Annotated in this window: 103 protein-coding genes and 1 tRNA gene (1 of these 104 only partly in view); 62 read left to right on the top strand and 42 right to left on the bottom strand. The window is 65.1% G+C overall.

Annotated elements, in window-relative coordinates; genetic code table 11:
• The 5 genes from AC1DYM_RS02580 to lpxC all read left to right on the top strand — a co-directional run.
• Window positions 1-322, top strand: partial view of a D-alanine--D-alanine ligase gene (locus tag AC1DYM_RS02580; RefSeq protein WP_477335660.1) — the 3' end only. It extends 653 nt beyond the left edge of the window; the window shows 322 of its 975 coding nt (coding positions 654-975); its start codon lies beyond the left edge, outside the window; its stop codon occupies window positions 320-322.
• Window positions 319-1,059 (top strand): cell division protein FtsQ/DivIB, encoded by a 741-nt coding sequence (locus tag AC1DYM_RS02575; RefSeq protein WP_046968257.1) that lies wholly within the window; start codon window positions 319-321, stop codon window positions 1,057-1,059. Before AC1DYM_RS02580 ends, AC1DYM_RS02575 begins: the two co-directional genes overlap by 4 nt.
• Window positions 1,060-1,067: 8 nt before the next feature.
• Window positions 1,068-2,303 (top strand): cell division protein FtsA, encoded by a 1,236-nt coding sequence (ftsA, locus tag AC1DYM_RS02570; protein ID WP_477335658.1) that lies wholly within the window; start codon window positions 1,068-1,070, stop codon window positions 2,301-2,303.
• A gap of 132 nt (window positions 2,304-2,435) precedes the next feature.
• Entirely contained in the window at window positions 2,436-3,620 is a 1,185-nt protein-coding gene (gene ftsZ, locus AC1DYM_RS02565; protein ID WP_046968259.1) for a cell division protein FtsZ, read from the top strand.
• A gap of 321 nt (window positions 3,621-3,941) precedes the next feature.
• Window positions 3,942-4,853, top strand: coding sequence for a UDP-3-O-acyl-N-acetylglucosamine deacetylase (gene lpxC / locus AC1DYM_RS02560; protein ID WP_046968260.1), 912 nt, complete (start codon window positions 3,942-3,944; stop codon window positions 4,851-4,853).
• Window positions 4,854-5,410: 557 nt separating this feature from the next.
• Here lpxC and AC1DYM_RS02555 read toward each other — a convergent pair.
• On the bottom strand, window positions 5,411-5,869 hold the full coding sequence (locus AC1DYM_RS02555; protein WP_052767303.1) for a DciA family protein: 459 nt from the start codon (window positions 5,867-5,869) through the stop codon (window positions 5,411-5,413).
• A gap of 31 nt (window positions 5,870-5,900) precedes the next feature.
• Here AC1DYM_RS02555 and AC1DYM_RS02550 point away from each other — a divergent pair, with 31 nt between their 5' ends.
• Together AC1DYM_RS02550 and secA are read left to right on the top strand one after the other, a co-directional pair.
• Window positions 5,901-6,839 carry a M23 family metallopeptidase gene (locus AC1DYM_RS02550; RefSeq protein ID WP_477335655.1) on the top strand — a complete coding sequence of 313 codons (939 nt, stop codon included), beginning with the start codon at window positions 5,901-5,903 and terminating at the stop codon, window positions 6,837-6,839.
• A 131-nt stretch (window positions 6,840-6,970) separates the two neighbouring features.
• Window positions 6,971-9,685, top strand: a complete 2,715-nt coding sequence (gene secA, locus AC1DYM_RS02545; protein WP_477335653.1) for a preprotein translocase subunit SecA — start codon at window positions 6,971-6,973, stop codon at window positions 9,683-9,685.
• Between the two features lie 55 nt (window positions 9,686-9,740).
• Here secA and AC1DYM_RS02540 read toward each other — a convergent pair whose 3' ends face one another.
• The 7 genes from AC1DYM_RS02540 to AC1DYM_RS02510 all read right to left on the bottom strand — a co-directional run bounded on the left by AC1DYM_RS02540 (window position 9,741) and on the right by AC1DYM_RS02510 (window position 17,501).
• A complete protein-coding gene (locus tag AC1DYM_RS02540) occupies window positions 9,741-10,592 on the bottom strand; it encodes a symmetrical bis(5'-nucleosyl)-tetraphosphatase (RefSeq protein ID WP_046968857.1) in 852 nt (283 codons plus the stop codon).
• Between the two features lie 56 nt (window positions 10,593-10,648).
• Window positions 10,649-11,032, bottom strand: coding sequence for a Co2+/Mg2+ efflux protein ApaG (apaG, locus tag AC1DYM_RS02535; protein ID WP_477335651.1), 384 nt, complete (start codon window positions 11,030-11,032; stop codon window positions 10,649-10,651).
• A 53-nt stretch (window positions 11,033-11,085) separates the two neighbouring features.
• Entirely contained in the window at window positions 11,086-11,865 is a 780-nt protein-coding gene (rsmA, locus tag AC1DYM_RS02530) for a 16S rRNA (adenine(1518)-N(6)/adenine(1519)-N(6))-dimethyltransferase RsmA (protein ID WP_477335649.1), read from the bottom strand.
• Complete coding sequence (pdxA, locus tag AC1DYM_RS02525) at window positions 11,862-12,857, bottom strand: 4-hydroxythreonine-4-phosphate dehydrogenase PdxA (protein WP_477335647.1); 996 nt, start codon at window positions 12,855-12,857, stop codon at window positions 11,862-11,864. The genes rsmA and pdxA overlap by 4 nt, the downstream gene beginning before the upstream one ends.
• 6 nt (window positions 12,858-12,863) lie before the next feature.
• The gene (locus tag AC1DYM_RS02520; RefSeq protein WP_477335645.1) at window positions 12,864-14,246 is read right to left on the bottom strand and encodes a peptidylprolyl isomerase; all 1,383 of its coding nucleotides are present in this window, start codon (window positions 14,244-14,246) and stop codon (window positions 12,864-12,866) included.
• A gap of 30 nt (window positions 14,247-14,276) precedes the next feature.
• Window positions 14,277-16,796 (bottom strand): LPS-assembly protein LptD, encoded by a 2,520-nt coding sequence (locus AC1DYM_RS02515; protein ID WP_477335643.1) that lies wholly within the window; start codon window positions 16,794-16,796, stop codon window positions 14,277-14,279.
• Between the two features lie 144 nt (window positions 16,797-16,940).
• Window positions 16,941-17,501, bottom strand: a complete 561-nt coding sequence (locus AC1DYM_RS02510) for a cob(I)yrinic acid a,c-diamide adenosyltransferase (protein ID WP_477335641.1) — start codon at window positions 17,499-17,501, stop codon at window positions 16,941-16,943.
• 34 nt (window positions 17,502-17,535) lie between these two features.
• Between AC1DYM_RS02510 and ubiH the strand changes: the two genes are divergently transcribed.
• From ubiH to AC1DYM_RS02495, 3 genes are read left to right on the top strand one after another with little or no spacing between them, the layout of a single operon-like run.
• Window positions 17,536-18,744: a 2-octaprenyl-6-methoxyphenyl hydroxylase gene (gene ubiH, locus AC1DYM_RS02505; protein ID WP_477335639.1), complete on the top strand. Its 1,209-nt coding sequence runs from the start codon at window positions 17,536-17,538 to the stop codon at window positions 18,742-18,744.
• A complete protein-coding gene (locus AC1DYM_RS02500) occupies window positions 18,741-19,952 on the top strand; it encodes a UbiH/UbiF/VisC/COQ6 family ubiquinone biosynthesis hydroxylase (RefSeq protein ID WP_477335637.1) in 1,212 nt (403 codons plus the stop codon). The genes ubiH and AC1DYM_RS02500 overlap by 4 nt, the downstream gene beginning before the upstream one ends.
• Window positions 19,953-20,009: 57 nt before the next feature.
• Window positions 20,010-20,804, top strand: coding sequence for a dienelactone hydrolase family protein (locus AC1DYM_RS02495; RefSeq protein ID WP_477335635.1), 795 nt, complete (start codon window positions 20,010-20,012; stop codon window positions 20,802-20,804).
• Between the two features lie 13 nt (window positions 20,805-20,817).
• Here the strand turns inward: AC1DYM_RS02495 and AC1DYM_RS02490 are convergent, their stop codons facing one another.
• On the bottom strand, window positions 20,818-21,816 hold the full coding sequence (locus AC1DYM_RS02490; RefSeq protein ID WP_477335633.1) for a polyprenyl synthetase family protein: 999 nt from the start codon (window positions 21,814-21,816) through the stop codon (window positions 20,818-20,820).
• A 299-nt stretch (window positions 21,817-22,115) separates the two neighbouring features.
• Between AC1DYM_RS02490 and AC1DYM_RS02485 the strand changes: the two genes are divergently transcribed.
• The 5 genes from AC1DYM_RS02485 to ssb all read left to right on the top strand — a co-directional run bounded on the left by AC1DYM_RS02485 (window position 22,116) and on the right by ssb (window position 27,241).
• The gene (locus tag AC1DYM_RS02485; RefSeq protein ID WP_477335631.1) at window positions 22,116-22,667 is read left to right on the top strand and encodes a fimbrial protein; all 552 of its coding nucleotides are present in this window, start codon (window positions 22,116-22,118) and stop codon (window positions 22,665-22,667) included.
• Window positions 22,668-22,687: 20 nt separating this feature from the next.
• Window positions 22,688-23,425: a fimbrial biogenesis chaperone gene (locus AC1DYM_RS02480; RefSeq protein ID WP_477335629.1), complete on the top strand. Its 738-nt coding sequence runs from the start codon at window positions 22,688-22,690 to the stop codon at window positions 23,423-23,425.
• Window positions 23,418-25,898 (top strand): fimbria/pilus outer membrane usher protein, encoded by a 2,481-nt coding sequence (locus tag AC1DYM_RS02475; RefSeq protein ID WP_477335627.1) that lies wholly within the window; start codon window positions 23,418-23,420, stop codon window positions 25,896-25,898. The genes AC1DYM_RS02480 and AC1DYM_RS02475 overlap by 8 nt, the downstream gene beginning before the upstream one ends.
• A complete protein-coding gene (locus tag AC1DYM_RS02470) occupies window positions 25,895-26,446 on the top strand; it encodes a fimbrial protein (RefSeq protein WP_477335625.1) in 552 nt (183 codons plus the stop codon). Before AC1DYM_RS02475 ends, AC1DYM_RS02470 begins: the two co-directional genes overlap by 4 nt.
• 186 nt (window positions 26,447-26,632) lie before the next feature.
• Window positions 26,633-27,241 carry a single-stranded DNA-binding protein gene (gene ssb, locus AC1DYM_RS02465; protein WP_477335623.1) on the top strand — a complete coding sequence of 203 codons (609 nt, stop codon included), beginning with the start codon at window positions 26,633-26,635 and terminating at the stop codon, window positions 27,239-27,241.
• Window positions 27,242-27,296: 55 nt separating this feature from the next.
• Here ssb and AC1DYM_RS02460 read toward each other — a convergent pair whose 3' ends face one another.
• Window positions 27,297-28,379 (bottom strand): redoxin domain-containing protein, encoded by a 1,083-nt coding sequence (locus AC1DYM_RS02460; RefSeq protein WP_477335621.1) that lies wholly within the window; start codon window positions 28,377-28,379, stop codon window positions 27,297-27,299.
• A 205-nt stretch (window positions 28,380-28,584) separates the two neighbouring features.
• On the opposite strand from AC1DYM_RS02460, the gene AC1DYM_RS02455 reads away from it, so the two are divergent.
• Window positions 28,585-30,309, top strand: coding sequence for a M1 family metallopeptidase (locus tag AC1DYM_RS02455; RefSeq protein ID WP_477335619.1), 1,725 nt, complete (start codon window positions 28,585-28,587; stop codon window positions 30,307-30,309).
• Between the two features lie 27 nt (window positions 30,310-30,336).
• On the opposite strand, the gene AC1DYM_RS02450 is transcribed toward AC1DYM_RS02455, so the two are convergent.
• Together AC1DYM_RS02450 and AC1DYM_RS02445 are read right to left on the bottom strand one after the other, a co-directional pair.
• Window positions 30,337-30,900 (bottom strand): hypothetical protein, encoded by a 564-nt coding sequence (locus AC1DYM_RS02450; RefSeq protein ID WP_477335617.1) that lies wholly within the window; start codon window positions 30,898-30,900, stop codon window positions 30,337-30,339.
• A 9-nt stretch (window positions 30,901-30,909) separates the two neighbouring features.
• Entirely contained in the window at window positions 30,910-32,037 is a 1,128-nt protein-coding gene (locus AC1DYM_RS02445; protein ID WP_477335615.1) for an aminotransferase class I/II-fold pyridoxal phosphate-dependent enzyme, read from the bottom strand.
• Window positions 32,038-32,163: 126 nt separating this feature from the next.
• On the opposite strand from AC1DYM_RS02445, the gene AC1DYM_RS02440 reads away from it, so the two are divergent.
• On the top strand, window positions 32,164-33,042 hold the full coding sequence (locus AC1DYM_RS02440) for an EamA family transporter (RefSeq protein ID WP_477335613.1): 879 nt from the start codon (window positions 32,164-32,166) through the stop codon (window positions 33,040-33,042).
• 48 nt (window positions 33,043-33,090) lie between these two features.
• Here the strand turns inward: AC1DYM_RS02440 and AC1DYM_RS02435 are convergent, their stop codons facing one another.
• Window positions 33,091-36,006, bottom strand: coding sequence for an autotransporter family protein (locus AC1DYM_RS02435; protein ID WP_477335611.1), 2,916 nt, complete (start codon window positions 36,004-36,006; stop codon window positions 33,091-33,093).
• A 314-nt stretch (window positions 36,007-36,320) separates the two neighbouring features.
• Between AC1DYM_RS02435 and AC1DYM_RS02430 the strand changes: the two genes are divergently transcribed.
• The 4 genes from AC1DYM_RS02430 to ligD all read left to right on the top strand — a co-directional run bounded on the left by AC1DYM_RS02430 (window position 36,321) and on the right by ligD (window position 40,561).
• Window positions 36,321-36,557, top strand: coding sequence for a hypothetical protein (locus tag AC1DYM_RS02430; RefSeq protein ID WP_159894709.1), 237 nt, complete (start codon window positions 36,321-36,323; stop codon window positions 36,555-36,557).
• 145 nt (window positions 36,558-36,702) lie between these two features.
• Window positions 36,703-38,610: a CocE/NonD family hydrolase gene (locus AC1DYM_RS02425; RefSeq protein ID WP_477335609.1), complete on the top strand. Its 1,908-nt coding sequence runs from the start codon at window positions 36,703-36,705 to the stop codon at window positions 38,608-38,610.
• Between the two features lie 75 nt (window positions 38,611-38,685).
• Window positions 38,686-39,684, top strand: coding sequence for a non-homologous end joining protein Ku (gene ku / locus AC1DYM_RS02420; RefSeq protein ID WP_477335607.1), 999 nt, complete (start codon window positions 38,686-38,688; stop codon window positions 39,682-39,684).
• 4 nt (window positions 39,685-39,688) lie between these two features.
• Window positions 39,689-40,561: a non-homologous end-joining DNA ligase gene (gene ligD, locus AC1DYM_RS02415; protein WP_477335605.1), complete on the top strand. Its 873-nt coding sequence runs from the start codon at window positions 39,689-39,691 to the stop codon at window positions 40,559-40,561.
• A gap of 48 nt (window positions 40,562-40,609) precedes the next feature.
• Here the strand turns inward: ligD and AC1DYM_RS02410 are convergent, their stop codons facing one another.
• From AC1DYM_RS02410 to AC1DYM_RS02395, 4 genes are all read right to left on the bottom strand, one after another.
• Window positions 40,610-41,830, bottom strand: coding sequence for an AGE family epimerase/isomerase (locus AC1DYM_RS02410; RefSeq protein WP_477335603.1), 1,221 nt, complete (start codon window positions 41,828-41,830; stop codon window positions 40,610-40,612).
• Entirely contained in the window at window positions 41,827-42,807 is a 981-nt protein-coding gene (locus AC1DYM_RS02405) for a carbohydrate kinase family protein (RefSeq protein WP_477335601.1), read from the bottom strand. Before AC1DYM_RS02405 ends, AC1DYM_RS02410 begins: the two co-directional genes overlap by 4 nt.
• Window positions 42,808-42,878: 71 nt before the next feature.
• Complete coding sequence (gene fucP, locus AC1DYM_RS02400; protein ID WP_477335955.1) at window positions 42,879-44,105, bottom strand: L-fucose:H+ symporter permease; 1,227 nt, start codon at window positions 44,103-44,105, stop codon at window positions 42,879-42,881.
• 113 nt (window positions 44,106-44,218) lie between these two features.
• Window positions 44,219-45,268, bottom strand: a complete 1,050-nt coding sequence (locus AC1DYM_RS02395) for a LacI family DNA-binding transcriptional regulator (protein WP_477335599.1) — start codon at window positions 45,266-45,268, stop codon at window positions 44,219-44,221.
• A gap of 169 nt (window positions 45,269-45,437) precedes the next feature.
• Here AC1DYM_RS02395 and AC1DYM_RS02390 point away from each other — a divergent pair, with 169 nt between their 5' ends.
• The 6 genes from AC1DYM_RS02390 (at window position 45,438) to AC1DYM_RS02365 (ending at window position 53,685) form a co-directional block, all read left to right on the top strand.
• Window positions 45,438-47,789, top strand: coding sequence for a GH92 family glycosyl hydrolase (locus AC1DYM_RS02390; protein WP_477335597.1), 2,352 nt, complete (start codon window positions 45,438-45,440; stop codon window positions 47,787-47,789).
• A gap of 242 nt (window positions 47,790-48,031) precedes the next feature.
• On the top strand, window positions 48,032-49,828 hold the full coding sequence (locus AC1DYM_RS02385) for a sensor histidine kinase (protein ID WP_477335595.1): 1,797 nt from the start codon (window positions 48,032-48,034) through the stop codon (window positions 49,826-49,828).
• Window positions 49,825-50,271 (top strand): response regulator, encoded by a 447-nt coding sequence (locus AC1DYM_RS02380; RefSeq protein ID WP_046968827.1) that lies wholly within the window; start codon window positions 49,825-49,827, stop codon window positions 50,269-50,271. Before AC1DYM_RS02385 ends, AC1DYM_RS02380 begins: the two co-directional genes overlap by 4 nt.
• A 33-nt stretch (window positions 50,272-50,304) precedes the next feature.
• Window positions 50,305-51,855, top strand: coding sequence for a response regulator (locus AC1DYM_RS02375; RefSeq protein WP_477335592.1), 1,551 nt, complete (start codon window positions 50,305-50,307; stop codon window positions 51,853-51,855).
• An 81-nt stretch (window positions 51,856-51,936) separates the two neighbouring features.
• Window positions 51,937-53,142 (top strand): M23 family metallopeptidase, encoded by a 1,206-nt coding sequence (locus tag AC1DYM_RS02370; RefSeq protein ID WP_477335590.1) that lies wholly within the window; start codon window positions 51,937-51,939, stop codon window positions 53,140-53,142.
• A 141-nt stretch (window positions 53,143-53,283) separates the two neighbouring features.
• Window positions 53,284-53,685: a hypothetical protein gene (locus AC1DYM_RS02365; RefSeq protein WP_477335588.1), complete on the top strand. Its 402-nt coding sequence runs from the start codon at window positions 53,284-53,286 to the stop codon at window positions 53,683-53,685.
• A 66-nt stretch (window positions 53,686-53,751) separates the two neighbouring features.
• On the opposite strand, the gene AC1DYM_RS02360 is transcribed toward AC1DYM_RS02365, so the two are convergent.
• Window positions 53,752-55,152, bottom strand: coding sequence for a sigma-54-dependent transcriptional regulator (locus tag AC1DYM_RS02360; protein ID WP_477335586.1), 1,401 nt, complete (start codon window positions 55,150-55,152; stop codon window positions 53,752-53,754).
• A 67-nt stretch (window positions 55,153-55,219) separates the two neighbouring features.
• Window positions 55,220-56,863 (bottom strand): sensor histidine kinase, encoded by a 1,644-nt coding sequence (locus tag AC1DYM_RS02355; RefSeq protein ID WP_477335584.1) that lies wholly within the window; start codon window positions 56,861-56,863, stop codon window positions 55,220-55,222.
• A gap of 278 nt (window positions 56,864-57,141) precedes the next feature.
• On the opposite strand from AC1DYM_RS02355, the gene sucC reads away from it, so the two are divergent.
• From sucC to AC1DYM_RS02330, 5 genes are all read left to right on the top strand, one after another.
• The gene (gene sucC, locus AC1DYM_RS02350) at window positions 57,142-58,302 is read left to right on the top strand and encodes an ADP-forming succinate--CoA ligase subunit beta (RefSeq protein WP_046968821.1); all 1,161 of its coding nucleotides are present in this window, start codon (window positions 57,142-57,144) and stop codon (window positions 58,300-58,302) included.
• A 13-nt stretch (window positions 58,303-58,315) separates the two neighbouring features.
• Complete coding sequence (sucD, locus tag AC1DYM_RS02345; RefSeq protein ID WP_036137555.1) at window positions 58,316-59,188, top strand: succinate--CoA ligase subunit alpha; 873 nt, start codon at window positions 58,316-58,318, stop codon at window positions 59,186-59,188.
• Between the two features lie 284 nt (window positions 59,189-59,472).
• Window positions 59,473-60,396 (top strand): hypothetical protein, encoded by a 924-nt coding sequence (locus tag AC1DYM_RS02340; RefSeq protein WP_477335581.1) that lies wholly within the window; start codon window positions 59,473-59,475, stop codon window positions 60,394-60,396.
• Window positions 60,317-60,643, top strand: a complete 327-nt coding sequence (locus AC1DYM_RS02335; RefSeq protein ID WP_477335579.1) for a M35 family metallo-endopeptidase — start codon at window positions 60,317-60,319, stop codon at window positions 60,641-60,643. Before AC1DYM_RS02340 ends, AC1DYM_RS02335 begins: the two co-directional genes overlap by 80 nt.
• A gap of 217 nt (window positions 60,644-60,860) precedes the next feature.
• On the top strand, window positions 60,861-61,304 hold the full coding sequence (locus tag AC1DYM_RS02330; RefSeq protein WP_477335577.1) for an SRPBCC family protein: 444 nt from the start codon (window positions 60,861-60,863) through the stop codon (window positions 61,302-61,304).
• A 42-nt stretch (window positions 61,305-61,346) separates the two neighbouring features.
• Here AC1DYM_RS02330 and AC1DYM_RS02325 read toward each other — a convergent pair whose 3' ends face one another.
• From AC1DYM_RS02325 to AC1DYM_RS02310, 4 genes are read right to left on the bottom strand one after another with little or no spacing between them, the layout of a single operon-like run.
• On the bottom strand, window positions 61,347-62,129 hold the full coding sequence (locus AC1DYM_RS02325; RefSeq protein ID WP_477335575.1) for a L,D-transpeptidase family protein: 783 nt from the start codon (window positions 62,127-62,129) through the stop codon (window positions 61,347-61,349).
• Window positions 62,130-62,185: 56 nt separating this feature from the next.
• Window positions 62,186-63,277, bottom strand: coding sequence for a dipeptide epimerase (locus tag AC1DYM_RS02320; RefSeq protein WP_477335573.1), 1,092 nt, complete (start codon window positions 63,275-63,277; stop codon window positions 62,186-62,188).
• Window positions 63,274-64,665, bottom strand: a complete 1,392-nt coding sequence (locus tag AC1DYM_RS02315; protein WP_477335571.1) for a C40 family peptidase — start codon at window positions 64,663-64,665, stop codon at window positions 63,274-63,276. The genes AC1DYM_RS02320 and AC1DYM_RS02315 overlap by 4 nt, the downstream gene beginning before the upstream one ends.
• A gap of 13 nt (window positions 64,666-64,678) precedes the next feature.
• The gene (locus AC1DYM_RS02310) at window positions 64,679-65,827 is read right to left on the bottom strand and encodes a DUF819 family protein (protein WP_477335569.1); all 1,149 of its coding nucleotides are present in this window, start codon (window positions 65,825-65,827) and stop codon (window positions 64,679-64,681) included.
• 121 nt (window positions 65,828-65,948) lie between these two features.
• Here AC1DYM_RS02310 and AC1DYM_RS02305 point away from each other — a divergent pair, with 121 nt between their 5' ends.
• Entirely contained in the window at window positions 65,949-66,659 is a 711-nt protein-coding gene (locus tag AC1DYM_RS02305) for a M15 family metallopeptidase (protein WP_477335567.1), read from the top strand.
• Window positions 66,660-66,728: 69 nt separating this feature from the next.
• Window positions 66,729-68,345, top strand: a complete 1,617-nt coding sequence (locus AC1DYM_RS02300) for an NAD+ synthase (RefSeq protein ID WP_477335565.1) — start codon at window positions 66,729-66,731, stop codon at window positions 68,343-68,345.
• Window positions 68,346-69,244: 899 nt separating this feature from the next.
• Here the strand turns inward: AC1DYM_RS02300 and AC1DYM_RS02295 are convergent.
• The gene (locus tag AC1DYM_RS02295; protein WP_477335563.1) at window positions 69,245-70,072 is read right to left on the bottom strand and encodes an outer membrane protein assembly factor BamD; all 828 of its coding nucleotides are present in this window, start codon (window positions 70,070-70,072) and stop codon (window positions 69,245-69,247) included.
• Between the two features lie 69 nt (window positions 70,073-70,141).
• Between AC1DYM_RS02295 and rluD the strand changes: the two genes are divergently transcribed.
• Window positions 70,142-71,116: a 23S rRNA pseudouridine(1911/1915/1917) synthase RluD gene (rluD, locus tag AC1DYM_RS02290; protein WP_477335561.1), complete on the top strand. Its 975-nt coding sequence runs from the start codon at window positions 70,142-70,144 to the stop codon at window positions 71,114-71,116.
• 2 nt (window positions 71,117-71,118) lie between these two features.
• Window positions 71,119-71,856, top strand: coding sequence for a peptidoglycan editing factor PgeF (gene pgeF, locus AC1DYM_RS02285; protein ID WP_477335559.1), 738 nt, complete (start codon window positions 71,119-71,121; stop codon window positions 71,854-71,856).
• Here pgeF and otsA read toward each other — a convergent pair.
• Together otsA and otsB are read right to left on the bottom strand one after the other, a co-directional pair.
• Window positions 71,853-73,268 carry an alpha,alpha-trehalose-phosphate synthase (UDP-forming) gene (gene otsA / locus AC1DYM_RS02280; protein WP_477335557.1) on the bottom strand — a complete coding sequence of 472 codons (1,416 nt, stop codon included), beginning with the start codon at window positions 73,266-73,268 and terminating at the stop codon, window positions 71,853-71,855. The genes pgeF and otsA overlap by 4 nt on opposite strands.
• Window positions 73,265-74,050 carry a trehalose-phosphatase gene (gene otsB / locus AC1DYM_RS02275; RefSeq protein WP_477335555.1) on the bottom strand — a complete coding sequence of 262 codons (786 nt, stop codon included), beginning with the start codon at window positions 74,048-74,050 and terminating at the stop codon, window positions 73,265-73,267. Before otsB ends, otsA begins: the two co-directional genes overlap by 4 nt.
• Window positions 74,051-74,230: 180 nt before the next feature.
• On the opposite strand from otsB, the gene clpB reads away from it, so the two are divergent.
• Entirely contained in the window at window positions 74,231-76,813 is a 2,583-nt protein-coding gene (gene clpB, locus AC1DYM_RS02270; RefSeq protein ID WP_477335553.1) for an ATP-dependent chaperone ClpB, read from the top strand.
• A 108-nt stretch (window positions 76,814-76,921) separates the two neighbouring features.
• Here the strand turns inward: clpB and AC1DYM_RS02265 are convergent, their stop codons facing one another.
• On the bottom strand, window positions 76,922-79,348 hold the full coding sequence (locus AC1DYM_RS02265) for a TonB-dependent receptor plug domain-containing protein (RefSeq protein WP_477335953.1): 2,427 nt from the start codon (window positions 79,346-79,348) through the stop codon (window positions 76,922-76,924).
• Window positions 79,349-79,692: 344 nt separating this feature from the next.
• Between AC1DYM_RS02265 and AC1DYM_RS02260 the strand changes: the two genes are divergently transcribed.
• From AC1DYM_RS02260 to AC1DYM_RS02225, 8 genes are all read left to right on the top strand, one after another.
• Window positions 79,693-80,028, top strand: a complete 336-nt coding sequence (locus AC1DYM_RS02260) for an FmdB family zinc ribbon protein (RefSeq protein ID WP_477335551.1) — start codon at window positions 79,693-79,695, stop codon at window positions 80,026-80,028.
• A 96-nt stretch (window positions 80,029-80,124) separates the two neighbouring features.
• Window positions 80,125-80,694 carry a DUF3011 domain-containing protein gene (locus tag AC1DYM_RS02255; protein WP_477335549.1) on the top strand — a complete coding sequence of 190 codons (570 nt, stop codon included), beginning with the start codon at window positions 80,125-80,127 and terminating at the stop codon, window positions 80,692-80,694.
• 71 nt (window positions 80,695-80,765) lie between these two features.
• A complete protein-coding gene (gene aspS / locus AC1DYM_RS02250) occupies window positions 80,766-82,535 on the top strand; it encodes an aspartate--tRNA ligase (protein WP_046969628.1) in 1,770 nt (589 codons plus the stop codon).
• 16 nt (window positions 82,536-82,551) lie between these two features.
• Complete coding sequence (locus AC1DYM_RS02245; RefSeq protein WP_477335546.1) at window positions 82,552-83,190, top strand: esterase/lipase family protein; 639 nt, start codon at window positions 82,552-82,554, stop codon at window positions 83,188-83,190.
• A gap of 55 nt (window positions 83,191-83,245) precedes the next feature.
• On the top strand, window positions 83,246-83,995 hold the full coding sequence (locus tag AC1DYM_RS02240) for a YebC/PmpR family DNA-binding transcriptional regulator (RefSeq protein ID WP_477335544.1): 750 nt from the start codon (window positions 83,246-83,248) through the stop codon (window positions 83,993-83,995).
• Between the two features lie 21 nt (window positions 83,996-84,016).
• Window positions 84,017-84,535, top strand: coding sequence for a crossover junction endodeoxyribonuclease RuvC (ruvC, locus tag AC1DYM_RS02235; protein ID WP_046969625.1), 519 nt, complete (start codon window positions 84,017-84,019; stop codon window positions 84,533-84,535).
• Entirely contained in the window at window positions 84,532-85,128 is a 597-nt protein-coding gene (ruvA, locus tag AC1DYM_RS02230) for a Holliday junction branch migration protein RuvA (protein ID WP_477335542.1), read from the top strand. Before ruvC ends, ruvA begins: the two co-directional genes overlap by 4 nt.
• A gap of 3 nt (window positions 85,129-85,131) precedes the next feature.
• Entirely contained in the window at window positions 85,132-87,033 is a 1,902-nt protein-coding gene (locus tag AC1DYM_RS02225; protein ID WP_477335540.1) for a potassium transporter Kup, read from the top strand.
• Between the two features lie 56 nt (window positions 87,034-87,089).
• Here the strand turns inward: AC1DYM_RS02225 and AC1DYM_RS02220 are convergent, their stop codons facing one another.
• Complete coding sequence (locus AC1DYM_RS02220; RefSeq protein WP_477335538.1) at window positions 87,090-87,887, bottom strand: hypothetical protein; 798 nt, start codon at window positions 87,885-87,887, stop codon at window positions 87,090-87,092.
• A gap of 1 nt (window position 87,888) precedes the next feature.
• A complete protein-coding gene (locus tag AC1DYM_RS02215) occupies window positions 87,889-88,248 on the bottom strand; it encodes a hypothetical protein (RefSeq protein ID WP_477335536.1) in 360 nt (119 codons plus the stop codon).
• A gap of 350 nt (window positions 88,249-88,598) precedes the next feature.
• Here AC1DYM_RS02215 and AC1DYM_RS02210 point away from each other — a divergent pair, with 350 nt between their 5' ends.
• From AC1DYM_RS02210 to queC, 11 genes are all read left to right on the top strand, one after another.
• A complete protein-coding gene (locus AC1DYM_RS02210) occupies window positions 88,599-89,396 on the top strand; it encodes a hypothetical protein (protein WP_477335534.1) in 798 nt (265 codons plus the stop codon).
• A gap of 71 nt (window positions 89,397-89,467) precedes the next feature.
• Window positions 89,468-90,508 (top strand): Holliday junction branch migration DNA helicase RuvB, encoded by a 1,041-nt coding sequence (gene ruvB / locus AC1DYM_RS02205; protein WP_046969630.1) that lies wholly within the window; start codon window positions 89,468-89,470, stop codon window positions 90,506-90,508.
• Window positions 90,505-90,909 (top strand): tol-pal system-associated acyl-CoA thioesterase, encoded by a 405-nt coding sequence (ybgC, locus tag AC1DYM_RS02200; protein WP_477335532.1) that lies wholly within the window; start codon window positions 90,505-90,507, stop codon window positions 90,907-90,909. The genes ruvB and ybgC overlap by 4 nt, the downstream gene beginning before the upstream one ends.
• Window positions 90,910-90,941: 32 nt before the next feature.
• Complete coding sequence (gene tolQ, locus AC1DYM_RS02195; RefSeq protein ID WP_046969619.1) at window positions 90,942-91,625, top strand: protein TolQ; 684 nt, start codon at window positions 90,942-90,944, stop codon at window positions 91,623-91,625.
• A 9-nt stretch (window positions 91,626-91,634) separates the two neighbouring features.
• Window positions 91,635-92,084 carry a protein TolR gene (gene tolR, locus AC1DYM_RS02190; RefSeq protein WP_477335529.1) on the top strand — a complete coding sequence of 150 codons (450 nt, stop codon included), beginning with the start codon at window positions 91,635-91,637 and terminating at the stop codon, window positions 92,082-92,084.
• Complete coding sequence (tolA, locus tag AC1DYM_RS02185; protein ID WP_477335527.1) at window positions 92,071-93,009, top strand: cell envelope integrity protein TolA; 939 nt, start codon at window positions 92,071-92,073, stop codon at window positions 93,007-93,009. Before tolR ends, tolA begins: the two co-directional genes overlap by 14 nt.
• A gap of 106 nt (window positions 93,010-93,115) precedes the next feature.
• Entirely contained in the window at window positions 93,116-94,444 is a 1,329-nt protein-coding gene (tolB, locus tag AC1DYM_RS02180; protein WP_477335525.1) for a Tol-Pal system beta propeller repeat protein TolB, read from the top strand.
• 247 nt (window positions 94,445-94,691) lie between these two features.
• Complete coding sequence (gene pal, locus AC1DYM_RS02175; RefSeq protein WP_046969221.1) at window positions 94,692-95,201, top strand: peptidoglycan-associated lipoprotein Pal; 510 nt, start codon at window positions 94,692-94,694, stop codon at window positions 95,199-95,201.
• 3 nt (window positions 95,202-95,204) lie between these two features.
• Complete coding sequence (ybgF, locus tag AC1DYM_RS02170; protein WP_477335523.1) at window positions 95,205-96,050, top strand: tol-pal system protein YbgF; 846 nt, start codon at window positions 95,205-95,207, stop codon at window positions 96,048-96,050.
• 4 nt (window positions 96,051-96,054) lie between these two features.
• Entirely contained in the window at window positions 96,055-96,747 is a 693-nt protein-coding gene (gene queE / locus AC1DYM_RS02165; protein WP_477335521.1) for a 7-carboxy-7-deazaguanine synthase QueE, read from the top strand.
• A gap of 17 nt (window positions 96,748-96,764) precedes the next feature.
• Window positions 96,765-97,448 carry a 7-cyano-7-deazaguanine synthase QueC gene (queC, locus tag AC1DYM_RS02160; protein WP_477335519.1) on the top strand — a complete coding sequence of 228 codons (684 nt, stop codon included), beginning with the start codon at window positions 96,765-96,767 and terminating at the stop codon, window positions 97,446-97,448.
• Between the two features lie 4 nt (window positions 97,449-97,452).
• Here the strand turns inward: queC and AC1DYM_RS02155 are convergent, their stop codons facing one another.
• The 11 genes from AC1DYM_RS02155 to AC1DYM_RS02105 form a co-directional block, all read right to left on the bottom strand.
• Window positions 97,453-97,965 (bottom strand): hypothetical protein, encoded by a 513-nt coding sequence (locus AC1DYM_RS02155; protein ID WP_477335517.1) that lies wholly within the window; start codon window positions 97,963-97,965, stop codon window positions 97,453-97,455.
• A gap of 55 nt (window positions 97,966-98,020) precedes the next feature.
• A complete protein-coding gene (locus AC1DYM_RS02150; protein ID WP_477335515.1) occupies window positions 98,021-98,281 on the bottom strand; it encodes a hypothetical protein in 261 nt (86 codons plus the stop codon).
• A gap of 229 nt (window positions 98,282-98,510) precedes the next feature.
• Window positions 98,511-98,586 (bottom strand) — tRNA-Lys (locus AC1DYM_RS02145).
• A gap of 66 nt (window positions 98,587-98,652) precedes the next feature.
• A complete protein-coding gene (locus AC1DYM_RS02140) occupies window positions 98,653-99,597 on the bottom strand; it encodes a VTT domain-containing protein (protein ID WP_477335513.1) in 945 nt (314 codons plus the stop codon).
• Window positions 99,598-99,674: 77 nt separating this feature from the next.
• A complete protein-coding gene (locus tag AC1DYM_RS02135) occupies window positions 99,675-100,988 on the bottom strand; it encodes a sensor histidine kinase (protein WP_477335511.1) in 1,314 nt (437 codons plus the stop codon).
• A gap of 191 nt (window positions 100,989-101,179) precedes the next feature.
• Entirely contained in the window at window positions 101,180-102,217 is a 1,038-nt protein-coding gene (phnD, locus tag AC1DYM_RS02130; protein ID WP_477335509.1) for a phosphate/phosphite/phosphonate ABC transporter substrate-binding protein, read from the bottom strand.
• Between the two features lie 30 nt (window positions 102,218-102,247).
• A complete protein-coding gene (locus AC1DYM_RS02125) occupies window positions 102,248-103,012 on the bottom strand; it encodes a LuxR C-terminal-related transcriptional regulator (protein ID WP_477335507.1) in 765 nt (254 codons plus the stop codon).
• Window positions 103,013-103,099: 87 nt separating this feature from the next.
• Window positions 103,100-105,010: an ATP-binding response regulator gene (locus AC1DYM_RS02120; RefSeq protein WP_477335505.1), complete on the bottom strand. Its 1,911-nt coding sequence runs from the start codon at window positions 105,008-105,010 to the stop codon at window positions 103,100-103,102.
• A 70-nt stretch (window positions 105,011-105,080) separates the two neighbouring features.
• The gene (locus tag AC1DYM_RS02115) at window positions 105,081-105,785 is read right to left on the bottom strand and encodes a TVP38/TMEM64 family protein (protein ID WP_477335503.1); all 705 of its coding nucleotides are present in this window, start codon (window positions 105,783-105,785) and stop codon (window positions 105,081-105,083) included.
• 16 nt (window positions 105,786-105,801) lie between these two features.
• Complete coding sequence (locus AC1DYM_RS02110; RefSeq protein WP_477335501.1) at window positions 105,802-106,359, bottom strand: nucleoside deaminase; 558 nt, start codon at window positions 106,357-106,359, stop codon at window positions 105,802-105,804.
• Window positions 106,359-108,086, bottom strand: coding sequence for a glutamine--tRNA ligase/YqeY domain fusion protein (locus AC1DYM_RS02105; protein WP_477335499.1), 1,728 nt, complete (start codon window positions 108,084-108,086; stop codon window positions 106,359-106,361). Before AC1DYM_RS02105 ends, AC1DYM_RS02110 begins: the two co-directional genes overlap by 1 nt.
• 96 nt (window positions 108,087-108,182) lie before the next feature.
• On the opposite strand from AC1DYM_RS02105, the gene AC1DYM_RS02100 reads away from it, so the two are divergent.
• Together AC1DYM_RS02100 and AC1DYM_RS02095 are read left to right on the top strand one after the other, a co-directional pair.
• Window positions 108,183-108,455 (top strand): putative signal transducing protein, encoded by a 273-nt coding sequence (locus tag AC1DYM_RS02100; RefSeq protein ID WP_477335497.1) that lies wholly within the window; start codon window positions 108,183-108,185, stop codon window positions 108,453-108,455.
• Window positions 108,456-108,484: 29 nt separating this feature from the next.
• Window positions 108,485-109,018: an adenine phosphoribosyltransferase gene (locus tag AC1DYM_RS02095; RefSeq protein ID WP_477335495.1), complete on the top strand. Its 534-nt coding sequence runs from the start codon at window positions 108,485-108,487 to the stop codon at window positions 109,016-109,018.
• Here AC1DYM_RS02095 and AC1DYM_RS02090 read toward each other — a convergent pair.
• Both AC1DYM_RS02090 and oxyR read right to left on the bottom strand, forming a co-directional pair.
• Entirely contained in the window at window positions 109,015-109,611 is a 597-nt protein-coding gene (locus AC1DYM_RS02090) for a hypothetical protein (protein WP_477335493.1), read from the bottom strand. The genes AC1DYM_RS02095 and AC1DYM_RS02090 overlap by 4 nt on opposite strands.
• A 14-nt stretch (window positions 109,612-109,625) precedes the next feature.
• Window positions 109,626-110,585 (bottom strand): DNA-binding transcriptional regulator OxyR, encoded by a 960-nt coding sequence (gene oxyR / locus AC1DYM_RS02085; RefSeq protein ID WP_477335491.1) that lies wholly within the window; start codon window positions 110,583-110,585, stop codon window positions 109,626-109,628.
• Window positions 110,586-110,740: 155 nt separating this feature from the next.
• On the opposite strand from oxyR, the gene AC1DYM_RS02080 reads away from it, so the two are divergent.
• From AC1DYM_RS02080 to AC1DYM_RS02065, 4 genes are all read left to right on the top strand, one after another.
• Window positions 110,741-111,289, top strand: coding sequence for a peroxiredoxin (locus AC1DYM_RS02080; protein WP_046968982.1), 549 nt, complete (start codon window positions 110,741-110,743; stop codon window positions 111,287-111,289).
• Between the two features lie 205 nt (window positions 111,290-111,494).
• Window positions 111,495-112,037: a carboxymuconolactone decarboxylase family protein gene (locus AC1DYM_RS02075; protein ID WP_477335489.1), complete on the top strand. Its 543-nt coding sequence runs from the start codon at window positions 111,495-111,497 to the stop codon at window positions 112,035-112,037.
• Window positions 112,038-112,185: 148 nt separating this feature from the next.
• On the top strand, window positions 112,186-112,545 hold the full coding sequence (locus AC1DYM_RS02070) for a DUF1428 domain-containing protein (protein ID WP_477335487.1): 360 nt from the start codon (window positions 112,186-112,188) through the stop codon (window positions 112,543-112,545).
• A 117-nt stretch (window positions 112,546-112,662) separates the two neighbouring features.
• Window positions 112,663-114,711: M1 family metallopeptidase (locus tag AC1DYM_RS02065; protein ID WP_477335485.1), on the top strand; the 2,049-nt coding region annotated here is incomplete at its 3' end.

Genomic DNA, 114,711 nt, shown 5'->3' with positions numbered 1-114,711 from the left:
GGGCGAGTACTACGACTACAACGCCAAGTACGTCGCCGAAGACACCCAGTACATCGTGCCCGGCCTCACCGCCGCCGCCGAAGACGAGATGCGCGCGCTCGCCCTGACCGCGTTCGACGCACTCGACTGCTTCGGCTGGGGTCGTGTCGACATCATGCGCGATCGCCATGGCAAGAACTGGCTGCTCGAAGTGAACACCGCACCGGGCATGACCTCGCATTCGCTCGTTCCGAAAGCCGCCGCCGTGGCGGGCCTGGATTACCCGGCCCTCTGCTGGCGCGTCCTCGAAACCTCCATGGAAAGGGAGGGCGCGAAGGCATGAAGGGAGCCGCCGCCACGCGGATCGTCGCCTGGGGTATCGCCATTACGTTGGTGGTACTTCCCGTGGTCGGCGTGATGCAGGGCTGGTTCGCCGCCGGTCGTTGGCCGGTGACGAACATCAAGGTCGAGGCGGAGTTCGCGCACGTCAGCGCCGAACAGATCCGCAGCGCCGTGCTGCCGCGGCTCGGTAAAGGCTTTTTCGCCACCGATCTGGAAGACGTGCGCCACGCGATCGGTTCGTTGCCGTGGGTCGAGTCGGTCGAGGTGCGCAAGCGCTGGCCCGACACCCTGCTGGTGCGCATCTACGAGCGTCAGCCCTTCGCGCGCTGGAACGAAGACCGACTGATCAGCCGCCAGGGCCTCGTCTTCGATGCCCCGGGCGCCGACCAGATGGGCGATCTGCCGCGATTACATGGCCCGGATTCACGCCTGGCGGAAGTCGTGAGTTTTTATGCGCAGGCGCACAAGGCCTTCGAGGGCAGGGCGCAGCTCGCCATTGTCGGCGTGAGCCTGAGCGAACGCGGTAGCTGGAGCGTCACGACGGAAAGCGGTGCCGAGATCGTCATTGGCGATCGTGACCAGGCCGACCGTCGCCTCGCCCGCTTCCTCGATGTCTACCCGCAACTTGTCGCCGGTCGGCGTGGCGGTTTCGCCTATGCCGACCTTCGTTACACCAACGGATTCGCCATCCGGTGGCCGGAATCGGAAACCACGGCCACACCCAAGGTCGGAAGCTGAGCTAAACCATGAGAAACAAGAACGACAAACAGCTCGTCGTCGGCCTCGACATCGGAACGTCCAAGGTCGTCGCGATCGTCGGCGAATACGAGCCGGGCGAACCGATCGAGATCATCGGCATCGGCACGCACGTGTCGCGCGGCATGAAGCGCGGCTCGGTGGTCGATATCGAATCGACGGTGCACTCCATCCAGCGCGCGGTCGAAGAGGCCGAGCTGATGGCTGGGTGCGACATCCGCTCGGTTTACGCCTCGATCTCGGGCAGCCACCTGGAAACGCGGAACTCGCACGGTACCGCGGCCATCCGCGACCGCGAGGTGATGGCGGCCGACCTCGAGCAGGTGCTGGAAGCCGCGAGTGCGGTGGCGATCCCGGCCGACCGCAAGGTCCTCTACAAGGAATCGCAGGAATACCGCATCGACGGCCAGGACGGCATCCGTCATCCGGTCGGCATGAGCGGCGTGCGCCTGGAAGCCAGCGTGCATCTGGTCACCGGTGCGGCCAGTGCCGTGCAGAACATCTCAAAGTGCATCCAGCGCTGCGGCCTCTCGGTCGACGAGCTGGTGCCCGCCGCCGTGGCCAGCGCGAAGGCCGTGCTCACCGAAGACGAGCTCGAGCTTGGCGTCTGCCTCGTCGACATCGGTGCCGGCACGACCGATATCGCCATCTATACGCAGGGCGCGATCCGTCACACCAAATCGCTGCCGGTCGGTGGCGATCAGGTGACGAACGACATCGCCTACGGCGTGCACACACCCACCGCTCACGCGGAAGAGATCAAAATCAAATACGCGTGCGCGCTCGCCCAGCTCGCCCACGCGGAAGAAACGATCCAGGTGCCGAGCGTCGGCGATCGTCCGCCGCGCCGTCTCGCGCGACAGGCACTCGCGCAGTCGGTGCAGGCACGTTACGAGGAAATCTTCGAGATGGTGCAGGACGAACTGCGCCGCTCGGGTTACGAGAGTCTCGTCGCGGCCGGCATCGTGCTGACCGGTGGCGCCTCGCGCATGGAAGGCGCGCTCGAACTGGCGGAAGAGATCTTCCACAAGATGGTCCGCATCGGCGTGCCCCAGCACGTGTCGGGCCTGGGCGATGTGGTTTCCAGCGAGCTTCATTCGACCGGCGTGGGCCTGCTTCTGCACGGTTCGCGGTCGAGCGGTGCGTCGCGCAACACGAGTTCCGCCGTCGGCAACGTCGGCAGTGTGGTCGAAAAGTTCCGAAGCTGGTTCACCAAGAATTTCTAAGTCAAAACCGGATTGTCGGTGCCCGATGGAAGGGGGGTGCCGGGGCAACAGGATGGCCCGTAACCCACGGTCGACAGGAGTCGGACGTGGGACATAAACCATAAAAACTAAAAGTTCTGCGGAGGACGGGAAATGTTTGAACTCATCGAAAAGCTGGCACCGAACGCTGTCATCAAGGTCATTGGCGTGGGTGGTGGCGGCGGTAACGCCGTGGCCCACATGGTCAACTCCAATATCGAAGGCGTCGAGTTCGTCGTCGCCAATACCGACGCGCAGGCCATGAAGAGCTGCAACTCGCGTACGCATCTCCAGCTCGGTGGCAATGTCACCAAGGGCCTGGGCGCGGGTGCCAACCCGGAAGTGGGCCGCCAGGCCGCACTGGAAGACCGCGAGCGCATCGAGGAAATGCTCGAAGGCGCGGACATGGTCTTCATCACCGCCGGCATGGGTGGTGGCACGGGTACGGGTGCGGCTCCGGTCGTCGCCCAGCTCGCCAAGGAAAAGGGCATCCTGACGGTCGCGGTCGTCACCAAGCCGTTCCCGTTCGAAGGCCGTCGCCGCATGCAGGTCGCCCTGAAGGGTATCGAAGACCTCTCGCAGCACGTCGACTCGCTGATCACGGTGCCGAACGAAAAGCTCCTCTCGGTACTCGGTCGCGAAGTGACCCTGCTCAACGCCTTCAAGGCGGCCAACGACGTCCTCCAGGGCGCCGTCCAGGGCATCGCCGACCTCATCACGGCTCCCGGCCTGATCAACGTCGACTTTGCCGACGTCCGTACGGTCATGAGCGAGATGGGCATGGCGATGATGGGCTCCGGCACCGCCCGCGGCGATGACCGCGCGCAGGCCGCCGCCGAGGCCGCCATCAACAACCCGCTGCTCGAAGACGTGAACCTCGCCGGCGCCTGCGGCATTCTGGTCAACGTCACCGCCGGTCCGAACCTGACCATGCGCGAGTTCGACGAGATCGGTCGCGTGATCCACGACTTCGCCTCGGAAGACGCGACCGTGGTCATCGGCACCTCGCTCGACCCGGACATGCAGGACGACGTCCGCGTGACCGTGGTCGCCACGGGCCTGAACCGTGCCGGCGTGGCGGCGAAGCAGCCGATCCGCCAGCCGGTGCAGCAGCAGGTCGAAATGCGCCAGCGTCCGCGTCCGGTCGTACTGCGCACGGGTACCGGCAACGAAGTGGTCGACTACGCACAGCCCGACGTGGTGTCGTCGACGCGTTCGGAGCCGGCACCGTCGAAGGGCGCCGAGCCGACGATCGATTACCTGGATATCCCGGCGTTCCTGCGCCGCCAGGCGGATTGACCGTCTTTTGACGTGACAAGAGGCACGTTAAGGAAAACGTGAGGCCCACCCGGCACGATGCCGGGTAGCCCGACGCTTCGCCGCCGATCCCGTCCGGGCGGCGGAGCGTTGCCGTGTCAACGGGGTAAATGCGGGAGCGTTCTCAAGTGCTTGAATGTGCAACGGTTCAGTCGCACGCACAATGAGAATGGCTCGCGGTTATAGCTGAAGGAAGGGTGAAGCCGTGCAAGACTTCTCCCGTGGGCTCGTCCATCCCCAGGTTAAGACTGTGTTAGCCTACCTGCCACTTATAGGCTGCTGCCGGCTAAGGTTTGACCCACTATGATTAAGCAGCGCACGCTAAAGAACATCATTCGCGCCACAGGCGTCGGTCTTCATACCGGCGACAAGGTGTACATGACGCTCCGTCCCGCGGCGCCGAACACCGGCATCGTGTTCCGTCGCACCGACCTGAATCCGCCTGTCGAACTGCATTCGCGTCCCGAGAACGTCGGCGATACGCGCCTTTCGACCACGCTGATCAACGGCGACGTTCGCGTGTCCACGGTTGAACATCTCCTCTCGGCCATGGCCGGGCTGGGCATCGACAACGCTTATGTCGACCTTTCCGCGCCTGAAGTGCCGATCATGGACGGCAGTGCGGGTCCCTTCGTCTTCCTCATCCAGTCCGCCGGTATCGAGGAGCAGGAAGCCGCCAAGCGTTTCATCCGTATTCGCAAGCCGGTCATCGTCCAGGACGGTGACAAATGGGCCAAGCTCGAGCCGTTCGACGGCTTCAAGGTGGGTTTTTCGGTCGAGTTCGACCACCCGCTGTTCAACAAGCGCAATTCGCAGGCCGAGATGGATTTCTCGACGACGTCGTTCGTCAAGGAAGTCAGCCGCGCCCGCACGTTCGGTTTCATGCGCGACATCGAGATGCTCCGTGAGCGCAATCTCACGCTCGGCGGCTCCATGGATAACGCCGTGGTGCTGGACGACTACCGCGTGCTCAATGAAGACGGCCTCCGTTACGACAACGAGTTCGTCAAGCACAAGATCCTCGACGCCATCGGCGACATTTATATGTTGGGCCACAGCCTGATCGGCGCGTATTCCGCGCACAAGTCGGGTCATGAGCTCAACAACAAGCTTCTTCGCAGCCTCATGGCCGATGTCACTGCCTGGGAAGAAGTCAGCTTCAAGGATCCGGCCAAGGCGCCGATTTCCTACGCCCATCCCGCCCAGGCGGTTTGAGCACGGCGCCTTCGGGCCGCCCGCCATATCGAAAGGCCGCGAGCGATCGCGGCCTTTTTTCTTTTTGGGCTCGGGGATGGCTCGCCTTCGGCATTGCGTTGGGCTCGTCGCTCGCGGGCGCGTCRCAAGGGCCGGCGGGTGCCACCCTCGGGGCCACGCTGCGGCGTCCCGCTAGGGAGGGCGGCTACCGCCGCCATTTACTTATTGCCCTACGGGCACGGGCCGGGCTTCGACTGGGGTTTTCCGACTCGACATCCTGTCTCGCGGAAAAGGCCGGCCGTCCTGGCCGGCCCCCTGACGGGCCTGATCCAGCCGACGCCCTCACCTCCGCTACCGGCCCCGAGGGTGGCACCCGCCGGCTCTTGCGACGCAGCCCACGGCGAACGCGAGGCCAAAGGCGAGCCCGTCCAGCGCGAAAACCCCGTGACAGCCGTCACGCCCACGTGAACTTTACGTCCATTTTAGGTGTTCACAGGGACAACGCGTGCTATAAAGTTCGCCGCCCCGGTGGATCCGGTGCTACTTACGGATTGAGCTTTTGACTCGTAAGTATCGAATTAATCTGAAATTTCGGCCTCGGAGGCCAGTTTCAGGAACAGATCCCGCAACGTGGGGTCGGAGAGTGACGCCGCGGCAGCTCGCAGATGGCGACCGGCTGAGGCGGAAAGCGGTTTATGTCGGTCGGGAATGACTTCCTCGACCGGTAGGGGGGCCACTTTCACGGCAACCGAACTGGCTTTCGCGCCGATGGCGCGGGCGGCTTCGAGGATCTGCGTCTGATAAAGGCGCACCCGCGATGCCCAGGCCGAGGAGGGCGCAAGGAAGACGAGCCTGCCGTCGCGCAGGTCCGCGAAGCGGACGTTATCGCGCAACGGTTGCGGCAGCGTCGCGCGCAGCTGGCGGTCCAACGTGTCGAGTTCGCGGGCCCGTTTGGCCAGCGATGCGACAGGCCCGAACTCCGAGATGGACTTCAGTCCATGGGTGGAGCGTCGGTTCGGTTGGTACGGCGGTGGCATGGACCGGCTTCAACTATTCGATGTGGAACGTATGCAGATCATACTCGTGTCTCGTGGCCAGAAAGGGCCGAAAACGCTGGATCTCACCTGCCGGCGCATGCGCTGCAAGGTGACGGCGATGGCCCTGGCCGGTTTCGTCGGGATTGCCGCGGTCGGCGCGGCGCTGGCGCTCGCTGTCGCCAGCCCGAAGGACCGGGCGCTGGATCATCTCGGTGGCCTCCAGGCGGAGGTGGGTGGGCAGAGCGCGCAGGTGGCCCAGATCAAGCGCGATGCGCAGCGCGATCTCGATGCCCTGGCGGTCAAGCTCGGTCAGCTTCAGGCCCAGTCCGTTCGCCTGAATGCCCTCGGCGAACGCCTGACGCAGGTCGGCAAGCTGGACGACGGCGAGTTCAACTTCGACGAGGAGCCCGGTCAGGGCGGTCTCGAGGTCACCAATGGCGCGGATGCTGGCGCTTATGCGCTGCCCGAGTCGTTGGGGAAGAGCATCGACCAGCTCTCCGGTCAGTTCGATACCCAGCAGGCCCAGCTCGAGGCCTTGCGCGACATGCTGATGGACCGCAGCATCGAATCCAGCCTTCGACCGACCGGCATGCCGGTCAATGGCTACATTTCCTCTTACTTCGGCGGCCGGCCCGACCCGTTCAGCGGGCATAGCGCGCGCCACACGGGCATCGACATCGCCACCCCCACCGGTACGCCGGTAACGGCCGTGGCTGAAGGTATGGTCACTTTCGCGGGTCAGCGCAGCGGCTATGGCGATGTCATCGAGATCGACCACGGCAACGGCTACATGACCCGTTACGCCCACAACAGCGCGCTGGTCGCCCATCCGGGGCAACGCGTGAAGGTCGGGGACGTCATCGCCAAAGCGGGCTCCACCGGCCGCTCCACCGGCTCCCATGTACATTTTGAGGTCTGGTACCACGATCGGGTCGTGAATCCGTTGGCCTTCGTGAAGAGCCATCGCTGATCGGCCTTGAATCCACCCCCTCCCGTCGCCACCCCGAGGAAAGCCGGGGACGCCCGTAGTATGATCGTCCCTTCGTGCCGGTCGGCTTTGTGCCTTTCGGCAGCCCTTTTCGTTTCAGATCCGGATGATCGATGTTCAATCGTGCACTGACGAGTATTTTCGGCAGCCGTAACGAGCGGGTGCTGCGTGACCTCTCCAAGACGGTCAAGCGCATCAACGCCCTCGAGCCGGAATTCGAAAAGCTTTCCGACGACGCGCTGCGTGGCAAGACCGATGACTTCCGTCAGCGTCTCGCTGCCGGCGAGACCCTCGACGCCCTGCTGCCCGAAGCCTTCGCGGTTACCCGCGAGGCGGCGAAGCGCGTGCTCGGCATGCGCCACTACGACGTCCAGCTCATCGGCGGCATGGTGTTGCATGGCGGGCGTATCGCCGAGATGCGGACGGGTGAGGGTAAGACCCTCGTCGGTACGTTGCCGGTGTACCTCAACGCCCTCGAGAGCAAGGGCGTGCATGTGGTCACGGTGAACGACTACCTGGCGCGACGCGATTCGGCGCAGATGGGCCGCCTGTACAACTTCCTCGGCCTCACGGTCGGCGTCGTGTACCCGGGCATGGACCACGCCGACAAGCGCAGCGCGTACCAGGCCGACATCACCTACGGTACGAATAACGAGTTCGGCTTCGATTACCTGCGCGACAACATGGCGCTCAGCAAGGAGCAGCGCAACCAGCGCGGCCTGCACTACGCCATCGTCGACGAGGTCGACTCGATCCTGATCGACGAAGCCCGTACCCCACTGATCATCTCCGGCCCTGCCGAGGATTCCCCGCAGCTCTACATCGCGGTGAACAAGATCGTCCCGGGACTCTCCCGCCAGGAGAAGGAAGACACCGGCGGCGACTATTTCGTCGACGAAAAGGGCAAGCAGGTGCACATGTCCGAAGAGGGCATGGAGCACGCGGAGCAGCTGCTCCGCGAAGCGGGTGTCATCGAGCCGGATAGCGGTCTCTACGATTCGAAGAACCTGGCCGTCGTTCATCACATGAACGCGGCGCTGCGTGCGAACGCGATCTACCAGCGTGACGTGGACTACATCGTCCGCGACGGCGAAGTCATCATCGTCGACGAGTTCACCGGTCGTACGCTGGCCGGTCGTCGCTGGTCCGATGGCCTGCACCAGGCGGTCGAGGCGAAGGAAGGCGTGCCCATCCAGCGCGAGAACCAGACGCTCGCCACGGTCACGTTCCAGAACCTGTTCCGCATGTACAAGAAGCTGGCCGGCATGACCGGTACGGCCGATACGGAAGCCTACGAGTTCCAGACCGTGTATGGCCTGGAAGTGGTCGTGATCCCGACGCACAAGCCGATGGTGCGCGTGGACAATCCGGATTCCGTGTTCCTCGGTCCGGATGCCAAGTACAAGGCCGTCATCGACGACATCAAGGCCTGCTTCGAGCGCGGCCAGCCGGTGCTCGTCGGCACGGCGTCCATCGATGTGTCGGAGCTCGTGTCGGGTCTGCTGAAGAAAGAAAAGATCCCGCACGAAGTGCTCAACGCCAAGCAGCACGAACGCGAAGCGCACATCGTGGCCCAGGCGGGTGCGCCGGGCTCCGTCACGATCGCGACCAACATGGCCGGTCGCGGTACGGATATCGTGCTCGGCGGCAGCCTCGAAGCCCTTCTCGCCACCTTGCCTGAGACGGCGACCGACGCCGATCGCCAGAAGACGCGCGAAGAGTGGAAGAAGCGCCACGAACAGGTGCTCGCGTCGGGCGGCCTGCATATCGTCGGCACGGAACGTCACGAATCGCGTCGTATCGACAACCAGCTGCGCGGTCGTTCGGGTCGCCAGGGCGATCCCGGCTCCTCGCGCTTCTACCTGTCGCTGCAGGACAACCTGATGCGCATCTTCGGCGGCGAGCGCATCGGCCGCTGGATGCAGATGTTCGGCATGAAGGAAGATGAGGCCCTCGAGGATCGTCTGATCACGCGCCAGATCGAGAAGGTCCAGCGCAAGGTCGAGCAGCACAACTTCGATATCCGCAAGAACCTCCTCGAGTTCGATGACGTCGCCAACGATCAGCGCAAGGTGATCTACGCGCAGCGCGACGAACTCCTCGAGATCGACGATATCTCCGACATGATCGTCGACATCCGCCAGGACGTCGTGGTGGCGCTCGTTCGCAAGTACGTGCCCGCCGACAGCATCGACGACCAGTGGGATATCGCCGGTCTCGATCGCGAACTCGCCAGTGAGCTCAATCTCCGCATCGACCTGCCGCAGTGGGTCGAAGGGCAGAAGGACGTCGACTCGGAAACGATCCTCGAGCACGTGCGTGCCGCGGTCGATACGCTGTTTGCCGAGAAGGAAGTCCAGGTCGGTCCCGAAACCATGCGTTCGCTCGAGAAGCACGTGATGCTCTCGGTGGTCGATAACGCATGGAAGGAGCATCTCGCGAGCATGGACTACCTGCGCCAGGGCATTTACCTGCGTGGCTATGCTCAGAAGCAGCCGAAACAGGAATTCAAGCGCGAGTCGTTCGAACTGTTCTCCGAGATGCTCGACCGCATCAAGAGCGAAGTGGTGCAGATGCTTGCGCGTATCCGCATCCGTAGCGAAGACGAAGTCACCGCGATGGAAGCCGAGCAGCAGCGTGCCGCCGAAGCGCAGCGCCTGCAGTTCCAGCATGCCGATGTCCAGCAGCTGGGTGTCGGCGGGGACAACGCCGTTGCCGAGCCGGTGATCGCGCCTGTACTTAACGACGGTCCCAAGGTCGGCCGCAACGATCCTTGCCCCTGTGGATCGGGCAAGAAGTACAAGCACTGTCACGGTCAGCTGAGCTGATAAAAAAACCGCCGAAAGGCGGTTTTTTTTGCGTCGTCATTTTTTTGGGAGCCGATCAGTCGCCGCCGCCCTTGGGCTTCTGGCGGTACGGCTCGGCATCGACGGTGATGTATTCCGGCTCCGGCGTATCCAGGCGCAGCGCCGTCAGCTGGCCGCCCCACACGCAGCCGGTGTCGATCGCGTAGATGCCCAGGCCGGCGAAGCGGCCGAGAGCCGACCAGTGGCCGCAGACGATCTTCGTTTCGCGGCGTCGCATGCCCGGCACTTCGAACCACGGGTACATGCCCGGCTTCTGCGTGCCGGGCGTGCCCTTGCCTTCGAAGTCGATGCGCCCGCCGACGTCGCAATAGCGCATGCGAGTGAGTGTGTTGATCGTGGCCCGATGGCGCTCGACGCCCTGCAGGCGATTGTTCCAGCCTGGCGGGCGGTTGCCGAAAAGGTTCTTGAGCAGCCGCTGGTGACGTGGGCCACCCAGTTCGCGCTCGACCTCCAGTGCCGCTCGCTGCGCCTGGCGCAGTGTCCAGCTTGGCGCGAGCCCGGCATGGATCATGGTCCAGCCGAGCGTCTCGTCGTGATGCAGTAGCTTCTGCATGCGCATCCACTCCAGGAGGACGGGCGCATCGTCGGCGAACAACACCTCACGCAACTCCGGATTCACCCGTTGTTGTGCGTCCTCACGGCGCTGGCCGATGGCCAGCAGCGAGAGGTCGTGATTGCCGAGCGTGATGATGCTCTGCTCACGCAGCGAATGAATCAGGCGCAGCGTGGCCAGCGACTCGCCGCCACGATTGACCAGGTCGCCGCAGAACCACAGGCGATCGCTCGCCGGGTCGAAGCGAATTTTCTCCAGCAAACGCTGGAGTTCGGGGTAGCAGCCCTGGACGTCGCCGATTGCGTAGACGGCCATCAGTCCTGCTGCTCCCTGGCGCCATTGACGGCGTGCGCGCTATCCATGAGTCGATCCTAGTGGAGCGTGCGCGGTATCGAAAGCACGAAAGTCGGAATCGGGGCATCGAACTGCGTGCCGTCATCGGCCACCATGCTGTAAGTGCCTTCCATGGTGCCCACCGCCGTCTCGAGGACGGCGCCGGAGGTGTACTCGAACGACTCGCCTGGGCGCATCCACGGTTGCTCGCCGACCACGCCGTCGCCGCGTACTTCCTCAACCTTGCCGTTCGCATCCTTGATAACCCAGTGACGGGTCATCAGTTGCGCGCCGGTCTCACCGGCATTGCGCAGCGTGATCGTGTAAGCGAAGACGTAGCGGTTGTCGGTAGGCTGCGACTGGTCGGGGACGAAGCGGGATTCGACCTCCACGTCGATCGTGTAGGGTGTTTTGGAGTTCATGGACCGATTGTCGGGGACGGGGACAGGGCGGGCAAGTATGCCCGCAGGAACCTTCAGATCGCGTTGGCGAGCTTGACGAAGTCGCCCGGGGGGAGGGTTTCCGCGCGGGCGCGGGGATCGATGCCCAGATCCCGGATCGTCGCTTCGTCCACAAGACCCTTCAGCGTGTTGGAAAGGGTCTTGCGGCGCATGGCGAAGGCCGCCTTCACGACCTTGTAGATGTTCGCGGCATCACCCTTGGGCAGCTGCTCCGGTGGCAGCGGGACCAGCCGGACGACGGCGGAGTCCACCTTGGGTGGCGGCCGGAAGGCGCCGGGAGGCACCGTGAACAGCGGTGTCACCTTGCAGGCGAGCTGGAGCATCACGCTCAACCGCCCGTACACCTTGCTTCCGGGCTCGGCAGCCATGCGATCGACCACCTCTTTCTGCAGCATGAAATGCATGTCCTGGATCGCCGCGGCGTGCTCGACGCAATGGAACAGGATCGGGCTGGAGATGTAGTAGGGCAGGTTGCCGGCGATACGCAGGCGTTCCGCGCCGAGCTCGCGCGCCAATGCCGTGAAATCCACCTTGAGGACATCCGAGTGCACGATACGCAGCTCGCCGACGTCCGCAGCGCGCGCCTGCAGGCCGGGGATCAGGTCGGTATCCAGCTCGATCGCCGTCATCCGGCGGGCTGCGGCCAGCAGCGGAATCGTCATCGCACCCTCGCCGGGGCCGATCTCGACCACGGTATCGCCGTCCTTCGGAGCAATGGCGGCGACGATGCGGTCGAGATAGCGCCTGTCGTGCAGGAAGTGCTGACCGAAGCTTTTCTTGGGGCGTGCGTTCATACGGCGGCCCGATGGTTGGCGAAGACGATGGCGAGTCGCGCCGCGGCAAACAGGCTGGCCGGATTCGCGCGGCCCGTGCCGGCGAGGTCCAGCGCCGTGCCGTGATCGACGGACGTGCGGATGAAAGGAAGGCCGAGCGTCACGTTGACCGTGCTGTCGAAGGCCTCGCTCTTGAGGACCGGTAGCGCCTGGTCGTGGTACATCGCCAGGACGGCGTCGTAGCGGGGGCGCATGGCGGTCACGAAGGCGGTGTCGGCCGGTAGCGGGCCGAGCAGCTCCATACCCTCGCCGCGCAGCCGCTCCAGCAGCGGGATGATCGTATCGATCTCCTCCCGCCCCATGTGCCCGTCCTCGCCCGCGTGCGGGTTGAGGCCGAGGACGGCGATGCGCGGGTGTGCGAGGCCGTACAGGGAACTCAACGACCGTGACACGATGCGCAGCGTGCGCTCGAGCAGAACCGGCGTGATGGCTGCAGGCACCGCCGATAACGGCAGGTGAGTGGTCGCCAGGGTGACGCGAAGCTCCGGGCTTGCCAGCATCATCACGACATCGCTGTGGGCGCGCTCGGCAAAGAACTCGGTGTGGCCGCTGAAGGGCACGCCGGCGTCGTTGATGCTGGACTTCTGTACCGGGCCGGTGACCACCGCGTCAAACTCACCGCCGAAGCAGCCATCGGCCGCCAGAGCCAGCATGTCGAGCACGTGTTGTGCGTTGGCGGGACTCGGTGTGCCGGGGGTGTCGCGCTCGCCCAGGGGCACGTGTCGTACGCGCACGTGCCCGGCGGCTCGTGCCGTGAGGCGGGAGCCATCGTCGTCGCTGATCGTGAGTTCGATGCCGCAGATCGCAGCGGCCCGGCGAAGCAGGTCGCGATCGGTGATCGCGACGATATCGGCGGGCAGGTCGCTCGCCGCCAGGCGGGCGACGAGTTCGGGACCTACCCCGGCAGGCTCACCGGCAGTGACGGCGAGCCGTGGCAGGGTGGTCGCGGTCATGACGGCTTACTGGGCGGCGGGCGTGGCCGAAGCCTGCTTGTCGTCCGGATCCTTGAGTTCCGGGACGAGGATGTTCACGTAAGCCGACGAACGCTGCTCGCGGAGGTAGCTCTCGTAGGCCGCATCGGCCTTGCGATTGCCGATGGCCTGGCGAGCCTGATCGCGCTGCAGCTGGTCGGTCAGATCGCTCTGACGCGTGCCGAGGCGCTGGATGACGATCCAGCCAGCATCGGTCTGAATCGGGTGCGAGACCTCGTTGTCCTTCAGGCCGGCGATCTGGGCGCCAATGGCCTGGCCCCAGGCGTCCTGCGCGAACCAGCCCATGTCACCGCCGTTGTTCGCAGTGGTGTTGTCCTTGGAGTCGTCCTTCGCGATCTTGGCGAAGTCTTCCTTCTTGTCGACCACACGGGTGTAGATGTCCTGCGCCTTCTTCTCAGCCTGTTCCGGCGTCACGATTTCGGACGGCTTGATCAGGATCTGACGGGCGTGATATTCGGTGACGATCTGCCGGCCCGGCTGGCGGGTCTCGACCAGCTTCAGGATGTGGAAGCCGGTCGGGCCACGCAGCGCGGCGGTGTTGTCGCCGGGCTTGAGGCCGGTGACCGCATCGGCGAAAGCCGGCGGCACTTCGTCGAGCCGGCGCCAGCCGAGATCGCCGCCGTCGAGGGCGTCGGGCGCATCGGAAAAGCGAATGGCTGCGGCGTTGAAGTCCATGCCGCCCTTGATCGCCTTGAGTGTCTCGTCGGCCTTGTTCTGGGCGGCGGCGATGTCGCTCGCGCTACCGTTGGCCGGGGTGCTGATCTGGATGTGCGCCAGGTGCACTTCGCCGCCCTTGTAAGTCGGGCTGGCGAGCATGTTGTTGACCTCGGTATCGGTCACGTTGACCTGGTCGCGAACCACGCTTTCGTGCAGCTTCTGGGCGGTGATCTGGTCGGACAGCTGCTGGCGGAAGCCCGCGTAGCTGTAGCCATCCTGTTCGACCGCGGCGCGCAGCTGCTCCGGCGACATCTTGTTCTGCTGGGCGACGTTGGCGGCGGCCTGGTCGACATCCTGGTCGGAGACCTTGATGTTCTGGTTGGACGCCTGCTGGACCTGGATCTTCATCAGGATGAGGCGATCGAGCACCTGCCGCGCCAGCACGTCGTGCGGCGGCAGCTGGGCAGGATTGGCGGCGTACTGCTTGACGATGGCATTGATCGCCTCGTCCAGTTCGCTCTGCAGGATGATGTCGTCCTCGACGACCGCGACGATGCGATCGAGCGTGCCGTTGCCGCCGGCGGCGCTGCCACCCTGTGCCGGCTGGGCCGATGGCATCAGCTGGGCATGGGCGGTGGGGACGACCGACGCGAGAGCCGCGGCGAGCAGGGAGTACGCAAGAATCTGCTTCATCGAATAGGGAGCCTGGGGCACCTGCCCCTCTTATTGATAGCCAAGGATAGCACGCCGCAGATAGCTGCCTGTCTCCGGGTTGAACGAGCCCAGGCCCTTGAATTCCATCTCGAACATGATCGCGTTGGCCGTCTGCCGGGTGTAGTCGTGCACGTAGTGGCGGCCGAGTACGCGGAAGGCGACGCAGCAGCTGTCGTACTCGACGCCCACGGCCGCGTCCAGCGTGCGATGTGAGAACGTGAAGGTATTGAAGGTGCCTGTGCCGGGCACGGTGACGGGGAGCACGTCGCGGCGGGCGAAGACCCATCGCGCCAGTGCGCGCCAGCGCTCGGACACCGGAAAGACCACGGATGTGTCGAATTGTTCCATCACGTTGCGACGATAGCGGTACGAGAAGTTGATGATGCCGTCGCCCTTGATGCGGCGCTGGATCTGTACCGTGGCCAGATCGGTGTCGTGGCCCTGGTCGAACGGCTGACCGTCGGTGCCCAGGTAGGGGCTCGGCTTCTTGTTCGGGTTCCACTGGTAGGAGCTGTTCATCCGCCAGTCGTCGTTGAACTGCATGCTCAGCTGAGCGATGTAGTCCGAACCGGCGAAGTTGGTCGGCGCCACCAGGGGCGACTGGACCTTCTGGTCGCTGAAGTAGCGAATCTGGCCCAGGCTCGCCGACATGCGTTCCACGCCGTGATCGTCGAGCAGGCGAGTGGTCAGGGCGGCCGTCAGGTTGTTCGCGTCCATCTGGCGGTCGGCGCCGGAGAAGCGGTTGTTGGTGAACAGCTGCCAGAAGTCGAACGACATCTCGCTGGTATCGAACAGCGGGAGGTTGTTCTGGTTGCGGTACGGCACATACAGGTAATACAGGCGCGGCTCGAGCGTCTGCGTGTAGTTGGTGCCGAACAGGCTGGTCTGCTTGTCGAAGATCAGGCCGGCGTCCACGTTGGCGATTGGCAGGGACCGGGACGGATCGCGCTCGGCGTAGTTGTAGTGCTGGTAATCGGTGTTGAGGCGGTAGTCCGTATTGCGGAATTCGACGCGCGGACGGACGAACCAGGAGGCGCCCTGGAAGTCAGCGGCCAGGAACGGTGCGAGGTCGAGTCGCGTGCCATCGACCTGTCCCGGCACGCCGGGAGAGACCGGCGCCGCGTCTTCCTTGCGGAAGTTCACGATTTCGGTGTCGATACCCGCGTCGAGCCAGCTGAACACCGGCATGTTGAAGTTGAACGTGCCACGCGGCCAGCGGCGATACGGCGCCACGTAGTTCGGCAGGCCAGCATCGACGTTCTGGTAATCGTCCGCACCCAGCGCCGCGCTCCAGTACTTGCCGCCCTTGGTCACATAGGCGCTGGACGAGAGCAGGCCGACGCCGGAGGAGTAGAGATCGTTGCCGAAGTCACGGAAGTACTGGTTGTCCGAGGCGCGGTTGACGTTCGCGCCGAAGTGATAGCCGTCGCCGAGATTGGTGGAGTTGGCGATCTGCAACAGCCAGCGCTGCTTGGATCCGTCACGGTCGCTCGTTCCGCTGATGTCCTGGTCAGGCCCCTTGTCGTGGGCCATGTAGTGCAGGTCGAAGCTGCCGTTCGATTGCGGCAGCAGGTAACGGAACTCACCGCCGAGCATCAGCCCTCGATCGCTGTAGAAGCCCGGCTCGACCGTCGCATCGTAGTTCGGCGCGAGATTGAAATAATACGGCAGCGTGAGGTACGCGCCCGAATAGCTGTTCGATCCGAACGTCGGATAGAGGAAGCCGCTCTTGCGGCGATCGTCCAGCGGGAACGAGAACACCGGCAGGTACATGAACGGGACATTCTTGTAGCGGATGGTCGCGCTGCGTGCCACGCCAACGCCGGTGTCCTTGTTCAGGTTCAGCGTCTTCGCGCGGAACTCCCACTGGTGGTTGCCGATGTCGCAGGTAGAGTACGTGGCCATGGAAAAACGGCCGTGCTGCGGGTCCATCACCTTGGCGTGATCGGCGATGCCGTTGCCACGCGATTGCAGCAGCTGATACGCGACGTGGTCGGCATCGGCCTGGTTGGGGGTCGTGGTGCCGGTCATGCGATCGGCCGAAACCAGCATCCCGGCCTCCTGGTAGCGCACGTTGCCCTTCGCGTCGTAAGCCGTCGAGTCCGAGTTATAGGTCACGTCGTCGGCGCGCATGACCTGGTCGGCGCGTTCGAGGCGGACACCGCCAGTCAGGTGATAGACGTCCGGCTCCGGGCTCTCCACCTTGACGCCGCCGACATTGCCGTCGTCGATACCCGAGTGAACGTCCGTGACCGCGGTTTCCCGCAGCGACGTGTCCTTGGTGATTTCCGGCTCGTAGAACCCCAGCATGGCGTTGGGACGGCACAGGTTGAAGTTCAGTGGCCGGGACGGACAGAAGAACGAGCCCAGGGCGCAGGTGGCGACGGGCGCCGCCTGGGTGGTCGTGCCCTGCGATGGCGTCGCCGTCGTAGGCGCCACATGGACGGCCTGGGCGGCACTCGAGACGATGAAGGCGACGGCTGTCGCCAGCAGGCGGCGTTTAGGCAGGATGCTGTTGCGTGACGTCACAGGCTCGGTCTTATTCGTTCGAAAGGCGGCCAAGTTAGCAGAATCGCCGGTCGCACCGCACGATGGCAAATCACCCATAGCTCTGGACCCCTGGAGAGCGCGTCGTCGATCGACGCGCCTGGCGATTGAGCTTACACCGCCGACTCAGCCGCGCGGGCGGCGCTCATGCTGCCAGAGCACCTCGCCGTGGCCACTGCGGCGGGCGAGAACGCGCGCGATGACGAACAGCAGGTCGGACAATCGGTTCAGGTAACGCTGCGCTTCGGGTCGCACCTCCTCGAGCCGGCCGAGCGCGACGACGTCGCGCACGGCGCGACGGCAGATCGTTCGGGCCAGGTGGCAGGACGCCGCCGCCATCCCGCCGCCGGGCAGGATGAAGTCCTTCAGGGCGGGCAGATCCGCGTTGAAGGCGTCGAGCACGGTCTCGAGGCGGTCGATGTCGCGGGCCTCGACCATGGCCATGCCGGGAATGCACAACTCGCCACCGAGGTCGAAGAGTTCATGCTGGATCTGTACCAGCGCTTCGCGGATGTCGTCGTCCACCCCGTCGGCAGCCATGGTCATGCCGATGGCGCTGTTGAGTTCGTCCACGGTGCCGTAAGCCGTGACGCGCAGGGAGTCCTTGCCGGTACGGCTGCCATCGCCCAGGCCGGTCGTGCCATCGTCACCGGTGCGTGTGTAGATCTTCGAAAGTCGATTGCCCATCGGGGCATTCTATCGGTGGAGTTATCATCCGGTCATGACTTCTTCCGAACCCATCCTCATCGTCGGCGGCGGCCTGGTCGGGGCCAGCCTCGCCATCGCCCTGGACAACGCGGGATTGCCGGCCATCCTCGTGGAGGCCGCTGCGCCGCGCGTGGACGACCAGCCCAGCTACGACGAGCGCAACCTTGCGCTGGCCCGGGCGACCGTGAACGGCCTCACGGCGATCGGGGTCTGGGATTTTGCGCAGGACCGGGCCACCCCGATCACGCATATCCATACCAGCCGTGCCGGGGACTTCGGCAGTTTGCGCATGGACGCGGCCGCGGAAGGGGTGGACGCCCTTGGCTGGACCCTGCCCGCGAGGGAACTCGGTGCCGCGCTGCTGCGTCGCCTCGACCGCTGCCGGCTGCTGACCCGCCTCGCGCCCGCACGGGTCGAGGGCATCGAGGCCGTCGACGGTGGGTGGTCGGTGGCCGTGTCGACGGCCGGGGAGACGCGGCACATCCTGACGCCGCTCCTGGTCGGGGCGGACGGAACCCAGTCGGGCATCCGTGGCCAGCTCGGCATCGGCACGCGCGAGCATGACTATGAACAGGCGCTCTTCGTCAGCACGATGACCCCCGAGCGCGACCCGCGCGGCCGTGCGTTCGAGCGTTTCACCGATGATGGCCCCGTCGCGGTGCTGCCCCTGGCCGATCGCCGGGTCGGGGTGGTCCTGACTGTCGCGGCCGATCTCGCCCCCACCGTGGCGGCGATGGATGATGCCGCTTTCGCCGCGTTCGCCCAGGAGCGTTTTGGCTGGCGCCTCGGCCGTTTCTCGCGCCCCGGCAAGCGCTCGCCGTATCCCATTCGACGCGTGGCTGCCGACCACCTCGTCGCCGAGCGTGCCGTCCTGGTCGGCAACGCGGCGCAGACCGTGCATCCCATCGGTGCGCAAGGCTTCAACCTGGGCTTGCGCGACGCGCTCACCCTGGCCGAACTGGTGACCGGAGCGACCGATCCGGGCGCCCGGGACCTGCTGGTGGAATACGCCGCACGGCGCGCGGAAGATCGTGAGGGGACGATGGTCATGAGCCACGGCCTGGTCCGTCTGGCCTGTCTCGATCAGCCATTCTTGGGCCCGTTGCGGTCGCTGGCGATGCTCGCCCTCGATCGGGTCCCGCCGCTGCGCCATGCGCTGAGTCGGCGGGGCATGGGCTTCCGGCCCCACGCGCCGCTGGCGGTGCGGGAGAAAACGCCATGAGCGAGTCCTGGCAGAACGAGCCCGCGCGTCGCCGCGGCAGCCTGCTCGATGTCGCGGTCGTCGGCGGTGGCATGGTCGGTGCCGCCGCGGCGCTGGCCCTGGCGCGTGCCGGTTTCTCCGTTGCCCTGATCGACGCGCGTGAGTCCGCCGCCTGGGCAGCCACCGACGAGGTGGATCTGCGTGTGGTCGGGCTCGCGCTGTCGTCGGTAAGCCTGCTCGACCAACTGGGTGTCTGGTCGCGTATCCGCGACGCGCGTGCCTCCGGCTATGAGCGCATGCACGTGTGGGACGCGGAGAACGGGGCTGCCATCCATTTCGACGCGGCCGACGAGGGCCGTGACGTGCTCGGCTACATCGTCGAAAACAATCTCGTCCAGGCAACGCTATGGCACGCGCTGGACGACGCCGGCGTACGCCGCATCGTCCCGGCGGAAGTGATCGCTTACACCATGCGTGAAGATCGGGCGCAGCTTGACCTGGCCGACGGCCAGGTCGTCTCGGCGCGGCTCGTCGTCGCCGCGGATGGCGCCGAATCGCCGCTGCGGGCCATGGTGGGCATCGGTACGCAGGGCCGCGACTATGCGCAACGTGCGGTCGTGGCCCACGTCGAGACGACCGAGCCCCATCAACGGACGGCCTGGCAGCGATTCCTGCCCTCTGGACCCCTGGCCTTCCTACCCCTGGCCGATGGCCGCAGTTCGATCGTCTGGTCCTTGCCCGAGGCCGACGCCCGGCGCGTGCTGGCGCTGGATGATGACGCCTTCCGCGATGCGCTTGGCATCGCCAGCGACTTCAGGCTGGGTCCCGTGCGTGCCGTCAGCCGGCGGGTCGCGTTTCCGCTTCGGCTGAAGCTGGCCGAGCGCTACGAGGTAGGACGACTGATTCTGCTCGGTGATGCGGCGCACGCGGTCCACCCCCTCGCGGGTCAAGGCGTGAACCTCGGCCTGCGCGATGTCGTCGAGCTTCGCGACACCCTGGTCGACGCGCGTGACGCGGGCAGGGACTTCGCCGCGACGCACGTATTGCGCCGCTACGCGCGTCGTCGTCGCAGCGCCGACGGTCTGGACGCCTGGTCGTTCGACGCGCTTGCCCGGATCTACGCCTGGCAGGCATCGCCGCTGGTCACCGCCCGTGGCATCGGCGTTCGCCTGCTCGATCGCATCGGCCCACTCAAGAGTCGGCTGGCACGTCACGCCGCGGGACTGTAACTACCCAGTTCGTGCGGCCGGGCCTATGCTTGCCGCACTAAACCAGGGAGTCACGTCATGCGTCGTTCGTTACTGCTGTTGTCCTTGCTCGCCCTCGGTCACATCGGCGCGGCGTCCGCGGCGATGGTCGCCAAGCCAGTCCAGTGGACCGACGCCGGCGTGACCTACAAGAGTTTCCTGGTCTACGACGATGCGGTCACCGCGAAGCGTCCGGGCCTGGTGATGGTGCCCAACTGGTACGGCATCAACGACATGGCTCTTGCGAAAGCCAAGGACATCGCCGGCAAGGACTACGTCATCCTGCTGACCGATATGTATGGCGGCAACACGCGCCCGACATCGGAAGCCGAAGCCGGCGCGGCGGTGAAGCCTCTCTACGCGGATCGCAAGATCATGCGTGCACGCGTGTCGCGTGCCTTCGCCGAGCTGAAGGCACAGGAAAAGAACGCCCCGATCGATCCCGCGCGCTTGGCCGCCATCGGCTTCTGCTTCGGCGGCTCCGCCGTACTCGATCTCGCACGCGCCGGTGCCGACGTCGCCGCCGTGGTCAGCTTCCATGGCTTGCTCGCCACCGATGACCCGAAGCTCGCGTCGAACATCCACGGCAAGGTGCTGGCCCTGAATGGTGCCGACGATGCCAACGTGCCCCCCGAACAGCGTGCGGCGTTCGAGGCGGAAATGCGCGACGCGAAGGTCGACTGGGCCTCCACCGACTTCGGCGGGGCCGTCCATTGCTTCACTGAAAAGGAAGCCACGACGACGACGGGCAACTGCCGCTACGACGCCAAGGTGGCGAACCGCGCCTATGCCGCCATGCGCGCATGGCTGACGGAAGCCTTCGCGAAGAAGTGATCCGCGCGGTCGGTCAGAAGCGCCGCTCGACCGAATAATCGGCCAGGGCGGCGAGCGCGTCGCGGAACGGCGACGCGGCGATCTCATCAAGCGCCGCTCGCGCGGCGCTGGCGTGGGAAACCGCGCGATCGTGGGTACGCTCGAGGGCACCCGAATCGCGGATCGCTGCCACGATGCGGTCCAGCGAATCGAGGCCGCCGTGCTCGATGGCGTGGCGGAGGGACTTCAGCTGCTCCGCATCGGCCGACTGCATGGCATAGATCAGCGGCAGGGTCGGCTTGCCCTCGGCGAGGTCGTCGCCGATGTTCTTGCCGAGCGTCTCCGCGTCGGACACGTAATCGAGCAGGTCGTCGGCGATCTGGAACGCATAGCCGAGCTCCATGCCATAGCGGCGCAGGGCGGCGATCTGATTCTCGGGCAGGCCACCCAGTACGCCACCGAGTTCGGTGGCGGCGGCGAACAACACGGCGGTCTTCCGCTCGATCACGGCCAGATAGGACGCCTCGTCCACGTCGGCATTGCCGATGTTGAGCAGCTGCAGCACTTCGCCTTCGGCGATCGTGTTGGTGGTGTCGGCGAGGATGCGCATGATCCGCATGTCGTCCAGTTCCACCATCAACTGGAACGAGCGCGAGTAGAGAAAGTCGCCGACCAGCACGCTGGCCGCATTGCCCCAGAGGGCGTTTGCGGTCTTGCGGCCGCGGCGCATGTCGGACTCATCGACCACGTCGTCATGGAGCAGGGTCGAGGTATGAATGAACTCGATGATCGCCGCCAGCTTCGCGTGTTCCTGCCCGCCGTAGCCCGCGGCTCGTGCGGCAAGCACATGCAGCATCGGGCGCAGGCGCTTGCCTCCACCGGCGATGATGTGGTCCGCGATGGCATTGATCAGCACGACGTCGGAAGACAGTCGGTGCCGGATCAGCGCGTCGACCTCCTTCATGTCGTCGGCTGCCAGGGCGCGAACGCCGGCAAAGTCGAGGGAGGTGGTGCGATCGGCGATGGAATCCATGGACCAGGTTCGTGTGCGACAAATCGGCCCCCAGTATAGGGTCTGCTCAGGTGGATTGGCCGTGCAGGCCAAGGGAATCCGCAAAAATGACGGTTCCGGGCGGGCGTGCCGGGCCGGGCCGGCATGTTCTCGTGCCCTGGCTCGGGCAGCCCCGGCGCGCTTCGGGACCCCTCACATGGCACGGGATGTCCACTCGCCCGCAAGCGGGTCGTGCGACGGCTCGCGTTTCAGCGCGCGCGTATCGATGGCGCCGGGTCATGCGCAGAGACTGACCGTCCCCCACCGAGAAGGTCGCTGCCATGAACGTGTTCGTTACTTCGTCACTCGCTGTCGCGCTCGTTGCGATACCTGCATCGCCCGTGCTGGCTGCCAATGACGGGACCATCGACATCACCGGCCGCATCACGGCCACGACATGTCTGGTGGAGGGGAAGCCGCCGGGGTCGGGAGCTGCCACGAAAGCGGTCGATTTCGGCGACATCAGTGCGGGCAACCTTGTCGCCGCGGGTCAGACCGCCGGTGATCGCGGGTTCCAGATCCGGATCGGCGGCAATGAGGAGTGCCTGGATGGCGTGCTGGCGAAGATCCGTTTCGATCCGGCCAGCCCCTCACTCGACCGGGCGACCGGCCGCCTCAATATCGATGCGGGCGCCGATGCCGCGAAGAACGTGCAGATCCAGATTGCCAATGCCGACGGCACACCGATCAACCTGTACACCGAAGACTCGCAAGTCGCGACGATCGCATCGAACGGCGCCGTGATACCGCTGATCGCGCGTTACTACAGCACGGGTAAAGCCGAGAAGGGTACGGCGAACTCGCGCGTCGGCTTTCAGGTCGTCTACCAGTGAGGGGTCGCGCCCGGACCATCATGAGCCTTGCCCTGGTCTGTGTCGGCGTGGTCGGCGAGACGAGGGCAGGCGTCGTCATCGGCGGCACGCGAGTCGTGTTTCCGGGCGCCAGTCGCGACATCGCAGTTCGAATCGAGAACAAGGGCCAGGAGCCCGCGCTCGTCCAGGCGTGGATCGACGACGGTGACGCTCGATCCACGCCGGAGAACGCGCGCGCACCGTTCGCCATCACGCCGCCGGTATTCCGCATCGACCCCGGACGCGGACATGCCTTGCGTATCGTCCATGTCGCCGGGCGTCCGCCGTCGGATCGTGAAGTGTTGTACTGGCTCAACGTGCTCGAAATTCCCCCGAGTCCGGAAGAAGCAGCGGCGACCAATACGTTGCAATTCGCCTTCCGGCACCGGCTCAAGCTGTTGCATCGGCCGTCTGGCCTTTCCATCGCGCCTGCTGGCGCACCGGGTTTGCTGACGTGGTCGGTCGAGCGCGTTGGCGCGCTGTTCCAGCTGCGTGTCGTCAATCCCTCGCCCTATGTCATCTCGTTCAACGACGTTGAGATCGCCGCCAGCGGTACCTCGAGTAAGCCCGTCTCGCTCGGTGGGGGCATGGCCATGGCGAAGGGCCAGACATCGTGGCCGTTGCCGAAAGGCATGTCTCCCACAGCCGCAGCGGCGGTGACGTTCGCCACGATCAACGACTACGGCGCGGTGATTCCCGCGGCGGCAAAGGTCACCGCTGACGCGGTGGCCGATGACTGAAGCAAGCGCATCCCGGGGCGGTGGCTCGCGCCGCCTGCGCGCCTGTATGTGGCCGGTCACCGTCACCTTGATTCTCGGCGTGACGCGCGTCGAAGCCGGGACCGATGCACCGCCCGTCGGCAAGACGGTCCAGTTCAATCCCGCATTTCTTCCAGGTGGTCACGCGATGAAGATCGACCTTTCCCGTTATACCCGCGGCAATCCGGTCATGGCTGGCACCTACGATGCCGACGTGTGGTTGAACGGTGAGTGGCAGTGGCGCCGTCGTGTTCGTTTCGCCACCGAGGACGAGGCGTCCGACGCGATCCCCTGTGTGTCGCGTGCGGACCTGGTGTCATTCGGTGTCACGCTTCCGGCGAGTCTTGCGACGGACGACGAGGGCTGTCGTCCGCTGTCCGATCATCTTCCCGGCGCAACGTCGCGTTTCGACGTGAGCGAGCAACGGCTGGACATCGAAGTGCCGCAGGCATCGCGTGCGCGTCGGCGTTCCGGTCTGGTGCCGCCCGTGCAGCGAGACGCGGGCGTGGCGTCCGGGCAGCTCGGCTGGCACGCCAACCTGCATCGCAACACGATGGGCAAGCATTCGCGCACGGCGCGGTTTCTGGCGCTCGAGGCCGGGATCAATGCAGGGGACTGGCGTCTGCGTAGCGCGGGAGCATGGAGCGCATCGCGCTACCGACGTCGCCATCTGTACGTCGAGCGGCAGATCGAGGCCTGGCGATCGCAGTGGCGGGCGGGCGAGTTCGTCGTGTCCGATGGCAGCTTTGCGCCCGTTCGCGTGCATGGCATGAGCGTTGCGAGCGACGCACGCATGGAGGACGACGCTGGCTCTGGCTACAAACCGCGGGTACGCGGCGTGGCGCGGACACACGCTGTCGTCCGCGTGAGTCAGGCCGGCGTGCTCCTGCGAGAACTCTCGGTTACGCCCGGTCCCTTCATCATCGACGACCTCCAGGGCTTCGGGCGCGGCGGCCACCTGGAAGTCACCGTCGAGGAGGAAGACGGTGGTCGCACGTCGTTTCGCGTACCGTTTTTCGCGATGCCCGATCTGCTCGGCGAAGGGCGCACGTCCGCTTCGATGAGCGTGGGTCGTGGGGTGACAACGCGAGGTCGTGGTGGCGCGCTGGTGCAGGCGAGCTGGCGACGCGGCCTGCCGCGGGACACCACCCTCTATAGCGGCTGGCGTGGCTGGGCCGGTAGTCACTCGATCCTGTTCGGAGCCGCCGTCGATACCCTGGCTGGCGCCTTTGCCGTCGACTTCACCGGTACCCGTACCGCGCGTTTCTCGTCATTCTCCCGGCCGGCGCGCAGCAGGGCGTGGCGCGTTCGCCACGGTCGGCGTTGGCACGACGGGACGAGCATGTGGGTCAGCCTCGCGCGCGAGCGGGGCGGTGCCCTGCCGGGTACCGGTCAACGTCGGTCCCCTGGCCAGGTCGGCGATGCCGGCGAGGAGCGACTGGACATCGTGCTGCAACGTGAGTTGCCCGCTGGCAACGGTGCGCTCACCGCGAGTAGCGACCTGCGCCGAACGAAGCATCGCTCGGGGTCGCACCGGCCCCGAACGGAAACATCCGTCGCGTTCGCATGGACGCGTGGATGGCGACGGGCCACGCTGGATGTGTCCTTGCGCCACGCGGCTAACGACGTGAGCGCGCGTCTCGGTGTGTCGATTCCGTTGGGTTGGGCACCGACCGCACCGACGCTGACTCTGGCCGGACAGGGCGCGCGTCACGATGCCAGTCGCATCCAGCTCGGTGTCATGGGCGTGACGGGCAGGGAGCGCGAAGTGGGCTACGGCGCCTTCCTCGCACAGGACGCGGGAGGCGATCGAGCCATCGGCCTGTCGGCGTCGCACCTGTCGGGCGGCGGTGAATCGAGTGTCGCCGTCGATCGGAGTCGTGGCGCGCACGCCGAGTCGTTCGCGACGTCCGGAGGGCTCGTACTTCACCGCGACGGCATCACGCGAACGCAGCGAGTCGGGGAGGCGATGGCTCTCGTGCATGCGCCGGGAGCGGTGGGTGCGCGTTTGCCCTCCGCGACGGGCGTCCGGCTCGATCGACGTGGTTACGGTGTGGTACCCCAACTGGCTCCCTTCCGATGGAACCCCATCGAGATCGACCCGGCGGGATTGTCGCTGGACGTGAGCCTGCTTTCGACACGCCGACGTGTCGCGCCCACGGCAGGGGCCCTGGTTCTATTGCCGTTCGACACCGATGTCGGGCGCACCGCATTGCTGGTGGCGCGCCAGGCGGACGGCGCTCCGCCGCCGTTCGGTGCCGATGTTCTGGATAGCGAGGGACGTTCGGTCGGCGTGGTGGGCCAGGCGGGCAACATCTTCGTCCGCAACGTCGTGCCAGGTGCGGCGCTCACGGTCCGCTGGGGCAGGCGGACGCAGGACCAGTGCATCGTTCGCATGGAAACCGATGGCGAGGCTGCCCTTGGCCTGACGCGGCTGACGGGGGTGTGCGAATGAGCGGGCGACGTTGCGGCCCGGTCGCCTCGGGCATGCTCGGTTTCCTTATCCTGCTTGCACTGCCCTCCGGCAAGGCCAGCGAGGTACGCAGGCAGGCTCCGCCCGGGCGGTCGGCGGACACCCTCCAGTTCGATGTCGTCGGCACGGTCACGCCGTCCTGTTCGCTCGTCGCCAACCGGATCCGTATCGATCTGGGCAGCGTCGCCGTCTCCGAGCTGCCCTCGGTCGGCGAGGGCAGCCGTTGGCAATCGGCGGCGTTCATCGGCGCGGACTGCGTCGGCGCCACCCATGCCCTGGTCACCGTTCACGCCACGGCGGCGGTGGAGGATCCCCGTTACCTGGCGACGATGGGGGACGCTCGAGGGGTGGCCATCGCCTTGCGCACGGGTGCGGGCCAAGCCGTCTTGCCCGACGGGACCACGCCTGTGCGCTTCGACCTGGCAGGGGTCTCGCCGGAACTTCGCTTCGAGGCACGGTATGTCAGGGTCGGCCGACTCCAGCCCGGGAATGCTCCCGGCGTGGCACTCGTGCAGATCACATGGGAATGAGACTGGCGCGGCGGCGCGCAGGGGCTCGCGCCCACGCCGAAGGGTTTGCGGTCGGGGCGGCCATCGCCCAAACTACCCGGTCCGCCCCCGTTGGCCCGCGCGTCGCGCAGGCTGGCTGGCTATGATGGGTGGGAGCGCCCGCCCGGTCCGGGCCGGCGTCCGAAGACACGTTTACGAGGGAAATCCATGGCACGCGGTATCAACAAGGTCATTATTGTCGGCAACCTCGGCGCGGATCCCGAGACCCGGTACACCGGCAGCGGCACGGCGATCACCAGCCTGCGCATCGCCACGTCCGAAGCCTGGACCGACAAGTCCTCCGGCGAAAAGCAGGAGCGCACCGAGTGGCACCGCGTGAAGCTGTTCGGCAAGCTGGCTGAAATCGCCGGTGAGTACCTGAAGAAGGGTCGTCAGGTTTACATCGAAGGCTCGCTGCGTACCGACAAGTACACCGACAAGGATGGCGTCGAGCGCTATTCGACCGACATCATCGGCAACGAAATGCAGATGCTCGGCGGCAATGCCGGCGGTGAAGGCGGCGGCGGTGGCGGTGGCGGATTCGGCGGCGGCCAGGGTGGCGGTGCTCGTCCCCAGCAGGCACGTGCGGGCGGTGGTGGCGGTGGTGGYGGCAACTACGGTGGTGGCGCGGGTGGCCAGCAGCGTGGCGGCGGCAACTTCGGCGGCGGTTCGCGCGGCGGCGACGACTACGGTCAGCCCCGCGGCGGCAATGCGCCCCCGCAGCGCTCGGCTCCGCCGGTCAACGAAGGTTTCGATGACGACGATATTCCGTTCTGATCGACCGACACGGTTCGTCCGAAAAGGCAGAGCAGTCGCTCTGCCTTTTTTTTGATCATCCGAAGGTAAAGGCAAACACCTCCGCCCCTGGTTCCAGGAACTCGATCTCGAACGTTCGATCGTCAATGGGGGCCTTCTGCCGGATGAGTTGATACAGGCGCTGGCCGTCGATCGTCCCGTTGCCCTGCTCGTCCGTATCCGCGCCATGATTGCTGCCTGGCGGCTTGCCATCGATGAGCACGCGGAAATGCAGTGGTGAGCCGCGTGTCGCGGGGCCCGCCACCAGATGCAGGTCGCGCGCATGGAAGCGGAAAAGAAGCCGCCCGTGGGCTTTGCGCACCGTGGTCGCTTCGGCGCCCATGCTCCAGTCGCCGGCGAGCGCCCAATCGTTGAGATCGAGCGGCGTGGGTGCCGTGTAGGCGTGCCGCGCGTCCGGCACGGGGCCGCCGGGCGACGCAAATCGTTCCGTCCGTGCGTAACCCAGGTAGGTTTCGGGCGATTTCACGTTGTCCCAGTCGGGCGCCGCCTCGGCGCCATCACCGCGTACGCTCACGAGGCTACGGTCGACATGGGAGGTGCCCGCCTCGGCCAGGAGTGCCTGTATCGCGCGTTCGGTCTGGTCGTAGTCACCTTCGCCGAAGTGGTGATAACGGATGCGCCCTTCGGCATCGATGAGATAGATCGCTGGCCAGTACTCGTTCTGAAAAGCATTCCATACCCGGTGTCCGTTATCGACAGCGATGGGGAACGAGATCGCATGACTCGCCAGGGCGTCACGCACGTTGTCGAGGCGTTGTTCGAAAGCGAACTCCGGTGACTGCACGCCGATGACGACGAGCCCCTGCGCCTGGTACTTCGTGGCCCACGCACGGAGATAGGGAAGCGGTCGCAGCGAGTTGATGCACGAGAACGTCCAGAAGTCGACGAGGACGACTTTCCCGTGAAGGCCGGAGGCGGTCAGGGCGGGCCCGTTGAGCCATGACGTCGCACCGCTGAGTGCTGGCATCCGGCCCTCGACGGGAAGCGCTCCGGTGGCGGATGCCGCAGGTGCATCGATGCCAGGGCCAGGGTGGGCGTGGGTGACACCCACGACCAGGGAGCACGCCACCCACAAGGAAAGGAGCTTGACTGTGTTCACAACGACCTCGATGTGCCTGGTTCTATCGACGTCGCACTGTGAATCACCGGGGATCGCATTGGCTTGCACGAACCACCGATCGATCCGTCTGCCCGGCTCTACATGGAACCGCCATCCGCGTCATACCCCTCTAAAGACCGATGACGACACACGCGAGGGTCAGTATGGTTGCCCGGTCCCCGCTTCCCCGACGGCCTATTCGATCATGCGTAACACGTTCCTGCTCGGCGCCAGCCTCGCACTCAGCACTGTCGCCTGCACGCCCTCGGCACCGGCCATCCCGCCGGGCCCGCCGCCCCTGACCGACCTTACCGTCAATTCCGGCGCGCCCCGTGCACCGGAACAGCTGGCGGTGACCTTCGAACATGCCGACCTGAGCTTTCGCGTCGATCCCGTGCGCCATTGGCTCGAGGGCGACGCGAAGCTGACCTTCGCGGCGACCGCCCCGCTGCATCGGGTCGTGGTCGACCTCGACCGTAACCTGCCCATCGACCAGGTCGACGTCGACGGCAAGCCGTTACCGCGCACCGCTTACCGCAACCCGGAGGGGCGCCTCGAGATCGATCTCCCGCAGCCCCTCGAGAAGGGGGCTCGTACCACGGTTCGGGTCATTTACCATGGTAGTCCCCATGTCGCGGTCCATGCGCCGTGGGACGGTGGATTTGTCTGGGCAAAGACACCCGATGGCCAGCCGTGGGTCGCCACGGCCGTGGAAGGAGAAGGTTGCGACCTGTTCTGGCCCTGCATCGATCATCCGATGGGGCGTCCGAAACTGGTCGACGAGCACGTCACGGTACCGGCGCCGCTCGTGGCGGTTGGCAATGGTGTTGCCGTCGGCATGGATGAGGTCAATGGCATGCGTACGTACCACTGGCGCAGTCACGACGTCAGCACGTACGGGGTTGCGCTGAACATCGCGCCATATCGCGAGCTGTCCGCGTCGTATGCGAGCCGTTTCGGTAACGTCATCCCGCTGCACTATTGGTATGTGGACGACGAGACGAAAGCACGCGCGCTGTTTGCCGAGTTCCCGCCGATGCTCGACTTCCTTGAAAGCACCATCGGTCCGTACCCGTTCGCGGCGGAGAAGATGGGCGTCGTCGAAACGCCCTTCAAGGGCATGGAGCACCAGACCGTCAACGCCTACGGCAATGCCTACGCCAAGACCGCCTACGGCTACGACGACCTGTTACAGCACGAGCTTTCGCACGAGTGGTTCGGCAACCAGATGACGAATGCCAACTGGGACGACATGTGGCTGCACGAAGCCTTCGCGACGTACATGCAGCCGCTCTATGCGCAGTCCATCGGCGGCACGCAGGCCTATTTCGCCAGCCTGATGAAGCTCCGCAGCGGACTGGCCAACCACCATCCCATCGTCTCGGGGAAATCACGCCGCGAGGAAGATGTCTACGAGGATAAGCGCGGCGGTCCCGGTCAGGACATCTACAGCAAGGGTGCCCTGGTCCTGCACACCCTGCGCAACCTCATCGGTGACGAGGCGTTCTATCGCTCGGTGCGTCTGCTGGTCTATGGAACCGAGCACCCCGTACCCGGCAATATCTCGCCGCGCTATGCCACCACGACCGACTTCATCGACATCGTCGACAACGTGACCGGTCAGGACCTGCACTGGTTCTTCAATGTCTATCTTTACCAGGCGGCGCTACCCGACCTTCAGCTGACTCGTGACGGACAGGTACTGCACCTGACCTGGGTGGTGCCGGGCAACGGGCCCTTCCCRTTGCCCGTGGACGTCCGTGTCGACGATCACGTGCTGACCTTGCCCATGACAGGCGGCAAGGGCGAGCTGACGTTACCCGAGCACGCGACTTATACGATCGACCCCGACTCGAAACTGCTCCGTCGTGATGTCGGCATCGAGGCGTACAGGGAGTACGTCAAGAAGCGCAAGGCGGAAGATCGTTAAGCGTCGTTTCTGGCCAGGCATCGGAATCTATTCGGTCATGAGGCTCTTCAGGCCGCTGAAGACGTAACCTTCCGATTCAAGGTCGAGATAGACGATGCTCGCCCGAGGACCGATCTTCACGCCGGGCTGGATATCCGCGGCATGCATGGCCAGGGACGTGACGTCCCTGGCAGGCACGGTAAAGACGACGCCAAGCTGTTCGAGCGCCTGCATATCCCCGATGGCGGGATTTCCCTGGCCATCATGGAGGCGGCGATAGCTGGCGTCGGTCAGGGCCATCTCGGCGTGGCTGCCATTCAAGACGACCACGATGGCACGATGCCTGGCGTCGATGCCGTACGAGGCGTAGTCCGCAATAAGGGCGGCGAGTGCGCGCAAGCCGGGATTGAAGCCGAGGGCGGCATCGTGAGAGGTGTTCATGTCGAAGACGAACTTGTAGGTGTGCCCAGGCGACGGCCGGCCCGGCGCTTCGCGCGACTCCTCCTGGGTCACTCCGTTCTGCGTGCTCGCCGCCATCGCCGGGTTATCCGCGCCGACCACGGTGGCAAGGACCGCCAACAGAGAACCAAAGGCCGTGTTTTTTCCAGACATGTCTTGTCCTCAGCGTCGCAGGTAGTCGTCGAGTGCGGCCACCGCCTCGGCGCAATCGGCGCGGCCGAAGCCGATACGAAAACGGTCGGTCGGTGTCGGAGCCAGTTCGGATCGGTAGTGCTCGGCGGGTAACAGCAGTACGCCTGCCTGTTCGACGAGGTCGGCTGCGAATGACTCGACACTGCCGGGCCCGAGATAGCGTGGATAGGCCACGCAGCCGCCGTCCGGCCGATACCACGCGAAGTGCTCCGGCCACTCGGCGAAGAACGCATCGAGGACCGTGAGATTCTTGCCGACGATCTGGCGGTTTCGATCGAGGATCGTCGCGCGTGCCTTGAGGGCGATCAGTGCCAGCTGTTCCGACGGGCCGGCGTTGCAGATCGACAGGTAGTGCTTGTACCGCTCCATCTTCTGCAGGAGTGCACGATCGGCGCAGGCGATCCAGCCGACGCGAAGTCCTGGCAGGCCATAAGCCTTCGACATGACACCCAGCGAGATGCCGCGCTCGTAGCGGTCGGCAGCCTGCGGCAGGTGCTCGGTACCCGGCGGACCGAGCGGGCGGTACACCTCGTCGCTGAAAAGCCAGATACCTTGCTTGCGACATAGCGCCACCAGCGCGTCGTAGCGATCACGCTCGAGGATCTTGCCCGTCGGGTTGTGCGGGAAATTGATCGAGATCACCCGCGTGTTTGGCCGGATGGCGGCGGCTACGCGGTCGATGTCGAGCGACCAGCCATCGTCAGGATCCAGGGCAACGCCGGTGACCTCGCAGATCGACAGCGGCACGGTCTCGGCCGACTGGTAGTTCGGCGTTATCACGATGGCGTGGTCGTCCGTACCCAGAAGGACGCGCATGGCGATGTAGATGCCTTCCTCGGCACCAGCGAAGCAGAGGATGTCATCGGCGCCGCGCGTGTCGTAAAGACCGGCGATCGCCTCGCGCAAGGCTGGCGCTCCGTAGGTCTGCGTGTAGCCCAGGTGCAGGGACGAAAAGGCATCGCGGTCGGCCGGTTCCGCCAGGGCGAGCAGTTCGTCGACCCGCAGGCTCTCGGCGTCCGACGCCGTCAGGTGGTAACGCGCCGCGAACTCCCAGCGCGAGAAGTAGGTTTCAAGACGGAAGTCGGGCAGGGCGGTCATGGCGATGGTCGCTCGGGCGGGATCGATGTGGACTATATGTCCATCATAAACAAAATGTCTAGCATCCGTGTCAGGAGTCGCGCCCATCCCATGGGCGCGCTTCGCGGCAACGGCTAAAGTGCATGCATGACTTCCCCACGTTCCTCTCTCTGGCTGCCGGCCCTCGCCGTGCTCGGTTCGGTCACCTCGCTGTGCATCGGCACGTCGTTCGCGAAGAAGCTCTTTCCGCTGATCGGTGCCGAAGGTACGTCGGCATTGCGCGTCGGTTTCTCCGCGCTGGTCCTGCTTCTGTTCTGGCGCCCGTGGCGTTGGCCGTTGAGCCGCCGTGACGCGGGTTTCGTCATTCGTTATGGGCTGACGCTCGGCGTCATGAACCTGCTGTTCTACCTGGCGCTGAGGACGATTCCTTTCGGTATCGCCGTGGCGATCGAGTTCAGCGGCCCGCTCGCCGTGGCGATGATCGCGTCGCGTCGTGCGGTGGACTTCGTCTGGTTGGCTAGTGCGATCACCGGCCTGATGATGCTGCTGCCGTTCGGACACAACAGCACGCTGGATCCGACGGGCGTGATGTTCGCGCTCGGCGCGGCCGTCTGCTGGGCGCTCTACATTCTCTTCGGCAAACAGGCCGGGCATCTGCATGCGGGACAATCGGTGTCGCTCGGCCTCGTCGCGGCGAGTCTCGTCGTCGTGCCTTATGGCGTGGCGCACGCGGGCACCAGCCTGCTCGACCCGATGATCCTGCTGGCCGGCCTGGGTGTGGCGATCGTATCGAGTGCGATCCCCATGTCGCTGGAGATGATGGCGCTCAAGCGGCTGCCCAGTGAGACCTTCGGCATCATGGTCAGCCTGGAGCCGGCCGTCGCATCGTTGTTGGCGATGCTGCTGCTCGGCGAGCACCTGGCCAGCGGCCAGTGGCTGGCCATCGGTTTCATCGTGCTGGCGTCCGTCGGAAGTACGGTCACGGCACGCAGGGCGCGTCCCCAGGCGGTCGAGTTCGCCGGTTGAAGCGAGCCCGGGGGCGCTTACTGACGCCGCACCCCGGGCTCCTTGCCGTCACCAGGCCTTGCGGATACCGATGGATCCGGTCACGCGGCGGTACCGATGGGCACCGAAGCGGGTTTCCACGTCCGTCCATACACGCCAGCCGCTGCTGCGCATGAAGGCGACACCCAGCTTCAGCCCGTAGCTGTTGCGCGGGACGCCGGCGTTGAACGCCTCGTTGCCGAATTGCGTGGCATCGAGACGGCCGAGACGTCGGATCCAGTTCGCCGCGAAGTAGGGTGACGCGACGTGACCGTTCGGCGTGTTCCAGCGTGCGGCCGTTCGCACACCGAGTCGCGCGGTGATGCCACTGCCATGCAGCGGCGCGACGCGCGTGCCATTGGCTTCGCGGTGGGCGCCACCGCGGAGCCGCGTGCTGAGGATCTGCGCCTGCGGTTCGATGTACGTGTCGGTGTCGCGGGTCACCGCCTGGCGCCAGCGGTGCCCCGCCTCCAGGCTCGCCGTGAGCATGCCGCTGCCGTAGCGCTCGGCGGCGAGGGCATCGCCTTCCACTCGCTGATTGACGTGGGCGTACTGGGTCCAGCCGCGGATGTAGGTGCCGTCGTCGCCACGAAACCCGCCGTAGATCCCGCCAGCGGCACCACGGACCCGCCCCTTGGCGGCGTAGTGGGTGAGGAGGGAGGTGCCGCGCGTGTCGGCCTGGCCGACAGCCGCCATGACGCCGACGTGCGCCTCGTTGTCCGCGTCGCGGAACAGGTCGGCGCCGAACGTGAGTTCGTTGGCCGACGCGGTCGTGGTCAGTTGGTTGCCGATATCGAACGACGTGTGGCGGCGGTCGAAACGGGCCCATACGGTGTGATGAGCACCATCGCGCTCATCGTCCTCGCCAGCGCCCGGGCCGCCCTGGAACATCTCGAGGGCAACCATCTGGTTCGCCCGGTAGGTGCCGACTTCGGGACGCAACACGCGCGGGAGCACGACGGGATCCGGATCGACCTCGGGGTCGGGTGTCTCGGGTGTGACCGGGGGATCGATCACGGCCGGATCGACGGTCTCGGGTTCCAGCGACGAACGCAGATACCAGTGGCCGTCATTCGCCGCGCTGAGCGCACCTTGATGCAGGAAGTATTCGTGCGCACCGGCGACGACACGGCCAGCGAGTTCGAAGCGACCGTTCGAGCTACCGTCGACCTGTACCAGCCGGATGCCGTCTTTCGTGTAGTCGCCGACACCGTTGAGCGCATCTACGGCGATGAAGCTGCTTCCGGCGGTGCTGCCCATGATGTGTAACAGGTCGGAGGGCGATGTGTCGTCGCCGAGGCGGCTGCGCATGCGGAACAGGGCCTGGTTGCCCTCGTAGTCACCCGCAACGGTCAGCGTGGCAAAGGTGCCGGGCGCTGAGGCGAACGTCACCACGCCGTGGTCACTGTCGAGACGGCCGACCCGGCTGTCGCGCCCGACCGCCCAGTGGCCGGCGTCCTCGAGCGTGAGGTCGCGAACGATGTTGGTGCCGCCCAGCCACATGGCGCCGCTACGGATCGTCAGCGAGGCCTTCGTGGCATCCGGCGTGGGTGTGCCCGTCTCGTCCGCAAGACGGATGTCGCCGACGGCCTGGCTCTTGCCGTCCAGCATGATAGTGAAGGGCGTCGTCGACGTCGGATACACGTCCACGAAGGCTGCGCCACCCAGGACGGCGCCACCACTGATGCGGACCTTGGCAGGGTTGTGCAGGCGAAGCGCGGCAGCCTGCTGGCTCTCGATCGAGCCACCCTGCACCGTCAACGACCCGCCTTCGCTCACGTCGGCGCCGTACGCGGCGACGCCGGTGGTCTTGACGTGGGTGCGGTTGGCCACGATCGACGCCTTCCACGCGCTCAGGCCGTTGGCGTACATCCCGCTGGTGAGGATGTCGGTGTCGTTGAGCGTGATGCGGCCGCCCGTCCTCGCATCGGCGCCGTTCGCGGTCCGGCCTGCGGTCGTGATGTGCGTCCGTGTGGCATCGACGTTTGGCACGCGCCCCGTGAAGTCCCCGCCCATCGCCACGATGCCGAAGGACTGGTTGCCACGAGTGGTGATCGTTACATCGGTCAGATTGATCGACCCCGCGCGACTGTCGATGCCCGCGGCATTGAAACCGGCGGTGTCGATTTCGGTTCCGTTGACTGTCGCCAGGCCGAGATTCGCTCCTGCGATGCCGGCCGCCTGGCGTCCCGTGGTCTGCCAGCGGCCACCTGTCACCGTAATGAGGCCAGCTCCGTCGCCGGCGTGCAGCGCGCTGGCGCCGTCGCCAGAGGTCGTGATCGACGTGTCAGTAAGGACGGCTGTCACCGTCCTTGAGACGAGCACGCCGTTGGCGCCGCTGCCCTGGGTTTCGATCGAAGCCTTCTGTGCCCGCAGCGCAGCCGCTTGACCGTGTGCCGCCAGGCCATGGGCGCCGGTGTTACGCGTGGAAATCCGGGTGGACCCGACAGAGAACTGAGCGCCGCCCTCGGCGAGGATGCCGATGGCCCCGTAGCCCGTGGTGGCGATACTGCCCCCGACGAACTCGCCCTGCACGTTGGCGCCGTCGAATCGAACGCCATGAGCGCTTCCCCCCTCGGTACCAATGGTCACATTGGTGAGCTTGCTCGGTGTCGACCCACCGATCAGTGCACCGTAAGAGCCATTGCCCGTCGTACGCAGCTCCCCGCCAGTCAGGGTGAGCAGACTCCCGGTGCCTTCGGTTCGAATGGCATGCGCGTTCTCTCCGGACGTCTTCAGGGTGATATCCGTACCGGTCGCCGCCCCGCCATTCTTGACCCAGACAGCGGGAACGCTCGGTAGAACGGTCTCCCAGGATCCTGCGGGAATATCAAAATCCGTCCCGTCGACAACCCAGGGTGGTCCTTCGGTGCCCACGGCGGGCTGCGCAAATGCGGCGATAACTGCCGCCAGATATCGGGTTTTAAACGTTTTTTCCTTAGCCACACACCTTCTCCTGGTCAGGCGACCGAACCGAGCGTCCGAATCGCAATTTCTGGCTGACAAGGCTAGGGGCTGGCTTATGGAGGCGGAAGGCGATTATTCTGAAAAAAGCGTGCGATTACGTCACGCTTGCTTCACCAGACATCTACGCTTCATCATGATCGTTGCAATCTTGTCGCGTCTGTCTTCGCACGGGCACGCCAGGGATGAAACCATTTATCATCTGCACGCGCGGCGAAAGCCGTGGAGGGCCCGCCAACCGGTGGGTATCCGCCGTCGCGCTTGCGCCTATACATAACAACTGAGGAGCCAAACCTATGAAGATTGCTTCGATCACTGCCCTTGCCTTCGTCGCTGCCGCCATGCTCTCCGCTTGCAACAAGAGCGAAGACGCGACCCCGGCCGCTCCGGCCGCCGCCGCCACGGCTCCGGCCGCTGCTGCAACCGCTCCGGCGGCTGCTCCGGCTGACGCTGCTCCGGCTGCTGCCACGACCGCTCCGGCTGCTGCCGGTACGGCCGCTCCGGCCGCTGCTTCGACCGCTGCTGGTCAGTAAGTAGTACGCAACACCGAACCCGCCGCTCCCTCGGGGGCGGCGGGTTTTTTATTGCCTGCGCGGCGGGTAGGGCAGGAGGCCATGGCCTCCGGGCGCGCGATACGGCAGGCTAGAAGGGTTTCGTCCCCATGCCATAGGAATGCCCATGTCGCATCGCTCGTTGCTTCCCATGCTCGCCCTGTCACTGGCCGTCGCCACCGGACTCGCCGCGGCGCAGACCGCGCCGATGACGCCGGACATTCCGGCCCGGTTCGATGCCCCTACCGCTGCCAACGACTACGTCAAGCGCGTCGTCGAGATTCCCATGCGCGATGGGGTCAAGCTGCATACCGTCATCGTGATTCCAAAGAACGCGAAGCACGCGCCGATCCTGCTGACCCGCACCCCTTACAACGCCGACGGCCGCGCCGAGCGCGCCGGGGCGACGACCATGCGCGACCTGCTTCCCCAGGGCGACGAGGTGTTCGTCGATGCCGGCTACATCCGCGTGTTCCAGGACATCCGGGGCAAGTACGGTTCGGAAGGCGACTACGTGATGACCCGCCCGCTGCGCGGACCGCTCAACGCGTCCGAGGTCGACCATTCCACCGACGCCTACGACACGATCGACTGGCTGACGAAGAACCTGCCAGAGTCCAACGGCAAGGTCGGCATGATCGGCTCGTCGTACGAGGGCTTCACCGTGGTGATGGCCCTGATCAATCCGCACCCGGCGTTGAAGGTCGCCGCGCCGGAAAGCCCGATGGTCGACGGCTGGATGGGTGACGACTGGTTCCACTACGGTGCCTTCCGCCAGACGAATTTCGACTACATCGCGGGACAGAACGCCAAGCGCGGCAAGGGCGCGGAAATCACCCGGGCCGGCTACGACGATTACACGAATTTCCTCGCCGCGGGCTCGGCAGGCGACTACGCGAAGGCGGCGGGGCTGGACCAGCTTCCGTACTGGCGCAAGCTCAGCGAGCATCCCTCCTACGACGCCTACTGGCAGGGCCAGGCACTCGACAAGGAGATGGCGAAGCAGCCTCTCAAGGTGCCCACCATGTGGCTGCAGGGCCTGTGGGACCAGGAGGACATGTGGGGCGCGATCCATAGCTACGAAGCCGTGGAGCCGAAGGACAAAGGCAATGACAAGAACTACCTCGTCATGGGTCCATGGCGGCATAGCCAGGTCAACTACAGCGCGTCCTCCCTGGGCGCGCTGAACTGGGACGGCGACACCGCCCTGCAGTTCCGTCGCGACGTGCTGCTCCCCTTCTTCAACCAGTACCTTGTCGACGGCGCGCCGAAGGCGAAAACCCCACCGGTTCTCATCTACAACACAGGTGAGAACCATTGGGATCGTTTCACCTCGTGGCCGCAGGCGAAAGGCACGAAGCCCCTCTATCTCACGGCCAACGGCGGCCTGTCGTTCACCGCGCCGGACGCGTCCGCGCCGAAGTTCGACGAGTACGTGTCCGATCCGGCGAAGCCGGTGCCCTATGTACCCCGCCCGGTTCGCTTCACCGATCGCACCTCGTGGACGACCTGGCTGGTCCAGGACCAGCGCTTCGTGGACGGACGTCCCGATGTCCTCACCTACGTGACCCAGCCGCTCACCGCCCCGCTGCGCGTGGCCGGCGCGCCGCAGGTGAACCTGTACGCCTCGACCAGCGGGACGGACAGCGACTGGGTGGTCAAACTGATCGACGTCGCGCCGGAGACCGACACGACGGCGCCCGCCATGGGCGGTTATGAACTGGCCATCTCGATGGACATCTTCCGTGGCCGCTACCGCGAGAGTTTCTCGGATCCGAAGGCGATCACCCCGAATACCCCGCTGGAGTACACGTTCGGCCTGCCGACGGTCGACCACACCTTCCTGCCCGGCCACCGCGTCATGGTGCAGGTGCAGTCGTCGTGGTTCCCGCTCTACGACCGCAACCCACAGACCTACGTGCCGAACATCTTCTTTGCGAAGCCGTCGGACTACCAGAAGGCGACCCAGCAGGTGTGGCATGCGCCGGGTACGGCCAGTGCGATCCAGCTGCCGGTGGTGGAAGGCAACAAGTAGGGATCGGGGCGCCTTGGCGTCCCCTGCACGCCGGCCGGGCGATCCTCGACCTCCCCGAGGCTCGAGGATCGCCCCATGGCCCGTCCCATCTGGACCGGTACCCTGTCGTTCGGTCTGCTCAACGTGCCCATCCGGCTGATGTCCGGCGAGCGCCGTAGCGACATCCATTTCCGCATGCTCGACCAGCGTAGCAATACGCCCGTGCGCTACGAGCGGGTCAATGCCGACACCGGCGAAGAGGTGCCCTGGAAGGACATCGTCAAGGCCTTCGAGTATCAGAAGGGTAGCTACGTCGTCCTCGAAGAAGAGGACATCAAGAACGCCGCCAGCGATGCCCACGAGACCGTCGAGATCGACACGTTCGTCGACGCCGGCCAGATCGCGCCGGCCTACTTCGAAAAGCCCTACATCCTCCTCCCTGCGAAGAAGGCCGAGAAGGGGTACGTGCTTTTGCGCGAAACGCTGAAGAAGACCAACAAGATCGGCATCGCGCGCGTGGTCATCCGCACCAAGGAATACCTCGCCGCCGTCCTCCCCCAGGGCGAGGCGTTGGTCCTCAACATCCTGCGTTACGAGTCGGAAATCGTCGACGCTGACGATTTCGAGCTACCGGGGAAGTCCACGACCGACTACCGCATTTCGCCCCGCGAGATCGACATGGCCAGGGACCTCATCGACTCCATGTCGAGCGACTGGAAGCCCGGCGACTATCGCGACGACTTCCGCGACAAGTTGCGCGCGGTCATCGAGAAGCGGCTCAAGAGCAAGGGCGTCACGGCGACCATCGAAGAGGACGACCGCACGCCCGAAAACGCGACGACCAATGTCGTCGACTTCATGGCCTTGCTGAAAAAAAGCCTGGGCGCGAAGACCCGTACGCCGGCGAAGAAGACGATCGAGGCGACGAAGAAGGCAGCAAAGTCGGCGCCTGCAAAGAAAGCGGCCGGCAGGAAAGCGCCGGCGAAGGCGGCGACTGCCAAGGTCGCGACGGCCAAGAGCACGACAAAGAAGAAGGGCGCCCCCGCCAAGACGGCCGCGCGGAAAACGCCAGCCACGCGTCGAAAGGCGGGCTGACGCCATGGAGCCGCTGATCGTTGACGGCGTCGCCATCACCCACCCGGATCGGGAGGTGTTCGACGAGGGCGGTCCGACCAAGGGCGATGTCGCCACCTACTACGAAGCGGTGGCACCGCACATGCTGCCCGAGCTTCGCGGCCGACCGCTATCGGTCGTCCGCTGCCCTCGGGGCACCAGCGGAGCCTGTTTCTTCCAGAAGCACCATGCCAGTGCGCTCGGCAGGCACGTCAAGGCGGTAGCACTGAAAGAGAAGGACGGCGGCGACGCGGAGTATCTGTATGTCGACGATGTCGAAGGCGTGCTTGAGCTCGTCCAGATGAACACGCTCGAGTTCCATCCCTGGGGCGCCCGCGTGGACAAGCCCGATCAACCCGATCGACTCATCTTCGACATCGATCCGTCTGAGGGCGTCAACTGGAAAGCCATCGTGACCTGCGCACGCGAGATCCGCGAGCGACTCCAGGGCCAGGGCCTGGAAAGCTTCGTCCGCACCTCGGGTGGCAAAGGCCTGCACGTGGTCGCGCCCTTCCGGCGTGGTCCGGCATGGGGCAAAGTCAAAGCCTTCTGCGAAGGCATCGCGGACGCGATGGTCGCCGACAGTCCGCAGAGCTACATCGCCGAAGCGAGCAAGACCAAGCGCGAGGGACTGATCTTCATCGACTGGCTGCGCAATACGCGCGGCGCCACGAGTGTCACGGGATGGTCGTTGCGTGCGCGTCCGGGGGCCCCGGTGGCGATGCCGTTGCGCTGGGACGAGATCGCCCGGCTGAAGGGCGGGGGTGCCTTCGACATGTCGAAGGCCCTGAAGCGGGCCAGGTCGAGCGAGACGGATCCGTGGGAAGGCATCGCGTCGTTGAAGCAGGCGTTGCCGTGACATCGGTGCGAGGGCAGTAGCCGCTCGCACCGATGCATGGCATTACGATTATTTCGACTGCATGCGGCGGAGCGAGGCCATGATTTCGTAGCAGGCGCCCATCGTGTGATAGTCGGTCTTGCCAGCAGGGCTCTTCTCGTCGTCGTACTTCTCGTTCTTGCGATTGAGGATGCGATACCACGCACCGTACGTGTGGTCGACGAAATGCTCCCAGCTGTAGGCCCAGATCTTTTCGTAGGCTTCGTCGTATTTCGCTTCGCCCGTCGTCTCGAATAGCAGCTGGGCCGCACCGAGCGATTCGGCCTGCACCCAGAAGTACTTGTCGTCGTCGCAGACGTCGCCTTCGGGCGAGAAGCCGTAGGCGATGCCGCCGTATTCGGTGTCCCAGGCCTTGTCGAGCGCCTCGTCGAACAGGTGCTTCGCGGTCGGTACCAGCCAGCTCTTATGCTTCGGCGTGCCCTTGGTGTAGCGATCGAGCATCATCAGCAGCTTCGCCCATTCGGTCTGGTGACCGGGTTGGAAGCCCCATGGGCGGAACAGGTGCTTGGGATTATCGAGGTTGTATTCCCAGTCGATCGTCCAGTCGCTGTGGTAGTGCTCCCACACCAGCTTCTGCGGCGTCAGGCCGGCCTGGCGCTGGGTCATGTTCTCGGCCAGCAGCAGGGCGCGATCGAGGTAGCGGTCGTCCTTCGTGGCTTCCCACGCGGCGATCATTGCCTCGGTCATGTGCATGTTCGCGTTCTGGCCGCGGTAACCGGTGAAGTTCCAGTCCTTGTCGGCCTCGTCGCGGTACAGGCCGTAGTCCGGCTCCCAGTAACGCTTCTCGAGCAGGTCCCAGATCTCACCCTGCCAGGCTTTCGCTTCGTCGAAGCCGACCTTCACGCCGCACGAATAGGCCAGCAGCATGAACGCGAGACCGTAGCAGTGGTTCATCTGGTCGTCGCGCTTGCCGTCGGCGATCGTCCAGGCGTAGCCGCCGGTCTCGGGATTCAGGTGCACGTTGCGCAGGTATGTCAGACCATGCATCGCAAGGTCTTTGTCTTCCGGCTTCTTGAATTCAAGGTAAGCCATGGCGTGGTTGAAGACGAAGCGCGTGCTCGACACCAGGTGCCGGTGGCTGCGGTCGAAAACCGAGCCGTCGTCCTTGAAGTACTGGAAGAAACCGCCGGCCGTGTCGACCTCGTTCGGCTTGTAGAAAGCCATGGTCTTGGCGACGTGGTCGCGCAGTACATCCACGTTGTGAAAATCGGGGAGGGGGTAGTTCGTCATGCGTGCTTCTCCATGAAGGCCCTGACTTCGGCCTGGTCGGGAATGGCAGTAAACGAGCCCTTGCGGGTGGCGGTGATCGCACCACAGGCTGCGGCGAAGCGGATCAGATCGTCGAGGCGGTCCGTGTCGGCAACCAGCGCGTCGAAGGTCGCGGGCGTGACATCTTCCGCGGCGAGGCGGGCCAGCAATCCACCGACGAAGGCGTCGCCCGCAGCGGTAGTGTCCACGGCTTCCACCGCATAGCCCTTCACGGTGGCGCGCGCCGAGCGGGAGAACCACTGCATCGGTTCCGCGCCGTCGGTGACCAGCAGCAGGCGGGCCTTACCGCGCCAGAGGCGTTCGAGCACGGCGTCGTCCGAGCCGGCACCGGCGTGGATGAAGGCGAACTCTTCGGCGCTCAGCTTGATCACGTCTGCTTCGGACAGCGCTTCCCACAACCGGGGCAGCGGTGCCTCGCTGGCTGGCCACAGGGCAGGGCGCAGGTTCATGTCGAAGCTGACCAGCGCACCAGCCGCACGTGCACGGCGCATGCCCTCGACCGTCGTCGCGGCGATCGCCGCTTCGGTGAGCGAGTTGGAGCAGACGTGGAAGATCGACAGATCCTCGAACGATTCCTTGCGGAAATGCTCGGGGCGGAACAGCAGGTCCGCGGCAGGCGGACGATAGAAACTGAAGCTGCGATCGCCCTTGTCGTCATGGGCGACGAAGGCCAGGGCGGTGCGTGCTTCATCGGTACGCGCGATGTCGTCCGTACCGACGCCAAGCTCGGTCAGGCTCTTGAAAAGAAAATCGCCAAACATGTCGCGTGCGAGCATGCCGGCAAAGCGGGCGTGGGCGCCGAGGCGTGCCGCGGCGACCGCGACATTGGCCGGCGCACCGCCGGCAAAGGGAACGAAAGCGGGAGGCTGACCGGCGCCGCCCTGGGGCTGTGCGTGGAAATCGATCAGCGCCTCGCCGAAGCAGAGGATGGAAGACATGCTGCGGCCTGTCCTTGGGGCAAGAAAGTACTACGCGACGGCCGGCACGAGGCCGGCCGTCGCCATGGGGCTTAACGCGCGACAGGCACCGAACGGACCTTGGAACCACTGAGGCCGTAGAACACGATGTAGGCGTAGCAGATGAGCGGGATGAAGAAGGCGTGCTGCAGGCCGATGTGATCGGCAACGATGCCCTGGAACCACGGAATCAGCGCGCCACCGACGATGGCCATGATCAGCAGGCTCGAGGCCTTGCCGGTCAGCGGACCCATGCGCTCGATGCCGAGCGAGAAGATCGTCGGGAACATGATCGAGTTGAACAGGCCGATGACCACGATGCTGTAGACGGCGACCGTGCCCGTCGTGACCATCGTCGTGATGACCAGCAGCATGTTGATCACGGCGAAAGCGGTGAGCAGCTTGCGCGGCGAGAAGCGGGCCAGCAGGGCCGAGCCGATGAAGCGGCCGACCATCGCGCCACCCCAATAGAACGCCACGTGGCTGGCGGCGATCTCACCCGACATGTTGCCGATCTCGGGCAACTGCAGGTAGTTGATCATGAAGCTGCCGATCGACACTTCGCCGCCGACGTAGAAGAAGATGCCGAGCACGCCGAAGAACACGTGCGGGGTCTTCAGGGCGTCCATCAGCGAGTGGTGGCTGTCGTCGGCCTTTTCGGTGGTCTCTTCGAGTGCCGGCAGCTTGAACAGGTACACGCCGACCGCCAGCAGCACCAGCACGATGGCCAGGCCGATGTACGGACCCTGCACCGTGGATGCTTCCTGGGCGCGGTAGGTGACCTGCTCCGCTGCCGAGAGCTTGGCGATGTCCGCGCTGCTCTTGACCGCGTTGGACAGGATCAGGAAACCGCCGAAGAACGGGGCCAGGAAGGTGCCGAATGAATTCAGCGCCTGCGCCAGGGTGAGGCGGCTGGAGCTGGTCTTCTCAGGGCCGAGCAGGGCGACGTACGCGTTGGCAGCCACCTGCAGCACCGTGATGCCCGTGGCGAGGATGAACAGCGCACCGAGGAAGAACGGGTAGAGGCGCATGCCGGCGGCGGGCCAGAACATGGCCGCGCCGATGCCGGCGACGATCAGGCCGAGGACGATGCTCTTCTTGTAGCCGAGGGCAGCGACGATCCTGCCCGCTGGCAGCGACATGATGAAGTACGCGCCGAAGAACGTGAACTGGATCAGGAGCGCCTGGGCGTAGTTCAGTTCGAACACGGCCTTCAGGTGCGGGATCAGGATGTCATTCAGGCAGGTCAGGAACCCCCACATGAAGAAGATCGTGGTCATCACGCCAAGCGCGAGCGGGAAATAGGTGTAGCGGGTGTCGCCGGCGCCCGTCGAATTCGACGAGTTGGGCAATGGCGTGGAAGCGGTAGCCATGGGGCGCTCCAGTGGTGGGTTCAGGGAGAAGACGGCGGGCAGCTGCTTTCGCGGACGACCAGCCGGACGGGCGCGATAGTGGAAGCCGTGTCCGTCTCGGGATTACGAAGTCTTTCTAGGATGAGCTCGGCGCTGCGCCGACCCAGGCCGCGCGGGTCGACCGCGACGGTGGTCAGGGGAGGCACGCACACCGAGGCCTCGGCGACATCATCGAAGCCGGTCAGGGCGAAGTCCTCGCCCGGGCGACGGCCTCGCTTGGTCAGGCCAAGCATAAGCCCCAGTGCGACGGCGTCGTTGTAGCAAACCGCCGCGGTCGGCGCGGGATCGCGCGCAAACAGCGCGCCGGTCTGGCGTGCGGCTTCGAGGCGGGTGGGTGCACTTTCGATCATCCATGCGGGATCGACCTTCAGGCCGGCCGCGCTCATGGCGCTGGCGTAGCCGCGACGACGCTGCTCCACCGAGCTCGACTCGCGATGACCGCCGAAGAAGGCGATCCGCTGATGGCCCAGGCCGATGAGATGTTCCGTAGCAAGGCGGGCGCCGTGCTCGTTGTCCATCTCCAGGGTGTCCCAGCGATGGGTGCCCTCGTCGTCGGGCAGTTCGCGGTTGAAGACGAGCAGGGGCGTATGCATGCCGACGGCGGCCAGGACACGTTCGCCCTCGCTGCCCTCAGCCGGCGACAGGATGATGCCCGCCGGGCCGTGCTCCACCAGGGAGTTGAGCACCGCCTGTTGGCGCTCCGGCGATTCGCCCGTGTTGCCGAGCAAGGTCACGTAGCCCGCGCTGGCCAGGGCCTCGTCGGCCCCGGCGGCGAATTCGGCGAAGAAGGGGTTGCCCAGGTCGTTGACGACCAGGCCGATGCTCGAGGAGGTACGCCGGCGCAGGTTGGCTGCGGCCCGGTTGTAGACATAGCCCTGGCGCTTCAGCTCGGCCTCGACCCGCGCGCGGGTGGCCGAATTGACCAGGGGGCTGCCACGCAGCACCAGCGACACGGTCGCCCGCGATACATCGCAACCCAGGGCGATATCGGCGAGTGTGACCTTGCGGCGCTGCGGGGTGATCCTCGGCATCATGACTCCTTCAAACGATCTAAACCGGGCGATCATCGCTCGGCGGCGAAAGGGATGCATCACGCACTGCAACATGCGAGGCTGCGGCATCTTTGCTACTTTTGGTCTGTTTGTCACGATCCAAATGTTCGTGACCACTCGAAACGCGTCCACCCGAGGGGAACCACCGATGTCGAGCACCATCCGTTTGCGCCGTGGCCTGCTGGCTGCCGCCCTCTGCCTTGCCCTGCCGGCGCTTGCCGCCGCAGCCTCCAGTGACAAGAGCGGCTCGTCCGCTTATGCGGCTGTCGATCCGATGATCGGCACGGGAGGGGATGGCCACACGTTCCCGGGTGCCACGGTGCCGTTCGGCATGATCCAGCTCTCGCCGGACACGGCGATGCCCGACGTGAAGCACGCATACAAGTGGGCCGCCGGCTACCAGTACGGCGACTCGAGCATTCTCGGTTTTTCGCATACGCACTTCTCCGGCAGCGGCCATTCCGACCTGGGCGACGTACTCGTCATGCCCATCGCCGGCGACGTGAAGCTGGACCCCGGCTCCCCCGACCAGCCCGGTAGCGGTTATCGCTCGCGGTTCGACCACAAGAGCGAGAAAGCTGAGGCAGGGTACTACGCCGTCACGCTGGCCGACTACGACGTCCGCGCGGAACTGACTGCCGGCCAGCGCGTCGGCTGGCACCGTTACACCTTCCCCAAGGGCAAGCCGGCCCATCTGCTGCTCGACCTGCGTCCCAGCATCTACGACTACGACGGCAAGGTGCTCTGGTCGAGCCTGCGCGTTCATGCCGACGGCACGGTCACCGGCGGTCGCACCACGCGTGGCTGGGCACCGGGCCGCCAGCTGTATTTCGCCATGCGCTTCAACCAGCCGCTGGCCTCGCGCAGCCTGAAGAACCGCGAGACCGGCGTGCCGTACAAGGGTTTCAGCGGTCCGGGCAATCGCGCCGAGGACGTCGACGCCATGACCGGCCGCGCGCTCGAGGGCGTGTTCGATTTCGGCGACCTGAGCAAACCGCTGATCGTCAAGGTCGCGGTCTCCTCGGTGAGCGAAGACAACGCCATCGCCAACCTCGACAAGGACGGCGCGGGCTTCGACTTCGACGCCCGCCGTGCGGAAGCCCGGCAGAGCTGGGAGAAGGCGTTGTCGACGGTGGACCTCGTGGCGCCGGCCGACACCCGCAAGACCTTCTACACCTCGCTGTACCACGCGATGATCTCGCCCAGCCTGTCCATGGACGTCAACGGTGAATACCGCGGTCCGGACAACCAGGTGCATACCGCGAAGGGCTTCGATTTCTACTCCACCTGGTCGCTGTGGGATGTCTATCGCGCGCAGCAGCCGCTGATGACCCTGCTGCAGCCGGCCAAGAGCAACGATTTCGTCAGCTCGCTGATCGCCGCGCGCCAGTCCAGCCCCTTCGGCATCCTGCCGATATGGGCCTATCAGGGCATGGAGACGTGGTGCATGATCGGCTACCACGCCGTGCCGGTGATCGCCGATGCCTATATGAAGGGCATTCGCGGTTACGACGCCAATGCGGCGCTCGAGGCGATGGTGGCCAGTGCCACCTATGGCCCTTACGGCGGCATCGACGACTACATGAAGCTCGGCTACGTGCCGATCGATCGCCAGCCGGAAGCGGCTTCGAAGACGGTCGAGTATGCGTTCGACGACTGGTCGCTGGCGCAGATGGCCAAGGCCATGGGCAAGGACGACGTCGCCGCCACGTTCACCAAGCGGGCGGGTAACTGGAAGAACAGCTTCGACACGAAGACCGGCTTCCTTCGTGCGCGCAAGAGCGACGGTAACTACCGCGAGCCGTTCGACCCTTCGTCGGCGGGCTACGGCAGCGATTACACCGAAGGCAACGCCTGGCAGTATTCCTGGTACGTGCCGCAGGACGTGGCGGGCCTGATCGATGCGCTCGGCGGCAAGGACGCCTTCGTCAAGAAGCTGGATTCGGTGTTCGACGCCAAGGTCGATCCGAAGTCCTTCGCGCACGTCGAGGACATCACCGGCCTGATCGGCTGGTACGCGCACGGCAACGAGCCGAGCCACCAGGTGGCCTACCTGTACGACTACGCGGGCCAGCCCTGGAAGACCCAGGAACGCCTCGTGCAGATCATGCAGACGCAGTACACGCCGACACCGACCGGCCTGGTCGGCAATGACGACCTGGGCCAGATGTCGGCCTGGTACATCTTCACGGCGTTGGGCTTCTATCCGGTCGCACCGGGCAGCAACCAGTACGTGATCGGGCGCCCCTTCATCGAGAAGGCCACGCTCAACCTGCCGGGTGGCAAGCACTTCGTGGTCTCGGCCGATCATCTCGATGCCAAGCATCCGTACGTCGGCAAGGTGACGCTCAACGGGCAACCGCTGGGCCGTACGTTCGTGCGTCACGAGGAAATCGTGGCCGGTGGCGAACTGCACTTCACCATGCAGGCCACGCCGGCGAAGGACTGGGGTCAGACCCCGGCGTCACTGCCTTACTCGATGACGCCGTCGGCACCGTAAGGACCCGTCACAGGGCCTTCACGGGCCCTTGGGCATTAAGCACGACTCCATCTGGACGGGTGCGCCGTTCCCTATCCGTAGCCGCCCTCTATCGGGGCGGCCTGCGGAGCAGGACGGCGCACCCGTCATCGTGTCCAAGGTCCTGTTATGCCAAAACATCGAGGCGAACATCGAAGCGAGGCGCGTGGCGTCTACAATAAGGGTCCTTCACGGGCAGGACGCGTTGCGGGGATGACCACAGCATGATGTTCCGTACCGGATGGCGTTGGCGTCTCGCGGGCCTGCTCGCGGCCGTACTGGTCATCGTCGCCTTGCCTTATGCCGTCACGCGCTCGAGTTCCGAAGACGCACTCAACTCGCGCGACTGGGTGACGCATACGGCCGATATCAAGGCCACGGTCTATCGCTTCGATGCCATCCTTCGTAGCGCCGAAGCGGCGGTGTATACCCGCGTGGCGGGTGGCCCGGACGCGCCGGATCTCACCGTGCGCATCGATGCGCCCCACAAGGTGCTGCCCGGACTGGTCGCCAACCTGCGCGAGATGATGCGCGACAACGCCCAGCAGCTCACCCGCCTGGGCGGCCTGGAATCGATCGCCAACGGGCGCATCGGCATGTTCGACAAGGCCATGCAGCAACTCCAGGCCGGCGATCGCGCGGCCGCGTTCGCCACCATGGAGGATTCACGCCGGCTGTTTCCCTTCCGCGACCAGGTAAAGGAGATCCTCGACGAAGAGTCCAAACTGCTCGAGGCGCGGCGCCAGGTCGCCCAGGATCTCGCGGCCAGCAACCGCATCGTCCTGCTGGTGGCGGCGCTGGCCCAGATCGCCCTGCTCGGTATCGTGGTCTTCGTTTCCGAGCGGCAGATCGCCATTCGCCTTGCCGCCGAGTCCCGTGTGGCGCAGGCCGTGCAGCGGTCGCAGCTGATCCTGCAGGCCGTGCGTGAGCCGATCGCCATGCTCGATGGCAACTTGCGGGCGTTGCTGGTCAATGCGGCCTTCGCCGAGGTCTACGGCTATGACGCCGAGAAAGACCACAACTCGCCCCTGGAAGCGATCGGCCACGGGGCGTGGAAGGATACCGCCCTGCTGCAGCGCCTCTCCGACGTGCTCGCGCGCGACCGGGAGCTCTGGGACTACGAGCTCACCCAGCGTACCGTCGATGGCATCGACCGCTTCGTGGTGATCAATGCCCGTCGTATCGAACAGCCTGAAAGCACCGCCCCCGCCTTGCTGCTCACGGTCAGCGACATCACCGCGCGAGCCCTGGTGGAGCAGAAGGTCAGCGAGTTGAATCGCCAGCTCGAAGGCAAGGTCGAGCAGATCTCGGACGTCAATCGTGAGCTCGAAGCCTTCAGCTACTCGGTCTCGCACGACCTGCGCGCGCCGCTGCGCCACATCTCCGGCTTCGCCGGCAAACTGGAAACCCAGCTCGGCGACAAGGCGGATGAGCGCTCACGGCATTACATCGACGTGATCAGCAGTTCCTCGCGCCGCATGGCCCAGCTCATCGACGACTTGCTCGTGTTCTCGCGCCTGGGCCGCGGCGCCTTGCGCCTGCAGCCGGTGGACATGCAGTCCCTGGTCGAAGAGGCGCGCGCCCTGGTCGAAATCGACGCGCGTGACCGCCGCATCGACTGGAAAGTCTCGCCGCTGCCGATCGTGATCGGCGACGAAAACATGCTGCGCACGGTCTGGCAGAACCTGCTCGGCAACGCGGTCAAGTACACCGGCAATCGCGAGCGTGCGCAGATCGAAGTGACACTCGACCGCACCCCGGCGGGCGACTACGAATTCGCCGTGCGCGACAATGGCGCCGGCTTCGACATGCAATACGCGGGCAAGCTGTTTGGCGTGTTCCAGCGGCTGCACCGTGCGTCCGAATTTCCCGGCAACGGCATCGGCCTTGCCAACGTGCGGCGGATCATCGCGCGCCATGGTGGCCGCACCTGGGCCGAAGGCGAGCTCGACAGCGGCGCCACCTTCCATTTTTCCTTGCCGGCCTCGGACGTTCCGGGCTCCAGAATGGGTGACACATGAATCAGCGCGACCTGCGCACCATCCTCCTCGTCGAAGATTCGATGGCCGATGCCGAGATGGCCATCGACGCGCTTCGCGAAGCGAAGCTCGCCAATCCCGTGGTCCATGTCGAAGACGGCGTGGATTGCCTGGACTGGCTGCATCGTCGCGGGCAGTACGCAAATCGCACCGAAGGCGATCCATCGGTGATCCTGCTCGACATCAAGATGCCGCGCATGGATGGGCTGGAAGTCCTCAAGCAGCTGCGCACGGAAGAGAAGTGGAAGCGCCTGCCGGTGGTGATTCTTTCTTCCTCGCGGGAAGAGAGCGACCTGGCGCGCAGCTGGGACCTCGGTGTGAATGCCTATGTGCTGAAGCCGGTGGACGTGCAACAGTTCTTCACCGCGGTGCAGACGCTCGGCCATTTCTGGGCCGTGCTCAATCAGCGCCCGGATGGCGAGTAATCGGTCGAAACCAGAGAGCGTACGGGCATAAGCATGAGCGGGTACGAGAACAAAGTCAGAATCCTTCAGGTCGAGGACAATGCCCTCGACGCCGAACTCGTGTTGACCGAGCTCGACCAGGATGGACTCGAATACGAAGTGATGCTCGTCGACGACGAGCCGGCGTTCACCGCGGCGCTCGACAGCTTCGAGCCGAACATCGTGCTGTCCGACCTGAGCATGCCCTCGTTCAGTGGCGAGCGCGCGCTGCAGATCCTGCGCGAGCGCAGCGCCGAGATACCGTTTATCTTTATCTCGGCGACGCTGGGTGAGGAGGCCGCCATCGTCGCGTTGCGCAACGGCGCCACCGACTACATCCTCAAGCAGAACACGGCGCGCCTGGCCTCCGCCGTGCGCCGCGCCTTGCGCGAAGCCGAAGAGCAGCGCGCACGTGCCCGCGCGGAGCTCGAGTTGATTCGCGCGCAGCGCTTCGAAAGCCTGGCCCTCCTTGCAGGGGGTCTCAGCCACGACTTGCGCAATCTCCTGCAGCCCTTGCTGCTTGCCGGCGACACGCTGGAAGATTATGCCGACGATCCGCGGCTGGCGCGCCTTGGTGCCCTGGTGCGCGACTGCGGGCGTCGCGGCCTGGAGATGGTCTCCTCGATGCTGTCGTTCGCCCGCGGAGCGCGTCGCGCCGAACAGGTGCGGCTCGGTGCCCTGCTCGAAGCGCTCAAGCTGCTGATGCAGGGCAGCGTGCCCCGCGCGATCGAGATGAACGTCGACATCTTCGACCCCGACGTTGCCTTCGAAGGCAATCACACCGAGCTGCAGCAGTGCCTGCTCAACCTTTGCCTCAATGCGATCCAGGCCATGCCCGATGGTGGTCACCTGAAGGTCGAAACAGCGCAGGCCAACCTGCCCGAGGATTTCTTCGTTGAAGGCGAGCAGCCCGCACCCGGGCGCTACCTGCGCCTTTCGGTGATCGACACCGGCTCCGGCATGACACCCGAGGTGCTGCAGCGCCTGTTCGAACCGTTCTTCACGACCAAGGAGCTTGGTACCGGCCTCGGCCTGCTCTCGTGCAAGCGCATCGTCGCCAGCCATGGCGGCCTCATGCGCGTGCGCAGCAAGCTGGGTGAAGGGACGCAGTTCCACCTCTACCTGCCGCTCAATCCGGAAGAAGGCGTGGATGCCGAGCCGCTGGTGATGGAGTCGAGCCTGCAGGGCGAGGCGGAGCGTGTACTCGTCGTCGTCGAAGAAGCCGTGCAGCTGTCGTTGCTAGCCGATACGCTCGATGCCTACGGCTACCAGGCCGGCGCGAGCCAGAGCGGCACGGCGGCGCTCCAGTGGATCGAGGCGCATGGTGTCCCCGACCTGGTGGTCATGGACGCGGACATGAATCTGTTCACGGGCGTGCGCACGCTCGCGGCGCTGCTCGATCACGGCTATACCGGTGCGGTGCTGCTCCTCGCGCGTCCGGACAAGCCGCCGAATCTCGATGAGCTACCGCAGCTGGATCACCTGTACATCCTCGATAAGCCGATCCAGTCCAAGGCGCTGTTGCGCAGGGTGCGCGAGGCATTGGAAGCCAGCGGACGCACGTGAGGCCGCCGCCGCTTGCTTAGCGACGGCGCCTTCCCTAGATTCCGCGTTATGCCGCCACAGGCGCGGTGCAAGGGGCAGGGAATGACGAACGCATCGAATGGCCGGATGGGCGCGCCCGCGTGGCCGCATCTGTGGATTGCCGCCATCAGCTTAATGGGCGTCACTGTGGCGGCATTCGCTGCCGATTCAGCCGCACCTGTACCGTTGCCGGCCCCTGTCGAGGCGCGCGTACCGTTCGCACCGTCGCCGTTTGCCGGAAGCGACGGCGCCACGCATCTTGCCTACGAGATGCAGGTCACCAATGTCTATGGCGACACCGGCACCTTGCGGCCACGAACTTTCGATGTGCTCGACGAGCAGGATCGCGTGTTGCTGCATCTGGACGACGCCGGTGTGGGTGCAGCGATCCGGCCAGCGCCCGACGAGGGCAAGCCGGCAGGCATCGCCGCCGGAAAGCGGAGCACGGTGTTCGTGTGGGTCACCCTGCCGGCGGGCGCTGCGCCGCATACGTTGCGCCACCGTCTTACTTTCACCGATGAGAAGGGTCAGGTCAGTCGCGTCGATGGCGTTCCGGTTGAGGTATCGAATCGTCCGGCGCTCCACCTCGGCGCGCCGCTGAAGGGCGGCCTGTGGCTGGCGCACGAGGGGCCGGGCAATGCCCATTCGCATCACTGGGGCAGCTTGGTCGCGGTGAACGGCGTACTGACGATTCCACAGCGTTTCGCGATCGACTTTGTCGGCATCGACAAGCGGGGGCTGGCGTTCAAGTCAGTCAAGGACATTCACGCCACGACGTATACCGACTGGTTCGGCTACGGCGCCGAGGTGTTGGCGGTCGCTAACGGTACCGTGGTGGCAGCTCGCGACGGCGAGGACGAGCACAAGCCGCTGGAAGCCCAGGCTGAGCCCACGTCCCTTTCGCTCGACGGTCTCTTCGGCAATTACGTCGTCATCGACCTGGGCGGCGGCAACTTCGCCGGCTACGCCCATCTGAAGCGTGGAAGCGTCACGGTGAAGGCGGGCGATGCCGTCGTGCGTGGGCAGGTGATCGGCGCGCTCGGGCAATCCGGTAACTCCGCGGCGCCGCATCTGCATTTCCAGGTAGCGAATGCACCGACCTTCGAAGGCTCCGAAGGCGTGCCGTATGTGTTCGATAAGATCGATAGCTATGGGCCGGAAAGCGAAGGCCAGCTGTTTGGCATGGGCGATCGATGGAAGCCCGCGACGGTCCAGCATGGGTCTGCGCAGTTGCCGCTGAACGATACGGTGGTGGGTTTTCCGAGGTAAGCGCGGCCGCGGCGGATCCGCGAGCGATTCGCTCGATTTTTCAGAATTCTTCCATTTCGATGTGCTGCCTAACTCCGTACCGTCAACCGAAACGTGTTTCCGGCGCCGCCGCGAAATAGTCGTTCGAGACGGGAGGGTGTGATGGCCAACGGTTATCAGGACAAGGTAAATGACATCGAGCGCCGCATGCGGCGCCGTACACGGCTGGCCTTCTTTGTTGGCGCTTCGGTGTTGCACATGACGGCGACGAGCATACTTTTCGCCCTGCAGACGTCATGCGCGTATCCGCGATGCGTGGACGGTATCGGATTCGAGGTGTTCCGGGCCGTGATGCACGTCCCCTTGTTCGTCACACCGTGGCTGGGGCTTCCATCGCCCGATGTCGACTTCGTGCGGGACCCCGCTTTATTCCCCTTCGTGCTGTTGAACGCCGTCCTCGCCGTGGCGCTCTGCTGGGGCGCTGCGGTCGCCGGATATCGCGGTCATCGCTACTGGCGGGCCCGGCAGTGGGAGAGGCTCCGTACAGCGCATCGCGGGCGTTAGAGCGACGGGCTCGCCTTCCTGAAAGGCCTCGCAGGATCAGGTGGCGAAGCCCGCCAGTGACTGTCGTCAGTCGATGCCGAGCTTCTTCAACTTGTAGCGCAGCGCGCGGAAGGTGATGCCCAGTTTCTTCGCCGTCGCCGTCTTGTTGTAGCGCGACTCTTCCAGTGCCTTGATGATCGTGTCGCGCTCGATGTTGGAGATGTAATCCTCGAGCGAGCCATCGGTCGCGGCGACACGCGGTGCGGGCGCGCCTCCCTGGGCGGCAACGGCGTCGGGTGCAACCGGGCTTACGGGCGCGGCGGCGGCCGCACGCTGCGGGAGCATCAGGTCGTCGGCTTCGATCGTGTCGCCTTCGCACATGGCCATGGCGCGCTCGAGGATGTTCTCCAGTTCCCGCACGTTGCCGGGGAACTGGTAGGCCTCGAGGGCCGCCAATGCGTCGGCGCGCAGGCGGCCCGGTGCGCCGCCGGACTCCGAGGCAAGCTGGCGAAGAATGAATTCGGCAAGCGCAGGGACGTCGCCGCGGCGTTCGCGCAGCGGCGGTACACGCAGCTCGATCACGTTGATGCGGTAGAACAGATCCTGGCGGAACAGGCCTTCCTCGACCAGCGCCGCAAGGTTCTTGTGCGTGGCCGAAAGAATGCGCACGTCGACCGGAATCTCGTCGCGTCCGCCGATCGGACGAACCGCCTTTTCCTGGATCGCGCGCAGCAGCTTGACCTGCATGTGCAGCGGCAGCTCGGCGACTTCGTCGAGGAACAGGGTCCCGCCCTGGGCCGCCTGGAACAGGCCTTCCTTGTCGGCATGGGCGCCCGTGAAGCTGCCCTTGCGGTGACCGAAGAACTCGCTCTCCATCAGTTCGGACGGAATCGCGCCGCAGTTCACCGGCACGAACGCGCCGGGGGCCCGCGGTCCCAATTCGTGGATGAGCCGGGCAACCAGTTCCTTACCCACGCCGGACTCGCCGCCGATGTAGACCGGGGCCTGGTTGCGGGCGAGCTTGGCGATCTTCGAGCGGACCTCGGCCATGGCCTGGGAATCGCCGATCAGGCGGTCGGCGCCGGGGCCACCCTTGCTGCCGGCTTCGGCCCGGCGCTCCTCGGAGAGCTTCAGCGCCGTGCGGACCAGCCGGCGTAGCAGGTGGATGTCCACCGGCTTGGACACGAAGTCGAAGGCGCCCGCTTTCAGGGCGTTCACCGCCGCGTCCACGTTGCCGTAGGCAGTAATCATGGCCACCGGCATATCGGGGTGGTTGGCCGCGATCAGCTCGATGATTTCCTGGCCGCTGCCGTCGGGCAGCCGCATGTCGGTGAAACACAGGTCGTAGCGGCGATTGGCGAGTGCGCTCCGCGCTTCGTTGACGCTCCCCACGGCGTCGACGTCGAGTTCCATTCGACCGAGGGTGATGGTCAGCAACTCACGGATGTCCCGCTCGTCGTCGATGACCAGAACGGTCTGCTTGCTCATTGGGTCCGAAGGCTTCGGTGAATGTTCCCAATGTAACCGTCCGGGCGGCAGGAGCAAAGGGCGCTGTTCACGCCCGCGCCGCCACGGGTGCCGTCGAGGTGCTGCGTGCCGGCGGGGTGAGGCTGATCCGGAAGCAGCTGCCACCGCCCGCCACGCGGACATATTCGAGGGCGGCCTGGTTGGCTTCCGTCATCTGCCGGGCCAGGTACAGGCCCAGTCCCGTGCCGTATTCGTGCGTGGTGAAAAAGGGTTCGAAGATCTGCGCGGCGACCTTGGGCGGGATGCCGGGGCCGCGATCGATCACTTCGAGGATGGGGATACCCACCTCGGAATGGCGGGCGACCAGCATGACCCGGGCCGGCTCGCCGGGCAGGCGGCCGTAGCGCAGGGCGTTCTGCACCAGGTTCCAGGCCACCTGCTGCAGGTGCTGGGGGTCGGCCACGGCCGCTACGGGTTCGCCGCCGGACACGGCGCGCAGGATGTCCGAGCCCAGGTCGTTGCCCTGGCGATATTCGGTGACGAAGTGGTGCACCCATTGGCTCAGGTCGAGGGTTTCCGGCCGCGAGCGCTCGCGGCGTGACAACTGCAGGATGTTCTCGATGATCTCGTTGAGGCGCGAGCAGTGGTTGTTGATGATCTCGACCATGCGCAGGTCGGTGTCGTTCATATCGGTCGATTCGGCGAGCAGCTGGGCCGAATAGTGGATCGCTGCCAGCGGATTGCGGATCTCGTGGGCGATCGAGGCCGACAGCCGGCCCAGCGAGCTGAGCGTGAGCTCTTCGGCGCGGCGCGACACCAGCGAGGTGTCGTCGAGGAAGATCAGTACGTGCGAATCATCGTTCGGCGCCAGGCGCGAGAAGCGTGGGATCACCTCGGGGGTGCCGTCGGCCAGCATGGTCGCGCTTTCGTCCAGCTTGCCCGACGTGCGCCAGTGGTAGAGCCGCCGCGAGAGCTCGGGGGCCAGGGTGCCCAGGTCGCGCTGGTCGGCCGACGGGTTGCCCATGAGCATCCAGGCGGACTCGTTGAGCTGGTGAATGCGGTTGCCTTCGTCGACCAGCAGCACGCCGGTCTTCATCCGGCGGATGATCAGCTCGTTGACCTGGGACAGGTTGGCCAGGTCGATGCCGCGCTGTTCCGCCAGCGCCTCGGAAGCCCGGATGTTGCGGCCGAGGACGAAGCACAGCGAGGTGCAGGCGAAGTAGGCCGCGCCGAACAGGCCGTACTCGGCCAGTTCGCGATCCGGGGAGGAGGCGTCGCCGAGGTCGAAAAACGAGTGGCCCAGCATGCCGAGCGTCGCCATGGCAGCGAAGAACATCGACAGCCGGAACGGCAGCAGCAGCGCGCCCGTGGCCAGGTTGACCGCCAGCATCATGGCCACGCCCATGCGCACGTCGTGCATGAGCACGAGAGCGAGCAGGGCCGCGGCAATGTCCAGGGACAGACCGATCGAGACGATCAGGACCGGCCGGTTCAGCGACTGCCGGGTGCGCGCGACCATGACCAGCGCAGCCAGCAGGTAGGCCAGGGCGAACAGGCGGGCGAACAGGGGTTCAGGCAGGTTCGGCCAGTTGAGGTGCTCCGGATGGAACGCCAGCGCGGTATAGACCGCCGCCTGGCCGAGGCGGAAGTAGTTGAAAAAGAACAGTTCGTGGCGGGCAGTGGCCTGACTCGCCGGGGTCCTTGCGGCTATCGTCGAAGCGGGCGTGGACACGTGGGTACTTCTCCGCCGGGCCCCCCGGGGCCTGGATGACCCTCAGTATAGGTGCCGACGCCGTCGCGGCAAGACGCGCCTGCGGCAGCGAAAAACCGGGCCGCGGGCCGCGCCGCGCCGTCAATGCGGCGGCGCCCCTTTCCATCCGGGGCGCCTTCCGGGAAAATACGCGGCCGTATTGCGTGAAACTTGCGCAATCGCTCCATCCCCCATCCCCGTGCGAGCCGTTTACGGCCTGCACGCGTCCACATGTTTCTCCCGTTCGCTCGAGGTATCGAATGAATTTCCACGAGTACCAGGCTAAAGAACTGTTCGCCAAGTACGGCATTGCCGTACCGCCGGGCAAGGTTGCCAACTCTCCCGACGCCGCTGTCGACGCCGCCAAGCACCTTGGTGGTTCGCAGTGGATGGTCAAGGCCCAGATCCATGCCGGCGGTCGCGGCAAGGCCGGTGGCGTCAAGTTCTGCCGTAGCCTCGATGCCGTGCGCGATGCCGCCAAGGGCATGCTCGGCACGAACATGGAGACCTACCAGTCCGCCGGCCGTGCGCTGCCGGTGAACCTGGTCCTGGTCACCGACGCGACCGACATCGCGAAGGAACTGTACCTCTCGATCCTCACCGATCGCGACACCAAGTCCATCTCGTTCATCGCCTCCAAGCACGGCGGCGTGGACATTGAGCAGGTCGCCGCTGAAACGCCGGAAGACATCCACACCTTCCAGGTGGACTTCGTCGAAGGCCTGCAGCCGTACCAGTGCCGTGAGCTCGGCTTCAAGATGGACCTGAATCCGAAGCAGGTCGGCCAGCTCGTCAAGATCATGCTTGGCCTGTACAAGCTGTTCAACGAGAAGGACCTCGCCCTGGTCGAGCTGAACCCGCTCGCCATCCTCGAAGACGGCAACCTCGCCGCCCTCGACGGCAAGGTCAACTCCGACGACAACGCCGAGTTCCGCCACGCCGACCTCGCGGCGATGCGCGACCTCACGCAGGAAGACGCTGCCGAAGCGGCCGCCGTCCAGCACAACCTCAACTACGTCACGATGGACGGCACGATCGGCTGCATGGTCAACGGCGCCGGTCTGGCGATGGCCACGATGGACGTGATCAAGCTGGCGGGCGGTGAGCCGGCCAACTTCCTCGACGTCGGCGGCGGTGCCACCAAGGAGCGCGTCTCCGAGGCGTTCAAGCTGATCCTCTCGTCCGACAAGGTGAAGGCCATCCTGGTCAACATCTTCGGCGGTATCGTGCGCTGCGACCTGATCGCCGAAGGCATCATCGCCGCAGTGAAGGAAGTGGGTCTGCAGATCCCGGTGATCGTGCGCCTGCAGGGCACGAACGTCGATGAAGGTCGCAAGCTCCTGGCCAACTCGGGCCTGGCGATCACGCCGGCCGACGATCTTAACGATGCGGCCCAGAAGGCCGTGGCCGCAGCGGCCTGAGGAGCATATTTAAATGAGCGTCCTGATCAACAAGAACACCAAGGTCCTCGTCCAGGGTTTCACCGGACAGCAGGGTACCTTCCACGCCGAACAGGCGATTGCCTACGGAACCAAGGTCGTCGGCGGTGTCACGCCGGGCAAGGGTGGTTCCGAGCACATCAACCTGCCGGTCTTCAACACGGTGCGTGACGCGGTCGACCAGACCGGCGCCGACGCGTCGGTGATCTTCGTGCCGCCGCCGTTCGCTGCCGACTCGATCCTCGAAGCCATCGCCGGTGGCATCAAGATCATCGTCACGATCACCGAAGGCATTCCGGTGCTCGACATGATGCGCGTGAAGAACGTGCTCAAGTCGCACCCGGACGTCGTGCTCGTCGGTCCGAACTGCCCGGGCGTCATCACCCCGGGTGAGTGCAAGATCGGCATCATGCCGGGCCACATCCACAAGCCGGGCAAGGTCGGTATCGTTTCGCGTTCGGGCACCCTGACGTACGAAGCGGTCTTCCAGACCACGAACGAAGGCCTCGGCCAGTCGACCTGCATCGGTATCGGTGGCGATCCGATCAACGGCCTGAACTTCATCGACTGCCTGAAGCTGTTCCAGGACGATCCGCAGACCGAAGGCATCATCATGGTCGGCGAAATCGGTGGCAGCGCCGAAGAAGACGCGGCTGAGTTCATCAGCCAGTACGTCAAGAAGCCGGTCGTCTCGTTCATCGCTGGCGCCTCGGCTCCTCCGGGCAAGCGCATGGGCCATGCCGGTGCGATCATCTCCGGTGGCAAGGGCACGGCGGAAGCCAAGTTCGCCGCGCTCGAGAAGGCTGGCGTGACCACGGTCAAGTCGCCCGCCGACCTCGGCAAGACCCTCGCCGGTCTGATGAAGTAATACCCACCCGCCTCGGCGAGTGACGAAAACCGCGGCCCCCGGGCCGCGGTTTTTTTATGTACTGGCCCTAGGCAGGGCGATTCATCGGCAATGGGGGAGCCGCTTCAGCGCCGATGTGGGAGCCGATTCATCGGCATTGTGGGAGCCGATTCATCGGCGATCCCGCGGCAGCGGGCCAGCCCGTCGAACCACCAAAAATCCGCCGCATTTTTCAGAATAATCACGTATTCACTCGCATCTCTCGTCCCTAACTTGTAGATCACCAAAACAAGAAGGAGACGACCATGTCTAGTCGAAAACGCATACTGCGCGTAACGCTGTACCTGGCGGCGTCAACACTTGCTGAGACCGGTGCCGCGTTTGCGGAAGGGCACATCGAAGTGAGCCTGCGTACGCCCGCCATCCGGGATCCATTGCACCCGGCTGTTGTTGTTGTTCGTATCGAAAATACAGGCGATAAGCCGGTCTCGATCATGAAGTGGGACACTCCGTTTGTGGAGTCCGGCGGGCGGCTCCCGAGATCGATGTTCGACGTGACAGACGATGCAGGAAGCGAAGTTCCCTATCGCGGTACGTGGGTGAACCTGGGTCCTCTGACGATGAGCTCATTCAAGACGATCTATCCCGGCGAAGTCCTTGATAAGGCCATTGATCTGGCACTGGAATATCGCTTTCAGCCGAATTCTGCGTACAGGATCAAATACGTGCTTCCGCTCGACAGGGAGCCAGACCCGCACGGATCGTCAGCCGCTGAGCGCGCACCATTTGTTCGCGCGGCTCAGTCCAGCGCCTCGTCAGGCATTGTTTCGATCTCCTTTGACGACTTCGTGAGCGCCGTCGAAAAGACAGCGGCCGAAGATGACCTAAAGTGCGATGCGGAGCAAAGGAATACGATCGCCCGTGCAAGATTGGCCATGTCTTATCGTCTGACGGCGGCGGAGTCGTTTATACGCGCACGTTACGTGGGAATATTTGAAGATGGTGAGGTCCACTACGTGTTCAAGCCTCACCCGAGGTACGCCCGCTGGTTCGGAACACACGACGACTCAGAGCCGGAAATCTACAGCGACGGGTGGGGACTGAATAATAACGCACGTGTCTTCGAGACCATGGTGGCAACGGTGAAGCGTGCGCTTGCTGCTGAACAGAACTTCAAATGTGGGTGCCCCGGGGTTTGGTCCCGAAACGCCGGCCCACGTCGAAGTTGATTCGACCTACACCACCTACTTCTGCGACAAATTCTTCACGTTACCGGAATTCGACGCTTTCGGATCCCGGGTCGGCACGATGGCTCATGAGTACACCCACTTCAACGCTTTCTATCCTGGTACGGCCGATTACGGCTACGGGCGGGCGTTAGCTGAGAAGTTCGCGAAGGAAGACCGGTCGAAGGCTGTTCGAAATGCGGATAATTTCGAGTTCTTCGTTACTGATACGACGCCCTACGAAGAGTGACGGGGTTAGTCCCGATGCGTTAACTTGACGGTCAGGACTGCCGCGCAGGTTGCGCTGAGGAAGAGTGTCCTGCGCGGCGAGTGGCCCCGACCTCACCTGCTTGGTTAAAGAAGCCACGACACTCAATCGGCGAATTGACGTTTCGCGTTGATGTCGATTCGCCACCCGCTTGTTCGTCGTACAGAATGAGGGCTTCACCTCGCCAAGGAGAATTCTGATGACCGGCACCGTCCGCCTGCACCGCGTATTCACCGCCCCCACCGAGCGCGTCTACCGCGCCTTCCTCGACGCCGCCGCCCTGTCGAAATGGCTCCCGCCGGATGGCTTCACCTGCACGGTCCACGAGCTGGACGCGCGGGTCGGCGGTCGATACCGCATGTCGTTCACCAACTTCTCCACGGGCAACGGCCACAGCTTCGGCGGCACCTACCTCGACCTGGTTCCGAACGAGCGGATCGTCCACGACGATCGCTTCGATGATCCGGATCTGCCCGGCACCATGGTCACCACGATCAGCCTGCGTGCGGTCTCCTGCGGTACCGACGTGCAGATCGTGCAGGAGGGCATTCCCGATGTGATTCCCGTTGAGCAGTGTTACCTGGGGTGGCAGGAATCGTTGACGTTGCTTGAGCGGTTGGTGGAGGTGTCGATTCCTGATTGAGGAGCGTCGCCGAATTGAAGAGCATCGCCGATAAATCGGCTCCTACAGGAGCGGGGGGAGGTTCCAGGCGTCGCGCAGGCGCGTGTACTCGGCTTTGGGCAGCAGCACGAAGACCGGCTTCTTTTTCGGGTCGAGCCAGGCGAGGAGTTTCTCCATGGTCTCGTCGGTCATGGCGGTGCAGCCGGCGGTGGGCGACGTGGGCGAGCGCCACAAGTGCGCGAAGATGCAGCTACCTGCACCGCGTCGGCCCTCGGGGTTGTGTTCGATGACGAAGCCGATGCGGTAGGCGTGGTCGCCGTTGAGGTGGAGGTCGCGACGCATGGGTTCGGTCGCGCCGGCGACGGCTTTCTCGCCAACCTGCCTGGTGTCGACCACCTGGTTGTAATAAGGCGAGTCGGTCACGTCCACGCAATAGTCCGACGCGGTGAGGCCTCGGTAGGGGAGCGCCGTGCCGTTGGTCTCGGCATAGCCGAAGGCCTGTCCGATCCTGAAAATACCGGCCGGGCTGCGCGCATCGCCTTCGACCTTGGTGGGGCCGTCCTGCTGGACCGGATGAAGGCCGACGCCCCAGGCGCTCCCGTGCTTGCCGATCGTCACGTCCGCCGGTGTTCCCACCTGCTTCCAGGTCGTGCCGTCGCGCTCATAGGTGCGCAGGCTTCCGTGATCCACATCCCAGCCGTCCGTCGTGACGACAACCATCTGTCGCGAGACGGACCAGGCGGCGGGTGCTTCGAAGCCGTTCGCGGTGGCCGCCAGGCCGAGTGTGGCGATTACGCCCAGAGTGACGAGGCCGAGCGAGTAGGTCCTGAGGCGACGTAGCAGCATGGTGTAAGTCCGGTGCGGTGGTCAGGCGATCTGATTGGGATGAAAACGCGCTGCGCTTAGAGCGGTACCAAGCCGCAAATGTTCCCGATGCCGAGGCCGGGTGCATCGCTGACGGTGATGCGTGGCCCATCGAAGCGGACGCCTCCCTCCACGGGATCGAACGTGCACAGCGAGGGGCCGTCCAGATCGATGCGGGTGATCGTCCGGGAGCGCGCAATCGCCACGTGCACGGCGGCGGCCACGCTGATGCTGGACTCCAGCATGCAGCCCATCATGCATGGGATGCCATGGGCGGCGGCGATGTCGGCGATACGCAGCGCCTGGGTGATGCCGCCGGCCTTCATGAGCTTGATGTTGATGATGTCGGCCGCATGCAAGCGAATGATCTCCATCACGTCGGCGGGTGCAAACACGCTTTCGTCGGCCATCACGGGTGTGTTCACGCGTTCGGTAACGTAGCGCATGCCGGCGAGATCGTGCGCCGGTACGGGCTGCTCGATGAGGTCCAGCACCACGCCMTCGTTTTCCAGGGTCGTCAGCACGCGAACGGTGTCTTTCGCCGTCCAGCCCTGGTTGGCGTCGATACGGAGGGCGGCGCGTCCCGCGACAGCGTCGTGGATCGTGCGCACGCGTGTAACGTCGGTAGCGACGTCCTTGCCGACCTTGATCTTGAGCGCCGTATACCCCTCGTCCAGCGCGGCGAGGGCATCAGCGACCATGGTGTCCACGTCGTTGACGCTGATCGTCAGATCGGTGGTGAGCGTCGGCGTGCCACCGCCGAGAAGGCTGTACACCGGTGACCGATGCAGCTGGCCCCAGAGGTCGTAGACCGCGATCTCCACGGCAGCTTTCGCGCTACCGTTGTTCGCCATGGCACCCTGGATCAGGCCGGTGATCCGGTTGAGGTCCGTCAGGTCTTCGCCCACGAGTCGTGGCGCGATGTGATGTCGGATCGCGTGGACGATCGATCCATGCGTCTCCCCCGTGATCGCGGCGGTCGGAGGCGCTTCCCCGTAGCCGACGTGACCATCGTCGGTGTGCAGCATCACGACGATGTCCTCGACCTGCTCCACCGTGCGTAGCGCCGTCTTGAACGGCGTCTTCAGGGGGACGCGCAGCATGCCGAGGGTGATGTCGGTGATCTTCATGGGCGAAGGCGGACGATGCTGCTCATGCGGTCGACGAAGCTGGCATCGTCGCTGAACATCAGCGGCAGCAGCGGCGTCACCGACACCTCGTTGAGCTTGACCCGCCGCATGCTGCCGTCGGGCTGGCGGTAGCTGATGCCGCTCACATCGTGGATCACATACGGTTTGCCATCGATCTTGCCAATGACCATCAGCACGTGACCCGGGATGTAGACCAGGTCGCCGACGTCGAGCGCCATGGCCGCCTTGAGGCGTACATCGTGGCTGTCCTTCGCCGTGTACAGCGTGTGCGTCATGCCGGGGCTCGTCGCCTGGTCGCCCGTGTTGCGCGGCATCTGTACACCCATGCTGCGGTAGACGTCCGCGACGAAGCCGCTGCAATCGCGTCCGTTGTAGGCGTGTCCCCAGCCGTAGCGTTCGCCGAGGAATTTGAAGGCCTGCCGGATGATGTTGGCGCGGGTCAGTGGCAGGTAGGCGGGCGAGGAGTCCAGGTTGCGCTGGAGCAGGGCAGGCCGGAACGCCAGCGCGCCCTGCGCATCACGCACGGGCAGGCTCAATACCCATGAGGTGTAGGGGCTCTGGCCGTTCACCGGTTGGTCTGCCGGTAGCGACGTATCGAGCGGCACGCGCGTGCCCATATCGAGCTGCAGTTCCGAGAGCGCGGGCGCTTCGGGCGAATACACCGTAAGCGGCTTGGCTCCGATGATCACGCGGTAGGGCGTGGCGTCCGCATGGGCGAACACCTGTCTTGCGTCGCCCAAGGCAATGTCCCCGGCACGCACCCAGGCCGCGTAGTTCGGGCTGACGACGAAGACCCATTGCGCATCCTTGCTCGCATGAACGACCACGAGCGGATCACCGGGGAAAAGGGTGCTTTCCTGAAAGCGGTCGATATCCGTATCGCCAGCATGGCTGAAGGCGCGCAGCTCGGTTGGGAAGCTTCGCAGCGCCGTGCGGCGCAGCGCCATGCCGTAGCGCGGGGTGACCTGTGCGGGAAGGGCATCGACCGCGACATTGGCCATGATGGCATCGAGTCTGCCGCTGTCGATCGCCTGACCGTCGCCATCGACGAGTGCTCGTGTCGGGCGGGCGGAGCGTTGCGTGATCCACGCCTTCACCTGGTCACGCGAAAGGGTGGCTGGCACATGCCGGATGTCGTGCATCGACGGATCGAGTCGCGCGATGCGCTCGTTCAAGGCAGCGATGGCGGCGGCATCGAGAAGAACCTTGTCGGCGTCGGTCAGGCGACCGACCCACGTCGTGGCGGAAAGATCGGCATCGGTGATGCCGGGAATGCCCGAGGCGGCGATGTCCTGGGCAAGAACCATTGGCGTGACGGCAGCCGTCGCCAGGGCCACGGCCAGCAGCGAATAGCGGAACATGTTCATGCGCAGAACCTTGTCATGAAGCGAGCCTCGACAAAACAGCAGCCACGACCAGCCCGTAGCCCGTGCCGAGGATATAACCCAGGAGTGCCAGCAGGATGCCGACCGGTACCAGTGAGCGGGAATRCGTCGCTGCCAGTACCGGCGTCGCGGCGACGCCGCCGATGTGCGCGAGCGAGGAAATACCGCACAGGTACAGGTCGAAGTGAAAAAGGCGGGCGAAGAGGCAGAGCAGGATCGCATGCAGGGCGATGACGGTTACGCCGCAAAGCAGGTAGATCGGCGCCGCCGCGATGCCTGCGAAGCTGCTCTGCGAAGCGAGGACGGCGACGACGGAGATCAGCATCGCACTCGAGACGGACTGTGCGCCCGGCAGTCGTGCTAGTGGCGTGTGGGCGACGCCCAGGCCGGCGATCGTCGCAATGAGAATGGTCCACGTCGTCGGTGACACCATGCTTCCCACCGACATGACGCCGCCCGCCAGCGCGGCGAGCGCCGCCGTGAGCAGGGCGAGGCCGAGCCACAACAGCACACTGTCGACCGTCGCCGGTGCGCGTGGCGCAGTATCGGCGACGATCATGTCCGCGCTGGAGACCGCGCGCGTCCATCGATTGAAGGCGGGCGCGAGGCGAGCCACCGCGAACAGCACCACCACCCACATCGAGTAGCAGAGCGCGTCGGTCAGCAGGGTCGTGGCAAGCGCGGTATCCGACATGCCGATCGCCTGCTTCACCGCGATCATGTTCGCCGTGCCACCGACCCAGCTGCCTGAAAGCGAGGCCAGCGGCATCCAGCCGTCGCCCGGAATCCAGTGGCGAAAGATCAGGTAGGCCAGAACGAAGGCGGCGAACAGGCTGATCGAGGTACAGACGAACACGCCGAGGACACGCGGACCGAGGGCGAAGATCGCGCGCAGGTCGCAGTTGATCATCAGCAGGAACAGCAGGGCGGGGACGAGCCGCGAGACGAGAACGCCCTGCGCAGCGTGGATCTCGGGGCTGGCCGTCCACACGCCGGCCACCGACAACGCTGTGACGCTCAGGTAGGTGAGCACGATCGGCGGCAGTACCTCGAACACTCTCCAGCGAAAGCGTCGTTCGATCGCCGGCCAGAAACCCGCGATGAGCAGCATGACAGCCAGATACGGCCAGACCGATTCAATCACGCCAACCCTCCCGGGGAAAAATGATCGTCAGGGCATGGTACCTGTCCTGCGCATCGCGGCGGCGATGGGCTACGCTGCCTGTGCGTCGCGCGGGGTGGCGCATCATTCCGGAGGCCTTCCCATGCGGTTAGTGGTCGTTGTTTCGGTCGTGCTGGGTGTGTTGGCTTCTGCTGCGCTTCTCGCCGCCGAGCCGCCACGACTCTCGCCCGCGACCACCGCGGCGGCCGCGGGGATGACAAACGTCCGCACCCTCGTTCCCGACATCGACGAAGACATCCATTACGCCAGCGCGGACAATTTCACGGGGGCGGTCGTCGATGGCTACCAGGCTCCCGCGTGTTACCTGCGCACCACCGCGGCGGAAGCCCTCGCGCGGGTGGAATCCACGCTGCGCGCGCAGGGCTATCGCCTGCGTCTGTGGGACTGCTATCGACCGGCCCGGGCCGTCGCGGCCTTCGTTCGCTGGGCCGGCGACCTGTCCGACACGCGGACCAAGGCGGCTCACTATCCGAACCTCGACAAGAGCAAGCTGCTCGGCGAATACATCGCGCCGGTCTCCGGTCACAGCCGTGGCGCCACGGTCGACCTGACCCTGCTCCATTGCGCAGGTGCCACCTGTCAGCCACTCGACACGGGCACGGATTTCGATTTCTTCGATCCGCGGGCGCACACCGACGACCCGGGGATCAGCCCCGCGCAGCGGGCGAACCGCCGGCGCCTGCTCGACGCCATGGCGGCCGAAGGTTTCGTCAACTATGCCCCGGAGTGGTGGCACTACTCGTTGCCCTCGGCGGCGGTACCCGACCTGATCTACGACGTCCCGGTGCGCTAGCCCCTGCCGGCGGAAGCCCGCGCGCGCATGCCTTATCATGTGCAGTCCCCGCGACCGCACGGATTCCCCATGTCCACGTTCCGCTTCGCCCTGGCCCAGTTCGATTTTCCGGTGGGTGCCACCGCCGACAATGCGCGACGGGTCAAGGCACTGGCCGACGAGGCGCGCGATCGCCTTGGCGCCTCTCTCGTCGCCTTTCCCGAACTGACGCTTTCCGGTTACCCGCCTGAGGACCTGCTCCAGCGGCCGAGCTTCCTCGATGCCTGTCATCAGGAACTCAACGCGCTGGCGCCGACGATCAAGGGCATTTCCGCTGTCTTGGGCTACCCGGATTCGCAGGGCGAGGTGTTCAACGCCGCCTCACTCATCCGCGAAGGCCGGATCGAGTGGACGTACCACAAGCAGGAACTGCCCAACTACACCGTGTTCGACGAGAAGCGCTACTTCCAGCACGGCGAAGCCACCCGTGTGTTCACCATCGAAGGCGTCAACGTCGGCATGCTGATCTGCGAGGACATCTGGGAAGCGGAGCCGGCGGCCCACGCCGCGCAGGCCGGCGCCGATCTGATCCTGGTCATCAATGCCTCGCCGTGGGATCGCCGCCAGGCTGCGACCCGCGAAGCTTTACTCAAGCAGCGCGCCCGTGAAACCGGCCTGCCGATCGCCTATGTGAACCTTGTCGGTGGCCAGGACGACCTGCTTTTCGATGGTCATTCGCTGCTGGTCCAGGCCGATGGCGAGGTGATGGCCCGTGCGCCATCCTTCGAGGAAATGCTCCTCACTGTCGAATTCGACACCGCGACGAAGCGCCTTGCCGCCATCGACTGGCCGGCCGCCGATACGCGTTCGTCCGAGGCGATCATGTATGCGGGCATTGTCCGGGGTATTCGCGACTACATCGGCAAGAACCACTTTTCCGGCGTCCTGCTGGGCCTGTCCGGCGGCATCGATTCGGCCCTGACTCTCGCGCTGGCGGTCGATGCACTGGGCAAGGACAAGGTCACCGCCGTGATGATGCCGACGGTCTACACCTCGGATCTTTCGCTGCGCGAAGCCGAGGCCCAGGCTGAACACCTCGGTGTCGAGTACCACGTGCTGCCGATCGAAGGTATCTACGGGGCCTTTACCGGCGCCCTGGCCCCGGTTTTTGTCGGTCGCGATCCGGACATCACCGAGGAGAACCTGCAATCGCGTGCGCGCGGGGTGTTGCTCATGGCCATGTCCAACAAGACCGGCAAGCTCCTGCTCTCCACGGGCAACAAGAGCGAGATGGCGGTCGGTTACGCCACCCTCTATGGCGATATGTGCGGCGCGTATGCGCCGCTCAAGGACGTCTACAAGACCACCGTCTTCGCCCTCTCCCGCTGGCGCGCCGCGATCGATGGCGCCATTCCGCTGGCCGTCATCGAGCGCCCGCCCTCGGCCGAGCTGCGCCACGAGCAGACCGACCAGGACTCGCTCCCGCCCTACGACGAACTGGACGCGATCCTCGAGCAGTTCATCGAAGGCGAGGCCTCGGCCGAGGACATCATTGCCGCCGGCCACGACGACGCCACCGTGCGCCGGGTGATCCGCATGGTCTTCATCAATGAGTTCAAGCGCCGCCAGGCGGCTCCGGGGCCTCGTGTGACCACGAAGGCCTTTGGCCGCGAGCGCAGGTATCCGATCACCTCTGGCTGGCGGTAGGCGTCCGCGCGGGCTCGCCTGCGGCATGGTGTTGCTCTCGTCGCTCGCGGTGCCTCGCAAGAGCCGGCGGGTATCGCCCTCGGGGCCACGCTCCGGCGCCCCGCTAGGGAAGGGCCGCGAATCGCGGCCGTTTACTTATTGCCCTACGGGCCGGGTCGGCGCCCCACCGGCGGTTTCCGACTCGACATCCTGTCTCGCGAAAACGGTCGGCCGTCCTGGCCGACCCCCTTCGGGCTTCATCCGGTGGGACGCCTCGCCTGCGCTACCGGCCCCGAGGGCGATACCCGCCGGCCCTTTCGGAGACTGAGGTTCGTGCGGTCGAGCGCACCGCTCGCATCCATCAAGCGCACCGCAGGTCTTGTGTGGGAGCCGGCTGCGCCGGCGAACCCTCAACGCAGCTATCGCGAACAAGGCTTTGCGTCACATCGTGACGGCGGTTAACCGCTCGCCTCATCACTGCAAGGCCTCACTCGCTTGCGCGATGCCCTGAGGGTTCGCCGCTGAAGCGGCTCCCACAGGAAAGAACTGCGTTGCGCGTGCACGCGGCGATGGCGCTCTCCCTTCAATCGACCTCATCGTTGGGAAGAGCCGGCGGGTGCCAGCCTCGGGGCCGGTAGCGGAGGCGAGGGCGTCGGCTGGATCAGGCCCGTCAGGGGGCCGGCCAGGACGGCCGGCCTTTTCCGCGAGACAGGATGTCGAGTCGGAAAACCCCAGTCGACGCCCAGCCCGGCCCGTAGGGCAATAGGTAAATGGCCGCGCTCGCGGCCCTCCCTGGCGGGACGCCGCAGCGTGGCCCCGAGGGTGGCACCCGCCGGCTCTTGCGACGCACCGCGAGCCTCGCCTCAACACGAAAAAGCCGGCTTTCGCCGGCTTTTTCGTTTGATCGAAGCATCAACCGATCAATGGTGACCCGAGAACGGGATCGCCTTGCGCCAGATCGACGGGCTGTGCGGCCACGATTCGTCGGTCAGGTAGGGATGGTTCGGGTAGTTCAGGGCCAGCACCTTGCGGCTCTGCTCGGCCAGCGGCTTGCGGTCGAGGGCCAGGTAGCTGCGCGTCAGGATCGCCAGGGCATCGGCCGTTTCCGGCGACTGCTGGTAATGCTCGACCACGTACTGGGCGCGGTCCGCCGAGGCGATGTACGACTTCGTGCGCAGGTAGTACTCGGCCACGTTGACCTCGAACTGAGCCAGCTGGTTGCGCAGGAAGATCATGCGCTGGCGGGCGTCCGTGGCGTAGGCGCTGTTCGGGTAGCGGCGGGTGAGCTGGCTGAAATCGTCGAACGAGGTCAGGTTGAAACCCTGGTCGCGACGGGTCGATGCCGAGTTGCCACGCTGCAGATAACGCTCGATCAGGCCGCCGGTACGATCGAAATTGATCATGCCGCGCAGGTAATAGGCATAATCTGCATGCTTGTGAGTCGGAAACGTCTTGATGAAGCGATTAATCGTGGAGTACGCGTCATCCGGCTTGTTGTCTTTGTACTGCGCGTAGGCCAGTTCGATCTGGGCCTGCTCATTGACGTCACCGGACGGGAAGCGCGCAATCAGGCGCTGATAGCCCTTTTCGGCGGCCGAATAGTCCGAATATTCCAGCGAATTGTGAGCCGTGGCAAAAAGCCGGTCTTCCGGCATCGTGTCGATCGTCTCCTTTTTGCTGCGGAACATCGAGCAGGCGCTCATCGACAGGGCGAGGACGAGCAGAATGGTGATCTTAGTTACACGCATTGAGAGAGTTCGGATGCTTGAGCGAAAAGGCATGATAGCCGAAACCGGCCATGGGCCGGGCGGGGCGGTATGACGACGTTACGACATGAAGCCATTGTGCCGGTAACGGCCGCTGGACGGCGTTTCGACCAGACCGTGGCCGAGATGTTCCCCGATTATTCCCGATCCCGCCTTTCCGGGTGGATCAAGGAAGGCAAAGTGTTGCTGGACGGGGCCCGCGCGGCGCCGCGGCAGCTGGTCCGGGGCGGCGAAAAGGTCGAACTGGAGGCGGAGCTGGAGAACGAGGTCCACGCCCAGGCCGAGGATATCGCCCTGGACATCCGCTTCGAGGACGACGACCTGATGGTGGTCGACAAGCCGATGGGCCTCGTGGTCCACCCGGGCGCGGGCAACCCCACGGGGACCATGCTCAACGCCCTCCTGCATCACAACCCGGGCCTGTCGGAACTGCCGCGCGGCGGTATCGTGCACCGCCTGGACAAGGACACCGCCGGCCTGATGGTGGTCGCCAAGACCCTGGCGGCCCATACCCGCCTGGTGGAAATGCTGTCCCGCCACGAGGTGCGCCGGCAGTACGAAGCCGTCGTCCTCGGCACGATGGTCGCCGGCGGCACCGTGGATGAGCCGATCGGGCGTCACCAGCACGACCGGCTCAAGCAGGGCGTCCGTGACGTGATCGATGGCGGCAAGGAGTCGGTGACCCATTACCGCATTCGCGAGCGCTTCCGGGCGCACAGCCTCATCCAGTGCAATCTGGAGACGGGCCGCACCCATCAGATTCGCGTGCACATGGCCCATATCGGTCATCCCCTGGTGGGCGACCAGCTTTACGGCAATGGCCTGCGCCTTCCGCGCGGGGCGAGCCAGGAGCTGATCGACGCCCTGCGCGGATTCCGCCGCCAGGCCCTGCATGCGGAAAAACTGGGTTTCGATCATCCGATCACCGGCGAGTACCTCGAATTCGATTCGCCGCGTCCGACCGACCAGGACGCGCTGATCGAAGCCCTTCGCGCCGACACCGTGCTCCATCCGATCGAGGATTGACGGTGGGCGCCGATTGGATCGTTCCGGACTGGAAGGCGCCGGCCGGCGTCGGCGCTGCCGTCTCCACGCGGCAGGGCCCCGGCGTCTCGGAGGCCCCGTATGACCGGCTGAACCTGGGTTTGCGCTCCGGCGACGACATTGCCGCGGTCGAGGTCAACCGGCGGGCGCTGGCGGAGGCCTTGGTATTGCCGGCGCCACCGCGGTGGCTGCGACAGGTCCACGGCATCGCCGTGGCGGATTCCCGCGCTGCCGGTGACGACGAGCCGGTGGCGGATGCCTCGGTCGCGCGGGGGCCCGGCCAGGTGCTCGCCATCCTCACGGCGGACTGCCTGCCGGTGCTGTTCGTTTCGGCCGATGGCCAGACGATCGGCGCGGCCCATGCCGGCTGGCGTGGACTGGTGGCGGGGGTCCTGGAAAACACGGTCACGGCCATGGCGGCCGATGGCATCCAGGCGTGGCTGGGACCGGCGATCGGCGCGTCGTCGTATGAAGTGGGTGAGGAGGTCCGTGCGGCCTTCGTCGACGCCGACGAAGGCGCGGCGGTGGCCTTCGCTTCGACCCGGCCGGGTCACTGGCACTGCAACCTGTACGCTCTTGCGCGCCGCAGGCTGGCCAAGGCCGGCATCACGCAGGTGACGGGCGGCGGTTTCGACACCCTGACCGACGAACGTCTTTACTCGTATCGCCGCGACGGCGCCAACAGTGGGCGCTTCGCGTCGCTGATCTGGACCGGCGCCTAGGGCGCCGTCATCGGCGTCTGCACGTAGATCTCCGGCTTCACCTTCGGCGGCTCGGTTAGGGCGTGCAGGAAGGCGTTCCGCCAGGTCGTGATGTCGTTGCGTTCGAGCACGTCCATCATCGACTGCCAGCGCATGCGGCGCTCCTTGAGCGGCATTTCCAGGGCCCGCTTCAGGGCTTCGGACACCTCATCAAGGTCCGATGGGTTGACCAGCAAGGCCGCATCGAGCTCCTGGGCGGCCCCGGCGAAGCGGGACAGGACGAGGACGCCGGGGTCCTGCGGGTCCTGGCAGGCCACGTATTCCTTGGCGACCAGGTTCATGCCATCCCGCAGGGGCGTCACCAGGCCGACCTTGGCGACACGGAAGTAGCCCGCCAGCACTTTGTGGGCAAAGGACTTGTTCACGTAGCGGATTGGCACCCAATCCGGCTCGGCATACTGGCCGTTGATGTGGCCGGCGCTGCGCTCGAGCTCTCGACGTAGCGAGCGGTATTCGGGCACGTCCGAGCGGGATGGCGGGGCGATCTGCAACAGCGACACGCGGCCGCGCATCTCCTTGTGATCGCGCAGCAGGCGCGCGAATCCGTCGAAGCGTTCCGGCAGGCCTTTCGAATAATCCAGGCGGTCCACGCCGATGATCAGGGAACGATCGTCCACGCTGGCCCTGAGCTTGGCGACCGCGCCGCTGTCTTCCGCACGGTGGGCCAGTTCGACCGCCTCGGCCGTGTCGATGCTGATCGGGAACACGCCGGCGCGGAAGATGCGCCCATTGGCGGCGCGGATGCGGCCGCCCGTGCGCATGGCCGCGCCCAGTTCGTGGAGGAAATAGTCCTCGAGGGCGCGCACGTCGCGCTGCGTATGCAGACCCACCAGATCGTACGAAGCCAGCGGCTCCAGCAACTCGCGATGACGGGGCAGGGTGATCAACAGGCCCGCTGCCGGCAGTGGTGTATGCAGGAAGAAACCGATGCGGTTCTCGACACCGAGCTCGCGCAGCATCGCTGCCAGCGGAATCAGGTGGTAGTCGTGAACCCAGATGATGTCGTCTTTCTTGAGCAGCTTCGCTACGCGCTTGGCAAAGATCCGGTTGACCCGGAGATAGCCCTCGAGGTGGTCGCGACGGTAGTCGACGAGATCCGCGCGGTAGTGAAAGAGCGGCCAAAGTGCGCGATTGGCGAAGCCACTGTAGTAATCGTCATGGTCCGCCTTGGACATGTCGATCGTGGCGTAGTCGATGTGTCCGTCGGAGACCTCATGTAATTCCTTGCCGGTCTCGGCGGCGATGTTGCCGCTCCAACCGAACCACAGGCCGCCCATTTCCTGCAGCGCCGCATTCATGGCGGACGCCAATCCGCCGGTTTGCGTCTGCTTGGGCAGCGCGACGCGATTGGAAATGACGACTAGTCGGCTCATGTTGCGCTTGCGGCTCCTTGCGTCAGCCTGGCTTTCACGGAATCCAGCCAAGCATGGACGTCGGCCGGGCTAGACAATGTGAACGTCGCTTGTGACGGTGTTCTTGCGCCAATACGAACGGACGTGCCGTCGTGGGCATTGACGTAAATAAACGCGTGCTCGTCGGTCAGGTCGTCACCGAGATACACGGGACGGCGACCGTGGAAGGGGGCCTCATCGAGAAACGAGGCCACCGCCACGCCCTTGTCCATGCCTCTGGGCTTGAACTCGAAGACGTAGCTGCCCGGTTGCAGCTCGAAGCCGGGGAACCGCGCGGCGATCTCTGGTGCGCGGCGAGCCAGTTCCGGCTCGTAGTCGGGACGCTCACGGCAGTGCAGCGCGACCGACCAGCTCTTGTCCTCGACGCGTACCCCCGGCAGTTCGCTGGCTACCGCGTGGACCGTCTCGCGCAGATGGGCCAGCTCGGCCGGGTCCACGGGAACCGTAATCACCCGGCCCATCACGTCGCGTCGTTCCATACCGTGCTGGCCGGCGGCGGCCCAGCGGGGGCGGCCGAAGATCTGATCCAGTCCGCCGATCGCCCGGCCGCTCACCAGGGCAATCGCGCCACCGAGCGCCGTGTGAATCGCATCGAGCGTGTCCAGCAGGCCCGGAGCCAGGGCCACGCCCTCGGGATCGTCGGCGAAGGCAAGCAGGGTGCCGTCCGCGTCCAGAAAAAGGGCGGTATCAGCGTCGATCAAGCCCGGGTTCGGGCGGGGCAGGGTGTCGCGGCTGGCTGTCACGATGGCTCCATGGGGCGGCGATCCGCCGAGGATGCCGGGTGGGGTGTGAAAAAAGCGGAGTAAGTCCGTGCTGCGCCCGATCTTCACCGTTGAAGGTGCAGGCTTTCACCCGCATCTGTTTGGCCAGAGGCGGTCGCGGGGAGGGCCCGGGGCGCGCCAACACCTTTGGGAGAACCATCGATGCGTATGGATAAACTCACGTCGCGATTCCAGCAAGCGCTGGCCGACGCCCAGTCGCTGGCCGTGGGCCGTGACAACAACATGCTCGAGCCGGCCCACGTGCTGGCGGCGCTTCTCGACCAGCAGGGCGGGTCGACAGGGCCGCTGCTGACGCAGGCCCAGGTCAACGTGCCAGCCCTGCGCCAGCGCGTGGGCGAGATACTCGACCGGCTGCCCCGTGTGTCGGGCGAGGAAGGCAACATCAACCTCGGCAACGACCTCAACCGGGTGCTCAACCTCACGGACAAGCTCGCCCAGCAGCGTGGCGACCAGTTCATCGCCAGCGAACTCTTCGTGCTCGCCCTGCTCGAGGATCGCGGCGAAGTCGGCGGCGCCCTGAAAGCCGCGGGCGCGACGAAAGAGCGGCTCGAATCGGCGATCGACAAGCTGCGTGGTGGTGAAAAAGTGCAGTCGGAGAATGCCGAAGAGCAGCGCCAGGCGCTGGAGAAGTACACCATCGACCTGACCGAGCGCGCCGAGGTCGGCAAGCTCGATCCGGTGATTGGTCGCGACGAAGAGATCCGCCGCACCATCCAGGTCCTGCAGCGACGTACCAAGAACAACCCCGTGCTGATCGGCGAGCCCGGCGTAGGCAAGACGGCGATCGTCGAAGGCCTCGCCCAGCGCATCGTCAACGGCGAGGTGCCCGAGGGCCTGCGCGACAAACGTGTGCTCTCGCTCGACATGGGGGCTCTCATCGCCGGCGCGAAATTCCGCGGCGAGTTCGAGGAGCGCCTGAAGAACGTGCTCAGCGATCTCTCCAAGCAGGAAGGCCGGGTGATCCTGTTCATCGACGAATTGCATACGATGGTCGGCGCCGGTAAGGCCGACGGGGCGATGGATGCCGGCAACATGCTCAAGCCGGCGCTCGCTCGCGGCGAGCTGCATTGCATCGGTGCGACCACGCTCGACGAGTATCGCAAGTATGTCGAGAAGGATGCGGCGCTCGAACGCCGCTTCCAGAAAGTCTACGTGGGCGAGCCGAGTGTCGAGGACACGATTGCGATCCTGCGCGGCCTGAAGGAGCGCTACGCCGTGCATCACGGCGTGGAAATCACCGATCCGGCCATCGTCGCCGCCGCCACGCTGTCCGCCCGCTACATTCCCGATCGCCAGCTGCCGGACAAGGCCATCGACCTGATGGACGAGGCGGCGTCGCGTATCCGCATGGAGATCGATTCCAAGCCGGAAGAGCTCGACCGCCTCGAGCGCCGCCTGATCCAGCTCAAGATCCAGCGCGAGATGCTGAAGAAGGAGCAGGACGACGAATCGAAGCAGCGCCTTGCCACGCTCGAATCCGACATCGAGAAGCTCGATCGCGAGTTCTCCGACCTGAACGAGGTGTGGAAGTCCGAAAAGGCCATGCTCCAGGGCACGACCAAGGTGAAGGAGCAGATCGAAGCCGCGCGCCTCGATCTGGAAGCGAGTCAGCGGCGCCAGGATTACGCCGCGATGAGCGAAATCCAGTACGGGCGTCTGCCTGCGCTCGAGGCCCAGCTCGCCGCCGCGCAGCAGGCCGAGAAGCAGGACTTCACCCTGCTCCAGGATCGCGTCACCGCCGAGGAGATCGCCGAGGTGGTCGCCCGCTGGACCGGTATTCCCGTGGCGAAGATGCTCGAAGGCGAGCGAGAAAAACTGTTGCAGATGGAGAGTGCGCTGCATTCGCGCGTGGTCGGCCAGGAAGAAGCGGTGAAGGCCGTCTCGGATGCGATTCGTCGGGCGCGCGCCGGATTGTCCGATCCGAACCGCCCCTACGGCTCGTTCCTCTTCCTCGGCCCCACCGGTGTCGGCAAAACCGAGTTGTGCAAGGCGCTGGCCGATTTCCTGTTCGATACGCAGGACGCGATGATTCGCATCGACATGAGCGAGTTCATGGAGAAGCATTCGGTAAGCCGCCTCGTCGGTGCGCCTCCGGGCTATGTCGGCTATGAAGAGGGCGGCTACCTGACCGAAGCCGTTCGTCGCCGTCCGTACAGCGTGATCCTGCTCGACGAAGTCGAGAAGGCCCATCCGGATGTGTTCAACATCCTGCTGCAGGTGCTAGACGATGGCCGCCTGACAGATGGCCAGGGCCGCACGGTGGACTTCCGCAACACGGTCATCGTGATGACCTCGAACCTGGGATCGAACCTGATCCAGGAGCAGGCCGGCGACAGCGAAGCCGACTACATGCAGATGAAGGCTTCCGTGCTCGGCGTGGTCCAGGCGCACTTCCGTCCCGAGTTCATCAATCGCCTGGACGATCTGGTCGTATTCCGCCCGCTGGACAAAAAGCAGATCCGTTCGATCGCGCGTATCCAGCTGGCCTACCTCGGTAAGCGACTGGCCGAGCGCCAGCTCGGGCTCGACGTCACCGATCGTGCATTGGATTTGCTGGGTTCGGCGGGCTTCGATCCGGTCTACGGTGCGCGTCCGCTCAAGCGCGCCATCCAACAGCAGCTGGAGAACCCGCTGGCACAGCGGATCCTCCAGGGCCTGTTCACACCCGGGCAGACCATCCGCGTCGATTCGGACGGCAACCACCTGAGCTTCGAAGCGATGTAACGGATCTGGCCGTTGTAGGAGCCGATTCATCGGCGATTGGGTGCTCGCGGCACCCTTGCCCGCTGCCGCGGGATCGCCGATCAATCGGCTCCTACACCGAGCCACCGCTTAGAACCTGAAGCCCACCTTCGCGTACATATACCGGCCGTTGAACCCGAACGGTGACAACGCCGAGTACTGCAACCCGCTGGCAAAGTCTTCCCCGGTATTGGTCGCCTTGACGCGCGTCGGATACTGGTTGGTGACGTTGTCCACACCGACGGTGAAGTTCCAGGCATCAATGGCGTAACCCACCGACGTATTCAGCAGCCACCGCGCCGAGAACACCTGGTCGGTGGTCGGATCGGCATTGACCCGGGTCACCGAGCCGTAACGCGTCAGGTCTCCATGGACGTTGAAGCCCGCGATGGCCCAGTCCGCGCCGAACAGGAACTTCGTGCGCGGTGTTGCCTTGGTCAGGATGCCCTGGCTGGAGCGACCGAACAGTTCGATGGGATCGGTGGAGTTGGCTTGCAGCACTTCCGGTGTGGCACCTACCGAGAGCACCTTGACCTGGTTGTAGTTGCCACTGGCGAGCAGGTTGACCTGGCCCCATGAGCTGGTCTGGATCCGGTAGTTCAGCACCAGGTCCGCACCACGCGTGCGCGTCGCCGCGGCATTCGCGAAGTACTGGATCGCGGTGACCTGCTGTCCGGGGACGATGCTGTTGAAGTACGCGGCAAGCAGCGGGTCGGTCAGGCTGATCGTGTCTGAGTAGAGGATCTGGTGCCAGATCCGGATCTGGTAGACATCCAGCGTGGCGCTGAAATCCGCGATCGGCTCCCACACGGCGCCGAGGCTGTAATTGGCGGACTTCTCCGGCTTGAGCGGTTTGGCACCGAGCGCGACCGCCGCGGGATCGGAGGTGCGGTACGTGCCGGTCTGCGCCAGCTGGCCGGTCGTCGGATCGATGATGGTGACGACCGACTGGTAATTCTGCTGTGCGAGCGACGGCGCACGGAAGCCGTTCGATATCGTGCCGCGGAGAGCGAACTCGGGCGTGAACTGGTAGCGGCCGGAGATCTTTCCGGAACGCGTGGATCCCGCGTCGCTGTAGTGTTCGTAGCGGCCGGCTACGCCGGCGGAGAATTTGTCGGTGATGTCGTTCTCGAGATCGACATAGAGTGCTTCGCTGTGGCGTGTAAAGCTCCCGGCCGCCTCGGGCGAAAGACCCGGGAATACCTGTGAGCCTCCGGCATAAGGTGTGGTCGTGCCGGGAATGAAAGTGTTCTGGTCGAAGAAGTACGACGTCGGATCACCTGCATCGATCTGGTATTTCTCTTTCCGATACTCCGCGCCGAAGGCGAGCGTCAGCGGGTTTTTCAACCAGTCGACGGCGAGATCCTTGCCGATGTCGATGTTCGCCAGGGCCTGCGAGTTCTTGAACGTGCCGGCGTTGAAGTACGTCGGCGACGAGCCCGTCGTGTAGTACAGGTTGGTGTTGACGCTGTTCTGGATATCGAACGCGAGGTTGTTGATGCCGTAGTTGCCGGACGCATCCCAACGCCATCCCCCATCGGTCACGCCCTTCACGCCGAGCACGGCCGTGGTGTCGTTGGTGTGGTTGACGATCTGCGGGAGGAAGCCGTTGGGATAGATCTCCGGCACGTTGCGCGCATTGGCCGCCGCGCGGTAATAGCCATTCGAGGTGACGTCGCGACGACTCAGGGTGAGGAAGCCGTAGACGTCGATGTTGTGCGCCACTTCGTACTGGAAGTTGGTCAGCGCCTGGTAGGTTTTCACCGCCGGGTCGCCATAGCGTTGGTGCGCCACGTTGCCGTCGGCGGCTTCTTCAGGTGTGTACAGCGACAGCGGCGATCGCCGGTTGGTGTTCATCGAATCCTGGTAATTCCAGGCTACGCGAAGCCAGCCCTTTGCATCCGCGGCCTTACCGCCAAGGTCGATACCCATGGAGCCGTCGATGCCGTTGGTATCGCCATCGCGCTTGCTCATCAAGCCACCGTTGACGTTGATGCTGTTCTTGCCATCGCCCGCGCCATGCTTGAGCACGATGTTGATCACGCCGGCGATCGCGTCCGAACCGTACTGCGCGGCAGCGCCGTCGCGCAGGACTTCGATGTGGTCGATCGCGGAGATCGGGATGGAGTTCAGATCGGCCGGCGCGGCGCCGCGGCCGACGGAGTTGTTGTAATTGACCAGGGCGGAGGTGTGGTAACGCTTGCCGTCGACGAGGACCAGGGTGTCGTCGGGCGAGAGGCCGCGAAGACTGGCTGGCCGGACGGCGTCGTTGCCGTCGTTGATCGCCGGACGTGGGAAGTCGAGGGAGGGCAGGAGGCGGCCCAGGGCCGTGGCCAGATCGGTGGCGCCAGAGGAGGTGAGGTCCTTGGGTGAAAGCACGTCGATCGGCGATAATGACTCGGATTCGGTGCGGTTGGTGCTGCGTGTGCCGGTCACGACCACCTGGTCGAGCTGTCGGGCCTGTTTCGCATCCGCCGGTGGCGTGGCGTCCTGAGCGTAACCAGGCGTCACGATCATGAGTCCGAGGGCGGGGAGCCAAAAGCTGGCCGCCGGCTTGCGTCGAGAGGTCTTGCCTGTCGTCATCGATGGGTCCCCTAGGCGAGCTACGCACGCAGGGCGGGAGTGCCCCGCGGACGCGGTCGAAACGCCGCGTTGGGATCGACGCTAGGCATTCTCGCTGCGACGCGTCAACCGAGTCGTCATGCTTGCGCCATGATGGTGAAACAATGTCGTGGAAACACCTTGTTTTATGGCACTGGCACGGAACTCGCAGGTTTTCGCCCTATTGGTGCAATGCAATAGGGTTCCGGCGCGAAGCTTCCAGGTCGATAATCCCCGGCTGACGTTCAGAGAACCGCCCCATGCCCATCTATGAGTTCCAGTGCAAAGCCTGCGGACACCGCTTCGAGCGTTTGCAGAAGATGTCCGACGCCGATCCCACKGTCTGCCCGACCTGCGGCGAGCCCCAGGTCGGGCGCCTGTTGAGCGCGCCGCAGTTCCGCCTGGCCGGCGGCGGCTGGTACGAGACCGACTTCAAGAAGGACGGGGACAAGAAGAAAAATCTGGTCGAAGGGTCGTCGGGCGCGCCTGCACCGGCCGCAACCCCGGCAGCGGCACCCGCACCCGCGCCGGCGCCCGCCGCAGCGGCCCCCGCGGCCAAGGGCGGGGCCTCGTCCACCGGTTCGGGTAACACCTGAGTCGCCGGAAGGCGAACCTCTTCGCAACATTCAAAGGCCGTTGCAATTTCTTGCGCTAGCGTACCCCCACCATGAGAGCGACAACGGAGTGTGGGTATGCGCGGTGTGTTGATGGGCCTTGCCCTGGCGGCGATGGCAGTAACGATGAGCGCGGTCTCGCCGGTGGCGCAGGCGCAGCGCGGAACGATCGATTGCGGCAGTAGCAACAACAAGCCGGGCCGCTGCCCGGTGCGCTGGCGTGATGCGCAACTGGTTCGCCAGGATTCGAAGGCTGCCTGTGTCCGCGACCGGACCTGGGGCTTCGACCGGAACAGCAATGCTATCTGGGTCGACCGTGGGTGCCGCGGCATCTTCGCCGAGGCGGGTGGCTGGGGCGGCGGGCGGCCCGGCGATGACGGTCGCCCGGGCTGGGGCGACGGCCGTCCGGGTTGGAACGACGACCGTCCCGGTCCCGGTTGGGGCGGTGGTCCGCAGCGCACGATCGACTGCGGCAGTCACAATGGTGGTTACGGCCATTGCGATGTGGACACCCGCTACGGGCGGCCGCGCCTGATTCGCCAGGACTCCGACGCACGTTGCCAGGAGGGTTACAGCTGGGGCGTCGATCGCGATGGCATCTGGGTCGACAAGGGCTGCCGCGGGATCTTCTCAGTGGGCGGTCGCTGAGGGCTGAAACGCGAGGCGGGACCCCGGGTCGTGGTACGATCCGGGGTCTTTTCCCACGAAGCTTCAAGCGCATGCGCAGCCATTTTTGCGGACTCATCGACGAGTCGCTGATCGACCGGAACGTCACCCTTTGCGGCTGGGTCAACACCCTGCGCCTGCAGAGTCACGTGGCCTTTGTCGATCTGCGTGATCACGAGGGCATCGCCCAGGTGGTGATCGAGCGCGAGAACGCCGAGGCCTTCGCCGTTGCCGGCGAATTGGGTTACGAATACTGCATCAAGGTCACCGGCCAGGTCCGCAAGCGCCTCGCGGCCAACGACAAGCTGAAAACCGGTGCCGTGGAGCTCATCGCCGACAAGGTCGAGATTCTCAACGCCGCCCGTGATCTGCCGTTCGCGCTGCACGAGACGCCGAACGAAGACATGCGGATGACCTACCGCCACCTCGACCTGCGTCGCCCGGAAATGCAGCAGATGATGCGCACCCGGACCAAGCTGGTTCGCGAGCTGCGCCGTTACCTGGACAACGCGGGCTTCCAGGACATCGAAACCCCGATCCTGACCAAGGCGACGCCGGAAGGCGCGCGCGACTACCTCGTGCCGAGCCGCGTGCATCCGGGCCAGTTCTACGCCCTGCCGCAGTCTCCGCAGCTGTTCAAACAGCTGCTGATGATGGCTGGCTTCGATCGCTACTATCAGATCGCCCGCTGCTTCCGCGACGAAGACCTGCGCGCCGACCGCCAGCCGGAATTCACCCAGCTCGACCTGGAGTTCGCCTTCGTCGAAGAACGCGATGTGCAGGATTTCGTCGAGGACCTGATCCGTCACGTGTTCCGCGAAGTGCGCCAGGTCGAACTCGACGCCAGCTTCCCGCGCATGACCTATGAAGAGGCCATGCGCCGCTTCGGTTCGGATAAGCCCGACCTGCGTATTCCCCTCGAACTGACCGACATCGCCGACGCGGTGAAGCACGTCGAATTCAAGGTGTTTTCCGGCCCGGCCAACGATCCGGCCGGCCGCGTGGCCGCCCTGCGCGTGCCGGGCGCCGCCGACCTGTCCCGCAAGGACATCGACGGTCTCACCGAGTACGCCGGCAAGTACGGCGCCAAGGGCCTGGCCTGGCTGAAGGTGGACGACCTCGCCAAGGGTCGCGAGGGCATCAATTCGCCGGTGGCCAAGTTCCTCGACGACGCTGCCCTCGAACAGGTGCTGTCGCTCACGGGTGCCGCCTCCGGCGACATCGTGTTCTTCGGCGCGGGCGCCTGGAAGACCGTCACCGATTTCATGGGCGCGCTGCGGATCAAGCTTGGTCGTGACCGCGGCATGGTCGAAAACGCCTGGAAGCCGTTGTGGGTCACGGATTTCCCGATGTTCGAGTACGACGCGGACGAGCAGCGTTACGTCGCCCTCCATCATCCGTTCACCGCGCCCAAGGTCGACGATATCGCCGATCTGCGCGCGAACGCGGCCAACTCGGTGAGTCGCGGTTACGACATGGTCCTCAACGGCAACGAGATCGGCGGCGGCTCCATCCGTATCCATCGGCCCGACATGCAGAGCGCGGTGTTCGACCTGCTCGGTATCTCCGCCGACGAGGCCGAAGCCAAGTTCGGCTTCCTGCTCAAGGCCTTGCGCATGGGAGCGCCGCCCCACGGCGGCCTGGCGTTCGGCATCGACCGCATCGCCGCGCTGATGGCCGGCACGGAATCCATCCGCGACGTCATTGCGTTCCCGAAGACCACCAGCGCGCAGGACCTGATGACCAACGCCCCGTCGCCGGTCTCCGAGCCGCAGTTGAAGGAACTCCACGTTCGCGTCGCCGCTGCGGAGCCGAAGGCCTGACCGGCGCGGCATACCGATGACCGACAACCTGCCCGAGGTCCTGCTGCTCCACGGTCTGTGGATGCGGGGCTTCGCCATGGCGATGCTGCACCGTCGCCTGCGCGAGGAAGGTTTCAGCGTTCACCAGTTCGAATACATGAGCGTGGCCGCGCCGCCGGAGCAAGCCATCGCCCGGTTGCGCAAGCGAATCCGCAGCCTCGGCCCGGGGCCGGTCCATGTGGTCGGGCACAGCCTCGGCGGCATCCTCGCCCTGCTGGCCTGCCGGGATGACGATTTGCCGCAGGGCCGGATCGTCTGCCTTGGTTCACCCCTCAACGGCAGCGGCGCCGCCCGGGGCCTTACCCACCGATGGGGTGGCGACATGCTGCTGGGTCGGTCGCGCGAACTGCTCGAGCACGGCCTTGACCGGTGGGATGGCGCCCGCGAGGTCGGCATGATCGCCGGGCGCATGCCGGTTGGCCTGGGCGCTTTCGTAGGCGCGCTGGGCGCCGAGCACGATGGCTCCGTCGGCGTGGAAGAGACGCGTCTGCCCGGCCTGGCTGGCCACTGCGTGCTGGAGACCAGCCATACGGGAATGCTGGTATCCGCGGATGTCGCCAGGCAGGTCGCTGTTTTTCTTCGTGGCGGGCGGTTCGACACCCCCTTAGCCCCTTAACGTGATTGCGGCTAGAATCGCGCCCTCGTCAGTCCGGTAGAGCCAGGAATCGCACATGGGTAGAGGCCCGTCCATCGAAGGTCGCAAGAACGCCGAAGACGCCAAGCGCGCCAAGGTGTTCACCAAGCTGATCCGCGAAATCACCATCGCCACCCGTGGCGGCGTGCCCGATCCCAACGGCAACCCGCGCCTGCGCGCGGCCGTGGACAAGGCCCTGGCCGCCAACATGACCCGTGACACCATCGATCGCGCGATCAAGCGCGGCTCGGGTGCCGAGGGCGGTGCCGACATGCACGAGATCCGCTACGAGGGCTACGGCCCGGCGGGCACCGCGCTGATCATCGACTGCGTCACCGACAACCAGACCCGCACGGTCGCCGACGTTCGCGCCGCGCTGACCAAGCTGGGTGGCAACCTAGGTACCACCAACTCGGTGGCGTTCCAGTTCACCCGTGTGGGCCAGGTCGTGGTCCATACCGGCGGCGATGCCGATGTCGAGGCGAAGCTCGAAGAAGCCGCCATCGAGAACAACGCCGAAGATATCGTGATCGAAAACGGCATTGGCAGCGTCCTGCTGGTGGCCGACCCGATCGCCGTCGAAGCCATGCGCAAGGCGCTCGCCGCCGCCGGCTTCGAGATCGACGGTTCCGACGTGGTCATGCGCCCGAACGGTCCGCTGGTCACGCCCTCCGGCGAGGCCCTCGAGCATTTCGAAAAGCTGCTGACCCGTCTGAACGACCTCGACGACGTGGACGAGGTCTACCACAACGCCATCCTGCCCAGCCAGGATGCGGAAGACGCGTGAGCTCGTGAATCCCTCGCTGTCATGACCCGTATTCTCGGTATCGATCCGGGCAGCCAGCGCACGGGTGTGGGCGTGATCGACGTGGCCGATAACGGCACGTTGACCCACGTCTGGCACGGCGCGCTCGTCATCGGCGGGGAGGCCACCTTCCCGCTGCGCCTCAAACGCATCTTTGACGAACTCTGCGAGATCATCGGCGAACACGGACCGGTCGAAGCTGCGATCGAGCGTGTCTTCATGGCGCGCAACCCCGACTCGGCCCTGAAACTGGGTCAGGCGCGTGGCGCAGCCATCGTTGCCATGGTCAGCAAGGGAGTGGTCGTGCACGAGTACGCAGCGACCGAGGTCAAGCAGGCGGTGGTCGGAACGGGCCGCGCCGACAAGACCCAGGTCCAGCACATGATCGGGTTGATCCTTGGCATCAAGGGTCCGCTACAGGCGGATGCCGCCGATGCGCTGGCGATCGCGGTCGCCCATGCGCACACCCGTACGAGTCTTGAACGCGTGGGTATCCCGCGCACGGCATGGAGACGCCGATGATCGGCCGACTGCGCGGAACCCTCATCAGCAAGCAGCCACCCTCGCTGCTCATCGAGGTCGGCGGCGTCGGTTACGACGTCGATGCCCCGATGTCCACGATCTACGATCTTCCGGCCACGGGCAAGGAAGTCACCCTGCTCATCCATTACGCGGTGAGGGAGGATGGCGTTTCTCTTTACGGGTTCCTCCGGGAACCCGATCGGGCCATGTTCCGGCACCTGCTCAAGGTGAGCGGTATCGGCGCGAAGATCGCCCTGGCTGTCCTTTCCGGTGTGTCCACCGACGATCTTTCGCGGCTGGTACACGCCGGGGATGTGGTTGCGCTCACCAAGATTCCAGGCATCGGCAAGAAGACCGCCGAGCGCATGGTGGTCGAGCTGCGCGATCGCGTCGACGCGGTGGGCGTGCGCCTGCCCTCGACCGTCGCCGGCGATGCCATGCCGGCCGATCCGGTGGCCGAGGCCACCGTCGCCCTCCAACAACTCGGTTACAAGCCCGTGGAAGCTTCGCGTCTTGTGCAGAAAGTCGCCGCCGACGGCGACACCGCCGAAGCCATCATTCGCAAGGCGCTACGCGCCGCGCTGGGAAGTTGAACCATGGGTCAGCACAACCACGCTGAAGAGTTGCGCAACGCGCACGGCAAGAAACTGGCCGCGCTCGCGCTCGGTGCCATCGGCATCGTCTTCGGCGACATCGGTACGAGTCCCCTGTACACGATGAAGGAAACACTCGGTACGCATGGCATGACGCCCCAGCCGCTGGCCGTGCTCGGCGTGCTGTCGCTGATCTTCTGGTCGTTGCTGATGGTGATCTCGCTCAAGTACGTCACCTTCGTCATGCGCGCGGACAATAAGGGCGAAGGCGGCATCATGGCGCTGATGGCCCTGGCCCAGCGCAGCGTGAGTGGTTCGCCGCGTGCCCGTTGGGTGCTCGCCGCCATCGGTATCTTCGGTGCGTCGCTGTTCTATGGCGATGGCGTGATCACGCCCGCCATGTCGGTGCTCTCGGCGGTCGAAGGTTTGGAGGTTGCCGCGCCTTCGCTGGAAACCTATGTGTTGCCGATCTGCCTGGTGATCCTTGTGGCGCTGTTCGCCATCCAGCGGCACGGTACCGAGATCGTCGGCAAGGCCTTCGCGCCGGTCATGGTCGTCTGGTTCCTCGTGCTTGCATGGCTGGGTCTGCGCCAGCTCGTCAAGCATCCGGAGGTGCTCTACGCGCTCAATCCGACGTATGCCGTGCGCTTCTTCATGGAGCACGGCCGACAGGCCTTCATCGCCCTCGGTGGCGTGGTGCTTGCACTGACCGGCGGCGAAGCGCTTTATGCGGACATGGGGCACTTCGGCAAGAAGCCGATCCGCCTCGCCTGGTTCTTCTTCGTCCTGCCCGCGCTGTTGATCAACTATTTCGGGCAGGGTGCGCTACTCCTGCACGATCCGAGCGCGATCGAGAATCCGTTCTACAAGATGGTGCCGGAAAACCTTCTGTACCCGATGATCGCCCTGGCCACGGCCTCTGCGGTGATCGCCTCGCAGGCGGTGATCTCGGGCGCCTTCTCGATGACGCGTGAAGCGATGTCGCTCGGCTACTCGCCGCGCATGGCCGTGGTGCACACGTCGCACGAAATGTCCGGACAGATCTTCGTGCCCTGGGTCAATCGCCTGCTGCTCGTCCTCGTGGTACTGGCGGTGATCGGCTTCCGCTCGTCGAACAATCTCGGCGCGGCCTACGGCATCGCCGTGACAGGCACGATGACGATGACCACGCTGCTGGCGCTCGTCGTCGCGCGCTACCGCTGGCATTGGCACTGGTCCGCGGTCATCACGGTGGGCGTGATCTTCCTGATCACGGACCTGGCGTTCTTCGGTGCGAACGCGCTGAAGATCGCGCATGGTGGCTGGTTCCCGCTGGTGCTCGGCGTGGTGATCTTTACGGTCATGACCACCTGGCGCCGGGGCAGGGACCTCGTGGTCCGCGAGATCAAGCAGTCCGGCCTCGCGCTCGAGCCCTTCGTTGCCAACATCTCGGACCATCCGCCGCTACGCGTGCCGGGTACGGCGGTGTTCCTCACCGCCAACCAGAATTCCGTGCCGCACGCCATGCTGCACAACCTCAAGCACAACAAGGTGCTGCACGAGCGCAACGTGCTGCTCACCGTGGAAATGCTCGAGACGCCCGTGGCGGACTACGACGAGCGCATGGAAGTGATCGAATACGGCGGTGGCTTCTACGGCCTGCAGCTGCGCTACGGTTTCGCCGAGGATCCGAATATTCCGTTCTCGCTGAGTCGCGCCGGTGCCAAGGGTCTCGACTTCGACATGATGGATACGACGTTCTTCCTGTCGCGCGAAAACATCGTCGCCGACGCGCGTCGTCCGGGCATGGCCCTGTGGCGCGACAAGCTGTTCGCCTTCCTCGCGCGCAACGCGATGCCGGCGACGGCGTTCTTCCAGATTCCGGGTAACCGGCTGATCGAGTTGGGCGCGCAGGTCGAGATTTGAGCGAAGAGCCCCGGCCAGATGCCGAGGCTCTCGCGCGTCACGATGGGTGCTCCCATCTAGCTTTCTGCCAGAGCTTTGGCGATTCCAACGAGGCGAGCCTGGTTGGAGCCGTGTTGCTCGGGATGGTGGGGCTGCAGTCGAAGTGAATAGATCTTTCGTTGGTTAGCCCACCCGACGGTTACCAGCGTGTGTCCTGAAGCGCCGCGCGCCGTTCGGACACTTCCTGGTTGTCCGTGAATGTCGATGTTTATCCATTCCTTGATTAGCGTGATGGACTCCCGTCCCGCGGCGTGATCAGTCTCGTTGAGGACAACGATACCCAGATCGGGCAGATCGAACGTTCTGGTGAGTCCTGTCCACCGTCCATCGATCAGGCCCCCGGACAGGCGCACTTCCAGTAAGGTCGCCGCCGAAAGGTCCGAGGATCCAAGGCTAATCGGAGTTACCTTTAAAGCTGGTTCCACCTGCTCCAGCGAGTTGAAAGACCGGTCGTGGCGAGCGATGGTGGTCGATTGATTCGCGAGATTGGCGCTGATTGCAGATCTTAGGTCGACCGGGTCTCCCGCGTGAGTATCGTAGAATCCCTTGTCTTGTTGCTGAGCGATCTGGGCGCGGATAGCGTCTGTTTGCACCTCGGTGTTCCAGGAATCTGCCAACGGCACTATGTGCAAGCCGGGCCTGAAGTCCGCCTTAGTCAGGTCTACGCCGTTATCGTGGGCCTCTGACAACTGCGCGGTCGTAAACTGCGGTGCGATCATCGTCTCGACGTCGGCAAGCGCGGCCTTGGCGCTTCCGGACATGAGCATAAAGCTTGTCAAGGTGGCAGTGATGCGTGTCTGCTTGCGACTATTCATTTCACCACTCCGTTAGATTGCAGTCGGTTGCGATGGTCTGCGCGACGTGGTTCACATACCAATCGTCGGTGAAGAAGTGCGTGCCTGTGACGGTATTTCGCGTAGCGTCCATGCGATCTCCGGCGTAGGATCGCCACGTAAAGTCGCGCGGTGACGCAACTGTATGGCCGTCGATAGCACCAAATCCGACGTGCGTACTGAACGTGTTCATCCAATAGCCGTTCATTAAGGGTCTGTCATAGGTGACCGACTCATTGACGATGCCTGCCAGGCAATTAGCCCGACTAAGCCATTTGATTTCGGCGGAAGCGTCTGTTGCGATGATTCCCGCGATTGTTGCGGCCATCAGTCTTGCTCTCATTTTTACCCCTCCATGCCCCTGGGTCAGTGCAACTTGACGATAGGAGGAGCGCAACTCGCATGGCAGTGGTCACTGCAGGACGATTCTTGTCAGCGGTGCACAGATCGAGTGTAAGCGGGGCGTCTGGCACTTCCTCGGCGAGTCCGTACATCTCGTGGGTAAAGCCTTCACATGCAGGCTGACTAAACGGACTTGGCTTGTCGGCGGTCGCCGATGAAAACGAGGCGAGTTGATGGTTAGCCTTGATATTTCCGGACGGCTTATGTGATTCGAGGTGAACTCATGCTTGCTGCGAAGCATGTCTCGGCAGTCGTGCCTGGCGGCTGTACGAGTGCGTGTGTCGGTGTGACATGAGCGCTTTTCGCGAACGGCGTTCACTGTCTTGCGCGGTTACCGTCAGTGCAGTTGTTATTTTAGTCACCTCGCTGTCGGCACAGGATCGGGGCGGCGATCTACCTCGTCCATCGTCAAGCGCCGTCGCGGAAGCCCAGATGGAAGGCTTGGATCTGCGTCGGCTTCCCATGACAAGGGGCCTTCATATCGTGTCGCTGGATGACTCGCCCTTCGTTGGAGCCATGGCACAGCAGATGCGAGGTGAGATCGCCGAGCAGGCCAAAGCAGGGGCGTACATGGTCGAAAAGACGAAGATTCCGGATCTTCGTGCGGCCATAAACGCCGTGAAGCCCACGCGGACCATGTCCGGGTTGCTCGATAAGCGATACCACTCGCTGGCGGATATTCTTCCGCATCTTCGGTACGAGCCTATCTCGGTGGTGGGCACCGTGCTGGATACGCAACCGATGGTGGAAGCAACGACAGCGGGAGGAGTGACCGATGGCCGGTGGAGCGGGGTGACGCGCTCATGGGACATAGCGGGCCTCGGCTTCGTGCAGCTTGACGAGTCCGAATATCGCGAGACCGGCGGCTCCATCACGCTGGTCAAGGAGTGGCTCAACAGTGACGTCAATGGGACGCCGGCGACCCTCAAGACCATGCGCTCGGCGGATGGGGCGACGCTGGTCTCGATCAGCTGGGTCACCGAGAGCATAGATTTTCGTCTGAACCTTCAGCCGGTTCACGCCGATGCGGTCGAGGCGAACCAGCGCGCGCTGCGCGACCTTGCGACCAAGTTGGGGCGCCGTACCTGACGTGCTGGCAGTGTGAGAGGGATGGCCCCTGCGGGGGCTGTCCCGCTCCCAGACCTGCCATAATGGCGCCCATGTCCGAGCACCGCATCATTTCAGCCACCGCCGCCATGGACGACGATGCGCTGGAAGCCAGCATTCGTCCGAAGCGCCTCGCCGAATATCTCGGCCAGGAGACGGTGCGTGAGCAGATGGCCATCTATATCGAGGCGGCACGGCGCCGGCAGGGTGCGCTGGACCACGTGCTGATCTTCGGGCCCCCCGGCCTGGGCAAGACAACGCTCTCGCACGTCATCGCCAACGAGTTGGGCGTGAACGTGCGCTCGACCTCGGGTCCGGTGCTGGAGCGGGCGGGGGATCTCGCCGCCCTGCTGACCAACCTCGAGGCGAACGACGTCCTTTTCGTGGACGAGATTCACCGCCTGTCGCCCGTGGTCGAGGAAGTGCTGTACCCGGCCATGGAGGACTTCCAGATCGACATCATGATCGGCGAAGGCCCCGCGGCCCGCTCGATCAAGCTCGACCTGCCGCCCTTCACCCTGATCGGCGCCACGACCCGCGCAGGCCTGCTTACCGGCCCCTTGCGCGACCGGTTCGGCATCATCCAGCGGCTGGAGTTCTACAGCGTGGACGAACTGACCGCGATCGTTCGTCGCGCGGCGAAGATCTTCAATATCGAGTGCGATATGGACGGGGCGATCGAGATCGCTCGCCGCTCGCGGGGCACGCCCCGTATCGCCAACCGGCTGCTCCGCCGGGTGCGCGACTTCGCCGAGGTGCGTGGTGACGGCAAGATCACCCACGACCTGGCACGCGCCGCCACCGACATGCTCCGGGTCGACGCCTTGGGCTTCGACGACCTCGACCGCCGCCTGCTGAAGACGATCATCGAGAACTTCGATGGTGGCCCGGTGGGCGTCGAATCGCTGGCGGCCGCCCTGAGCGAGGACCGTGGCACCCTGGAGGATGTGGTCGAGCCCTACCTGATCCAGCAGGGCTACCTGATCCGCAGCGCCCGTGGCCGCATGGCCTCCGCCAAGGCCTGGCGCCACCTGGGCCTGACACCGCCGCCGCGTCAGACCGTGGCCCCGGACCTGTTTTCGGACGACGCATGAGCGTTTTCAGCTGGCCCGTAAGGATTTACTGGGAAGACACCGACGCGGGTGGCGTCGTCTACCATTCCAACTACCTTCGCTTCATGGAGCGGGCCCGTACGGAGTGGCTGCGAGCCCAGGGCATCGACCAGGTGACCCTGCGTGAAGCCACGAGCCTGGGCTTCGTGGTCCGGGACATGCAGCTGGACTTCCTGCGCCCGGCCCGTCTGAATGATGAACTCCTGGTCAGCGTGGGCGTCAAAGAACGTCGTTCAGCCAGTATGCTGTTCGATCAGGAGATTGTGCGCGGGGGCACAACGCTGGTGCGCGCTACGGTGCGCGCGGCTTGCGTGAACCTCGACACGATGCGCCCGGCCCAGATTCCGGCGGACCTGTTCCCCAACGAATTCCCCATTACCTAAAGCCATAGATACCGGCGGAGAGCCTTCAAGCGATGAACGGTGGACTGAACATTTTCAAGCTGGTGGCGGAAGCGAGCCTGCCCGTACAACTGGTCATGCTCCTGCTGCTGGTGTTCTCGTTCCTGTCGTGGGTGATCATCATCCGCAAGTACGGCCAGCTGAAGACCGCCCACGACAACGCCGAAACCTTCGAAGACCGCTTCTGGTCGGGTGCGGATCTCGCCGCCCTGTTCCGTGAGGTGGGCAACCGCGAAGGCCAGCATGGCATCGAGAACGTTTTCGAGGCCGGCTTCCGTGAGTTCGCCCGCCAGCGCCAGCGCCGCGTGACCGACGCCAACCGCGTCATGGAAGGTTCCGAGCGCGCCATGCGCGTGGCCGGTACCCGCGAGATCGGCAAGCTCGAGCAGAACCTCGAGTTCCTCGCCAACGTCGGTTCGATCAGCCCGTACATCGGCCTGTTCGGCACGGTGTGGGGCATCATGGGCGCCTTCCAGGGCCTGGGCGAAATGAAGGACGTGACCATTTCCGTGGTCGCGCCGCACATCTCCGAAGCGCTGATCGCCACGGCCATGGGTCTGTTCGCCGCCATCCCGGCCGTATGGGCGTACAACCGTTTCGCCACCAAGGTCGAGCGGATCGCGTCGCGCTACGAGGTCTTCCAGGAAGAATTCTCCTCGGTGCTGCAGCGCCAGATCCACGCCGACGACGTCGCCTGAGCCCGCGCCATGGCCACGCGTAGTCCTCATCGCCGCCAGAAGCGGAAGCTGAAGTCCGAGATCAACGTCGTGCCGTACATCGACGTGATGCTCGTGCTGCTGATCATCTTCATGGTCACCACGCCCATGATGAATCTCGGCGTCGACATCCAGCTGCCGCAGACCAATGCCAAGTCCCTGCAGGACAAGAAGGACCCCGTCGTCGTCTCCGTCGACGAKGGTGGGCAGATCTACCYCACTGCCAACGGCGCAAAGCGCGAGCCGGTGAGTGTGGACGAGTTCAAGGCCAAGATCACCGCGTTCCACGATGCGAATCCCGAACTCCAGGTGCTGATCGCCGGCGATGACCGCGTCGGCTATGGCAAGGTCTACGCGATCCTCCCGATCCTTCAGGAGGCCGGTATCTCCAAGATCGGCCTGATGAGTCAGCCGCAGTCGGCGCAGAATGGAAAACCGTAACGGCACGCCCCGCGCGGTTGTCCTCGCCGCGCTTCTCCATCTGGGCATCGTGGCCTTCCTCGGCTTCGCGATCATCCCCTGCACGGACTACGAAAAGTGGGCCGAGGCATTGGGCGTGCCCGCGGAATGGAACCCGCTGAAGTGTCCGGCACCGATCCAGCTGCCCGGCCAGATCATCGAGGCCACCCTGATCGGCCCCACCGGCGCGCCGCCGCCGAAGCACACGGCCAAGCCGGTGCCGAACACGGTGCCCCCGCCGCCTGCGCAGCCCACGCCGACCCCGCCGGAGCCGGAGAAAAAGGTCGAGACCTTGCCGCCACCGCCTAAAACCCCGGCCCTGAAGGATCAGGAGAAGGTGGTCGACGATGCCGTGCAGAAAGCCGAGAACGCCAAGCAGCTGCAGGAAGAGCAGCAACGGCAGCGACAGGCTGAGCTCGACGCGCAGCAGGAAGAGAAGAAGAAGCAGAAGCAGAAGGAGATCGACGAGATCTTCAAGCAACTCGATGCGGCGAAGAGTCAGACCAAGCAGGCAGACAGCAAGAAGAAGCAGGCCGACCAGCAGTTGAAGGACCTGGAGAACGCCAAGGATGACGGTCGCGAGGACCTGCCCTTCGCCGAGAAGGTCCAGTCGGGCCAGAACGGAAAGGACAACAGCAAGCAGGCGTTGTACATCGCGGCCATTCAGAACGCGGTGACCCCGAACTGGCTGCGTCCTGACAACATGCCCAGCGCGCCCTGCATGGTGCACATCACCCAGATCCCGGGTGGGCAGGTGCTCAGTGCCAAGGCCGACTCCAGCTGTCCTTACGATGCCGCCGGCAAGGCGTCCATCGAAAATGCCGTGCTTCGGGCCCAGCCGTTGCCGTACGCCGGCTTCGAGGACGTGTTCCAGAGAAACCTCACCTTCACGTTCCGACCGCAATGATGCTGCTCGCTCCGCCCGGTCCCGGGTGGGGCGGTTCAGATTCGGGTCATGCTGGCCCGGCCCATCGCGTTACCATGCCGTCGCCGTCCCACATTCCCAGGTCGCAATGAACTCGCCCATGCGCAGAATGCTTTCCCGCCTCGCCCTCCTTGTGGTCGCGCTGACCGCCTTCGCGGCCGGCCCCGCCGCCGCCCAGTCGCTCAATGTCGACATCGTCGGCGGGCTCAAGACCGCGACGCCTATCGCCGTGGTCCCCTTCGCCCAGGCAGGCGGTGCGCCGCTGCCGACCGACGTGGCCGATGTCATCCGCGCGGATTTCAATCGCTCGGGTAAATTCCGCTCGCTCGACAAGGCTGACATCGTCGAGACGCCTTCGCAGGGTTCGGAGATCAAGTTCCCGACCTGGCGCCTGCTCAAGCAGGACTTCCTGACCATCGGTCGCATCAGCGATGCCGGTGGCGGCATGCTCAAGGTCGAGTACGAGCTCTGGGACGTCAACAAGCAGCAGAGCCTGCTGGCCCAGTCGTTCACTGCCCCGGCGGGTGACCTGCGTGGCGTCGCCCACCAGATCGCCGACCAGATCTATGAAAAGATCACTGGCGTCCGTGGCGCCTTCTGGACCCGCGTCGCCTACATCACGGCCGTGGGTACCGGTAATAACGCCACCTATTCGCTGATCGTCGCGGACTCGGACGGCTTCAACCCGCAGACCGTGGCCCGCTCGCGCGAGTCGCTGCTGTCGCCTTCCTGGTCGCCGGACGGCAACAAGATCGCCTACGTCTCCTTCGAGAGCGGCAACTCGGCCGTCTATGTGCAGAACATCTCGACCGGTTCGCGCAGCCTGATCGCCGCCCATCCGCGTGGGATCAACAGCGCACCGGCCTGGTCGCCGGACGGCAGCAAGCTCGCCGTCAGCCTTTCGTACGTCGGTAACCCGGAGATCTTCGTGATCGACGTGGCCAGCCACGCCGAAACCCGTCTGACCAACAACTTCTCGATCGATACCGAGCCGACCTTTACCCCGGACGGCCAGAGCATCCTGTTTACCTCGGATCGCTCGGGCAAGCCGCAGATCTACCAGATGTCCGCATCGGGTGGTGCCGCGACGCGTGTCACCTTCCAGGGTGGCTTCAACGCCAGCGCCTCGGTGAGCTTCGACGGCAAGCAGATTGCGATGGTGCAGGGCAACGGGAACGTGTATCGTATCGCTATCATGGACCGCAGTCTGGGCGGGCAGGTGCGCTTCGTTTCCCCGGGTAACGTGGACGATTCGCCCAGCTTCGCGCCAAATGCCAGCATGCTGCTTTATGCGGCATCGCAGGGTACGCGAGGTGTCCTGTATGCGGTTTCGGCAGACGGTCTGGTACGCCAACGCCTCGTCCTTGCGGACGGTGACGTGCGCGAGCCGTCGTGGGGACCCTATAGACAGCGTTGATGGCGCGCCCATTTCGGGCTGCGACATTGGCAACGTCCAGGGAAGGGGCGCGGGTGTTCCGCGCCTTTTCTGCGGACGCAAGGTTAACCGGCAGTTGCTTTAAAGGCAGTCGCCGGAACGAAGACGCAGGGTGCGGGACAGCGCCCCGTCGGCGTAGATGTAAGTAGAAAAACAGCCGGACAACCGGCGGTGCCTGTCCCGAAACCGTAAATCGACTGTCGGAACTCAACTGTTGAAGGAACGTCCCATGAATAAGACCGTTAGCGTCACCCTGGCCGCCCTGCTTTGCGTGGGCGCGGTCGCCTGCAACAAGAAGCAGGTCAAGACCCCGCCGGCTCCCGTCCAGGAACCGGTTGCTCAGACCCAGGCCCCCACCAACGACGGTAAGTACCAGCCGTCGGATCTCGATACCGATGCCTGCCTCCGTCAGCGCGTTGTGTACTTCGATTTCGACAAGAACGATGTGAAGCCGGAATTCCAGCAGATCATCGCTTGCCACGCCAAGTACCTGCAGGACCGTCCGCAGTCGGCCATGACCCTCGAGGGCAACACCGACGAGCGCGGTACGCGTGAGTACAACCTCGGCCTCGGCGAGCGCCGCGGCAATGCCGTCTCCAGCGCCCTCCAGGCGGCTGGTGGTTCGGCTGCCCAGGTCAACGTCACGAGCTACGGTAAGGAAAAGCCGACCTGCCGTGAGCACAACGATGACTGCTGGTCGAAGAACCGTCGCGTTGAGATCGTCTACACCGCGAAGTAAGTAATGAAGAAGCTTCTGGCTATCCGTTTTACGGCCAGGCTTGGCGTGGCGGGCGCAATTGCGTCCGCCACGCTTTTTGGTCTGCCCGTCCATGCACAGGACTCTCGCTTGAGTCTGGCCGACCGTGTGTCGCGCCTCGAGCAGCAGTCGCAGAAGGACGCCGGCACGACGACACTGGTCAACCAGGTCAACGATCTCCAGCAGCAGCTCTCCCAGCTGCAAGGCCAGATCGAGGAACTGCAGCACCAGAACCAGCAACTCCAGGATTCCCAGAAGGCGCAGTACGCGGATGTCGATTCGCGGCTGAGTCGTCTCGAAAAGGGTGGAGCAGCGCAGGCGTCATCGCCAGCCGCGCCCGCCAATGCACCTCAGGCACCGGCTCCCACGCCGACGGCCGTGGGCCCGGCAGCGGGTCAGCAGGCGGCCGCCGCACCTGCCAATGCGCCGGCTGCAGCCAGTGCCACCGAGCAGGCCGCCTACGACGCCGCGTTCAAATCGCTGCGTGCCGGTGACTACGTCACGGCCTCGCGGGGTTTTCGCGATTTCCTGACCAAGTACCCGGACAGTGCGCTCGCGCCCAACGCCTATTACTGGCTGGGTGAGTCGTACTACGTGACCATGAACTATCCGGTCGCGATCGAAGCGTTCCAGCGCCTCGTCAAGCAGTATCCGCAGAGCGACAAGGTCTCCGATGGCCTGCTCAAGGTTGGCTACTGCCAGATCGAACTGAAGCAGCAGGACGCGGCCATCGCGACGCTGAAGCAGGTCTCGGCCAAGTATCCGGGCACCAAGGCCGCTGGCCTTGCACAGGAACGCCTGCGTCGTCTGCAGCGCCAGACGGCCAACTGAGCCCATGAACGGTAACACCGCAACTCCGGCGGACGTTCCGCCGGTCGCGCCCGTCGCGGACCGACTGCGGATCACCGAGATCTTTCACTCCGTGCAGGGCGAAGCCGATGCGATCGGCTGGCCGACCGTGTTCGTGCGCCTGACCGGCTGCCCGCTGCGCTGCGTCTGGTGCGATACGGAATATTCCTTCCACGGCGGTCAGTGGCACGACATCGATGCCATCGTCGCGCACGTCGCCAGCTTCGGCGCGAAGCACGTGTGCGTTACGGGTGGCGAACCGCTCGCACAGAAGCGCTGCCTGGCCCTGCTGCGCAAGCTGTGCGATGCAGGCCACGAAGTGTCGCTCGAGACCTCCGGTGCCCTCGACGTCTCCGGTGTCGACCCTCGCGTCCGCAAGGTCATGGATCTGAAGGCGCCGGACTCCGGTGAGAGCGCGCGCAATCTGTGGTCCAACCTCGACCACCTGCTGCCGCACGACCAGGTCAAGTTCGTCATCGCCAGTCGTGGCGACTTCGAATGGGCACGCGATGTGGTCCGCGAGCACGCGCTCGATCAGCGTGTGATGCCGCTTTTTTCCCCGGTGTGGTCGAAGGTCCAGCCTCGCGAGCTGGCCGAGTGGATCCTCGCCGAACGCCTGCCGGTACGATTCCAGTTGCAGTTGCACAAGCTGCTGTGGAACGACGCGGCCGGTCACTGACAAACCAAGGTATTGCCATGAATGCTTCGAACCCCTCCCGCAAGGCCGTGATCCTCGTGTCCGGCGGCATGGACTCCGCGGTCACGATCGCGATGGCGCGCGAGCAGGGCTTCGACGTCTATGCACTGAGCGTGGCCTATGGCCAGCGCCACAGTTCCGAGCTCGAGGCTTCCGAGCGAGTGGCGACGATGCTTGGCGCCATCACGCACAAAACCGTGCACGTGGACCTGCGCAGCATTGGCGGCTCGGCGCTTACCGCCGACATCGATGTGCCGGAAGACGGTGGCACGGGTATTCCCGTGACCTATGTGCCCGCGCGCAACACCATCATGCTGTCGATCGCCCTGGGCTGGGCCGAGGTGCTCGGATCGAGCGACATCTTCTGTGGCGTCAACGCTGTCGACTATTCGGGGTACCCGGATTGCCGGCCCGCCTTCATCGAATCATTCCAGTCGCTGGCCAATGTCGCCACCAAGGCTGGCGTCGAGGGTGCAGGCATTCGTATTCATGCGCCGCTGATGGATATGGGTAAGGGCGACATCGTCCGCGAGGGCATGCGCCTTGGCGTCGACTTCGCCGCCACGGTGAGCTGCTACCAGGCCGACGCCCAGGGCAGGGCCTGTGGTCATTGCGACGCCTGCCGCCTTCGTGCCGAAGGCTTTGCCAAGGCCGGCGTGCCCGATCCCACGCACTACGGCTGAGCGATTACCGGGCGCCCATCGTTCCGTTCAAGTGGTCTTCGGTAGCAAGTAGCAACACCTTGCCATCGCGTTTGACCAGGGTGTCCACGCGAGTGCCGGTGATGTTCAGGAGGCGGCCGCCGAGCAGGCTGTACGTGTAGCTCACACGCACCGTCGCGCTGCGATGATCGGCGGTGTAGACGGGTTTGTCGAAGTTCGTGTTGTAAGACACATCTGCCTCCCGACCCGAGCGCTTCTTGAACGTCGCGAACCCGTCGGAGAATTCCTTCTCCCGATGGCAGAATTCGGTCTTCCCGATCGCATTTTTGGCGTATGCCGTGCCGTTGAGCGTGCCGGATGAGGATCCACGGAAATCGTCGGCGATCAGCGCGCAGGATGCATCGGGATCATGAGTGAAGGTCGTTTCCGCATCCGCGCGGTAGTAAGCCTCGATCCCGCTGTCCGACAACTTCTTCGTTTGCAGATAGCCCCAGCCACACCCCACCAGTAAGACGGCGCCAAACACGTAACCTCTCATCCCTAGTCCCCTGTCTGCCGCCCTCCGCGGCCAGGATCATTCTAGCGCGGCAGCCTCAGCCGGCGGATGCGCGCAGCACTGGCCCGATGTACTGCTGGAACATCCACCAGACGCCACCCAGCGTGCCGGCCAGGATGGCCAGCAGGAGCGCCACGGCGCACCCGAGAACCCATGCCTTCGTGGCGGTCTGACCGAGGCGTTCTTCGATGACGGCGAGCCGGCGGAGGATGTCCGAGATATTGTCTTCCGCGAACGTCAGGCGTGCCGCCAGATCACGAACGGTGACGGACACGTGGTGCAGCCGTTCGTTAAGCACGGCGAGTGCTTCCTGAAGAGGCCCGCAGCGCGGGGCGTCATCTTTGGAAAGGACGGGCGCGGAGCCGAGGGTAAGATCGTCGTCGCTTTTCGTGCTGTACCGACGCATGTCGGCTCCCAAATCGTGAAGGTGCACGCAAGGTATCGCCCCAACGAGTCGGAAAACATGAGAATCCAGACCGGTTTTTCGTCAGGGAAACACGCGTTGCACGTGCGACGAAAGGCGCGAATGGTGGGTCGTGCCGGATTCGAACCGGCGACCTACGGATTAAAAGTCCGCTGCTCTACCAACTGAGCTAACGACCCATGCGCGGGAAGCCGGCTAGTTTAGTGGTCCCACGGGGGCTGGCACAACCCGAGCGCCGCCGCGGTTCAGGTCGTGGCGATGATGGCCTCGACGTCGCGGCCTGCCTGGCGCCAGGCGCCGATGCCACCGGTCAGTGGGCGGACGTTGGAGAAACCCAGTTTGCTCAGGCGTTCGGCGACCTTCGCGGCCGATACCTCGTTGGGGCAGGAGCAATAAATCACCACCGACGTATGTTTAGGCAGGGTGGCCAGGGCAGCGTCGGCCGTGGCCAGGTCGAACAGGCGGGACCCGGGAATGACGAAGGGATCGTCACGGCGGCTCAGGGCGGACCGGACATCCACGATCAGCGCACCGGGCTCGCTGGCCAGGAGCACCGAGAGCTCGTCGACGGAAATGCGGCTCTTGCGTAGCTGGGCGATCAGGAGTGCCCGGCGGGTGTAACGAAAGCCGATCCAGAGCAAGAGCCCGATCAGCGCAATCGCGGCCATCCCCAGGCCGAACTGCTTCAGGGTGGCCAGCACGGCGTCGATCTGCCGGAAGAAAAGCATGCCGACCGACAGCCCGACCGAGATCCACAGCGCGGCCCCCAGCAGGTCGTAAAGGGTGAAGCGCGAGAAGCGCGTATCGCCCGCGCCGGCGATCGGAATCGCGACGAGCGACAGCCCGGGAATGAACCGCGATACCAGAAGCAGCTTGACGCCGCGCTTCTCGAAAAAGCCGCTGGCGCGCCGCACACAGGTGTCGGGCGAAAGCGAGATGCGGCACAACCCGTCGAGTACGCGATAGCCGAAGCGACGGCCCGTGAGGAACCACGCGGCATCGCCGGCAAAGGCGCCCGCGAGCGCGCCGAGGAACGTGATCAGGATCAGGACGGGATCCCGCGCGGCGACCAGCGTACTGCCGACCACGATCAGGGTCGGCATCGCGGGCACGGGCAAGCCGATCGCTCCTGCGAACACACCGACGAACGCCACGACCGGCGCCGTATCAGACCAATTGACGCTCGCCACGACAGTGATCCTCGGGAAGGTCCGTGTACTCCCGCAAAGATACGCTGGTCGGGTCGTCGCCGACAGATGCGCGGCGATCAGAGCGCCGGATGTCGGCTGGGCACCGACGCTGCCTTGACGGGCGGTCCGACCGCGGCGCCATCCAGTTGCACCCAGAAAAGTGTGCCTCGGCCAGGACTGGAGCGGACGCCGATGCTGCCACCGAGGGTATCGACGATGCGCCGGGCGACCGCGAGCGAGATGCCGTAGCCGGCATGGCCGGGCAGTCGGGTGAACTCTTCGAAGACGCGTTCCTGCTGGGAAGGTTCCAGGCCCATCCCGTTATCGCGAACCTCCAGCCGGACGGCGTCGCCACGCCGCCGTGCCGCGACGAGCACACGGCCGTTCGGGGTGCTGATCACGGCGTTCGAGACGAGGCGGTGGATCAGCTCACCGAGCAAGGTGGCGTCACCGTGCAGGGGGAGGCGGCCGCCACGCCAATGAATGTCGACACCGAGGCGGCGGGCATCCTCGTCGATCGCCGCACGTTCGCGAACGAAGAGATCCGAGGTGATCAGGTCGACGGCACGCGGTTCGACCGCGCCCGCATCGAAGCGTGCCATCGCGAGCAAGCCGTCGAGCAGTTCGTTGAGCCGCGTCAGGCTCGTCCGCATCTGACCGAGGACGGCTCGCTGGCGCAGGTCTTCACCCGGCTGCATGCCGGCGACGAACAGGGCCAGCGCCTGCAGCGGCTGGCGGAAGTGGTCGCCGACCTGTTCGATGAAGCGGGTATGCCGTGCGATGTCGTGCAGTCGCTGGCGCAGTGCATCGGCCATGGCCATGTCATGGCGTCGCCGCAGATCGACCAGCTCGTCGAGCAGGGCATCGATGGTGGCGAGTTCACCGCCGCTTTGCGCCCGGACCGTGGACTGGCGCGGATGGAGGAAGGCATCGATGCGATCGCGCATGCCTTCGATGGGCTCGATGACGTCGCGCTCGAGCGCTCGTCGGGTGAACAGGAATATAGCGAGTACCCCACAGCACAACAGCAGGGTCATGAACGCCGCGGCAGCCTGGCGCTCGTGGAGCGATGTCGCGTCGGAAACGGTTTCGAGCTCGCCCTGCGGGGTGTTCAGGCGCACGCGCAACGCACGTCCGGCGGGAAGCTGGCGGCCACTGTCGATGACCAGATCCGGCGCATCGTCGCGGCGGAGCGTGAGGCTCTCGGTGGGCGCACTGCGCGACAGCGCGCGGCTCAACGCGTAGCGAACGGCGTCATCGCCCGTGGCCGCGTCGATGGAGGCGCCGAGACGGATCGCCTGAATGCGCGCGACGGTGCGCGCTTCACCGGACAAGGCTCGCATATGCAACACGCCGAGCGATCCGGCCAGGGCGAGCGCAACGAGTGTCATCGGCAGCAATCCCCGAAGGATCAACTGTCGATGCAATGGTGCGGGCCTTGCGGGCGGATGCGGCGACGCGATCATGAGGGGGCCTGAACGCACATACTCATGACGAATCTATGAAACGCGCGTTCGTCGCGCGATAGACAAGGGGACCTAGGCTGCCCGTCTATACCTTTCGGCCTAGGCCGGCTGGACGGCTATTTGCCATCGAGCTGCTTCACGATGGCATCGTGGTCGACCGCGATTTTATGAAAGCGCGCCGCGCGGGCGGCCTCGCTCACCCACTGCGCGCTGGTGGCCCGGCGCTTCTCCAGCGAATATTCGATATCGACGAAGGGGACCAGCACGGCATTGCTGGCGCGGGCAAACCCACTGATATCGTGGATGAGCTTCAGGTTCGCCTCTTCACGCGGGCCGTCCTTGCCCTTTCCATAGCTGGTGATAAAGGTCGCCACCCGCTCGCGCAGCGCCGCTGGCAAATCGTTTCGGATGACGATGACCGCGTGGGGAATGAGCGACGATTGCCATAGCACGCGCAGCCGCGCGTACTGCTCGGGAAAATGTTGTTTGAAGCGCTCCAGGTCCGCGGAATTGTTGGTGGCCACATCGGCCTCGCCGTTGGCGACTGCCAGCGCGTTGTTCTGGTGGTTGTCGATGTGCACGCTGGCGAAAAAGGTATCCGAGTCCACATTGCGCGCCGCGAACAGTTGGGTTTCCGGGACGAGATAACCGGAGACGGACAGTGCCTCGCCACGGGCGAAGCGCCACTTGCCCGGCCGTGCGAACAGCTGGTCGATCGTGCGCAGCCGTGAGTCGGCGGCCACGATGACCACGGCGTAGTAGCCCTTGGAGCCGTCGCCGCGTGTGAGCTGGCCAATCACCTGCATGTTCTGCCCGGTTACGGCGTCCAGGGCGAGGCGGCCGGAAAGAAAGGCGATGTCGACCCGTTGCTCGCTGATGGCTTGCGCGATGCCTTCGTAGGTCGTGACCGACACGGCGCGAACCGGCCGGGCGAGCGCCTTGCTGAGGTCATCGAGCATGGGCCGCCACGCCTCCAGCGACTCAGCGGGCCCGCCGATGGGGAGGATGCCGAAGGTGAGCGGGGCGGTGGGGTCGACATCGCCCTGCGCCGGGCTCGCCGCGAGGACCGGTCCCGAACTCAGGACGCAGAGGACACACGCGCCGAACCACGCGCGCAGTCGCCCTTTCGCCGCGCTCTTCACGCCTGCCCGCATCGCGCCTGCCCCGCGTGGGTGATGTTCTGGCTAGTCGCCCAGGTGCTGAGCAGCGACCAGTGCCTCCAATCGATTTCGCACATGTAGCGCACGGAAGATCGCGGCGAGGTGAATCTTGACCGTGCCTTCGCTGATTCCCAGCTCGCGCGCGATCAATTTGTTCGGCCGGCCCTTGGCCAGCAGCTTCAGGACATCGATCTGGCGCTCGGTGAGGACCGTCGCCAGGCGCTCCTTGGTGGTCAGTCCGTCGCTGCCATTGGTGGTCGCGAAGAAAGGCGTCGTGGTCGACGCGGCAGCCCTCATCGCTTCGGGCGGTACGTAGATGCCTCCGCCGACCACCAGGCGCACGGCGCTCAGGATGACCTCGGGCGGAGACGATTTCAGGATATAGCCCTGCACGCCCAGGTCCAGCACGTGGCGGATGGCGGCGGAGTCCTCCGTGCCTGACAGCACGATGACGGCACGCTTATGGGCTGTGCGGGTTCCGATGAGGTCGGCCGCATGGCGGCGCTCATCGTCGGTCAGGTCGGGACTGTCGCTGTCCTGGGGAGTGACCTTGTCGTTGGCATCGGAAAGCTTTTCGACGGCTTCCCGGATGTGATCGACCCCGCCGTTCGCACCCGGCATGGCCATGTCGATCAAGGCGAGATCCGGAAGGGGGTGCCGTTCGAGCTGCGCGCGAAGCTGGGCAACCGTCTCGGCCTCGACGAACTCGACGTTGTCACCCAACTCACTCAGCTTGAGCTTGACGCCCTCGATGATGAGCCGATGATCGTCCGCGATCAGAACACGCATGCCACTCCTCCGCCCGCATGGTCGCGAGCATCCCCGTTCTTCGAAACATAGCCCCCCGGGCGCCTCGCGGCAAGCCAGCCATCCGGCTCAGACGGGTGCATGATGGACTGTCCAGGCTGAAACCATGACATCGTGAAGGCGTTCCGGCGATACCGGCTTGTAGAGGACCTGCGTGGTGGTCTGGTCGACGTTGCGCAGGAAGTCGCCCCGGGTCTCGCCGGTAATCAGGACGCGGGCGAAGGGCGGCGGGTCGCCGGGGCGTCGGCGGTAGTAGCGATCGAGCAGATCGATCACGTCCAGGCCCGTGCCTTCGCGCAGCCTCAGATCGGAAATCACGATGTCCGGCGGCTGCATCCACTGGTGGACGGCCTCCATCGCTTGCTGCGCGTCCTCGGCCGTCATGACCTCGCAGCCCCAGCTGCCGAGCAGGAAGCTGATCCCCGCCAGGATGCTGGGCTCGTCGTCGATCACCAGGACGCGCATGCCGACGACGTCCCGTGGTGTGCCGCCGCCCGCCGTGGCGGCGGCGACCGGGGGCTCGATCTTGCCCGGCTGCACTTCCGGCAGCGTGATGGAGAACACGCTGCCCTTGCCCTGTTGCGATCGGACCATGGCCCGCGTGCCGAGCAGGCCCGCCAATCGCTGTACGGTGGAAAGGCCCAGGCCCAGCCCGCGCCGCGTACTCTCGGGCCGTCCGGCTTCCGGGCCGCTCTCGACGCGGTAGAACTCGTCGAAAATGTGCAGGAGATGCTCGGGCGCGATGCCCAGGCCGGTATCCCACACGTCCACGCGGACGCTGCCGTCGAGACGCCGGCGTGCTCCCACGAGCACCCCGCCACAGCGGGTATAACGCAGCGCATTGCTGACCAGGTTGTTGAGGATGCGCGCGACCATGGTGCGATCGCAGCGCACCCACAGTCCGGTGGTCCGCACGACGAGGCGCAGGTCGTGCTGTTCGGCCACCATGCGGAAATTCACGCTCACCTCCTCGAACACCTCATCCAGCGGCACATCGCGCAGCACCGCCGGCATGGCGCCGGTCTCGAGGCGGGAGAGGTCGAGCAACTCGCTGAACAGGTGATCCAGTGCCTCGACGCACTCCTGGATGTGCGCGATGCGGTTGAGGCGTACCGGGTCGTACTCGTCCACGGCGAGGCCGGAGGAGAACAGGGTAAGGGCATAGAGCGGCTGGCGCAGGTCGTGCGATGCGGCGGCGAGGAAACGCGCCTTCGCCACGCTTGCCGCCTCGAGCGCGGCGTTCTTCCGGGCGAGCTCCTCGGTGGCCATGGTGATCTCGCGTTCCATGCCGATCTGCGCATGCAGGAGCTGGGAAGCGGCACCGTTGAATCCCCGCTGCAGGTCGCCGATCTCGGTGTCGTCGGTGACCGGAACCACGACGGTCCGGTCACCCAGGCCCAGCTGGCGAACGGCGATGGCCAGGTTGCGCAACGGGGCGCTCAGCCAGCGCGCGGTGGACCAGCCGATCATCACCGCGATGAACAGGCTCAGGGCCAGCCAGAGCAGGGCATTCTGCACGCTGGTTCGTTGGGCGGCGATCGCGTCCTCGACGCTGACGTCGACCGTGACCGAACCGACGACACGATGACTGACCGGGTCGAGGACCTCGCGCGACACGGTGAGGCTGTCGTCATCGTCGATGCTTCCGTTCACACGGTCCGCGATGATCTCGCCATCGCGGTCGCTGATCCGAACCCGTGCCACCTGCGGCAGCTGGACGATCGATTGGGAAATGTGCGAGATCTCGCGCCGCTCCCCGTTACGCAGCGCCTCGCCGGAAACACTGGCGGCCTGCTGGGCGATCGCATCGGCCGTGGAACGCCCCATTTCGTGCAGAGTGTCCATCTGGTGCCGGGTGAGCAGGGTCACCAGCAGGACCGCACTGATGGCGGTGGGTACGAGGGCGACGCACGTCAGGCGCTGCACCAGCGACGTGCGGCGCCACACCCGTTCCAGCCACGTCACCGATACGTCGCGCATGTGCCTCCCCTTGCGTGCCCCTCCCGGGCGACGCGAGGCTACAGCCTAGCGCAGTTCAACGGGGTCGGCGTCAGTCGCGGCGATGGCGACGGTCGCGCAGTTTCTTGATCGCCAGCGGCAGCACGCTGAGCGCGGCGAAGGCCGCCAGGGGGAGCAGGATCCTGCCGTCCAGCAGCCTTGCAAGGGTGAACGGCGTGCTGCCGCCGAAGGTATCGCCGAGGCCGGCGCCCACGGCCGTTTCCGCGACGAGGGACACCGTGCCGCCCAGCCACGTCGCACCCAGGAAGAGCCACAGCGGGCAACGTAGCCAGGCCAGGGCTACGGTCATCGCGCCGAGCGGCACGATGGGGATGAAGCGCAGGGCGAGCGTGTAACTGACGGGATGGGCGGCAAAGCCCGCACGCATGCGTGTCGCCAGTTCCGGTGGCTGGCGGCCACCCGTGCCGAAGGCATAGCGGCTGGCCAGGAAAAGCAGCAGTGAGCCGAGCACCAGGGCGACCGACGACAAGGCGGTGCCCTGGGCGATACCGAACAGCAGCCCGCCCGCGAGGATGATGACGATGGTTCCCGGCACGCCGGTGGCGATAGCCAAGGTGAGCAAGCCGGCGTAGGCCAGCCGCGACATCACGGGATGTTCGGCAATGGCACTACGCAGGGCGCCTTCCTCGGCGAGCAGCCGGGTTGGATGGAAGCGATCGAGCGCGCCGCTGCCGAGCATCACCGCGCCGGCGATCAGCAGCAGTAACAGCGGCAAGGCGGCCCGCCAGCGGCTCATCCGGGCAAGACCGGCTTCAATAGCTGGCGCCCGACTCGCCATAGCGGCGAAGCACGTCGCGCGCCTCGTCACGGCAGATGTCGCGGCGCACGGCAATGCCGCGACGCTCGAGTTCGCCGATCCAGTCAGCCGGCAAGGGGCCCTCGTCGAACGGCGTGAGTTCCTCGACGTCCTCCGAGCGTGCACCGATGAGCAGCTCGTCCACGCCGGCCCACACCGTGGCGCCGTAGCACTGGCAGCAGGGTTGCGAGCTGGTGGCGAGAGCGAAGCGACTGCCATCTTCGTTGAGACGGAAGCGCTGCAGGCGCTGCTGCGCCGTCATGTACGCCATCATCTCGGCATGCGCCACGGAGCACGCATGCGGCACCACGCGATTGACCCCGACGGCGACGATGCGATCGTTGCCGTCGAACACGACGGCGCCGAACGGGCCGCCGGTAGCGAGATCGATGTTTTGTCCCGACAACGCGATGGCCAGCCCCACCTTGGCCTCGTCACCCACATAGGTGAGTGAGGTGTCCACGACTTCGTGGACCCATGCGGGCAGGGTGAGATGGACTTGTGCGTAAAGCATCAGGCTTGCTTCGCCCAGGAGTCGCGCAAGGTCACGACACGGTTGAACACGGGGGTGCCCGGCGTGTGGTCGTGCATGTCCGCGACGAAGTAGCCCAGGCGCTCGAACTGCAGGCGGTCTTCACGTGCGGCGCCCGCAGCGGCCGGCTCCACATACGCGTGGACGACGCGGCGCGAATGCGGGTTGAGGTGGTCCTTGTAGGTCTTGCCGTCGCTGTCGTCGTCGGGATCGGCGGCGTCGAACAGGCGGTCGTAGAGACGCACCACGGCGGGCACGGCATCGCGCGCGCTCACCCAGTGGATGGTGCCCTTGACCTTGCGGTCGGCGCCGGGCATGCCCGTGCGGCTTTCCAGGTCCAGCGTGCAACGCAGTTCGACGATCTCACCGGTCGCGTCCCTGATGACCTCGTCGCATTTGACGATACCCACGCCACGCAGGCGAACTTCGCCCTCGGGCTTGAGGCGATGGAATCCCTTCGGCGGTACTTCGGCGAAGTCCTCGCGTTCGATCCACAGCTCGGGCGAGAACGGAACGCTGCGCGTGCCGAAGCTGTCGTCCTTCGGATGGTTCGGGAAGGTGAGCGACTCGTGGTGCGCGGTGTCGAGGTTGGTGATGACCAGCTTCACCGGATCGATCACGGCGAGGCGTCGCGGCGCTACGCCATCGAGATCCTCGCGCACGGCACCTTCGAGCACGCTCATGTCGATCGTGCTGTTCTGCTTGCTGACGCCGACACGTTCCCAGAACAGGCGAATGCCCGCGGCGGTGAAGCCGCGCCGGCGCACGCCGGCAATCGTCGGCATGCGCGGATCGTCCCAGCCGTCGACCAGGTTCTCGGAGACCAGGGTGATCAGCTTGCGCTTGCTCATCACGGTGTAATTGAGGTTGCCACGCGAAAACTCGATCTGTCGCGGCTTGCTCGGCGTCGTCGGCAGACCGGCGTCGACCAGGGACTGCCAGAGCTCCGGATCGTGTGCGAGGTCGACCTTGTCCACGCACCAGTCGTACAGCGGACGGTGGTCTTCGAACTCCAGCGTGCACAGCGAATGCGTGATGCCTTCCAGTGCGTCGGAGAGGGAATGCGCGAAGTCGTACATCGGATAGATGGGCCAGGCGTCGCCGGTGTTCTGGTGATGCACCTTTCGCACGCGATAGAGCGCCGGATCGCGCAGGTTGATGTTGCCTGCGGTCATGTCGATCTTCGCGCGCAGCGTCTTGCTGCCGTCAGCGAACTCGCCCGCGCGCATGCGCTGGAACAGGTCGAGGTTCTCGTCGATGGAGCGGTCGCGATAGGGAGAATTGCGGCCCGGCTCGGTCAGCGTGCCGCGGTACTCGCGCACCTCCTCGGCCGAGAGGTCGTCCACATAGGCGACGCCCAGGCGGATCAGCTTGAGCGCCGAGCGGTAGAACACGTCGAAGTAGTCGGAGGCGTGACGCAGCTCGGCCCACTCGAAGCCCAGCCACTTCACGTCGCGCTGGATGGCGTCGACGTACTCGACGTCTTCTTTCGACGGGTTGGTGTCGTCGAAACGCAGGTTGCAGGTGCCGGCGAACTCGGTGGCGAGACCGTAGTTGAGGCAGATCGACTTGGCGTGGCCCAGGTGCAGGTAGCCATTGGGCTCCGGCGGGAAGCGGGTGTGGATCACCTTGTGTTTGCCGGAAGCCAGGTCCTCGCGGACGATCTGGCCGATGAAGTGCTGCTGCAGGACGGGCGTTTCGGTCGACATCGCAAAGGACTCAGAGGGTGGGGCGCGGCAAACGTCCGAGTTTACCTTAGGCGCGTAACCCTTGCCGCCGGGCGGCGGCGCAGGTAGCTTGCTCTCATGCGTATCGCCTACCACGCCGAATCCCTGATCGACGCCCATCTGGTGAAGAATGCGCTCGAGCAGGCGGAGATTCCCGCCTTCATTGCCGGAGAGTTCCTGACTGGCGCGGTCGGGCAACTTCCGGCACGGGATTTCCTCGCCGTGATGGTTCCCGAGGCGGCCGCGGACGCGGCCGAAGCGATCGTTCGCGTTATCGACAGGCAACTGGCCGAGGCGCGCGCCGCCGCGGCCTCCGACGACGATTTCGGCGCCGCCACCCTTCCGGCCTGAGCGTCGCGACACTTTTCAGGATCAATGCCATGCAGGCCCATGTTTCGAAGGCCATCACCGACCTTGTCCGCGATGTTGCCGATTTTCCGCGTCCGGGCATCATGTTCAAGGACATCACCCCCCTGCTTGCCGACGCCGACGCGTTCGGCGCCTGCATCGACGCGCTGTGCGCGCCGTGGAAGGGCCTGGGTATTGGCGCCGTCTGCGGCATCGAGTCGCGCGGATTCATCTTCGGTGCCGCCATGGCCCGGGCGCTCGGTGCTGGCTTCGTCCCGCTACGCAAGGCAGGCAAGCTGCCGCCGCCGATCGTCGGTGTCGATTACGGGCTGGAGTACGGTCACGACCGCCTGGAGATTGGTACCCAGGCGCTGTCGCCGGGCGAGCGGGTGATCCTGGTCGATGACGTACTGGCGACCGGCGGCACGCTCGAAGCAGGGCGTCGGTTGGTCGAGCGGCTGGGCGCGGAGGTGCTCGGCGCCAGCGTGGTCATCGAGCTGGCCGGCCTGCAGGGCCGTGCCAAATGGTCCGGCACGGCGCCCCTGCACGCGCTGATCGGCGGCTAGTGGTTCGCTTCGTGGATGTCTTCGACCAGGACGATCTCGCAGCCGCCCGCGCCGGTGTCCTCGCGGGTAAGTGACGTATTCCAGTGCCAGCCGTCGTCGCGTTTGACGTCGACGAGGAAGCCTTCGAAATGGATCACTTCCCCGGGGCGCACCGCGCTCAGTTCGCGCGCCACGGTGTCGTTGGCCGGGATCATGTGCATGTTGGCGCTGGAATCCTCGATCTCGTGGCGCGGGATCGGGAAGTGGTCGGTGTACCAGAAGTAGAAGCGGTTGGACTGGGAAATCCGGATCTTGTCCAGCACTGAACTATCCGACATCCGGCCCCAGCCCAGGGCAAGGTCGGTGGGTGCGATCGGTGCGAGGTCGTCCAGCTGATAGTCCTCGCGGGAGAGCACCCGGCCGGTCATGGCGAACTTCGCGCGGGGCTCCAGCGAGAAGTGGCCACGTGTGAGTTGTGGCCCCTGGCCCAGGTCCCTCTGGCTGGGTACGTCGCCCGCGAGCACGCCGGCTGCCGCGTGCACGGGTCGCTTGTGCCACCACGAGTACGCGCCCAGGCCGCAGAGCAGGAGCAGGACGACTAGCCAAACGCGCATCTATCGGAAAACCGTCAGGAGGATGGAAGGGCAACGGCTGGCGGGCTTTCCGGTTGACGCGTGACGCATTCGCGTGCGTTGAACAGCTCGGCTGGCACGTCGCGGATCACCTCGGCAAGGGCGGTGAAGAACGGCGTCATCGCCGAGCTCTTGCGCCAGACCATCGCGATGCGGCGGCTGGGCGCCGGGCTTTCGAATTCGATCAACCGGACATTGCCGGACTGGGCCACGGGCGGCTTTACCGCCAGGATCGGCATCAATGTGATGCCGACGTTGGCCGAGACCATCTGGCGCAGCGTCTCAAGGCTGGTGGCCCGGAAACCGGTCTTTTCACCGGCGCCGGCCAGGTGACAGACCTCGAGGGCCTGGTCGCGCAGGCAGTGTCCGTCCTCCAGGAGCAGGAGGTTCTGGTCGGAGAGGTCTTCCATTTTCAGGCACTGCCGCCCGGCGAGCGGATGATTGTCCGGAACGGCCAGGACGAAGGGCTCTTCGAACAGGAATTCGACGTGCAGTGAATCGTCGTGCATGGGCAGGGCGAGGATGCCCGCGTCGAGCGCGCCCTCGCGCAGCATGCCGAGGATCTGCTCGGTTTTTTCCTCGCGCAGCAGCAGCTCCAGTCGCGGAAAGCGCTGGCGTAGGTGCGGGATGACATGCGGCAGCAGGTACGGGCCGAGGGTCGGGAAAATGCCCAGGCGGATCGTTCCGGACTCCGGGTCTCGTGTGCGCTGGGCGATCGACTTGATCTCGTCGACCTGCGAAAGCACACCGCGCGCCCGCCGGGCGATCTCACGGCCGGTTTCAGTCAGCAGCACCTTTCGCGGCGTGCGCTCGACCAGGGCCACCCCCAGCTCGTCCTCGAGTTTGCGGATCTGCGTGGAGAGGGTGGGCTGGCTGACGAAGCTGGCTTCGGCGGCGCGACCGAAATGGCGATGCTCGGCCAGGGCAACGAGGTAGGACAAGTCACGCAGGTTCATGGCGACGGGCTCGACTCGGTTTCGATAGGGCCAGCCTATCACATTGATGTCTACAATCGATTTGAGATATATGCCCGGGCCCGCTAACCTTACGTTTCAGTCGCGGCAATACGAGCGCGCGCAGAGTTCAAACCACCCTCAACGGAGAGTCAAACGTGCTGAGCATTGGCGATAAGTTCCCCCAGTTCAACCTCAAGGCTGTCGACGGCGGCCCGCTCGCGAACAAGATCGAAGACGCCTTCACCGTGGTCTCCGACAAGTCGTACGAAGGCAAGTGGAAGCTCGTGTTCTTCTACCCGAAGGACTTCACCTTCGTCTGCCCGACCGAGATCAAGGGTTTCAGCGACCTCAACGAGAAGTTCGCCGACCGTGACTGCCAGGTCCTGGCTGTCTCGACCGACTCCGAGTTCGTCCACCGCGCCTGGCGCATGGACCACGCTGACCTGAAGGACCTCACCTTTCCGATGGTTGCGGACATCAAGAAGGAGCTGACCACGGCTCTCGGCATCCTGACCGACGAAGGCGTTGCCCAGCGCGCGACCTTCCTGGTCGATCCGAACGGCGAGATCCAGTTCGCCTATGTGACCGCCGGTTCCGTCGGCCGCAATCCGGACGAAGTGCTCCGCGTGCTCGACGCGCTGCAGACCGACGAGCTGTGCGCCTGCAACTGGAAGTCCGGCGACGAGACCCTCAAGGTCGCCTAAGGCTCCACCGGTCGTAAGTCCCGCGCCGCAAACGCTCCCTCCCCCGCGTGGCGCGGGCTACCCGAGAGGCGGTGAAGTTCGCTTCACCGCCTCTTTTCTAAGACCTACCGCCTCACCGACACGTCCCCCGTGTCCCGCGTGAACCGGTGCCGTGCGCGCCGAGCCATTCCGCGCCCCATTCCTCATCCAAGACAAGGTGCATCCCATGAGCGTCGCCGATCTTCGCAGCAAGCTTCCCGAATACGCCAAGGACCTCAAGCTCAACCTCGACTCCGTGTTGAGCGAAGCGGGAGCCCCGGGCCTCAACCTCGCCCAGATCTCGATGGTCGCCCTCGGCGCTGCCTTCTCGGCGCGCTACAAGCCGCTGACCGAAGCCATCGCCGCGTTCGCCGCCGAGCACGCCACGCCGGAGCAGCTGACCGCCGCCAAGGGTTCGGCCGCGATCATGGGCATGAACAACATCTATTACCGCTTCCAGCACCTGGTCAGCCACCCGGAATACGCCACCATTCCGGCCAAGCTGCGCATGAACGTGATCGGTGCCTATAAGGGCGACGCGAAGAACGACTTCGAGCTGGTCTCGCTGGCGGTGTCGGCCGTCAACGGCTGCGGCATGTGCATCGACTCGCACGACAAGGTGCTGCGCGACGGTGGCATTTCGGTCCAGGCCATCCAGAGCGCCGTCCGCATCGCGTCGGTGATCCACGGCGTCGCCGTGGTCCTCGAGCAGGCCGACGCGGCAGGCTGATTCGCAGACCCACCGGGCTAACGCCGTTGTAGGAGCCGATTCATCGGCGATCCCGCGGCAGCGGTCCAGAAAGAAAGGCCGCGTTTAACGCGGCCTTTCTTCGTTATGGGAGACGCTCCCCGAACATCCACCCCGGGAGGGTTCCACCATGAGCTACGTCGACGGTTTCGTTCTACCCGTGCCACTGGACCRCATGAACGAGTACAAGAAGATGGCCCGCAAAGCCGGCAAGATCTGGATGGAATACGGGGCCCTTTCCTATAACGAATGCGTGGCCGATGACGTCAAGCCGGGAAAATCCACGTCGTTTCCGCAGTCGGTGAAACTGAAAGCGGGCGAGACCGTGGTGTTCTCCTGGGTGGTCTACGAGAACAAGCGCTCACGCGACCGGATCATGAAGAAAATCATGGAAGATCCGCGATTTGCCATGTATATGGACCCCAAGAACATGCCTTTCGACGGCAAGCGGATGTTCTTCGGTGGCTTCAAGCCGATCGTCGAACTCTGAGGCCTCCGCGGCCGGAATGACGCAACGCAGCGAGGACAGGGGTGCCTTCTGGCACTGTGTCGAAGGTCATCCCTGTTCTCAGGATGGGCGATTACCCACAGGGGAGTCCCACCCACCATGCGTCGATTCGTCCGCCCTCTCGTTCTCACCGCGCTTGCCGCCTGCTGTGGCGCCGCTTTCGCCGCCGGCACGGACGCCGCCGCGCCCCTCGGCCACCTGCCTACCTGGGCTCAGCCCGAAAACTACAAGCTGGCCTTCAAGGTCGATCCGAAGCAGGAAAACTATTCGGGCTCGACGGTCATCAAGATCAAGCTGAGCCAGGCCTCGGACTTCATCTGGCTGCACGGCAAGGACCTGACGGTGTCCAAGGTTACCGTCACCGACGCCGCCGGCAAGAAACACGTCGGCAAGTACACCGTGGCTGCCGAGAAAGAAGGTGTCGCTCGCGTCGACCTCGGCGCCAAGCTCGAGCCGCAGGAGATCACCCTGGCGATCGAGTTCACTGCGCCGCTGAACAAGCAGCTGCAGGGTCTGTACAAGGTCTCGCACGAAGGCGTGCCGTACGCGATGACGCAGATGGAGCCGGTCTCCGCGCGTTATGCGTTCCCGGGCTTCGATGAGCCGTCGTTCAAGGTGCCGTTCGACCTGAGCCTGACGATTCCGGCCGACGACCAGGGTGTGGCGAACACCGCCCAGGTGAAGGAAGAAAAAGCGGGCGCCGGCTGGAAGACGCTCACCTTCTCCACGACCAAGCCGCTGCCGACCTACCTGGTCGCGTTCGCCGTCGGTCCGTGGGACGTCGTGAAGGGTCCGGACATCTCGCCGACCGAGTTCCGTTCGACGGCTACGCCGTTGCGCGGTATCGCCGCCAAGGGCGAAGGCCATCGCATGCAGCACGTGCTGGGCGAGACCAATGCGATCATCCACACGCTTGAGGACTACTACGGGTTCGGTTATCCGTACGACAAGCTCGATCTGCTCGCCGCGCCTGATTTCAGCGCCGGCGCCATGGAGAATGCGGGCCTGGTCACCTTCCGCGACTGGCTCCTCCTGATCGATCCGGATTCGGCGGCGCAGTACGTGCGCGGCTCGTTCAACGTCAACGCGCACGAGCTGGCCCACCAGTGGACCGGCGACACCGTGACCATGGCCTGGTGGGACGACCTCTGGCTCAACGAGGCCTTCGCCACCTGGATGCAGCAGAAGGTCACCACCAAGGTTCACCCGGAATACCGCGCCGACCTCGATCGCGTACGCGGCGCCCAGGGTGCGATGAACAACGACAGCCTGGTCAGTGCGCGCAAGATCCGCCAGCCGATCACCGGCAACGGCGACATCGAAACCGCGTTCGACGGCATCACCTACCAGAAGGGCGCCGCCGTCCTCGGCATGTTCGAGGGCTACGTCACCGATCCGGTGTTCCAGAAGGGCATGCGTGCCTACATCCAGAAGCACAAGTTCGCCAACGCGACGGCCGACGACCTGATCGATTCGATCGCCGAGGCTGCTGGCCAGGGCGACGCGTTCAAGAAGGCGTTCCGTAGCTTCCTCGACCAGTCGGGCGTGCCCTACGTCACCACCGAGGTCAAGGTGGAAGGCGGCAAGACCGTCCTGCACCTGACCCAGAGCCGCTACCTGCCGTTGGGCAGTACGGGCGACGCCAGCCGCGTGTGGGGCGTGCCGATGTGCGTGCGTTACGGCACGGCCGGTGGTGCGAACAAGGTCAAGTGCGAACTACTCGACCAGGCCACGGGTACGATGGTGCTGGACGATGCGGCCAAGGGCACCTGGGTGCTGCCGAATGCGAATGGCCGCGGCTATTACCGCTTTGCACAGAGCAAGACCGACCTCGCCGCGTTGAGCAAGGTGGTCGGCACGCTCAGCGACGCCGAGCAGCTGGCCTATGCGGATGCCGTGCGTGCGGCCTTCCTGCATGGTGACCTGGATGCCGGCAACGTGCTGGCGGCGCTCAAGCCGATCACGGCCTCGAAGACGCGCGAAGTCTTCACTGCCCCGATCACCACCTTCAACTGGATCCTCCACAACGAAGCCACCACCGATGCCCAGCGCGATCACTTGCGCAAGTGGGCCGTCGACGCCTACCTGCCGAAGCTCAAGGAACTGGGCTATCGCAAGAAGGCCGGTGAAGCCGACAACGACACGATC

It is taken from the genome of Luteibacter sp. P1_D3, assembly GCF_056406135.1.
This window is presented reverse-complemented; position numbering and strand designations above follow the sequence as displayed.

Coding starts and splice junctions, on each gene's coding strand:
- apaG (WP_477335651.1), bottom strand. CDS start 11,032: ATGAACTCCAAAACACCCTACACGATCGACGTGGAGGTCGAATCCCGC.
- clpB (WP_477335553.1), top strand. CDS start 74,231: ATGCGTATGGATAAACTCACGTCGCGATTCCAGCAAGCGCTGGCCGAC.
- pdxA (WP_477335647.1), bottom strand. CDS start 12,857: ATGACCGCGACCACCCTGCCACGGCTCGCCGTCACTGCCGGTGAGCCT.
- ligD (WP_477335605.1), top strand. CDS start 39,689: ATGGAGCCGCTGATCGTTGACGGCGTCGCCATCACCCACCCGGATCGG.
- AC1DYM_RS02315 (WP_477335571.1), bottom strand. CDS start 64,665: ATGAACATGTTCCGCTATTCGCTGCTGGCCGTGGCCCTGGCGACGGCT.
- AC1DYM_RS02520 (WP_477335645.1), bottom strand. CDS start 14,246: ATGAAGCAGATTCTTGCGTACTCCCTGCTCGCCGCGGCTCTCGCGTCG.
- AC1DYM_RS02220 (WP_477335538.1), bottom strand. CDS start 87,887: ATGAATAGTCGCAAGCAGACACGCATCACTGCCACCTTGACAAGCTTT.
- tolA (WP_477335527.1), top strand. CDS start 92,071: ATGGAAAACCGTAACGGCACGCCCCGCGCGGTTGTCCTCGCCGCGCTT.
- rluD (WP_477335561.1), top strand. CDS start 70,142: ATGACGACGTTACGACATGAAGCCATTGTGCCGGTAACGGCCGCTGGA.
- AC1DYM_RS02100 (WP_477335497.1), top strand. CDS start 108,183: ATGCGTATCGCCTACCACGCCGAATCCCTGATCGACGCCCATCTGGTG.
- AC1DYM_RS02485 (WP_477335631.1), top strand. CDS start 22,116: ATGAACGTGTTCGTTACTTCGTCACTCGCTGTCGCGCTCGTTGCGATA.
- AC1DYM_RS02330 (WP_477335577.1), top strand. CDS start 60,861: ATGACCGGCACCGTCCGCCTGCACCGCGTATTCACCGCCCCCACCGAG.
- AC1DYM_RS02495 (WP_477335635.1), top strand. CDS start 20,010: ATGCGTCGTTCGTTACTGCTGTTGTCCTTGCTCGCCCTCGGTCACATC.
- AC1DYM_RS02490 (WP_477335633.1), bottom strand. CDS start 21,816: ATGGATTCCATCGCCGATCGCACCACCTCCCTCGACTTTGCCGGCGTT.
- AC1DYM_RS02110 (WP_477335501.1), bottom strand. CDS start 106,359: ATGCTTTACGCACAAGTCCATCTCACCCTGCCCGCATGGGTCCACGAA.
- lpxC (WP_046968260.1), top strand. CDS start 3,942: ATGATTAAGCAGCGCACGCTAAAGAACATCATTCGCGCCACAGGCGTC.
- AC1DYM_RS02395 (WP_477335599.1), bottom strand. CDS start 45,268: ATGCCGAGGATCACCCCGCAGCGCCGCAAGGTCACACTCGCCGATATC.
- rsmA (WP_477335649.1), bottom strand. CDS start 11,865: ATGAACGCACGCCCCAAGAAAAGCTTCGGTCAGCACTTCCTGCACGAC.
- ubiH (WP_477335639.1), top strand. CDS start 17,536: ATGACTTCTTCCGAACCCATCCTCATCGTCGGCGGCGGCCTGGTCGGG.
- AC1DYM_RS02575 (WP_046968257.1), top strand. CDS start 319: ATGAAGGGAGCCGCCGCCACGCGGATCGTCGCCTGGGGTATCGCCATT.
- ruvB (WP_046969630.1), top strand. CDS start 89,468: ATGTCCGAGCACCGCATCATTTCAGCCACCGCCGCCATGGACGACGAT.
- AC1DYM_RS02510 (WP_477335641.1), bottom strand. CDS start 17,501: ATGGGCAATCGACTTTCGAAGATCTACACACGCACCGGTGACGATGGC.
- queE (WP_477335521.1), top strand. CDS start 96,055: ATGAACGGTAACACCGCAACTCCGGCGGACGTTCCGCCGGTCGCGCCC.
- AC1DYM_RS02090 (WP_477335493.1), bottom strand. CDS start 109,611: ATGCGCGTTTGGCTAGTCGTCCTGCTCCTGCTCTGCGGCCTGGGCGCG.
- AC1DYM_RS02300 (WP_477335565.1), top strand. CDS start 66,729: ATGTCCACGTTCCGCTTCGCCCTGGCCCAGTTCGATTTTCCGGTGGGT.
- AC1DYM_RS02155 (WP_477335517.1), bottom strand. CDS start 97,965: ATGAGAGGTTACGTGTTTGGCGCCGTCTTACTGGTGGGGTGTGGCTGG.
- AC1DYM_RS02475 (WP_477335627.1), top strand. CDS start 23,418: ATGACTGAAGCAAGCGCATCCCGGGGCGGTGGCTCGCGCCGCCTGCGC.
- secA (WP_477335653.1), top strand. CDS start 6,971: ATGTTCAATCGTGCACTGACGAGTATTTTCGGCAGCCGTAACGAGCGG.
- AC1DYM_RS02225 (WP_477335540.1), top strand. CDS start 85,132: ATGGGTCAGCACAACCACGCTGAAGAGTTGCGCAACGCGCACGGCAAG.
- AC1DYM_RS02445 (WP_477335615.1), bottom strand. CDS start 32,037: ATGACCGCCCTGCCCGACTTCCGTCTTGAAACCTACTTCTCGCGCTGG.
- AC1DYM_RS02450 (WP_477335617.1), bottom strand. CDS start 30,900: ATGTCTGGAAAAAACACGGCCTTTGGTTCTCTGTTGGCGGTCCTTGCC.
- AC1DYM_RS02245 (WP_477335546.1), top strand. CDS start 82,552: ATGACCGACAACCTGCCCGAGGTCCTGCTGCTCCACGGTCTGTGGATG.
- AC1DYM_RS02125 (WP_477335507.1), bottom strand. CDS start 103,012: ATGCGTGTTCTGATCGCGGACGATCATCGGCTCATCATCGAGGGCGTC.
- AC1DYM_RS02370 (WP_477335590.1), top strand. CDS start 51,937: ATGACGAACGCATCGAATGGCCGGATGGGCGCGCCCGCGTGGCCGCAT.
- AC1DYM_RS02255 (WP_477335549.1), top strand. CDS start 80,125: ATGCGCGGTGTGTTGATGGGCCTTGCCCTGGCGGCGATGGCAGTAACG.
- AC1DYM_RS02550 (WP_477335655.1), top strand. CDS start 5,901: ATGCAGATCATACTCGTGTCTCGTGGCCAGAAAGGGCCGAAAACGCTG.
- AC1DYM_RS02375 (WP_477335592.1), top strand. CDS start 50,305: ATGAGCGGGTACGAGAACAAAGTCAGAATCCTTCAGGTCGAGGACAAT.
- AC1DYM_RS02540 (WP_046968857.1), bottom strand. CDS start 10,592: ATGGCCGTCTACGCAATCGGCGACGTCCAGGGCTGCTACCCCGAACTC.
- AC1DYM_RS02390 (WP_477335597.1), top strand. CDS start 45,438: ATGTCGAGCACCATCCGTTTGCGCCGTGGCCTGCTGGCTGCCGCCCTC.
- AC1DYM_RS02215 (WP_477335536.1), bottom strand. CDS start 88,248: ATGAGAGCAAGACTGATGGCCGCAACAATCGCGGGAATCATCGCAACA.
- otsA (WP_477335557.1), bottom strand. CDS start 73,268: ATGAGCCGACTAGTCGTCATTTCCAATCGCGTCGCGCTGCCCAAGCAG.
- AC1DYM_RS02135 (WP_477335511.1), bottom strand. CDS start 100,988: ATGACACTCGTTGCGCTCGCCCTGGCCGGATCGCTCGGCGTGTTGCAT.
- AC1DYM_RS02410 (WP_477335603.1), bottom strand. CDS start 41,830: ATGACGAACTACCCCCTCCCCGATTTTCACAACGTGGATGTACTGCGC.
- AC1DYM_RS02210 (WP_477335534.1), top strand. CDS start 88,599: ATGAGCGCTTTTCGCGAACGGCGTTCACTGTCTTGCGCGGTTACCGTC.
- phnD (WP_477335509.1), bottom strand. CDS start 102,217: ATGCGGGCAGGCGTGAAGAGCGCGGCGAAAGGGCGACTGCGCGCGTGG.
- AC1DYM_RS02240 (WP_477335544.1), top strand. CDS start 83,246: ATGGGTAGAGGCCCGTCCATCGAAGGTCGCAAGAACGCCGAAGACGCC.
- AC1DYM_RS02265 (WP_477335953.1), bottom strand. CDS start 79,348: ATGATCGTGACGCCTGGTTACGCTCAGGACGCCACGCCACCGGCGGAT.
- AC1DYM_RS02105 (WP_477335499.1), bottom strand. CDS start 108,086: ATGTCGACCGAAACGCCCGTCCTGCAGCAGCACTTCATCGGCCAGATC.
- AC1DYM_RS02440 (WP_477335613.1), top strand. CDS start 32,164: ATGACTTCCCCACGTTCCTCTCTCTGGCTGCCGGCCCTCGCCGTGCTC.
- fucP (WP_477335955.1), bottom strand. CDS start 44,105: ATGACCACGATCTTCTTCATGTGGGGGTTCCTGACCTGCCTGAATGAC.
- AC1DYM_RS02470 (WP_477335625.1), top strand. CDS start 25,895: ATGAGCGGGCGACGTTGCGGCCCGGTCGCCTCGGGCATGCTCGGTTTC.
- ftsA (WP_477335658.1), top strand. CDS start 1,068: ATGAGAAACAAGAACGACAAACAGCTCGTCGTCGGCCTCGACATCGGA.
- AC1DYM_RS02340 (WP_477335581.1), top strand. CDS start 59,473: ATGTCTAGTCGAAAACGCATACTGCGCGTAACGCTGTACCTGGCGGCG.
- sucC (WP_046968821.1), top strand. CDS start 57,142: ATGAATTTCCACGAGTACCAGGCTAAAGAACTGTTCGCCAAGTACGGC.
- AC1DYM_RS02295 (WP_477335563.1), bottom strand. CDS start 70,072: ATGCGTGTAACTAAGATCACCATTCTGCTCGTCCTCGCCCTGTCGATG.
- AC1DYM_RS02365 (WP_477335588.1), top strand. CDS start 53,284: ATGGCCAACGGTTATCAGGACAAGGTAAATGACATCGAGCGCCGCATG.
- pal (WP_046969221.1), top strand. CDS start 94,692: ATGAATAAGACCGTTAGCGTCACCCTGGCCGCCCTGCTTTGCGTGGGC.
- ybgC (WP_477335532.1), top strand. CDS start 90,505: ATGAGCGTTTTCAGCTGGCCCGTAAGGATTTACTGGGAAGACACCGAC.
- AC1DYM_RS02095 (WP_477335495.1), top strand. CDS start 108,485: ATGCAGGCCCATGTTTCGAAGGCCATCACCGACCTTGTCCGCGATGTT.
- AC1DYM_RS02430 (WP_159894709.1), top strand. CDS start 36,321: ATGAAGATTGCTTCGATCACTGCCCTTGCCTTCGTCGCTGCCGCCATG.
- aspS (WP_046969628.1), top strand. CDS start 80,766: ATGCGCAGCCATTTTTGCGGACTCATCGACGAGTCGCTGATCGACCGG.
- AC1DYM_RS02480 (WP_477335629.1), top strand. CDS start 22,688: ATGAGCCTTGCCCTGGTCTGTGTCGGCGTGGTCGGCGAGACGAGGGCA.
- AC1DYM_RS02385 (WP_477335595.1), top strand. CDS start 48,032: ATGATGTTCCGTACCGGATGGCGTTGGCGTCTCGCGGGCCTGCTCGCG.
- sucD (WP_036137555.1), top strand. CDS start 58,316: ATGAGCGTCCTGATCAACAAGAACACCAAGGTCCTCGTCCAGGGTTTC.
- AC1DYM_RS02360 (WP_477335586.1), bottom strand. CDS start 55,152: ATGAGCAAGCAGACCGTTCTGGTCATCGACGACGAGCGGGACATCCGT.
- AC1DYM_RS02425 (WP_477335609.1), top strand. CDS start 36,703: ATGTCGCATCGCTCGTTGCTTCCCATGCTCGCCCTGTCACTGGCCGTC.
- AC1DYM_RS02075 (WP_477335489.1), top strand. CDS start 111,495: ATGAGCGTCGCCGATCTTCGCAGCAAGCTTCCCGAATACGCCAAGGAC.
- AC1DYM_RS02500 (WP_477335637.1), top strand. CDS start 18,741: ATGAGCGAGTCCTGGCAGAACGAGCCCGCGCGTCGCCGCGGCAGCCTG.
- AC1DYM_RS02380 (WP_046968827.1), top strand. CDS start 49,825: ATGAATCAGCGCGACCTGCGCACCATCCTCCTCGTCGAAGATTCGATG.
- AC1DYM_RS02555 (WP_052767303.1), bottom strand. CDS start 5,869: ATGCCACCGCCGTACCAACCGAACCGACGCTCCACCCATGGACTGAAG.
- tolB (WP_477335525.1), top strand. CDS start 93,116: ATGAACTCGCCCATGCGCAGAATGCTTTCCCGCCTCGCCCTCCTTGTG.
- AC1DYM_RS02405 (WP_477335601.1), bottom strand. CDS start 42,807: ATGTCTTCCATCCTCTGCTTCGGCGAGGCGCTGATCGATTTCCACGCA.
- queC (WP_477335519.1), top strand. CDS start 96,765: ATGAATGCTTCGAACCCCTCCCGCAAGGCCGTGATCCTCGTGTCCGGC.
- AC1DYM_RS02120 (WP_477335505.1), bottom strand. CDS start 105,010: ATGCGCGACGTATCGGTGACGTGGCTGGAACGGGTGTGGCGCCGCACG.
- ruvA (WP_477335542.1), top strand. CDS start 84,532: ATGATCGGCCGACTGCGCGGAACCCTCATCAGCAAGCAGCCACCCTCG.
- AC1DYM_RS02325 (WP_477335575.1), bottom strand. CDS start 62,129: ATGCTGCTACGTCGCCTCAGGACCTACTCGCTCGGCCTCGTCACTCTG.
- ruvC (WP_046969625.1), top strand. CDS start 84,017: ATGACCCGTATTCTCGGTATCGATCCGGGCAGCCAGCGCACGGGTGTG.
- ku (WP_477335607.1), top strand. CDS start 38,686: ATGGCCCGTCCCATCTGGACCGGTACCCTGTCGTTCGGTCTGCTCAAC.
- ftsZ (WP_046968259.1), top strand. CDS start 2,436: ATGTTTGAACTCATCGAAAAGCTGGCACCGAACGCTGTCATCAAGGTC.
- AC1DYM_RS02115 (WP_477335503.1), bottom strand. CDS start 105,785: ATGAGCCGCTGGCGGGCCGCCTTGCCGCTGTTACTGCTGCTGATCGCC.
- oxyR (WP_477335491.1), bottom strand. CDS start 110,585: ATGAACCTGCGTGACTTGTCCTACCTCGTTGCCCTGGCCGAGCATCGC.
- ybgF (WP_477335523.1), top strand. CDS start 95,205: ATGAAGAAGCTTCTGGCTATCCGTTTTACGGCCAGGCTTGGCGTGGCG.
- AC1DYM_RS02305 (WP_477335567.1), top strand. CDS start 65,949: ATGCGGTTAGTGGTCGTTGTTTCGGTCGTGCTGGGTGTGTTGGCTTCT.
- tolQ (WP_046969619.1), top strand. CDS start 90,942: ATGAACGGTGGACTGAACATTTTCAAGCTGGTGGCGGAAGCGAGCCTG.